At 70.6% G+C, this 115343-nt stretch carries 91 protein-coding genes, 1 other RNA gene and 4 pseudogenes (1 of these 96 running past the window's edge); 55 read left to right on the forward strand and 41 right to left on the reverse strand.

Annotation, left to right across the window (positions count from 1 at the left end):
- Nucleotides 1-95 precede the first annotated feature (95 nt).
- The 5 genes from IQ210_RS00005 to IQ210_RS00025 are packed head-to-tail and all read right to left on the reverse strand — an operon-like array spanning nt 96 to nt 5682.
- Nucleotides 96-1406, reverse strand: a complete 1311-nt coding sequence (locus tag IQ210_RS00005; protein WP_194075350.1) for a DUF58 domain-containing protein — start codon at nt 1404-1406, stop codon at nt 96-98.
- Nucleotides 1406-2395: an AAA family ATPase gene (locus tag IQ210_RS00010; protein ID WP_407699673.1), complete on the reverse strand. Its 990-nt coding sequence runs from the start codon at nt 2393-2395 to the stop codon at nt 1406-1408. The genes IQ210_RS00005 and IQ210_RS00010 overlap by 1 nt, the downstream gene beginning before the upstream one ends.
- Nucleotides 2395-3588 carry a DUF4350 domain-containing protein gene (locus IQ210_RS00015; RefSeq protein ID WP_194075355.1) on the reverse strand — a complete coding sequence of 398 codons (1194 nt, stop codon included), beginning with the start codon at nt 3586-3588 and terminating at the stop codon, nt 2395-2397. Before IQ210_RS00015 ends, IQ210_RS00010 begins: the two co-directional genes overlap by 1 nt.
- Nucleotides 3585-4346, reverse strand: a complete 762-nt coding sequence (locus tag IQ210_RS00020; protein ID WP_194075357.1) for a DUF4129 domain-containing protein — start codon at nt 4344-4346, stop codon at nt 3585-3587. The genes IQ210_RS00015 and IQ210_RS00020 overlap by 4 nt, the downstream gene beginning before the upstream one ends.
- Nucleotides 4347-4350: 4 nt before the next feature.
- Nucleotides 4351-5682, reverse strand: coding sequence for an ABC transporter permease family protein (locus IQ210_RS00025; RefSeq protein ID WP_194075359.1), 1332 nt, complete (start codon nt 5680-5682; stop codon nt 4351-4353).
- 140 nt (nt 5683-5822) lie between these two features.
- Here IQ210_RS00025 and mtnA point away from each other — a divergent pair, with 140 nt between their 5' ends.
- The 8 genes and pseudogenes from mtnA (at nt 5823) to IQ210_RS00055 (ending at nt 16063) form a co-directional block, all read left to right on the forward strand.
- The gene (mtnA, locus tag IQ210_RS00030; RefSeq protein ID WP_194075361.1) at nt 5823-6965 is read left to right on the forward strand and encodes an S-methyl-5-thioribose-1-phosphate isomerase; all 1143 of its coding nucleotides are present in this window, start codon (nt 5823-5825) and stop codon (nt 6963-6965) included.
- A gap of 351 nt (nt 6966-7316) precedes the next feature.
- Nucleotides 7317-8006 (forward strand): two-component system response regulator MtrA, encoded by a 690-nt coding sequence (gene mtrA, locus IQ210_RS00035; protein WP_016438163.1) that lies wholly within the window; start codon nt 7317-7319, stop codon nt 8004-8006.
- Nucleotide 8007: 1 nt separating this feature from the next.
- Nucleotides 8008-10113 (forward strand): MtrAB system histidine kinase MtrB, encoded by a 2106-nt coding sequence (gene mtrB, locus IQ210_RS00040; RefSeq protein ID WP_194075363.1) that lies wholly within the window; start codon nt 8008-8010, stop codon nt 10111-10113.
- Nucleotides 10103-11953 (forward strand): LpqB family beta-propeller domain-containing protein, encoded by a 1851-nt coding sequence (locus IQ210_RS00045; protein WP_194075364.1) that lies wholly within the window; start codon nt 10103-10105, stop codon nt 11951-11953. The genes mtrB and IQ210_RS00045 overlap by 11 nt, the downstream gene beginning before the upstream one ends.
- Before the next feature lie 237 nt (nt 11954-12190).
- Nucleotides 12191-12529, forward strand: a pseudogene (locus IQ210_RS47030) (ComF family protein); the annotation flags it as partial.
- Between the two features lie 186 nt (nt 12530-12715).
- Nucleotides 12716-13180: pseudogene (locus IQ210_RS47035) on the forward strand (ComF family protein); the annotation flags it as partial.
- Between the two features lie 1241 nt (nt 13181-14421).
- Nucleotides 14422-15114 carry a ribosome hibernation-promoting factor, HPF/YfiA family gene (gene hpf, locus IQ210_RS00050; protein WP_390897675.1) on the forward strand — a complete coding sequence of 231 codons (693 nt, stop codon included), beginning with the start codon at nt 14422-14424 and terminating at the stop codon, nt 15112-15114.
- Nucleotides 15115-15316: 202 nt separating this feature from the next.
- Nucleotides 15317-16063: a response regulator gene (locus IQ210_RS00055; RefSeq protein WP_194075367.1), complete on the forward strand. Its 747-nt coding sequence runs from the start codon at nt 15317-15319 to the stop codon at nt 16061-16063.
- Here the strand turns inward: IQ210_RS00055 and IQ210_RS00060 are convergent.
- Nucleotides 16049-17215, reverse strand: coding sequence for a winged helix-turn-helix domain-containing protein (locus tag IQ210_RS00060; RefSeq protein ID WP_194075369.1), 1167 nt, complete (start codon nt 17213-17215; stop codon nt 16049-16051). The two genes, IQ210_RS00055 and IQ210_RS00060, sit on opposite strands and share 15 nt — an antisense overlap.
- A gap of 52 nt (nt 17216-17267) precedes the next feature.
- A complete protein-coding gene (locus tag IQ210_RS00065) occupies nt 17268-17849 on the reverse strand; it encodes a GNAT family N-acetyltransferase (RefSeq protein ID WP_194075371.1) in 582 nt (193 codons plus the stop codon).
- Nucleotides 17850-18119: 270 nt separating this feature from the next.
- On the opposite strand from IQ210_RS00065, the gene secA reads away from it, so the two are divergent.
- Nucleotides 18120-20960, forward strand: a complete 2841-nt coding sequence (secA, locus tag IQ210_RS00070; protein WP_194075373.1) for a preprotein translocase subunit SecA — start codon at nt 18120-18122, stop codon at nt 20958-20960.
- Nucleotides 20961-21043: 83 nt separating this feature from the next.
- Here secA and IQ210_RS00075 read toward each other — a convergent pair whose 3' ends face one another.
- The 5 genes from IQ210_RS00075 to IQ210_RS00095 form a co-directional block, all read right to left on the reverse strand.
- Nucleotides 21044-21826 (reverse strand): ABC transporter permease, encoded by a 783-nt coding sequence (locus tag IQ210_RS00075; protein WP_194075375.1) that lies wholly within the window; start codon nt 21824-21826, stop codon nt 21044-21046.
- Complete coding sequence (locus tag IQ210_RS00080; RefSeq protein ID WP_194075377.1) at nt 21823-22809, reverse strand: ATP-binding cassette domain-containing protein; 987 nt, start codon at nt 22807-22809, stop codon at nt 21823-21825. Before IQ210_RS00080 ends, IQ210_RS00075 begins: the two co-directional genes overlap by 4 nt.
- A gap of 51 nt (nt 22810-22860) precedes the next feature.
- Nucleotides 22861-23703 (reverse strand): DUF4097 family beta strand repeat-containing protein, encoded by an 843-nt coding sequence (locus IQ210_RS00085; RefSeq protein ID WP_194075379.1) that lies wholly within the window; start codon nt 23701-23703, stop codon nt 22861-22863.
- Nucleotides 23704-23781: 78 nt separating this feature from the next.
- Nucleotides 23782-24282, reverse strand: a complete 501-nt coding sequence (locus tag IQ210_RS00090; RefSeq protein WP_194075380.1) for a toxin-antitoxin system HicB family antitoxin — start codon at nt 24280-24282, stop codon at nt 23782-23784.
- 204 nt (nt 24283-24486) lie between these two features.
- Nucleotides 24487-25116, reverse strand: coding sequence for an Rv3235 family protein (locus IQ210_RS00095; protein ID WP_194075382.1), 630 nt, complete (start codon nt 25114-25116; stop codon nt 24487-24489).
- Between the two features lie 364 nt (nt 25117-25480).
- Between IQ210_RS00095 and IQ210_RS00100 the strand changes: the two genes are divergently transcribed.
- Together IQ210_RS00100 and IQ210_RS00105 are read left to right on the forward strand one after the other, a co-directional pair.
- Nucleotides 25481-25996, forward strand: coding sequence for a DUF6912 family protein (locus IQ210_RS00100; protein WP_194075384.1), 516 nt, complete (start codon nt 25481-25483; stop codon nt 25994-25996).
- Nucleotides 25997-26074: 78 nt separating this feature from the next.
- Nucleotides 26075-26740 carry an HAD family hydrolase gene (locus IQ210_RS00105; RefSeq protein ID WP_194075386.1) on the forward strand — a complete coding sequence of 222 codons (666 nt, stop codon included), beginning with the start codon at nt 26075-26077 and terminating at the stop codon, nt 26738-26740.
- 177 nt (nt 26741-26917) lie between these two features.
- On the opposite strand, the gene IQ210_RS00110 is transcribed toward IQ210_RS00105, so the two are convergent.
- Nucleotides 26918-27484, reverse strand: coding sequence for a DJ-1/PfpI family protein (locus tag IQ210_RS00110; protein ID WP_126272412.1), 567 nt, complete (start codon nt 27482-27484; stop codon nt 26918-26920).
- A gap of 484 nt (nt 27485-27968) precedes the next feature.
- Here IQ210_RS00110 and IQ210_RS00115 point away from each other — a divergent pair, with 484 nt between their 5' ends.
- Together IQ210_RS00115 and IQ210_RS00120 are read left to right on the forward strand one after the other, a co-directional pair.
- Nucleotides 27969-32909, forward strand: coding sequence for an NAD-glutamate dehydrogenase (locus tag IQ210_RS00115; protein ID WP_194075387.1), 4941 nt, complete (start codon nt 27969-27971; stop codon nt 32907-32909).
- Nucleotides 32910-33043: 134 nt separating this feature from the next.
- Nucleotides 33044-33433, forward strand: coding sequence for a GtrA family protein (locus tag IQ210_RS00120; protein ID WP_194075388.1), 390 nt, complete (start codon nt 33044-33046; stop codon nt 33431-33433).
- Here IQ210_RS00120 and IQ210_RS00125 read toward each other — a convergent pair.
- Nucleotides 33430-34263, reverse strand: a complete 834-nt coding sequence (locus IQ210_RS00125) for an ABC transporter ATP-binding protein (RefSeq protein ID WP_194075389.1) — start codon at nt 34261-34263, stop codon at nt 33430-33432. The two genes, IQ210_RS00120 and IQ210_RS00125, sit on opposite strands and share 4 nt — an antisense overlap.
- On the reverse strand, nt 34256-35185 hold the full coding sequence (locus IQ210_RS00130) for an ABC transporter permease (protein WP_194075390.1): 930 nt from the start codon (nt 35183-35185) through the stop codon (nt 34256-34258). Before IQ210_RS00130 ends, IQ210_RS00125 begins: the two co-directional genes overlap by 8 nt.
- Nucleotides 35186-35387: 202 nt before the next feature.
- Between IQ210_RS00130 and IQ210_RS00135 the strand changes: the two genes are divergently transcribed.
- Nucleotides 35388-36026, forward strand: coding sequence for a TetR/AcrR family transcriptional regulator (locus tag IQ210_RS00135; RefSeq protein ID WP_194075391.1), 639 nt, complete (start codon nt 35388-35390; stop codon nt 36024-36026).
- Here IQ210_RS00135 and IQ210_RS00140 read toward each other — a convergent pair.
- The 4 genes from IQ210_RS00140 to IQ210_RS00155 form a co-directional block, all read right to left on the reverse strand.
- Nucleotides 36013-37005 carry an ADP-ribosylglycohydrolase family protein gene (locus IQ210_RS00140; RefSeq protein WP_194075392.1) on the reverse strand — a complete coding sequence of 331 codons (993 nt, stop codon included), beginning with the start codon at nt 37003-37005 and terminating at the stop codon, nt 36013-36015. The two genes, IQ210_RS00135 and IQ210_RS00140, sit on opposite strands and share 14 nt — an antisense overlap.
- Before the next feature lie 34 nt (nt 37006-37039).
- On the reverse strand, nt 37040-38020 hold the full coding sequence (gene galE / locus IQ210_RS00145) for a UDP-glucose 4-epimerase GalE (protein WP_194075393.1): 981 nt from the start codon (nt 38018-38020) through the stop codon (nt 37040-37042).
- A gap of 52 nt (nt 38021-38072) precedes the next feature.
- The gene (locus tag IQ210_RS00150; protein WP_194075394.1) at nt 38073-39338 is read right to left on the reverse strand and encodes a glycosyltransferase family 87 protein; all 1266 of its coding nucleotides are present in this window, start codon (nt 39336-39338) and stop codon (nt 38073-38075) included.
- 69 nt (nt 39339-39407) lie between these two features.
- On the reverse strand, nt 39408-39884 hold the full coding sequence (locus IQ210_RS00155) for a MarR family winged helix-turn-helix transcriptional regulator (protein WP_194075396.1): 477 nt from the start codon (nt 39882-39884) through the stop codon (nt 39408-39410).
- Nucleotides 39885-40022: 138 nt separating this feature from the next.
- Between IQ210_RS00155 and IQ210_RS00160 the strand changes: the two genes are divergently transcribed.
- Nucleotides 40023-40436, forward strand: coding sequence for an organic hydroperoxide resistance protein (locus tag IQ210_RS00160; protein ID WP_194075398.1), 414 nt, complete (start codon nt 40023-40025; stop codon nt 40434-40436).
- Between the two features lie 169 nt (nt 40437-40605).
- On the opposite strand, the gene IQ210_RS00165 is transcribed toward IQ210_RS00160, so the two are convergent.
- The 5 genes from IQ210_RS00165 to IQ210_RS00185 form a co-directional block, all read right to left on the reverse strand.
- The gene (locus IQ210_RS00165) at nt 40606-42861 is read right to left on the reverse strand and encodes a bifunctional glycosyltransferase/CDP-glycerol:glycerophosphate glycerophosphotransferase (RefSeq protein ID WP_194075400.1); all 2256 of its coding nucleotides are present in this window, start codon (nt 42859-42861) and stop codon (nt 40606-40608) included.
- A gap of 154 nt (nt 42862-43015) precedes the next feature.
- A complete protein-coding gene (locus IQ210_RS00170; RefSeq protein WP_194075402.1) occupies nt 43016-43897 on the reverse strand; it encodes a carbohydrate ABC transporter permease in 882 nt (293 codons plus the stop codon).
- Nucleotides 43894-45174 (reverse strand): carbohydrate ABC transporter permease, encoded by a 1281-nt coding sequence (locus IQ210_RS00175; protein WP_407699674.1) that lies wholly within the window; start codon nt 45172-45174, stop codon nt 43894-43896. The genes IQ210_RS00170 and IQ210_RS00175 overlap by 4 nt, the downstream gene beginning before the upstream one ends.
- Before the next feature lie 77 nt (nt 45175-45251).
- The gene (locus IQ210_RS00180; RefSeq protein WP_194075406.1) at nt 45252-46622 is read right to left on the reverse strand and encodes an ABC transporter substrate-binding protein; all 1371 of its coding nucleotides are present in this window, start codon (nt 46620-46622) and stop codon (nt 45252-45254) included.
- Nucleotides 46623-46804: 182 nt separating this feature from the next.
- On the reverse strand, nt 46805-50527 hold the full coding sequence (locus IQ210_RS00185) for an FHA domain-containing protein (protein WP_194076992.1): 3723 nt from the start codon (nt 50525-50527) through the stop codon (nt 46805-46807).
- Nucleotides 50528-50882: 355 nt separating this feature from the next.
- Here IQ210_RS00185 and IQ210_RS00190 point away from each other — a divergent pair, with 355 nt between their 5' ends.
- The 5 genes and pseudogenes from IQ210_RS00190 (at nt 50883) to IQ210_RS00205 (ending at nt 56241) form a co-directional block, all read left to right on the forward strand.
- Nucleotides 50883-52538, forward strand: coding sequence for a serine/threonine-protein kinase (locus IQ210_RS00190; RefSeq protein WP_194075408.1), 1656 nt, complete (start codon nt 50883-50885; stop codon nt 52536-52538).
- Nucleotides 52539-52671: 133 nt separating this feature from the next.
- Nucleotides 52672-53916, forward strand: a complete 1245-nt coding sequence (locus tag IQ210_RS00195) for a serine/threonine-protein kinase (protein WP_194075410.1) — start codon at nt 52672-52674, stop codon at nt 53914-53916.
- 12 nt (nt 53917-53928) lie between these two features.
- A pseudogene (locus IQ210_RS48415) lies at nt 53929-54080 on the forward strand (cobyrinate a,c-diamide synthase); the annotation flags it as partial.
- Nucleotides 54081-54201: 121 nt separating this feature from the next.
- Complete coding sequence (gene prfB / locus IQ210_RS00200) at nt 54202-55305, forward strand: peptide chain release factor 2 (protein ID WP_194075412.1); 1104 nt, start codon at nt 54202-54204, stop codon at nt 55303-55305.
- Between the two features lie 300 nt (nt 55306-55605).
- Nucleotides 55606-56241 carry a hypothetical protein gene (locus IQ210_RS00205; RefSeq protein WP_194075414.1) on the forward strand — a complete coding sequence of 212 codons (636 nt, stop codon included), beginning with the start codon at nt 55606-55608 and terminating at the stop codon, nt 56239-56241.
- A gap of 97 nt (nt 56242-56338) precedes the next feature.
- Here the strand turns inward: IQ210_RS00205 and IQ210_RS00210 are convergent, their stop codons facing one another.
- Nucleotides 56339-56530, reverse strand: a complete 192-nt coding sequence (locus tag IQ210_RS00210; RefSeq protein ID WP_059192144.1) for a hypothetical protein — start codon at nt 56528-56530, stop codon at nt 56339-56341.
- A gap of 220 nt (nt 56531-56750) precedes the next feature.
- Here IQ210_RS00210 and ftsE point away from each other — a divergent pair, with 220 nt between their 5' ends.
- From ftsE to dacB, 8 genes are all read left to right on the forward strand, one after another.
- Complete coding sequence (ftsE, locus tag IQ210_RS00215) at nt 56751-57440, forward strand: cell division ATP-binding protein FtsE (RefSeq protein ID WP_194075416.1); 690 nt, start codon at nt 56751-56753, stop codon at nt 57438-57440.
- Between the two features lie 36 nt (nt 57441-57476).
- Nucleotides 57477-58394 (forward strand): permease-like cell division protein FtsX, encoded by a 918-nt coding sequence (ftsX, locus tag IQ210_RS00220; protein ID WP_059192142.1) that lies wholly within the window; start codon nt 57477-57479, stop codon nt 58392-58394.
- 67 nt (nt 58395-58461) lie between these two features.
- Nucleotides 58462-59628, forward strand: a complete 1167-nt coding sequence (locus tag IQ210_RS00225) for a S41 family peptidase (RefSeq protein ID WP_194075418.1) — start codon at nt 58462-58464, stop codon at nt 59626-59628.
- A gap of 84 nt (nt 59629-59712) precedes the next feature.
- Entirely contained in the window at nt 59713-60255 is a 543-nt protein-coding gene (smpB, locus tag IQ210_RS00230; RefSeq protein WP_097264823.1) for an SsrA-binding protein SmpB, read from the forward strand.
- 110 nt (nt 60256-60365) lie between these two features.
- Nucleotides 60366-60771, forward strand: a transfer-messenger RNA (tmRNA) gene (ssrA, locus tag IQ210_RS00235).
- 94 nt (nt 60772-60865) lie between these two features.
- On the forward strand, nt 60866-61906 hold the full coding sequence (locus IQ210_RS00240) for a DUF4232 domain-containing protein (protein WP_194075421.1): 1041 nt from the start codon (nt 60866-60868) through the stop codon (nt 61904-61906).
- 96 nt (nt 61907-62002) lie between these two features.
- On the forward strand, nt 62003-62968 hold the full coding sequence (locus tag IQ210_RS00245; protein WP_194075423.1) for an extracellular catalytic domain type 1 short-chain-length polyhydroxyalkanoate depolymerase: 966 nt from the start codon (nt 62003-62005) through the stop codon (nt 62966-62968).
- A 46-nt stretch (nt 62969-63014) separates the two neighbouring features.
- A complete protein-coding gene (gene dacB, locus IQ210_RS00250; RefSeq protein ID WP_194075425.1) occupies nt 63015-64571 on the forward strand; it encodes a D-alanyl-D-alanine carboxypeptidase/D-alanyl-D-alanine endopeptidase in 1557 nt (518 codons plus the stop codon).
- A gap of 5 nt (nt 64572-64576) precedes the next feature.
- Here the strand turns inward: dacB and IQ210_RS00255 are convergent, their stop codons facing one another.
- Genes IQ210_RS00255 through IQ210_RS00280 form a run of 6 tightly spaced genes read right to left on the reverse strand, consistent with a single transcriptional unit; the run spans nt 64577 to nt 73854 of the window.
- On the reverse strand, nt 64577-67477 hold the full coding sequence (locus tag IQ210_RS00255) for a glycoside hydrolase family 3 protein (protein ID WP_194075427.1): 2901 nt from the start codon (nt 67475-67477) through the stop codon (nt 64577-64579).
- 44 nt (nt 67478-67521) lie between these two features.
- The gene (locus IQ210_RS00260) at nt 67522-68532 is read right to left on the reverse strand and encodes a LacI family DNA-binding transcriptional regulator (protein WP_194075429.1); all 1011 of its coding nucleotides are present in this window, start codon (nt 68530-68532) and stop codon (nt 67522-67524) included.
- On the reverse strand, nt 68532-70781 hold the full coding sequence (yicI, locus tag IQ210_RS00265; protein ID WP_194075431.1) for an alpha-xylosidase: 2250 nt from the start codon (nt 70779-70781) through the stop codon (nt 68532-68534). Before yicI ends, IQ210_RS00260 begins: the two co-directional genes overlap by 1 nt.
- Nucleotides 70782-70793: 12 nt before the next feature.
- Complete coding sequence (locus IQ210_RS00270) at nt 70794-71618, reverse strand: carbohydrate ABC transporter permease (RefSeq protein ID WP_194075433.1); 825 nt, start codon at nt 71616-71618, stop codon at nt 70794-70796.
- Entirely contained in the window at nt 71615-72562 is a 948-nt protein-coding gene (locus IQ210_RS00275; protein ID WP_194075435.1) for a carbohydrate ABC transporter permease, read from the reverse strand. Before IQ210_RS00275 ends, IQ210_RS00270 begins: the two co-directional genes overlap by 4 nt.
- Nucleotides 72559-73854, reverse strand: a complete 1296-nt coding sequence (locus IQ210_RS00280; RefSeq protein ID WP_194075437.1) for an ABC transporter substrate-binding protein — start codon at nt 73852-73854, stop codon at nt 72559-72561. The genes IQ210_RS00275 and IQ210_RS00280 overlap by 4 nt, the downstream gene beginning before the upstream one ends.
- A gap of 178 nt (nt 73855-74032) precedes the next feature.
- Here IQ210_RS00280 and IQ210_RS00285 point away from each other — a divergent pair, with 178 nt between their 5' ends.
- Entirely contained in the window at nt 74033-75409 is a 1377-nt protein-coding gene (locus tag IQ210_RS00285; protein ID WP_194075440.1) for a cytochrome P450, read from the forward strand.
- Nucleotides 75410-75481: 72 nt separating this feature from the next.
- Here IQ210_RS00285 and IQ210_RS00290 read toward each other — a convergent pair.
- Nucleotides 75482-76733 (reverse strand): annotated as a pseudogene (locus IQ210_RS00290) (MFS transporter); the annotation flags it as partial.
- Nucleotides 76734-76835: 102 nt separating this feature from the next.
- On the opposite strand from IQ210_RS00290, the gene IQ210_RS00295 reads away from it, so the two are divergent.
- From IQ210_RS00295 to IQ210_RS00315, 5 genes are all read left to right on the forward strand, one after another.
- Nucleotides 76836-77807 (forward strand): LysR family transcriptional regulator, encoded by a 972-nt coding sequence (locus IQ210_RS00295; RefSeq protein WP_194075442.1) that lies wholly within the window; start codon nt 76836-76838, stop codon nt 77805-77807.
- 151 nt (nt 77808-77958) lie between these two features.
- Nucleotides 77959-78918 carry a hypothetical protein gene (locus tag IQ210_RS00300; RefSeq protein ID WP_194075444.1) on the forward strand — a complete coding sequence of 320 codons (960 nt, stop codon included), beginning with the start codon at nt 77959-77961 and terminating at the stop codon, nt 78916-78918.
- Nucleotides 78918-81107, forward strand: a complete 2190-nt coding sequence (locus IQ210_RS00305) for a bifunctional polysaccharide deacetylase/glycosyltransferase family 2 protein (RefSeq protein WP_194075446.1) — start codon at nt 78918-78920, stop codon at nt 81105-81107. The genes IQ210_RS00300 and IQ210_RS00305 overlap by 1 nt, the downstream gene beginning before the upstream one ends.
- On the forward strand, nt 81107-82363 hold the full coding sequence (locus IQ210_RS00310) for an acyltransferase family protein (RefSeq protein ID WP_194075449.1): 1257 nt from the start codon (nt 81107-81109) through the stop codon (nt 82361-82363). The genes IQ210_RS00305 and IQ210_RS00310 overlap by 1 nt, the downstream gene beginning before the upstream one ends.
- A gap of 268 nt (nt 82364-82631) precedes the next feature.
- On the forward strand, nt 82632-84965 hold the full coding sequence (locus tag IQ210_RS00315; RefSeq protein ID WP_228046765.1) for a proprotein convertase P-domain-containing protein: 2334 nt from the start codon (nt 82632-82634) through the stop codon (nt 84963-84965).
- Nucleotides 84966-85035: 70 nt separating this feature from the next.
- On the opposite strand, the gene IQ210_RS00320 is transcribed toward IQ210_RS00315, so the two are convergent.
- The 5 genes from IQ210_RS00320 to IQ210_RS00340 all read right to left on the reverse strand — a co-directional run bounded on the left by IQ210_RS00320 (nt 85036) and on the right by IQ210_RS00340 (nt 90199).
- A complete protein-coding gene (locus tag IQ210_RS00320) occupies nt 85036-85578 on the reverse strand; it encodes a GNAT family N-acetyltransferase (protein WP_194075453.1) in 543 nt (180 codons plus the stop codon).
- 136 nt (nt 85579-85714) lie between these two features.
- Nucleotides 85715-86461, reverse strand: coding sequence for a hypothetical protein (locus IQ210_RS00325; protein ID WP_194075455.1), 747 nt, complete (start codon nt 86459-86461; stop codon nt 85715-85717).
- Between the two features lie 358 nt (nt 86462-86819).
- Entirely contained in the window at nt 86820-87053 is a 234-nt protein-coding gene (locus IQ210_RS00330; RefSeq protein WP_194075457.1) for a helix-turn-helix domain-containing protein, read from the reverse strand.
- Nucleotides 87053-87667, reverse strand: coding sequence for a hypothetical protein (locus IQ210_RS00335; protein ID WP_194075459.1), 615 nt, complete (start codon nt 87665-87667; stop codon nt 87053-87055). The genes IQ210_RS00330 and IQ210_RS00335 overlap by 1 nt, the downstream gene beginning before the upstream one ends.
- A 135-nt stretch (nt 87668-87802) precedes the next feature.
- On the reverse strand, nt 87803-90199 hold the full coding sequence (locus tag IQ210_RS00340; RefSeq protein ID WP_194075461.1) for a proprotein convertase P-domain-containing protein: 2397 nt from the start codon (nt 90197-90199) through the stop codon (nt 87803-87805).
- Between the two features lie 433 nt (nt 90200-90632).
- Here IQ210_RS00340 and IQ210_RS00345 point away from each other — a divergent pair, with 433 nt between their 5' ends.
- Genes IQ210_RS00345 through IQ210_RS00360 form a run of 4 tightly spaced genes read left to right on the forward strand, consistent with a single transcriptional unit; the run spans nt 90633 to nt 93574 of the window.
- Nucleotides 90633-91268 carry a hypothetical protein gene (locus IQ210_RS00345; protein ID WP_194075463.1) on the forward strand — a complete coding sequence of 212 codons (636 nt, stop codon included), beginning with the start codon at nt 90633-90635 and terminating at the stop codon, nt 91266-91268.
- Nucleotides 91253-91555 carry a hypothetical protein gene (locus IQ210_RS00350; protein WP_109498478.1) on the forward strand — a complete coding sequence of 101 codons (303 nt, stop codon included), beginning with the start codon at nt 91253-91255 and terminating at the stop codon, nt 91553-91555. The genes IQ210_RS00345 and IQ210_RS00350 overlap by 16 nt, the downstream gene beginning before the upstream one ends.
- Nucleotides 91556-91598: 43 nt before the next feature.
- Nucleotides 91599-92990 (forward strand): hypothetical protein, encoded by a 1392-nt coding sequence (locus tag IQ210_RS00355; protein WP_194075465.1) that lies wholly within the window; start codon nt 91599-91601, stop codon nt 92988-92990.
- Nucleotides 92987-93574: a hypothetical protein gene (locus tag IQ210_RS00360; protein WP_194075467.1), complete on the forward strand. Its 588-nt coding sequence runs from the start codon at nt 92987-92989 to the stop codon at nt 93572-93574. Before IQ210_RS00355 ends, IQ210_RS00360 begins: the two co-directional genes overlap by 4 nt.
- Here IQ210_RS00360 and IQ210_RS00365 read toward each other — a convergent pair.
- Nucleotides 93557-94087, reverse strand: coding sequence for a hypothetical protein (locus IQ210_RS00365; protein WP_194075469.1), 531 nt, complete (start codon nt 94085-94087; stop codon nt 93557-93559). The genes IQ210_RS00360 and IQ210_RS00365 overlap by 18 nt on opposite strands.
- Before the next feature lie 49 nt (nt 94088-94136).
- Nucleotides 94137-94811, reverse strand: a complete 675-nt coding sequence (locus IQ210_RS00370; protein ID WP_194075471.1) for a hypothetical protein — start codon at nt 94809-94811, stop codon at nt 94137-94139.
- Between the two features lie 177 nt (nt 94812-94988).
- On the opposite strand from IQ210_RS00370, the gene IQ210_RS00375 reads away from it, so the two are divergent.
- From IQ210_RS00375 to IQ210_RS00385, 3 genes are all read left to right on the forward strand, one after another.
- Nucleotides 94989-95915 (forward strand): hypothetical protein, encoded by a 927-nt coding sequence (locus IQ210_RS00375; RefSeq protein ID WP_194075473.1) that lies wholly within the window; start codon nt 94989-94991, stop codon nt 95913-95915.
- A gap of 193 nt (nt 95916-96108) precedes the next feature.
- A complete protein-coding gene (locus tag IQ210_RS00380) occupies nt 96109-97491 on the forward strand; it encodes a nitrate/nitrite transporter (RefSeq protein ID WP_194075476.1) in 1383 nt (460 codons plus the stop codon).
- 121 nt (nt 97492-97612) lie between these two features.
- The gene (locus tag IQ210_RS00385; protein WP_194075478.1) at nt 97613-98767 is read left to right on the forward strand and encodes a uroporphyrinogen-III synthase; all 1155 of its coding nucleotides are present in this window, start codon (nt 97613-97615) and stop codon (nt 98765-98767) included.
- Here IQ210_RS00385 and IQ210_RS00390 read toward each other — a convergent pair.
- Complete coding sequence (locus IQ210_RS00390; RefSeq protein WP_194075480.1) at nt 98716-99240, reverse strand: anthrone oxygenase family protein; 525 nt, start codon at nt 99238-99240, stop codon at nt 98716-98718. The genes IQ210_RS00385 and IQ210_RS00390 overlap by 52 nt on opposite strands.
- Nucleotides 99241-99469: 229 nt before the next feature.
- On the opposite strand from IQ210_RS00390, the gene IQ210_RS00395 reads away from it, so the two are divergent.
- From IQ210_RS00395 to IQ210_RS00420, 6 genes are all read left to right on the forward strand, one after another.
- Complete coding sequence (locus IQ210_RS00395; RefSeq protein WP_194075484.1) at nt 99470-100051, forward strand: CGNR zinc finger domain-containing protein; 582 nt, start codon at nt 99470-99472, stop codon at nt 100049-100051.
- 339 nt (nt 100052-100390) lie between these two features.
- Nucleotides 100391-100912, forward strand: a complete 522-nt coding sequence (locus IQ210_RS00400) for a sigma-70 family RNA polymerase sigma factor (RefSeq protein WP_010039908.1) — start codon at nt 100391-100393, stop codon at nt 100910-100912.
- Nucleotides 100912-101736, forward strand: coding sequence for an anti-sigma factor family protein (locus tag IQ210_RS00405; RefSeq protein WP_322656286.1), 825 nt, complete (start codon nt 100912-100914; stop codon nt 101734-101736). Before IQ210_RS00400 ends, IQ210_RS00405 begins: the two co-directional genes overlap by 1 nt.
- A gap of 83 nt (nt 101737-101819) precedes the next feature.
- Entirely contained in the window at nt 101820-104183 is a 2364-nt protein-coding gene (locus tag IQ210_RS00410) for a HelD family protein (RefSeq protein WP_194075488.1), read from the forward strand.
- Nucleotides 104184-104502: 319 nt separating this feature from the next.
- Nucleotides 104503-105918 (forward strand): NAD-dependent malic enzyme, encoded by a 1416-nt coding sequence (locus IQ210_RS00415; RefSeq protein ID WP_194075490.1) that lies wholly within the window; start codon nt 104503-104505, stop codon nt 105916-105918.
- A gap of 360 nt (nt 105919-106278) precedes the next feature.
- Nucleotides 106279-106560, forward strand: a complete 282-nt coding sequence (locus tag IQ210_RS00420; RefSeq protein WP_007382399.1) for an HU family DNA-binding protein — start codon at nt 106279-106281, stop codon at nt 106558-106560.
- A 189-nt stretch (nt 106561-106749) separates the two neighbouring features.
- Here the strand turns inward: IQ210_RS00420 and murA are convergent, their stop codons facing one another.
- Nucleotides 106750-108096, reverse strand: coding sequence for a UDP-N-acetylglucosamine 1-carboxyvinyltransferase (murA, locus tag IQ210_RS00425; RefSeq protein ID WP_059192109.1), 1347 nt, complete (start codon nt 108094-108096; stop codon nt 106750-106752).
- 253 nt (nt 108097-108349) lie between these two features.
- Between murA and IQ210_RS00430 the strand changes: the two genes are divergently transcribed.
- From IQ210_RS00430 to IQ210_RS00465, 8 genes are all read left to right on the forward strand, one after another.
- A complete protein-coding gene (locus IQ210_RS00430) occupies nt 108350-108922 on the forward strand; it encodes a YqgE/AlgH family protein (RefSeq protein ID WP_059192108.1) in 573 nt (190 codons plus the stop codon).
- 29 nt (nt 108923-108951) lie between these two features.
- The gene (locus tag IQ210_RS00435) at nt 108952-109239 is read left to right on the forward strand and encodes a DUF3039 domain-containing protein (RefSeq protein WP_079309856.1); all 288 of its coding nucleotides are present in this window, start codon (nt 108952-108954) and stop codon (nt 109237-109239) included.
- Between the two features lie 213 nt (nt 109240-109452).
- Nucleotides 109453-110745 (forward strand): extracellular solute-binding protein, encoded by a 1293-nt coding sequence (locus IQ210_RS00440; RefSeq protein WP_194075492.1) that lies wholly within the window; start codon nt 109453-109455, stop codon nt 110743-110745.
- A complete protein-coding gene (locus IQ210_RS00445; protein ID WP_194075494.1) occupies nt 110742-111632 on the forward strand; it encodes a carbohydrate ABC transporter permease in 891 nt (296 codons plus the stop codon). Before IQ210_RS00440 ends, IQ210_RS00445 begins: the two co-directional genes overlap by 4 nt.
- Complete coding sequence (locus tag IQ210_RS00450; protein ID WP_194075496.1) at nt 111629-112474, forward strand: carbohydrate ABC transporter permease; 846 nt, start codon at nt 111629-111631, stop codon at nt 112472-112474. Before IQ210_RS00445 ends, IQ210_RS00450 begins: the two co-directional genes overlap by 4 nt.
- A gap of 15 nt (nt 112475-112489) precedes the next feature.
- Entirely contained in the window at nt 112490-114100 is a 1611-nt protein-coding gene (locus IQ210_RS00455) for a beta-N-acetylhexosaminidase (RefSeq protein ID WP_194075498.1), read from the forward strand.
- A gap of 235 nt (nt 114101-114335) precedes the next feature.
- Complete coding sequence (locus IQ210_RS00460; protein WP_194075500.1) at nt 114336-115229, forward strand: FAD binding domain-containing protein; 894 nt, start codon at nt 114336-114338, stop codon at nt 115227-115229.
- Nucleotides 115226-115343 carry the 5' portion of a 2Fe-2S iron-sulfur cluster-binding protein gene (locus IQ210_RS00465; protein WP_194075502.1) on the forward strand. Its footprint extends 1520 nt past the window's final position, so 118 of the gene's 1638 nt are visible here — the first part of the coding sequence; its start codon is at nt 115226-115228; its stop codon lies off the right edge, out of view. Before IQ210_RS00460 ends, IQ210_RS00465 begins: the two co-directional genes overlap by 4 nt.

The following is a 115343-nucleotide window of genomic DNA, read 5'->3' on the forward strand; positions in this document are numbered from 1 at the left end:
AAATTTTAGAAAAGGCCCACGCCATCAGGCGTGGGCCTTTTTTTGTTTTTCCGGCGAGCGTCAGGAAGCCCTTTTCAGGCCCCTTGAGTTCTGAATTACAGGCGTCCTGCGGTCTTGAGAGCCAGATAGGCGTCGGCGAGTGCCGGCGGCAGGTCATCGGGTGTTGCGTCGACGACAGTGACACCGTGGCGGCGGAGTTGTTCCGCGGTGCGATCGCGTTCGCTCTGTGCCTGTGCGGCGGCTGCGGCCTCGTAGACGGCGTCGGTGTTTCCGCGGGAGCCCGCCATGCGGGAGACATACGGATCGGCGACCGATGCCAGGAGAACCGTATGACGTTGGGTGAGTTGGGAGAGGACGGGGAGCAGGCCCTCTTCGACCGGGGCTGCGTCGAGGGTGGTCAGGAGCACGATCAGGGAGCGGCGTGGAGCCGTCCTGAGTGCGGTGGCCGTAAGACCGCGTGCGTCTGTTTCGACCAGTTCCGGTTCGAGTGTGGCCATCGCGTTGACCAGGGACGGGAGAACGTCCTTCGCCGTGCGGCCCTGGACCAGGGCGCGGACGCGTCGGTCGTAGGCGAGGAGGTCCACGCGGTCGCCGGCGCGGGAGGCGAGTGCTGCCAGGAGCAGGGCCGCGTCCATGGAGGCGTCGAGGCGGGGGGCGTCGCCCACGCGGCCTGCGGAGGTGCGGCCGGTGTCGAGGACTACGAGGATGTGGCGGTCGCGTTCGGGGCGCCAGGTGCGTACGGCGACCGAGGACTGGCGGGCCGTGGCGCGCCAGTCGATGGAGCGGGTGTCGTCGCCAGGGACGTACTCGCGCAGGCTGTCGAATTCTGTGCCTTCGCCGCGGGTGAGGACGCTGGTGCGGCCGTCGAGTTCGCGGAGGCGGGCGAGTTTGGACGGGAGGTGCTTGCGGCTGGTGAAGGGAGGCAGGACGCGTACTGTCCAGGGGACCTTGTGGGTGCCCTGGCGGGAGAAGAGGCCCAGTGGGCCGTAGGAACGGATCGTCACTCGGTCTGCCTGGCGGTCGCCTCGGCGGGTGGGGCGCAGGCGGGTGGTGACGCGGCGGCGTTCGCCCGGGGGGACGGTGAGGCGGTGGCGGGAGGCTTCGATCTCTGTCCCGGGGAGCCAGCTGCTGGGGGGCCAGGCGTCGCGCAGGTGGGCGCGCAGGGGGCGGTTCGACGGGTTGGTGACCGTGAGGGTCACGTCGGCCGGCTCGCCCAGGCGTACGGAGGTGTCGCCGGAGCGGGTCAGGCCCAGGCGTCGTACGGGGGCCGCGAGGGCGAAGTCGCAGGCGCAGGCCACCGCCAGGGGGGCGTTCACGGCGAGGAGGCCCGTCCAGCCGGGGTCCCAGATGCCGACGGGGAGGGAGCCCAGGGCCGCGAGGAGTGCGGCGCGTCCGGTGAGTGCCATCAGCGGGGGACGGGGACGTGGGCGAGGATCGCGTGGATGACGGAGTCGGCTGTCACGCCTTCCATTTCGGCCTCCGGGCGCAGTTGCACGCGGTGGCGGAGGGTGGGGAGGGCGAGGGCTTTCACGTCGTCCGGGATGACGTAGTCGCGGCCGGTGAGCCAGGCCCACGCGCGTGAGGTCGCGAGGAGGGCGGTGGCGCCGCGTGGGGAGACGCCGAGGGTGAGGGAGGGGGATTCGCGGGTGGCTCGGCAGATGTCGACGACGTAGGCCGTGATCTCGGGGGAGATCGTTGTCTTGGCCACTGCCGCGCGGGCCGCTTCGAGGTCTGCCGGGCCCGCTACCGGGCGTACGCCGGCGGCTTGCAGGTCGCGGGGGTTGAAGCCTTCGGCGTGGCGGGTGAGGACGTCGATCTCGTCCTGGCGGGAGGGGAGAGGGATCGTGAGCTTGAGGAGGAAACGGTCCAGCTGGGCTTCGGGGAGGGGATACGTGCCCTCGTACTCGACCGGGTTCTGTGTCGCCGCCACCAGGAACGGGTCGGGGAGCAGGCGGGGGGTGCCGTCGACCGTGACCTGGCGTTCCTCCATGGCTTCGAGGAGGGACGACTGGGTCTTGGGGGGTGTGCGGTTGATCTCGTCGGCGAGGAGGAGGTTGGTGAAGACCGGGCCGGGCTGGAACGAGAACTCGGCGGTGCGGGTGTCGTAGACGAGGGAGCCCGTCACGTCGCTCGGCATGAGGTCGGGGGTGAACTGGACGCGCTTGGTGTCGAGTTCGAGTGCGGATGCGAGGGCGCGGACGAGCAACGTTTTGGCGACTCCGGGGACTCCTTCTAGTAGTACATGTCCGCGGCAGAGGAGTGCGACGACGAGGCCGGTGACGGCGGGGTCCTGGCCGACCACGGCTTTGGCGATCTCGGCGCGCAGGGCTTCCAGGGAGGCCCGGGCGGCGCTCGGGTCCCCGGGGTACCCGGCGTTGTCAGTGGTCGGGGCCATCATGGACGGCGTACCTCTCTTTCGAGGGCGTCGAGTTGGTCGGCGAGGGAGACGAGGGCGGCGTCGTCGCTGGGCGGCGGGCCGAAGAGGAGGGTGTGCAGGGTCTGTCCGTCGCCGCGGAGGTGGGCGGACAGGGCGGGGAGCAGGGCCTCGGGCGCGTGCGCCTGGGTGACGGGGACGCCTACGAGGGGGGCGAGGCGGGTGCGGGTGGTGGAGCGAAGAGCGGTGGCCGCGCGGTCACGGGCGTTGGCCTTGCGGTAGAGGCGGGCGCGGCCTTCGACGGTTTCGGAGGCGCGGATCGCCACGGGGAGTTTTTCGGGCACCAGGGGGCCGAGTCGGCGTGCCCGCCAGAGGGCGGCCAGGGCTGCGGCGACGAAGAGCTGGAGTGTGCCCCATTTCCAGCCTGCGGGAAGCAGGTCGAAGAAGCTGCGTTCGTCGTCCGCGCCGGTGGCCGACGCGTCGGAGAGCGAGGGGAGGTACCAGACCAGATGGGGGCGGGAGCCGAGGAGTTGGAGGGCGAGGGAGGCGTTGCCCTGCTTGTCGAGGCGGTCGTTGTAGAGGATGTCGGGCGCGCCGAGGACGACGGTGTCGCCGCCCCCGGTCGCCGGGACGCGCAGCAGGGTGGCCAGGCGTTCGCTGGGGTAGCAGGCGTCGGCCTCGAGGTGGGTGGTGGTGTAGCGGATGCCACCGGTGTCGGCGGCGCCGGCGCGCTGGGCGGCGGGCAGGTCGCAGTCCGGCTCGAGGGTCGAGTTGATGCTGGTGGCGGGGTCCGCGGTGACGTCGGGGGCGAGTCGGCCGACGGACCAGCTGCCGGGGGCGACGAGGACGGTTCGGCCGCCGGAGGTGGCGGTCGACGCGTGCAGCAGGGTCTGTTGACGGTGCGTCAACAGGTCGGGGACCGCGACCAGGAGGGTGGTGTCGGGGTCGGCGGCGGCGCGTGCCTCGTCCAGTGTGGTGACCACGCGCGTGGACACCCCTCGGTCGGTGAGGAGTTCGGCGACGGCTCGGCTGCCGAGGTCGTCGACGGAGCGCGGGTCGAGGGTGCCGTGCCGGGCGTCGGAGCGGATCACGGCGATCGCGACGGCCGCGGCCACGAGGAGGACGGCGGCGAGTGCGATGCCTCGCGAGCGGGTCCAGACCTGGCGTGCGGTGGGCGAGACCGAGGTGGGCGGGAGCGTGGCCTCGGTGGTCATTCGGCGGCTCCCTGGCGGGTGTTGTGGGCCGCGTTGGGGATGCTGCTCGTGAGCTGGGGCTTGGTGCGTTCGAGGTCGCGGTCGAGTTCGGTGATGCGTCGGTACGACTGCTCGCTCGCCCTGCGGCCGCCGTATGTGACGTCGTCGAAGTCCCCGGCGGCGGCGCGCAGTCGGTCGGTGTGGGACGGCAGGGCGCGGCCCGCTTCCGCGGCTGCCTCGTCGGCGGTGCGGCCGGGGCGGATGTCGAGAAGGGCGCGTTCCTCCAGGGCGCGGACGATGGCGCGCATGCGTTCCTGGACGGCCTGGTTCCAGTGGCCCTGGGCGGCGTGTGCCTCGGCGGCCGCGCGGTGTTCGGCGGCGCTGCGGGGGCGGTCGTCGAACAGGGCGGCTGAGGAGGTGGGTTCGCGGCGTGGGGTGCCCAGGCGCCACCAGAGGGCGCCCAGGACCGCGAGGACGGCCAGGACGATGACGACCAGGCCGAGCGTTCCTCCGGGGGCTGCGGTCGCGGCCGTGTTGAACAGCTCGCCGACCCATTTCCAGAAGGCGTTGAGGGCGCGCTGGAACCAACTGGGGTCGTTCTCGTGGTACATGCGCTTGGACAGCTCGCGTCGAGCCGCCTCGCGTGCGGGGTCACGCGGGATGGTCACCGGGGGTTCGTCGCCGGAGCGCGCCGACGACAGCATGACGGTGTCGCCGGCGCGTACGACCGCGCGGGACAGCAGCGGTACCGATGTGAGAACTCCCCCCGTCAGGCTCACCGCATCAGCCTCCGGCGGTGGGGCCGGGCGTGCCGGAGCCGTAGTCCTGGACGCCGGCCGCGCGGGCCAGTTCGAGGTCGAGGGCCTCGCGGCGGATGCGCTGGTCGATGTAGAGGAGCACGGTGACGCCGGCCGTGATCGGGAAGGTGATCATGGCGCCGATCACCGAGCCGATCCCGCTGACGACGAGGAACGTCCAGCCGAGGTCGCCGCCGCTGTTGAGGAACCCGGTGAAGCCGTCGCCGCTGAGGGCGGCGGCGAGGAACGTGAAGGGGATGACGACGATCGACGCGACGACGTTGGCGATGATCGTGGCGAGCAGCTGAATGCCGAAGACGCGCCACCAGGAGCCGCGGACCAGCTTCGTGGACCGGCTCAGCGACTTGACGATGCCCTGCTTCTCCAGCATCAGTGCGGGCGAGGCGAGGGAGAAGCGGACCATCAGCCACAGGGCGACGACGCCGGCAGCGAGGCCGCCGAGGACCGCGAGGGCGGCTCCTCCGTCGCCCGATCCGGCGAGGGCCACGAGGATGCCCGGCAGGGTTCCGCCCGCGACGACGCCGAAGGCGATGAGCACCAGCAGGAAGATCAGGCCGAACAGCTTGGCCACCTGCGGGCGGGCGTCGCGCCAGGCCTCGCCGGTGGTCACCGACTTGCCGAGGACCGCGCGGCTGGTGACGGTCGTGAGCAGGGCGGTCGCGGCGATCGTGCCGATCAGCGAGATCAGGAAGACGACGCCGGAGCTGAGCATGGCGTCGCCCATGGCCCGGGTGAGTTCGTCGAGGGTGGCGCTGGGGTCGTCGAGGGCTTCGGTGCTGGTGTCGTTGAAGACGAGGCCTTCGAGGAGGATGACGACGATCTGGGTGACGACCGCGACGGTCAGCGAGATGCCCAGGACCGTGCGCCAGTAGGTGCGCATGGTGGAGACCGCGCCGTCGAGGATCTCGCCGACGCCGAGGGGGCGCAGCGGGATCACGCCGGGCTTGGCCGCGGGCGGCGGACCGCCCCAGCCGCTGCCCCAACCGCCGCCGGGGCCGCCGTATCCCCCGTAACCGCCGTATCCCCCAGGGCCGTTGGGGCCGGACGGGGGGCGGTTGCCCCAGCCCGGGCCGGGCGGTGGGGGCGGCGGGGTCTGGCCGGGGGCCGGGGGTCCGGTCGGGGCGGACCACTGCGCGGGGGGCGGCTGCTCCTTGGACCACTTCGGGCCCTGCGGGTCCTGGCCCGGCTGCTGCGCGGGGTCGGGGCGGTCCGCCGGGTCGGCAGGGCCGGAGGCACCGGGCTCCTGCCCGTCGGACGGGGCAGATCCGGGCGAGGCCCAGCCCGGAGTGTCTTTCATCGTCGCTCCTTCACGGTGCCCGTCCGCGGTCGCGGCGGCAGGTTGGCAGCCATCGTGCCATGGGGTGGTCACCGGGGGACCGGCCGCGGTATCGGCTGCACACCTTCAATTGTCCGCCGGATACGGGGCAGACTGACCGCATGGCTGATCAGTACGCGCAATCCGGCGAGGACAACCGGCCGACCGAGATACCGGCGATCCGCTGGGAGGAGCCACCAGAGGGGCCCGTGCTGGTCCTGTTGGACCAGACGAGGCTGCCGGCAGAGGAGGTCGAACTGGTCTGTACGGATGCGCCGGCGCTGGTGGAGGCGATCCGGTCGCTCGCCGTGCGCGGGGCGCCGCTGCTCGGGATCGCGGGTGCGTACGGGGTCGCGCTCGCCGCCGCGCGCGGCTTCGACGTGGACGACGCCGCGCTCGCGCTCGCGGGTGCCCGGCCGACCGCGGTGAATCTGGCGGTCGGTGTGCGCCGGGCGCAGGCCGCGTACCGGGCCGAGCTCGCCAAGAGCGGGGACGCCGGGGAGGCCGCGGTGGCGGCGCTGGCGGCGGCGCGGGCGCTGCACCGGGAGGACGCCGAGGCCAGTGCGAGGATGGCGGAGCGTGGGCTGGCGCTGCTGGACGAGTTGTTGCCCGGTGGCGGGCACCGGATTCTCACGCACTGCAACACCGGTTCGCTGGTGTCGGGCGGTGAGGGGACGGCGTTCGCGGTGGCGCTGGCGGCGCAGCGGGCCGGGCGGCTCAGGCGGCTGTGGGTGGACGAGACGCGGCCGTTGTTGCAGGGCGCCCGGCTGACGGCGTACGAGGCGGCGCGCACCGGTATGGCGTACACGCTGCTCACCGACAACGCGGCGGGCTCGCTGTTCGCGGCGGGGGAGGTGGACGCGGTGCTGATCGGGGCGGACCGGATCGCGGCCGACGGGTCGGTGGCGAACAAGGTGGGGAGCTATCCGCTGGCGGTGCTGGCGCGGTACCACCATGTGCCGTTCATCGTGGTGGCGCCGCTGACGACGGTGGATCCGGACACGCCGGACGGGGCGTCCATCGAGGTGGAGCAGCGGGCCGGGTTCGAGGTGACCGAGGTCGCGGTGCCGCAGGCCCCGGTGACGGGTGCGGGCGGCGGGGTGCCGGTGGCGCCGCTGGGGACGCAGGCGTACAACCCGGCGTTCGATGTGACGCCGCCCGAGCTGGTGACGGCGATCGTCACGGAGGAGGGCACGGTGTCGCCGGTGACGGCCGAGGCGCTGGCGGAGCTGTGTGGGAGGGCGCGGCAGGTGACGATCGGCTGAGCGGGGCCCGGGGCGGGCCGGGCCGAGTTCTCGCTTCGGTGGGGGGCGGGGTTTTCAGCGTGAGGGGGAGGCGCGTGGCGGAGCGGGGCTGGGACGACGACAGCGAGTACCGGCGGGCGGTACGCCGGGCCTGGGGCATGGTGGCTCGCCTCGTGCTGCTCGCTGCTGGTGGTGGTGCTCGTCGTCCTCGCCGTACTCGGTGCGGGTGTGTTCGTGTTCCTCGTGGAGGCTCTCGGCGGGTAGCCGGGCGATCACCTCGCAGCGTGGGCAGACAGTGACCGCCCGGTACGACTAAGGTCACTGGCCGGTGACGTACCTCACCACTGCCTTCGCCACCGTTATGAGAATGGGATGATGTCGTTTATGAAGGGACGAGTCCTTGTCGTCGACGACGACACCGCACTGGCCGAGATGCTCGGCATTGTGCTGCGTGGTGAAGGTTTTGAGCCGTCTTTCGTAGCCGACGGCGACAAGGCGCTGGCCGCGTTCCGGGAGAGCAAACCCGATCTGGTGCTGCTGGACCTGATGCTGCCCGGGCGGGACGGCATCGAGGTGTGCCGGCTGATCAGGGCCGAGTCGGGTGTGCCGATCGTGATGCTGACGGCCAAGAGCGACACCGTGGACGTGGTGGTCGGGCTGGAGTCCGGCGCCGACGACTACATCGTGAAGCCGTTCAAGCCGAAGGAGCTGGTCGCCCGGATCCGGGCGCGGCTGCGGAGGTCGGAGGAGCCGGCGCCGGAGCAGCTCGCCATCGGTGACCTGGTCATCGACGTGGCGGGGCACTCCGTGAAGCGGGAAGGGCAGTCGATCGCTCTGACGCCGCTGGAGTTCGACCTGCTGGTCGCGCTCGCGCGCAAGCCGTGGCAGGTGTTCACGCGCGAGGTGCTGCTCGAGCAGGTGTGGGGATACCGGCACGCCGCCGACACCCGGCTCGTGAATGTGCATGTGCAGCGGCTTCGCTCCAAGGTCGAGAAGGACCCGGAGCGGCCGGAGATCGTGGTGACCGTCCGTGGTGTGGGATACAAGGCAGGACCCAGCTGACATGTCCGGAGACAGTGCCGCTTCGTCGCCCGGACGGACCGGGGCGAGTACGGGGCGGCCTGTCGGGCGAGGGCCGGGCGGCTCCCGCTGGGGACGGTTCTTCGAGGGCGGGCTGCTCCAGGGCGGCGTCCAGGGCAGCCCGGTCCTGCGGTTGTTCATGCGCTGGGTACGGCGGCCGCTGCTGCCCGTCATGCGGCTGTGGCGGCGCAACATCCAGCTCAAGGTCGTCGCCACGACCCTGCTGATGTCGCTCGGTGTCGTCCTGCTGCTCGGATTCGTCGTCATCGGGCAGGTGCGCAACGGCCTGCTGGACGCCAAGGTGAAGGCCTCGCAGAGCCAGGCCACCGGCGGTTTCGCGTCGGCCAAGCAGAAGGCCGACACGGCGTTCACCGCGAACGGCGACGACGGCGCGGACGATCGCGCCAACCAGAACGTCAGCTCATGGATGGGCGACCTGGTGGAGTCGCTCTCCAGCGGTGGCCAGGGCGCCTTCGACGTCGTCACGCTGCCCGCCGTCGGTGACGACAGCGGCGGTCGCGGCTCGCGTGCCTCCGGCGGGGTCGACCCCACCACCAGTGTCCCCGAGGACCTGCGGGAACGCGTCGACAGCGACAGCAGCATGGCGGCCCAGAAGTACACCCGCATCCAGTACACCAACGGCGACGAGTCGCAGCCGGCGCTGATCATCGGCAAGCAGGTCGACGACCCGAACGACGACCCGTACCAGCTGTACTACCTCTTCCCGCTCACGCAGGAGGAGAAGTCGCTGAGCCTGGTCAAGGGGACGTTGGCGACCGCCGGGCTCTTCGTCGTCGTCCTTCTCGGGGCCATCGCCTGGCTCGTGGTGCGGCAGGTCGTCACGCCGGTGCGGATGGCGGCCGGGATCGCCGAGCGGCTCTCCGCGGGGCGCCTCCAGGAACGTATGAAGGTCACCGGCGAGGACGACATCGCCCGCCTCGGTGAGGCCTTCAACAAGATGGCGCAGAACCTTCAGTTGAAGATCCAGCAGCTGGAGGACCTGTCGCGGATGCAGCGGCGGTTCGTCTCCGACGTGTCGCACGAGCTGCGGACGCCGCTGACCACCGTGCGGATGGCCGCGGACGTCATCCATGACGCGCGCGAGGACTTCGATCCGGTGACCGCGCGGTCGGCGGAGCTGCTCGCCGACCAGCTGGACCGGTTCGAGTCGCTGCTCGCCGACCTGCTGGAGATCAGCCGGTTCGACGCGGGCGCGGCGGCGCTGGAGGCGGAGCCGATCGACCTGCGGGAGGTCGTGCAGCGGGTCGTCAGCGGTGCGGCGCCGCTCGCCGAGCGCAAGGGCACGCGGATACAGGTGCTGGGCGACCAGCAGCCCGTCGTAGCCGAGGCCGACGCCCGGCGCGTGGAGCGGGTGCTGCGCAACCTCGTCGTCAACGCCGTCGAGCACGGCGAGGGCAAGGACGTCGTCGTCAAGCTCGCCTCGGCGGGCGGGGCGGTCGCGGTCGCGGTGCGCGACTACGGCGTCGGGCTCAAGCCCGGCGAAGCCACACGCGTGTTCAGCCGCTTCTGGCGGGCCGACCCGGCACGCGCGCGTACCACCGGCGGTACGGGTCTGGGGCTGTCCATCGCCCTGGAGGACGCGCGGCTGCACGGCGGCTGGCTGCAGGCCTGGGGCGAGCCCGGTGGTGGCTCGCAGTTCCGGCTGACGCTGCCGCGTACCGCGGACGAGCCGCTCAGGGGCTCGCCGATACCGCTGGAACCCAAGGACTCACGTCGTAACCGTGGACTTAATGACGCCGGATTGCCGCGCGGGGCGGGCGACGGGGAGAAGCGCGCCACCGTACCGGTGCAGACGGCGGGCGAACAGGCGCCCGCGCGGGCGCCGCTCGCGCCCCGGCTGAACGCCGCGCCCCCGACCGCCGACCCCACCGCGTTGCCGGGCAACGGCGCGCGCGTGGTGCCGCGGCCCACCGGGGGCGCACGTCCGGCGGACGACGGCGCGGCGGACGCGCCGTCGCAAGGCGACCCTTCGGGGGACGCGCCGACGCCTGAGGCACCAGCTCCCGACGCCCGGAACGCCGGGTCGGAGGACCGCAGCAAGCAAGGGGAGGCCAGCCGTGGGCGCTGACCGTGTGGGGGGCGGCCGGCGAAAGCCGGTGCGCACGGTGGCGTACGCCGTCTGTGGCGCCGTACTGCTGGCGGGGTGCGCGTCGATGCCGGACAGCGGGGATCTGCGCGACGTGGAGTCCACGCCACGGCAGGACACTCAGGTGCGGGTCTTCGCGCAGGAGCCCCGGGAGAACGCCGGGGCCAGGGAGATCGTCGACGGTTTTCTTGAGGCGCTGACCAGCGACGATCCCCATTTCGAGACGGCGAAGAAGTATCTGACCGGCGACGCCGCGAAGCTGTGGAAGCCCGAGGCGTCGCTGACGGTGCTGGAAGAGGGGCCGGGGGCGACTCCGGAGGGGGTGAACGGCCGGGACACGCAGTCCGAGTCCTCGTTCCGGCTGTACGGCGACAAGGTCGCCACCGTGGACGGGGAGCAGACGTACGCGCCCGCCGCGGGCGCCTACGACAAGCCGCTGCACCTCATCCGCGAGAAGAAGAGCCATCAGTGGCGCATCGACGCGCCGCCGTCGGGTGTCGTGATGGGCAAGTCGGACTTCCTGCGCAACTACACGTCGGTCAACAAGTACTACTTCGCCTCGAACACGCCGTCCGCCACGGGCGGGCAGCCGGTGGCCGTCGCCGACCCCGTGTACGTCCGCAAGAAGGTCGACCCGATGACGCAGACGGTACGGCTGCTGCTCGCGGGCCCCTCGCGCTGGCTCGACCCGGTCGTCAGGTCGAGCTTCCCCACGGGGACTGAGTTGAAGCTGCGCAAGGGCGTCACCTCGCTGACGCCCGACGAGCAGAACAGGCTGACGGTGCCGCTGAACGCCAGGGGGAACGGGGTCGGTGCGGGCAGGTGCCAGGAGATGGCCGCGCAACTCCTGTTCACGCTGCGGGATCTGACCCCCACGGGGGTGGACGAGGTCGCCCTTCAGGGCTCCGACGGCACGCAGTTGTGCACGGTCACGGCGAGCGACGCCGAGAACGCCGTGGTGCACGGGGTGGGCAAGAACGAGTACCAGTACTTCCTCGACGCCAAGCACCGGCTCGTGCGGCTGCCGAGCGAGACCAGCAGTCCGGACGTGGCGCCGGTGCCCGGTGCGCTGGGCGAGGGCGCCAAGGAACTGCGGTCGGCCGCGGTGTCGCGGGACGAGCGGAAGGCGGCCGGGGTCACGCTCGACGGCAGTGAGCTGTACGTCGGGTCGCTGGTGTCGGGTGCCTCGCTCGGCGATCCGGTGCTGCACAGCGACGGCAAGACGCAGAAGGACCGTCTCACCACGCCCAGTTGGGACGGCGACGGCAACCTGTGGGTGGCGGACCGTGATCTCGACCGGCCCCGGCTGCTGTTCCTGAAGGACGGCGCGGGCGAGCCGATCGAGGTCTCGACTCCGGGGCTGGACGGGCGAGTCGAGGCGGTGCGGTTGGCCGCGGACGGTGTGCGGATCGCGCTGATCGTGGAGAAGGGCGGGAAGGACGGCAAGAAGTCCCTCTACATCGGGCGCGTCGAACGGGGCGACAAGGCTGACGAGGGTGCCGTCTCCGTTGTCGAACTGCGTTCGGTCACGCCGCAGTTGGAGGAGGTCGCCGCGATGTCCTGGGCGGGTGACAGCCGCCTGGTGCTGGTCGGGCGCGAGCGCCGTGGCGTGCAGCAGATGGCGTACGTCCAGGTCGACGGCTCCACTCCGGTGGGGGCGGCGCCGGCCGCGCTCACGGGGGTGAAGGCCCTCGCCGCGTCCGAGGACGAACAGCTGCCGCTGGTGGCGTACTCCGAGGAGGACGGCATCGTCCGGTTGTCGGCGGGGTCGAAGTGGCAGCAGGTGGTCAAGGACGGGACGGCGCCGGTTTATCCCGGGTAGTGGGGGAGGGGCCGGGGTTGGTGTGTGGCGGGTTGGGGTTCGAGGGTTCGGGGGTTGGGATCGGGTTCGGGTTGGCGCGACCGGGAAGCGCTGAGGCATGCGTGACCTGACCTGACCTGACCTGACCTGACCTGACCTGACCTGACCTGACGTGCCTGTGCGTGCCGTGGCGGGTTGTCCACAGCGAGTTATCCACAGGGGTGGTCGGGTGGCTTGGGCGTTGGCACAGTGGTGGGCATGCGGGGGTGGTGGCGGGACCTCAAGGATCTGGTGCTGCCGGCCGAGTGCGGGGGCTGCGGGAGGCCTCGCGCGGTGCTCTGTCCGGAGTGCCGCGCCGTCCTGAGCGGGAGCGCACCGCGCCGGGTGCGACCGGTGCCGGAGCCGGCGGGGTTGCCGACGGTGCATGCGGCGGCGCCGTATGCCGACGAGGTGCGGGCGGTGCTGCTGGCCCACAAGGAACGCGGCGCGCTGGCGCTTGCGGGGCCGTTGGGGACGGCTCTGGCGGGTTCGGTCCGGGCGGGGCTGCGGGCGGCGCAGACACGGGGGCAGGGGCCTTGGGAGGGGCCTGGAGGGGGATTGGCGGGGCGTGATGGTGGGCGTCCGGCTGAGGACGTGGTGGGGCGTGCCGCAGGGGTTGTGGCTGGGTTTGAGGGAGGCTTCGGCGGGGCTTTGGACGGCCCTGGGGACGGTTGTGGTGGGCGCTGGGTTGGAGGGGTGTCCGGGGGCGTTTCGGGGGCGGCTGTCAGTGGTGCGCCGGGTGGGATTCCAGGAGGCGTCGGCGGGGCTTTGGTGAGGCCTGGTGGGGGCCGGGGTGAGCGGGACGCCCTCGGTGTGGCGGCGCGGGTGGTCGGTGGCGCGGGCGATGGGGCTGCGCAAGGGGTCGTGCTGCTTGTGCCCGTTCCGTCCTCGCGTACGGCGGTGGCGGCGCGGGGGCATGATCCGGCGCGGCGGATCGCGCTGGCCGCGGCCGCGGAGTTGCGGCGGGGCGGGGTGCCGGCGCGGGTCCTCTCGGTGCTGCGGCAGCGGCGCGGTGTGGCCGACCAGGCGGGGCTCAACTCCCGCGAGCGGCTGGACAATCTCGCCGGCGCTCTCTCGGTGGTTCCCGGTGGCGGGCGGCTGTTGCTCGGAGGCCCGGTCGTGCTCGTCGACGACGTCATGACGACGGGGGCGTCTCTTGCGGAGGCCGCGCGGGCGGTGCGGGCGGCGGTGGCGGAGGAGCGTCGCGGGCGCGGGCTGCTGGAGGGGAGCGGGGCGTGCAGGGGCGCTGAGGCGGGCGTGGAGTGCTGGGGCTGGGGCTCGGGCGGTGGGAGTCGGGGGCCGGTGGTGAGCGGCGCGGGGCCGGGCGTGGAAGACAGTGGCGGGCGCGGGCCGGAGATCCGCGGGGGCGCGGCGGGAGGCCCGCGGTGTGGGGGCGCTGAGGAGGGCGTGGAGTGCCGCGGCTCGCGCTTGGGCGGCGGGGGTCGTGGTCCGGTGGCGAGCGGCGCGGGGCCGGGGGTGGAAGGCAGCGGCGGGCGGGGGTCGGAGGGAGGGGCCCGTCGGGGCGCGGCGGGGGACCCACGGTGCCGGGGTGCAGAGGAGAGCGTGGAGTGGCGGGGCTCGGGCGGCGGGAGCCGTGGTCCGTTGGCAAGCGGCGCGAGGTCAGGTGCCGAGGGCAGCGGTGGGCGGGGGCCGGAGGTGCGTGGGGGTGCGGCGGGAGGTCCGCGGTGTTGGGGCGCTGAGGAGGGCGTCTCGTGTCCGGAAGAGGGATGCGCGAGTCGGTGTCCGGGGGGAGGGGGCACTCGTGGGGGCGTGGCTGTGGGCGTCCGGTGTCGGGCTGTGGGCGCGGGTGGCTCGTGTGGGAGCGCGGACCTAGGTGGGGGACCGAGTGGGGTGGTTGAGGGACTTGGGGGGATCGGTGCGTATGGAGGTGGGGGGAGGGTGGGGGGCGTTGTCAGGGGGCTGCGGGGTACGGCGGGCGGTGGATGTGGGAGTTGTGTGGCCGCTGTGTACGGGGCTGTGGGTCGGGAAGGCACAGGGGGAAGCGATGGCGGAGCGGTGGGGGAGAGAGCCTGTGAGTGGGGCGCAGAGGCCGGAACGCGGGGTGGGGGGCGCGGTGACGTCATCTGCGCGGCTGTGGTCGCTGCGTCGCCGGATGCTTTCGAAATAAACCGGAACTGACTATGAACTTGCATCGTTGCAGGTAATGAGAGGACCAATTCACCTGAACGGAGGTACGCCGCGGTAGAGGGTGACGACATCCGTCCGGGCGAGATATGTTCGGTTGTGAGGAAAGGCCCAGGCCACGCCTCTCATATCCGATTGCCGTGCTGCGGGTTTTTCACAATCACCCGCACTGGTGGAGTGGAGATCTTGCCCGCGGGGGAGGAGGTGGAAGTCACCGAGTCCGAGGTTCCGGGACTCACCGGAGCCTGGTGCAAAAGGGAGATGCTCCGCCGTTGGAGCGGAGCGATCCGGGAACGGAGTTCTGCGTGGACATCGTCGTCAAGGGCCGCAAGACCGAGGTGCCCGAGCGGTTCCGCAAGCACGTGGCCGAGAAGCTGAAGCTGGAGAAGATCCAGAAGCTCGACGGCAAGGTGATCAGCCTCGACGTCGAGGTGTCCAAGGAGCCCAACCCCCGACAAGCCGACCGCTGCGACCGAGTGGAGATCACGCTCCGCTCCCGCGGTCCGGTGATCCGGGCGGAGGCGGCGGCAAGCGATCCGTACGCGGCGCTCGACCTGGCGGCGGAAAAGCTCGACGCCCGTCTGCGCAAGCAGCACGACAAGCGTTACTCGCGCCGCGGTGCCCGCCGGATCTCGGCCGCCGAGGTCGCCGACCACGTCCCGGGCGCGGCCACCCTCAACGGCAACGGCCACCCCGTCCATGACGAAGAGCCGGACGGCGTCCCCACCAAGAAGATCGGCTCGCTGGAAGTGAAGGGCGAAGGCCCGCTCATCGTCCGCGAGAAGACCCACGTCGCCTCCCCGATGACCCTCGACCAGGCTCTGTACGAGATGGAGCTGGTCGGGCACGACTTCTATCTGTTCGTCGACTCCGAGACGAAGGAACCGAGTGTCGTCTACCGACGGCACGCCTACGACTACGGCGTCATCCACCTCAGCACGGACCCGATGGTCGCCCAGGCGCAGCCTCCCGCGGCCGGTGGCACGCTGGGTGGCTGACCGCCCGGCCTGACGGCTGAGCCGGTGCCCCTGGAGCGCGTGTGCGCCCCCAGGGGCACCGGTGTGCGACCACTTCGCGCCCCGCTCGGTCACCGCGGTGTCGTCCGGGCATGAAATCATGGCCGCACCGGCCCAACCGCTGGGCCGTTGCCTTGGGTTGGCGATGGCACAGGACCAGCCACAGCCTTCAGGGGGAGGAACGATGGCGGACAGCTTCGGACCGATGCATGACGGGGATGCCGGCGACGGCGTCGCCGACTTGGGCCCGGACACGGGCTCACCACGCAAGGAGCCGATCCGTGTCCTGGTCGTGGACGACCATGCCCTCTTCCGGCGGGGACTGGAGATCGTGCTCGCGGCCGAGGAGGACATCCAGGTCGTGGGCGAGGCGGGCGACGGCGCCGAGGCCGTCGACAAGGCCGCCGATCTGCTGCCCGACATCGTCCTGATGGACGTACGGATGCCCAAGCGGGGCGGTATCGAGGCCTGCACCTCCATCAAGGAGGTCGCTCCCAGCGCGAAGATCATCATGTTGACGATCAGCGACGAGGAGGCCGACCTCTACGAGGCGATCAAGGCGGGCGCGACCGGTTATCTCCTCAAGGAGATCTCCACCGACGAGGTGGCCACCGCCATTCGCGCGGTCGCCGACGGGCAGTCGCAGATCAGCCCGTCCATGGCGTCGAAGCTGCTCACCGAGTTCAAGTCGATGATCCAGCGGACGGATGAGCGACGGCTCGTGCCTGCGCCGCGGCTCACCGACCGTGAGCTGGAAGTGCTCAAACTCGTCGCCACCGGCATGAACAACCGCGATATCGCCAAGGAGTTGTTCATCTCCGAGAACACCGTGAAGAACCACGTGCGCAACATCCTGGAGAAGCTTCAGCTGCACTCCAGGATGGAGGCCGTCGTCTATGCGATGCGGGAGAAGATCCTAGAGATCCGCTAGCGCCTTGGTCAGGGGCGCGCGCAGTTCGGGTGCGTCCACCCGCTCCACGCGTACGTCCGTGCAGTCCACCCAGCTCGCCGCCTCGACCAGAGCCTGGGCGACCGCCTGGACCGCCTTCGGGCCGTCCAGCGTGACCTGCCGGGCCACCAGCGTGCGGCCCTCGCGCGCGGGGTCCACGCGGCCGACGAGACGGCCGCCGGCCAGGACCGGCATCGCGAAGTAGCCGTGGATCCGCTTCGGCTTGGGGACGTAGGCCTCCAAGCGGTGGGTGAAGCCGAAGATCCGCTCCGTACGCGCGCGCTCCCAGATCAGGGAGTCGAACGGCGACAGCAGCGTCGTACGGTGGCGGCCGCGCGGCGGAGTCGCCAGAGCCTCCGGGTCGGCCCACGCGGGCTTGCCCCAGCCCTCGACCGTGACCGGGACCAGGCCCGAGTCGGCGATCACCGCGTCGACCTGCTCGGCCTTGAGGCGGTGGTAGTCGGCGATGTCCGCGCGGGTGCCGACGCCGAGGGACTGACCGGCGAGGCGGACCAGGCGGCGCAGGCACTCGGCGTCGTCCAGCTCGTCGTGCAGCAGCGCCTCCGGGACGGCGCGCTCGGCGAGGTCGTACACCCGCTTCCAGCCGCGCCGCTCCACACAGACGACCTCGCCGTACATGAGCGCGCGCTCGACGGCGACCTTGGTGCCCGACCAGTCCCACCACTCGCTGGTCTTCTTCGCGCCGCCCAACTCCGTGGCCGTGAGGGGGCCTTCGGCGCGGAGCTGCTTGATGACCTGTTCGTAGGTGCCTTCGGGCAGGTCGTGGTTCCAGTGCGGGCGGCTGCGGTAGGCGCGGCGGCGGAACGCGAAGTGCGGCCACTCCTCGATGGGGAGGATGCAGGCCGCGTGGGACCAGTACTCGAAGGCGTGGGTCTCGGTCCAGTAGGCGTTCTCGACGGTCTTGCGGCCGACCGCTCCCAGGCGGGCGTACGGGATGAGCTCGTGGGAGCGGGCGAGCACCGAGATGGTGTCGAGCTGGACCGCGCCGAGATGGCGCAGGACGCCGCGGACGCCGGCCCGGCGGTCGGGGGTGCCGAGGAAGCCCTGGGCGCGCAGGGCGATGCGGCGGGCTTCGTCGGCGGTCAGTTCGGTCGAGGGACGCGGGCTCGTCATGAGGGGGACGATAGGCGGTGGCACTGACAACGGGGCATGAGCTGCGCCATCACTACGACAGCTCCACGCGCGCCGGCAGATACGGCGCCGTCGACGGCAGCCCCAGGTCCGACGGCAGCAGGGAACCCACCCAGCAGTCCCGGCGTACGCCCTGGTGGACGAGGGCTGAGCGCAGGACGCCCTCGACGGTGAAGCCGCAGCGTTCCGCCACCGCGCGCGAGGGCCGGTTGCCGACCTCCGCGCGCCACTCCACGCGGTCGATCGACAGCTGGGTGAAGGCCCAGCGGGACGCGGCGAGGACGGCCTCGGTGACGTAGCCGTTGCCCCGGTGCTCCTTCGTGCCCCAGAAACCGACCTCGGCCGCGCTCGTGGACCGCATCATGAGGCCGAGCATGCCCACCAGCTCCTCCCCTTCGGGGAGGAAGAGGCCCCACGTGAACGTTGAACCGTTCGCCCAGCCGTCCGGGACGTGTTGGCCGGTGAAGCTCTCCGCGTGCTCACGCAGATAGGGCGAGGGGATGGTGGTCCAGCGCTGGATGTCGGGGTCCTGGGCGGCCTCGTACACGGTGTCGGTGTCCGGCGGGCCGACCGTGCGCATCAGGAGGCGGCCGGTGGTGAGCGTGACGGGTTCCATCGGCCGATTCTGCTCGGGGATTCACGACCGGCGCCATCTTTTTGCGGTGTGTGAGCGCGCGGTCACCTTTCGCGCAATTCGTCGGCGGAACGCGGCACCATCCGCGACCCCCGGCCGTTGTCCCCTTTGACGGAGATTTGAAGCAGCGGACGGTCGGCGTCCCCGGCAGGCTCCCGGCGTGGCCATGTCCTCGCATACGATGGCCGTTGCTCAGTCAAGTCAAATGGAAACCGACCGTCCCAGGCCCGACCGGCAAGGAGACCAACCCCCGTGTCCGTCCTCTCGAAGATCATGCGTGCAGGCGAAGGCAAGATCCTGCGCAAGCTGCACCGCATCGCGGACCAGGTCAACTCCATCGAAGAGGACTTCGTCGACCTCTCCGACGCCGAGCTGCGAGCCCTGACCGATGAGTACAAGCAGCGGTACGCCGACGGCGAGAGCCTGGACGACCTGCTCCCCGAGGCCTTCGCCACCGTGCGCGAGGCCGCCAAGCGCGCTCTCGGCCAGCGCCATTACGACGTGCAGATCATGGGCGGCGCCGCCCTCCACCTCGGCTACGTCGCCGAGATGAAGACCGGTGAGGGCAAGACCCTCGTCGGCACCCTGCCCGCTTATCTCAACGCGCTGTCCGGCAAGGGCGTTCACCTGATCACGGTCAACGACTACCTGGCCGAGCGCGACTCCGAGATGATGGGCCGCGTCCACAAGTTCCTGGGCCTGGAAGTCGGCTGCATCCTCGCCAACATGACGCCGGCCCAGCGTCGCGAGCAGTACGCCTGCGACATCACGTACGGCACGAACAACGAGTTCGGCTTCGACTACCTGCGCGACAACATGGCGTGGTCCAAGGACGAGCTCGTCCAGCGCGGCCACAACTTCGCCATCGTCGACGAGGTCGACTCCATCCTGGTCGACGAGGCCCGTACGCCGCTGATCATCTCCGGCCCGGCCGACCAGGCCACCAAGTGGTACGGCGACTTCGCCAAGCTGGTCACCCGCCTGAAGAAGGGCGAGGCCGGCAACCCCCTCAAGGGCATCGAGGAGACCGGCGACTACGAGGTCGACGAGAAGAAGCGCACCGTCGCCATCCACGAGGCCGGTGTCGCCAAGGTCGAGGACTGGCTGGGCATCGACAACCTCTACGAGTCGGTGAACACGCCTCTGGTGGGCTACCTGAACAACGCCATCAAGGCCAAGGAGCTCTTCAAGAAGGACAAGGACTACGTCGTCATGGACGGCGAAGTCATGATCGTCGACGAGCACACCGGCCGTATCCTCGCCGGCCGCCGCTACAACGAGGGCATGCACCAGGCGATCGAGGCGAAGGAAGGGGTGGACATCAAGGACGAGAACCAGACGCTCGCCACGATCACCCTCCAGAACTTCTTCCGCCTCTACAAGCGCCACGACCACGACGGCAAGGAACAGCCCGGCCTGTCCGGCATGACCGGTACGGCGATGACCGAGGCCGCCGAGTTCCACCAGATCTACAAGCTCGGCGTCGTCCCGATCCCGACCAACCGGCCGATGATCCGCAAGGACCAGTCCGACCTGATCTACCGCACCGAGGTCGCGAAGTTCGAGGCGGTCGTCGACGACATCGTCGAGAAGCACGAGAAGGGCCAGCCGATCCTCGTCGGTACGACGTCGGTCGAGAAGTCCGAGTACCTCTCGCAGCAGCTCAGCAAGCGCGGCGTGCAGCACGAGGTGCTGAACGCCAAGCAGCACGACCGAGAGGCGATCATCGTCGCCCAGGCCGGCCGCAAGGGCGCTGTGACCGTGGCCACCAACATGGCCGGCCGTGGTACCGACATCAAGCTCGGCGGCAACCCCGAGGACCTCGCCGAGGCGGAGCTGCGGCAGCGCGGCCTCGACCCCGAGGAGCACATCGAGGAGTGGGCGCAGGCCCTGCCGGCCGCCCTGGAGCGTGCCGAGCTCGCCGTGAAGGCCGAGAAGGAAGAGGTCGAGGAGCTCGGCGGCCTCTATGTGCTGGGCACCGAGCGGCACGAGTCGCGTCGTATCGACAACCAGCTGCGCGGTCGTTCCGGCCGTCAGGGCGACCCGGGCGAGTCCCGCTTCTACCTGTCCCTCGGCGACGACCTGATGCGCCTGTTCAAGGCCCAGATGGTCGAGCGCGTGATGTCCATGGCCAACGTGCCGGACGACGTGCCGATCGAGAACAAGATGGTCACGCGCGCGATCGCGTCCGCCCAGTCGCAGGTCGAGCAGCAGAACTTCGAGACCCGTAAGAACGTCCTGAAGTACGACGAGGTCCTCAACCGCCAGCGCGAGGTCATCTACGGCGAGCGCCGCCGCGTCCTGGAGGGCGAGGACCTGCACGAGCAGATCCAGCACTTCATGGACGACACCATCGACGCGTACATCGCCGCCGAGACCGCCGAGGGCTTCGCCGAGGACTGGGACCTCGACCGGCTGTGGGGCGCCTTCAAGCAGCTCTACCCGGTGAAGATCACCATCGAGGAGCTGGAGGACGCGGCCGGCGACCGCGCGGGGCTGACCGCCGACTTCATCTCCGAGTCCATCAAGGACGACATCCACGAGCAGTACGAGGCGCGTGAGACGCAGCTCGGCTCCGAGATCATGCGTGAGCTGGAGCGCCGGGTCGTGCTGTCGGTCCTGGACCGCAAGTGGCGCGAGCACCTCTACGAGATGGACTACCTCCAGGAGGGCATCGGCCTGCGCGCGATGGCGCAGAAGGACCCGCTGGTCGAGTACCAGCGCGAGGGCTTCGACATGTTCACCGCCATGATGGAGGGCATCAAGGAGGAGTCCGTCGGCTACCTGTTCAACCTGGAGGTCCAGGTCGAGCAGCAGGTCGAGGAGGTCCCGGTCGAGGACGAGAAGCCGTCCCTGGACAAGCAGGACGCGGTGCCGGCGCAGGCGGGCGCGCGCCCGGAGATCCGTGCCAAGGGCCTCGACGCCCCGCAGCGCCGGGATCTGCACTTCTCGGCGCCGACCGTGGACGGCGAGGGCGGTGTCGTCGAGGGCGAGTTCGCCGACGACGACGAGCCGGTGCGCTCCGAGGCGGACGGCCTCACGCGCGCGGAGCGGCGCAAGCAGTCGCGTGGCGGGCGTCGTCGTAAGAAGTGACGGTGTCTGCGACGCCGTAGCGGAGTGAAGGGCCGGGCCACCTCAGGTGGCCCGGCCCTTCGTCGTACAGGAGGCGGCTGCGGCTACTTGCGGTCGTAGGCCGCCTTCGACCAGCGGTAGCCGAGGACGGCGAGGCCGAGGCACCAGGCGAGGGCGAGCCAGCCGTTGTGGCCGATCTCGGTGCCGAGGAGGAGACCGCGGAGGGTTTCGATGGCGGGGGTGAAGGGCTGGTACTCGGCGATGGGCTGGAACCAGCCGGGCATCGCGTCGACCGGGACGAAGGTGCTGGAGATGAGGGGGAGGAAGATCAGGGGCATGGCGTTGTTGGAGGCGGCTTCGGCGTTGGGGCTGACGAGGCCCATGCCGACCGCGATCCAGGTGAGGGCCAGGGCGAAACCCGTGAGGAGCCCGAAGGCGGCCAGCCACTCCAGGACCGAGGCGTCGCTGGAGCGGAAGCCGATGGCCACGCCGACCGCGCCCACCAGAACCACGCTCATCACACACTGCAGGACGCTCCCCACGACGTGCCCGACGAGCACGGACCCGCGGTGGATGGCCATGGTGCGGAAGCGGGCGATGATGCCCTCGGTCATGTCCATCGCGACGGACACCGCGGTCCCGATCGTGGTGCCGCCGACGGTCATCAGCAACAGCCCCGGCACGACGTAGGCGATGTAGGCGGAGCGGTCGGCACTGCCGCCGATGCCGGCGCTCATGACGTCGCCGAAGACATAGACGAACAGCAGCAACAGCATGACCGGCGTGAGCAGCAGGTTCAGCGTCATGGACGGATAGCGGCGGACGTGCAGCAGATTGCGGCGCACCATCGTGGACGAGTCGCGCACGGCGAGGGTGAGGGCACTCATCGGACGGCTCCCTTCGGCTGGTCGGTGTCGCCGGTGAGGGCGAAGAAGACGTCGTCGAGGTCGGGGGTGTGGACGGTCAGTTCGTCGGCCTCGATGTCGGCGGCCTCCAGCCAGTCGAGGACGGAGCGCAGTTCGCGCTGGCTGCCGTCGCTGGGGATACGCAGGGCGAGGGCCTCGTCGTCGCGGGAGGCCTCGGTCAGGGCGGAGGCGGCGGACTGGTAGGCAGTGGGGTCGGTGAAGCGGAGGCGGATGTGTCCGCCGGGGATGAGTCGCTTCAGCTCGTCGGCGGTCCCCTCGGCGGCGATCTTGCCGTCGTTCAACACCGCGATGCGGTCGGCGAGTTCGTCGGCTTCTTCCAGGTACTGGGTGGTGAGGAAGACGGTGACGCCGCCTGCGACCAGCTCGCGGATGATGCCCCACATGTTGTGGCGGGAGCGTGGGTCGAGGCCGGTGGTGGGTTCGTCGAGGAAGATGATCCGCGGGCTGCCGACCAGGGTCATGGCGATGTCGAGGCGGCGCTTCATGCCGCCGGAGTAGGTGGAGGCGGGCTTCTTGGCGGCCTCGGTGAGGTCGAAGCGCTCCAGGAGCTCGGCGGTGACTCGCCGCCCTTCCGCCTTGGGCAGGTGGTGCAGGTCGGCCATGAGGAGCATGTTCTCCTCGCCGGTGATGAGGCCGTCGACGGCGGAGAACTGGCCGGTGACCCCGATCGCCGCCCGCACTCCGTCCGGTGACGTGGCGACGTCATGGCCGGCGACCTGTGCCTGGCCGTCGTCCGCGGTGATGAGGGTGGACAGGATCTGCACGGTGGTGGTCTTGCCGGCGCCGTTCGGACCGAGCAGGGCGAAGACCGAGCCGGCCGGGATGCGCAGGTCGATGCCGTCGAGGACGACCTTGTCGCCGTACGACTTGCGCAGACCGATGGTGGAGACGGCGGCCGGGGACGGATGACCGTCAGTGGATGTGTGCATGACAGATGAAGGCATGGAGCCCTCCGGTCGAAGGCTGAAGTGGGTGGGGAAGGGGGCGGGGCGCGTTCAGAGCTTGGCGCGGAGGACGTCGATGTTGCCCCAGTTCGTCCGTGCGCGGATCTTGACGGTGTCCTCCGTCCGGTCCGGGGCCTCGGTCGCGGCCAGGGTGTTGCGGACCTGTCCGCGGTTGGAGCTGACGTCGAGCCAGGCGGCGGTGCCCTCGCGGACGCCGACCTCGATGGAGCCGTTGGAGGTCTCCAGCTGGACCTCCCCGCGGGCGACCTCGGCGACGCGGAGGTGGCCGTTGGTGGAGGTGCCGACGACCGAGGCCTCGGCGCGTGCGATGTCGATGCCGCCGTTGGTACCACTCATCCGCAGCTCGCCGGTGACGGTGCCGACGGTGGTGGTGCCGTGCGCGTTCTTCAGGACGGCGGGGCCGTCGACGACGCCGACGCGGATGTTGCCGCTGCTGCTGGTGATCTCGGCGCGGCCCTCGACGCGGCCCGCGGTGATCGAGCCGTGCGACACCTCCAGGCGCAGCGGCCCCGTCGTGTCGAGCCGGACGTCCCCGGTCGACGTCTTCACGCGGACCTCGCCGAGGACGCCCTCGCCGAGCACCTGCGTCCAGGAGCCGGTCGCGTCGACGCCGGAGCCGGTGGGCAGTTCCACCGTCACGGAGACGATGCCGCTCGGTCCGATCACGCGGCGTTCCTTCGTCCTGATGGTGAGGACGCCGTTCACGAACGTGACCTCGGTCTGCGCGGCCGCCTTCACGTCCTTGTCCCGCTTCGGGTCGCCCGGCCGCACGTCGACGACGGTGTCGGCCCGGTCGGTGGCGGTGAACTGGACGTACCCGGCGCCGACGTGGGCGACGACCGAGATCGCCTCGGGAGTGTCGAAAGTAGGCATGGCTGTACCGTCCTCGTGACTGGTCGGGGCGTCCCCGCAGGTGGGACGTGGTGTGGGTGAAGTGGAGGGCGGGCTGGGCTAGCGCACCCAGCCCGTGAAGTTCTGTCCGGTGCGGGTCTTCTGTGCCGTACGGGGCTGTGTCCCGCCGTCGACCGCGGCCGACACCGCGCGCACCAGCCACGCGTTGACCGACAGGCCCTCGCGGTTCGCTGCTTCCTCGGCGCGGGCTTTGAGGTGGGCGGGCAGCCGCAGGTTGACGCGGGCGGTGCCGCCCTCGTCGGCGTCGGCCGGGACCGGGGTCGGGAACGGTTCGGCAGTGGGGGTGTCGGTGTAGGTGGGCGGCGGTGTCACCACGAAGTCGGGGTCGAGGCCGCGCAGCCGTACGTCGACCGAGCCGGGGGCGAGTTCACGGGTGATCTCGTCCATCGCGGCGGAGAGCACGTTGAGCATGGTCAGTCGGGTCGCCGACTCCAGGGGAGCGGTGAGCCGCTCGGCCAGCTCGCGGGCTTCGTTGCCGCCGGCCTCGGCGGCCACCGCGAGTTCGCGGCGGAGGGTGTCGACGTACGGGGTGAGGTCCATGACGTCATCATGGCACCACTTTGGCGCCATGTGCAAGGTTGCTTGGCGTCAGGGGTGAGGCGGGATTGCGGTCTGATGCTTTGACCTGCGGAAACCCGATGAGCTCGGCATGGCTCGGTGTGGTGCCACTTTGGTTGGCGTGCTTGCGGTGGCATCGAATGGCGTGAGAGTGGTGCCATGTGGTGCCGTCGTGGCGCCTCGGTGTCAGTTGTCGTCCGCGCGGCGGTCACGGGGGCCGCCCAGTTCCACCGCGGTGCAGCGCCAGCGACGGTCCCGGCCTTGTTCCACGCGGAAGGCCATCGCGCGCAGCTGGTCGCCGGCGCCGATGCGGGCGAAGGCCTCGAAGGCGCCGGGGCGCGGGACGTAGTAGCCGATGTCGCGGACCACGGGGCGGGTGCCGCGGGCGCGGAGGGGGCCGCGTTCGGCGAGTTCGGCGAGTTCGTCGTAGGCGCGGCCGACGGTGTGCCGGAGCATCGAGTGGACGGGGCGCTGACCGCTGAGGACCAGCACGAGGAGTTCGGCGATGTGGTCGGTGGGGTGGAGCTGGGGGACGGCGGGCCTGGGTGGGGCTTGGGCGGGGACCCTGTGGGCGCCTGAGTGGAGGGTGATGGTGCCACCGCCGGCCGTGGTCGTCGGTGGGCGGTTGTCCGTGGGCCTGGTGCGGGTGAGGGCGGTGGTGTTCGGGGAGCCCGGCGGGCGGCCGTCGTCGGGGGTGGCGCGGCGCGTTCCGCCTACCGGCGTGCGAGGCGGGGTGCCGCCGGGGCGGCGGGAGTCGCGGCGGCTCGGCGGGCGGGTGCCGGGACGGAGCTGCGACCTGGTCATGACCTTGTTCATGGAGATCCCCGTTCGTGGAGCCCGGAGCGGTGCGGAGCGTGCGGTGCGCTGTGTACCGGGCGGTAACTTCGGCGTTGGGGATCTTGTACGGGGTTGAGGGCGACGGCAGCAAGGAAGCGCGGGGGGTGCGGCGAAGGGACGGGAGGTTCACTTATCCGGGTGATCCGCGGCGCCGGAAGCCCGTGACCGCGGGGGCGCGACGGGTGAGTTCCCGGACGTGAGTGGACGCCTCCAGGGGGCCGGGCAGGGACTCGAAAGGGGACGCCCGCACGTATCCTGAAGGCTCTTCGGGAGGCCGTCACCGCTCTGCCGGGAGCCTCCGCGGAGCCCTCGTCCACGCTCTCCGACCACGAAAGCGGCAACCATGCGCGTCTACGTCCCCCTGACCCTCTCCGGTCTCGCCGAGGCGTACAAGACGGGCGAGTTGGGGCCCGACCCGCTCCTCGCCTACGCCGTGACGCCCGCGTTGCGCGAGTGGTACCTCTCCGACGACATCGAGGAACTGGAGTACGCGGCGCTGAACCGGGCCGCGCTCGCCTCGCTGCGGCTGCTCGCGGCGGACGCCGGCGCGGTACGGCGCCGGGTCGTGGTCGCGGTCGACGTGCCCGACGGTGCGGCGGTCGCCGACCCCGACCGGGGGCTCGATCCGGCGGCGCTCGGTGAGGTGCGGGTGGCCGGCGGTGTCGCGCTGGCCAAGGCGGCCGCGGTGCATGTCGACGCGGATGACGCGGAGGCGGACGTGGCCGCGGGGGCGGAGGCGTTGGCGGCGGCGGACGCTGGGGACGACGACGCGCAGTTCGTCGTGGACGGGACCGAGGACCACGAGCTGCTCTGGTACGCCACGCAGGAGATTCCGCATCTGGTCGGGCTGGGCGGTTGAGGCTGCCTGTGCGTGCTGGTCGTGCCCTTCTGACCTGCGGGTCTCTTGATTGTCAGTGGGGGCGGGTACGTTTTTGGCATGGGGAAGCACAGGGGCGCGCACATCGTCTGGGATTGGAACGGGACGCTGTTCCATGACAATGACGCGATCATCGGGGCGACGAACGCGGCGTTCGCGGAGCTGGGGCTCGCGCCGATCACGATGGAGCAGTACCGGGCGCTGTACTGCGTGCCGGTGCCGAAGTTCTACGAGCGGTTGATGGGGCGGCTGCCCACCGAGGCCGAGTGGCTGGTCATGGACGAGACCTTCCATCGGTACTACACCGAGCACCGGGTGGGGTGCGGGCTCACGGCCGGGGCGACGGAGTTGCTCGTCGGGTGGCGGTCGGCGGGGCGCAGCCAGTCGATCCTCAGCATGTACGGGCATGACGAGCTGGTGCCGTTGGTGCGGGGGTTCGGGATCGAGGCGCACTTCGTTCGGGTGGACGGGCGGGTCGGGCCGTCCGGGGGGAGCAAGGCGGAGCACATGGAGCGGCATGTTGCGGCGCTTGCCGGGGTGGATCCGGCTCGTACGGTGGTGATCGGGGACGCCGCCGATGACGCTGTGGCGGCGTTGCATGTGGGGGCGCGGGCCGTTCTGTACACCGGGGGGTCGCACGGGCGGGCGAGCCTGGAGGAAGTGGGGGTGCCGGTGGTGGATACGTTGGCTGAGGCGGTCGCGGTTGCGGAGCGAATAGCTGTGTAGCCAGGTGATCGGGCTGACCGGCACGGGGGCTGGGCGGGGGTGGGTTTCGCTCGCCCGCGCCGGCGGGGTGCCGCTGCGCCCACCCGTGGCGCCCCAGCGGCACGACTGCCCGCAGCTGGGGCGGATGCAGAGCGGTTGCAGCGGCACCTCCGGTACCTCGCATCCTGCCTAAGGCACCTACGTCACCGGCGCCTTCGCCCTCAGTACCGTCAGAAACTCCCGCATCCACGCCGAGTGGTCCGGCCAGGCCCTCGATGACACCAGCGTGCCGTCGACGACCGCCTCCGTGTCCTGGAAGGTGGCGCCCGCCGACTGCATGTCGGGTTCCAGGGCCGGGTACGCCGTGACGCGGCGGCCGCGGAGGCCGTCGATCGCGGCCGTGAGCAGGGGGCCGTGGCAGATCTGGGCGACCGGCTTGTCGGCGTCGAAGAACGACTTGAGGATCTTGCGGAGTTCCGGGTCGTTGCGGAGGTACTCCGGGGCGCGGCCGCCGGGGATGACGACCGCGGCGTACTCGCCGGGGTCGACGTCGGCGAAGGCCAGGTCGGCCGGCCAGGTGTAGCCGGGCTTCTCGGTGTAGGTGTCGAAGCCGGGTTCGAAGTCGTGGACGACGAACTGGAGCTTCTTGCGGGTCGGGGCCGCGATGTGGACGTCGTAGCCCTCCTCGCGCAGCCGCTGGTAGGGGTACAGGACCTCCAGCGACTCCGCCGCGTCACCGGTGACGATCAGGATTTTGGCTGTCATGTCGGCAACGTGCATGCGAAACAAGCACTTGGCAAGAGGGCGGGGACTGTTCGGGGACTGTGCAGAACGTCAAAGTTCGACCCCCGGTTTTGTACACATACGGCTCATGACGGGGCCCCTGTAAGGAGCGATAGCCTTGGTGGCGTGATCAGCGCGATAGCTCGCGGGGGCATCGTCGCCCCTGCCCTGCGCCCGGTGAGCACGGACCACATCCGTGTCCGGGCGTCAGTCGCTGGTCCGCGCGGGCGGGACGGAGGTGCGGAACCCTCCAGGGCGCCGCGCACACCTCGTGACAGGGCCTCCCAGAGAGCAGCGTCACACCTTTCGAGGGCGTCGACATTGGCTGATATCACCCCGCCCATCTCGCCTCGCGGCATAGCGTCGGAGCGGACCGGACACCCCGGGCCGTGGCGTAGAGCCGCAGGGGAAGAGACCGTACTTCCTTCAACGTCACGCAACGGCGCGCGACAGGAGCCAGAGGACAATGCAGACCAAGCTGGACGAAGCCAAGGCCGAGCTGCTCGAGAGGGCTGCCCGGGTAGCTGAGAACAGCCCGGTCGGGGGGCACCTACCGACCGGGACGACGGACGAGGGCACCCCCGACCGGGAATCCGTGCTCGCGTTCCTCCAGCGCTACTACCTGCACACCGCCCCGGAGGACCTCACCGACCGCGACCCGGTCGACGTCTTCGGAGCCGCCCTTTCGCATTACCGGCTGGCCGAGAACCGGCCACAGGGCACGGCCAATGTGCGGGTCCTCACGCCCACCGTGGAAGAGAACGGCTGGGCGTGCAGTCATTCGATCGTCGAGGTCGTCACCGACGACATGCCCTTCCTCGTCGACTCGGTCACCAACGAGCTGACCCGGCAGGGACGCGGCATCCATGTCGTCATCCACCCGCAGGTCGTCGTCCGCAGGGATCTCACGGGACAGCTGATCGAGGTGCTCCCGCAGCGCCCCGCCGGCGACCGCAGCGAGCTTCCGCACGACGCGCACACCGAGTCCTGGATCCACGTCGAGATCGACCGCGAGACCGACCGCGCGGACCTCAAGCAGATCACCGCCGATCTGCTGCGGGTGCTGTCGGACGTCCGCGAGACGGTCGAGGACTGGGAGAAGATGCGGGACGCGGCGCTGCGGATGGCCGAGGAGCTGCCCGCCGAGCCCGTCGCCTCCGATCTGCGCGAGCAGGAGATCGAGGAGGCCCGTGAGCTGCTGCGCTGGCTGGCCGCCGACCACTTCACCTTCCTCGGCTACCGCGAGTACCAGCTCCGCGAGGACGACTCCCTCGCCGCCGTGCCGGGCACCGGCCTCGGCATCCTGCGCTCCGACCCGCATCACGCCGAGGACGAGAGCCACCCCGTCAGCCCTTCCTTCGAGCGGCTGCCCGCCGACGCCCGGGCCAAGGCGCGCGAGCACAAGCTGCTGGTGCTGACCAAGGCCAACAGCCGGGCGACCGTGCACCGGCCGTCGTACCTCGACTACATCGGGGTGAAGAAGTTCGACGCCGAGGGCAACGTCGTCGGGGAGCGGCGCTTCCTCGGGCTGTTCTCGTCCGCCGCCTACACCGAGTCCGTGCGCCGGGTTCCCGTCATCCGCCGCAAGGTGGCCGAGGTGCTCCAGCGCGCCGGGTTCTCGCCCAACAGCCACGACGGGCGCGACCTGCTCCAGATCCTGGAGACCTACCCGCGCGACGAGCTCTTCCAGACCCCGGTCGACGAGCTCCAGTCCATCGTCACCAGCGTCCTCTACCTCCAGGAGCGGCGCCGGCTGCGGCTGTACCTGCGCCAGGACGAGTACGGCCGCTACTACTCCGCCCTCGTCTACCTGCCCCGCGACCGGTACACCACCGGCGTCCGGCTGCGGATCATCGACATCCTGAAGGAGGAGCTCGGCGGCACCAGCGTCGACTTCACCGCCTGGAACACCGAGTCGATCCTGTCCCGGCTGCACTTCGTGGTCCGGGTCCCGCAGGGCACCGAGCTGCCCGAGCTCAGCGACAGCGACAAGGAGCGCATCGAGGCCCGCCTCGTCGAGGCCGCCCGTTCCTGGGCCGACGGGTTCGCCGAGGCGCTCACCGACGAGCTGGGTGAGGAGCGCGCCGCCGAACTGCTGCGCCGCTACGGCAACGCCTTCCCCGAGGGCTACAAGGCCGACCACTCCCCGCGCGCGGCCGTCGCCGACCTGTGCCACCTGGAGCAGCTCAGCGAGGAGAACAACTTCGCCCTGAGCCTGTACGAGCCGGTCGCCTCGGCGCCCGAGGAGCGCCGTTTCAAGATCTACCGCAAGGGCGAGGCGGTCTCCCTGTCCGCCGTCCTGCCGGTGCTCAGCCGCCTCGGCGTCGAGGTCACCGACGAGCGGCCGTACGAACTGCGCTGCTCGGACCGTACGACGGCCTGGATCTACGACTTCGGTCTGCGCATGCCCAAGTCGCAGAACGGCGCCGGGGACTACCTCGGCGACGACGGCCGTGAGCGCTTCCAGGAGGCCTTCGCCGCGACCTGGACGGGCAAGGCGGAGAACGACGGCTTCAACGCCCTCGTGCTGAGCGCGGGGCTCGGCTGGCGGCAGGCGATGGTGCTGCGGGCGTACGCCAAGTACCTGCGCCAGGCTGGCTCCACCTTCTCGCAGGACTACATGGAGGACACCCTCCGCAACAACGTCCACACCACCCGGCTGCTCGTCTCCCTGTTCGAGGCGCGGATGTCGCCGGACCGGCAGCGTGCCGGGCGCGAGATCGTGGACGCCCTCCTCGAAGAGGTCGACGCGGCGCTCGACCAGGTCGCGAGCCTCGACGAGGACCGCATCCTGCGCTCCTTCCTCACCGTCATCAAGGCGACGCTGCGCACGAACTTCTTCCAGGAGGCGCTCGGCGGCAAGCCGCACGAGTACGTGTCCATGAAGTTCGACCCGCAGGCCATCCCGGACCTGCCGGCCCCGCGCCCGGCGTTCGAGATCTGGGTCTACTCCCCGCGCGTCGAGGGCGTCCACCTGCGCTTCGGCAAGGTCGCGCGCGGAGGTCTGCGCTGGTCCGACCGGCGTGAGGACTTCCGCACCGAGATCCTCGGCCTGGTGAAGGCGCAGATGGTGAAGAACACCGTCATCGTGCCGGTCGGCGCCAAGGGCGGCTTCGTCGCCAAGCAGCTGCCCGACCCGAGCGTGGACCGGGAGGCGTGGCTGGCCGAGGGCATCGCCAGCTACAAGGTGTTCATCTCGGCGCTGCTCGACATCACCGACAACATGGTCGCCGGTGAAGTCGTCCCGCCCGCCGACGTCGTACGGCACGACGAGGACGACACCTACCTGGTCGTCGCCGCCGACAAGGGCACCGCCACGTTCTCCGACATCGCCAACGGGGTCGCGGAGTCGTACAACTTCTGGCTCGGTGACGCCTTCGCCTCCGGCGGCTCGGCCGGTTACGACCACAAGGGCATGGGCATCACCGCGCGCGGCGCCTGGGAGTCCGTCAAGCGGCACTTCCGGGAGCTGGGCGTCGACACCCAGACCGAGGACTTCACGGTCGTCGGCATCGGTGACATGTCCGGTGACGTGTTCGGCAACGGCATGCTGCTCAGCGAGCACATTCGCCTGGTCGCCGCCTTCGACCACCGGCACATCTTCATCGACCCGAACCCGGACTCGGCGACCTCCTACGCCGAGCGGCGCCGCGTCTTCGAGCTGCCGCGCAGCTCCTGGGCCGACTACAACGCCGAGCTGATCTCGGCCGGCGGCGGTGTGTTCCCGCGCAGCGCCAAGGCCATCCCGGTCAACGCGCACATCCGCGAGGCCCTCGGCATCGAGGGCAAGGTCTCCAAGATGACGCCGGCCGACCTGATGAAGGCGATCCTCAAGGCGCCGGTCGACCTGCTGTGGAACGGCGGCATCGGCACGTACGTGAAGTCGGGCGCGGAGTCGCACGCGGACGTCGGCGACAAGGCCAACGACCCGATCCGCGTCGACGGCGCCGACCTGCGCGTCAAGGTCGTCGGCGAGGGCGGCAACCTGGGCCTGACCCAGCTCGGCCGGATCGAGTTCGCCCTGCACGGCGGCAAGATCAACACCGACGCCATCGACAACAGCGCGGGCGTGGACACCTCCGACCACGAGGTGAACATCAAGATCCTGCTCAACGGCCTGGTCACCGAGGGCGACATGACGGTCAAGCAGCGCAACAAGCTGCTCGCCGAGATGACCGACGAGGTCGGCCGCCTGGTCCTGCGCAACAACTACGCGCAGAACACCGCGATCGCCAACGCGCTGGCCCAGTCCAAGGACATGCTCCACGCCCAGCAGCGCTTCATGCGCCACCTGGTCAGGGAGGGCCACCTCGACCGGGCCCTGGAGTTCCTGCCCACCGACCGCCAGATCCGCGAGCGCCTCACCAACGGCCAGGGTCTGACCGGCCCGGAGACGGCCGTGCTGCTGGCGTACACGAAGATCACGGTCTCCGACGAGCTGCTGCACACCAAGCTGCCCGACGACCCCTACCTGCGCACCCTGCTCGACGCGTACTTCCCGACCGCGCTGCGCGAGAAGTTCGCCGACCAGATGCACGGCCACCCGCTGGCCCGCGAGATCATCACGACGGTCCTGGTCAACGACACGGTCAACACGGGCGGTACGACCTACCTCCACCGGCTGCGCGAGGAGACCGGGGCCTCCCTGGAGGAGATCGTCCGGGCACAGACCGCGGCCCGCGCGATCTTCCGCTCGGCCGCCGTGTGGGACGGCGTGGAGGCCCTCGACAACCGGGTCGAGGCCGCCGTGCAGACCCGTATCCGGCTGCACTCGCGGCGGCTCGTCGAGCGCGGCACGCGCTGGCTGCTCAACAACCGGCCGCAGCCGCTCCAGCTCGCCGAGACCGTCGAGTTCTTCGGCGAGCGGGTCGAGCAGGTGTGGTCGCAGCTGCCGAAGCTGCTGCGGGGCGCGGACCTGGAGTGGTACCAGCAGATCTACGACGAGCTGTCGGGCGCCGGCGTGCCGGACGAACTCGCCACGCGCGTGGCCGGGTTCTCCTCCGCCTTCCCCACGCTCGACATCGTCTCGGTGGCCGACCGCATGGGCAAGGAGCCGCTGGACGTCGCCGAGGTCTACTACGACCTCGCCGACCGGCTGCACATCACGCAGCTCATGGACCGCATCATCGAGCTGCCCCGCGCGGACCGCTGGCAGTCCATGGCCCGCGCCTCCATCCGCGAGGACCTCTACGCGGCCCACGCGGCGCTGACCGCCGACGTCCTCGCGGTCGGCAACGGCACCTCCACCCCCGAGCAGCGCTTCAAGGCGTGGGAGGAGAAGAACGCGGCGATCCTCGGCCGGGCGCGCACCACCCTGGAGGAGATCCAGGGCTCGGAGACGTTCGACCTCGCCAACCTGTCGGTGGCCATGCGGACGATGCGCACGCTGCTGCGGACGCATTCGTAGGCCGTACGAGCTCGTAGTGCGGTACGAGCAACAGGGCGCCCCGGGCCGGGAATCGGCTCGGGGCGCCCTTTTCTTGGCTTGCTTTAGGCAAAGGGGAGGGCCACGAATTACCGTTTCCCGCTAAGAGTTGTGCCGTGAACGTGTGGGTTGTCGGCGGCAGCGGTGCCGTGGTGAATTTCGCCGTCTTCAATGTGCTGCTGCACGGGCTCGGCCGGCGGGCCCTGGTGGCGACGGTGCTCGCGAGCGTCGTCGCCGTGTTCACGAATTACCTGGGCCTGCGCCTCCTCGCCCACCGCGACCGTGCGGCGGGGATCGGGGAGCGGCCCACCCTGTTCTTCGCCTTCCGCGGGATCGGCGTGGTGATGGAGAGCGGCCTGTTCTACGTCGGCTATCACGGCCTCGGCCTTCACGGACCGCTCGGGTCGAACGCCGTGAAGGCCGTGTCCCTCGTGCTGGCGTCGGCCTTCCGGTTCCTGGTCCGCCGCACGTGGGCGGTGCCGCACGAAGTGCTCAGCCGGTCCTAGACGGCGACCTTCGGCTTCGGCTTGGCCTTGGGCTTCGTGGTCGTCTTGTCGCCGGTGAAGGCCTCGTACTCCTTCAGGACGTCCTCGGTGGGCCCGTCCATGCGCAGCTCGCCGCGCTCCAGCCACAGCACCCGGTCGCAGGTGTCGCGGATCGACTTGTTGTTGTGGCTGACCAGGAACACCGTGCCGGCGTGCTTGCGCAGCTCGCGGATGCGCTGCTCGGAGCGCTTCTGGAAGGAGCGGTCGCCGGTGGCGAGGGCCTCGTCGATGAGGAGGACGTCGTGGTCCTTGGCGGCGGCGATGGAGAAGCGGAGCCGGGCGCCCATGCCGGAGGAGTACGTGCGCATGGGCAGGGTGATGAAGTCGCCCTTCTCGTTGATGCCGGAGAAGTCGACGATCTCCTGGTAGCGCTCCTTGATCTGCTCGCGGGACATGCCCATCGCGAGGCCGCCGAGGTAGACGTTGCGCTCGCCGGTGAGGTCGCCCATGAGGGCCGCGTTCACGCCGAGGAGGGAGGGCTGGCCGTCGGTGTAGATGGCGCCGCTCTCCACGGGGAGCAGGCCCGCGACCGCCTTCAGCAGGGTCGACTTGCCGGAGCCGTTGGTGCCGATGAGCCCGATGGCCTCGCCCTTGTAGGCGACGAACGACACCTTCTTCACGGCGTGCACCTTGCGGACGCCGGACGCCTTCTCGGTCTGCTTGCGCCGCATGATCCGGTTGAGGGCGGCGGTCGCGGAGCCCTTGCCGGCGCCGGTGCCGTTGACGCGGTAGACGATGTCGACGTTGTCGGCGATGACGGTGGGGGCGTTCTCGTCGATGTTCTCAGCCACGGCCGTACGTCTCCTCAGCCTTCCAGAAGTAGATGAAGCCGCCGACTCCGGCGAGCAGGGCCCAGCCCGTCGCGATCAGCCACACGTGGGCGGGCAGCTGGCTGGAGTGGAAGCTGTCGATCAGCGCGAAGCGCATCAGGTCGATGTAGATGGCGGCCGGGTTGGCCTGGAGGACGGGGACCACCCACGACGGCCAGTCGTTGTGCTTGCTCGCCAGGTGCTCGATGCTCCACATGACGCCCGAGACGTACATCCAGGTGCGCAGCACGAACGGCATCAGCTGCGCGATGTCCGGGGTCTTGGCGCCGAGCCGGGCCATGACCATCGAGACGCCGGCGTTGAACACGAACTGCAGGACCAGCGCCGGGACCGCCAGCACCCAGGACGCCGCCACCGGCACCCCGAAGCAGAGCAGGATCACGACCAGGGCGCACATGGAGAACAGCAGCTGCTGGAGCTGCTGGAGGCAGAACGAGATCGGCAGCGCGGCCCGCGGGAAGTGCAGGGCCCGCACCAGGCCGAGGTTGCCGGAGATCGCGCGGGTGCCCGCCAGGATCGAGCTCTGCGTGAACGTCCAGATGAACACGCCCGTCACCAGGAACGGGACGTAGTCCGGCACGCCCTTCTTGGTGCCAAGGAGCACACCGAAAATAAGAAAGTAGACCGCCGCGTTGAGCAGCGGGTTCATCACCTGCCAGATCTGGCCGAGCTTCGCCTGGCTGTACTGGGCGGTGAGCTTGGCGGTGGAGAACGCGGTGATGAAGTGGCGCCGGGCCCACAGCTGGCGGATGTACTCGGGCAGGGTCGGGCGGGCACCGCTGACCGAGAGGCCGTGGCGGGCGGCGAGGGCCGCGAGGTCGCCGGCGGGGGGCGCGGGGGGCGCCGCGTCCGTCGGGGGCGGTGTGTGGAGGACCTGGCTCACATCCGCTGCTTTCGCTCAAGGGGGGCGGGGTGCGGTGACGGGGTTCGTCGCCGGGCGTTTCCTTACGTGACTCTTCACGTTCTCTTACGTCGGGACGGGACCGTATCGTCGCAACGTGAGCGTAGGCCCAGTGGGCGTCGGAACGCAACCGTTTCGTCGTCACGTTCTGCGTGGGGACGGGACCGTATCGTCGTAACGCCCTATGCTGGTCCGCATGACGACGAACGCCGAGGAGCCTCAGACGCGTCCGCGCCGCCGGGCCCCCGCCGGGGCGGCCGTCCTGCGGGAGGACGTGACGGAAGCCATCCGGGCGGCCGTCTTCGAGGAGCTCGCGGCGGTCGGCTACGCGCGGATGTCCATCGAGGGGATCGCGCGGCGCGCGGGCGTGGGCAAGACGGCGGTGTACCGCCGCTGGCGTTCCAAGCTGCACCTGGTGCTGGACGTGGTCTCGGCACTCGCCGTCCAGGGGTTGCCGGCGCCGGACACGGGCGCGCTGGAGAGCGACCTGCGGCTGCTGTACGAGGTGACGTCCCGGGCGCTGCGGCACCCCGTGGCCTCGCAGATCCTGCCGGACCTCCAGGCGGAGGCGGCGCGCAATCCCGAGATCGCGGAGGCCGTGCAGAAGGCGCTGCGGGACGGGCAGGAGGGCGTCGCCAGCAAGATCATCGTGGCCGCGGAGCGGCGGGGCGAGGTCCGGGTGGGCCTCGACGACGAGCTGGCCCTCGACCTGATCTCCGGGCCGCTGTACTGGCGCTCGGTCGTGATCCGCAGCCCGAAGCTCCCGAAGGGCTACCTGGACGCGCTGGCCCGGGCCACCGCGGCGGCGATCAAGGCGCTGTAGGCCGCGGTGCCGGTGGTTCCTGGCCGGCCCAGAGCCGCCGGGTGAGCTCCGTCAGGTCCGGTGTGCGCAGGGTCCGTCCGCCGAAGCCGGGCAGCGGGACGTGGAGGGCCTCGGTCCAGCGTTCGGGGACGGCGCTCAGCCCGTGCACGGCTCCCGCCAGTGCGCCCGTCACCGCGGCGACGGTGTCCGTGTCGCCGCCGAGGTCGATCGCGGCGCGTACGGCGTCCTCGTAGGAGGAGGTGGTGCGCAGGGCCCAGACGGCCGAGCCGAGGCAGGGCCAGACGGCGCCGTTGAACTCCGTCGCGTGGTCGGGGTGCCAGTCGGGGGAGAGGACGGTGGCGTAGCGGGCGCGGTGGTCGGGGTGGACGGCGGCGAGGGTGGCCGGGAGGGCGGCGAGCGGGTCGGCGCCGGAGAGGGCGACGCGGATCGACTCGTGCAGGACGGCGGTGCCTTCCCAGGCGGCCCGGTCGCCGTGGGTGAGGGCGGAGAGCCGGCGGGCGGCGGCCATAGTGGCCTCCCGGCCCTGGCGGGCGAAGTAGACGCCAGAAGGGGCCGCGCGCATCAACGCCCCGTTCCCGGCCGCCCGTTGGTTCGTCTGGAAGTGCAGGGCGGCGGCCAGGTCCCAGGGGTCGCCGCTCGTCAGGACGGCCTCCGTCTGCAGGCCGATGTCCTTCGGCTCCGCGGCCGCCCAGCACCGGAACCGGCCGAACACGTCCGGCAGTTCGAGGCCGCCGCACTCCAGCAGCGACTCCGCCGTCAGTACGGCCATCTGCGTGTCGTCCGTGGCCTCGCCGGGGTCCCAGCCACCGCCCCCGCACATCTCGCCCCCGTGCCCCGGTCGCGGGAAACGCGCCGAGAAGGCGCCCTCGGGGCCGAACTCGAAGGGGGCACCCAGCGCGTCACCGACGGCCGAGCCGATGACGGAGCCGAGGGCGCGGTCGAGAGCGCGGTCGGGGACGGGATCGCCGGGGCCGGTCATCCGGGCAGGCTAGCCGGGAGGCGGGCCGCCGCGCTCAGTCGCGTGCCGCCTCCGGATGCAGCCGTACCCAGCCCTCCCAGGCCGACGTGATCATGTCCTGGACGTCGTGCTTGGCCTTCCAGCCGAGTTCGGTGGCGATGCGGTCGGCGGAGGCGACCACGCGGGCCGGGTCGCCGGGGCGGCGGGGGTGAACGGTCGGGGGGCGGTGGTGGCCGGTCACGGCGTTGACGTGGTCGATCATCTCGCGGACGGAGACGCCCTCGCCGCGGCCGATGTTGAGGGTGAGATCGCGGCCGGGGGCGGAGCGCAGGGCACGGGCCGCCGCCACGTGGGCCTCGGCCAGGTCCACCACATGGATGTAGTCGCGGACACAGGTGCCGTCCGGCGTCGGGTAGTCGTCCCCGAAGATGCGCGGGGGCGCGTTCTCCGTGAGCTTCTCGAAGACCATCGGGATCAGGTTGAAGACGCCCGTGTCGGCGAGGGCGGGGGTCGCCGCGCCCGCCACGTTGAAGTAGCGGAGGGAGGCGGTGGCGAGGCCCGTCGCCCGGCCCGTCGCGCGGACCAGCCATTCGCCCGCCAGTTTCGTCTCGCCGTACGGCGACATCGGCACGCACGGGGTCTCCTCGGTCACCAGCTCCACATCCGGCATGCCGTACACCGCCGCCGAGGAGGAGAACACGAACGACGGCACCCCGGCCGCGGTCACCTGCTCCAGCAGGACGCGCAGGCCCTCCACGTTCTCCCGGTAGTAGTGCAGCGGCAGGTCGACCGACTCGCCCACCTGCTTCTTCGCCGCCAGATGCACGACCCCGGTGATCCCGTGGTCGGCCAGCGCGCGCGCCACCCGCTCGGCGTCCAGCGTGGAGCCGACCACCAGCGGCACTCCGTCCGGCACCCGCTCGGCGATCCCCGTCGACAGGTCGTCGTACACCACCGTGCGCTCGCCCGCCTCGGTCATCGCCCGCACGACGTGCGCCCCGATGTATCCGGCGCCGCCGGTGATCAGCCAGGTCATGTACGGCCGTCCCCTCGTCAGGTGAAGCATGGTGGAGCGTGTGGAGGTGCTGTCAGTCAACCAGGCGCGGCACCCCACCGGGGACGCCTGGGGACACGCCCTGTGAACGCGCGGGGGCGGGCAGCGGTGCCCGTCCGGCGGTCGTGTTACGCCACAGGCGGGTGTACGACAGTGCCGCCGCCGTCACCAGCAGGCCATTGCGTACGACCATCAGCGCGCAGCCCGTCCAGGTCGCCGCCTCCACCTCGGCGTACAGCACCGGATACACCACCGCGCTGACCGCCGTCGCCGCCACGATCAGCACGGCGACCGGCCGCTGAACGGTGTGCCGCGAGGTCAGGCAGACGGCGGCCAGGCCCAGCAGCCAGATCATGTACTGCGGGCTGATCACCCGGCTCGTCACCGTGAACAGGAGCACGGCCGTGAGCGCCGCGTCGTAAGGGGTCGCCGGGGCCCGGTGCCGGGCCCGCGCTCGCCACCACAGCAGGAGCCCGAAAGCCACCGCCGTGGCGGCCAGCGAGGCGTGGGCGACCAGGGACACGAACGGGCCCGTGTACTCCAGCGCGCCGTACTGATAGCGGACCGTGCCCGGCCAGCCGGCGTGGGTCGCGAGGCCGAGGGCCGTGCCGCCCAGCGACTCGATCTGTACGCCCCGGCCGCCCTGTTGACGCAGGAACGCGAAGGGGTTGTCGAAGCAGGCCAGCAGGACGGCCAGGGCCGCCGCTCCCGTCAGCGCCGCCCACCGCCACACCGACCGCGTCGCGCGCCCCCGCTCCACGCCCAGCAGCACCAGCACCGGCCACACCTTCACCAGCGCGCCCAGCGCCGCGAACGCGCCGCACGCACGCGTGGAGCGCGGCAACGTCAACAGGGCGATGACGGCCAGGGCGGTGACCTGCACGTCGTAGCGGGCGAGCGGCACGTGGAGGAGGAGCGGGAGTCCGCCGGTCCACAGGGCCGCGCCGCGCAGGCTGCGTCCGGGACGCGTGCCCGCGCGGGACAGCGCGTACGTGATCGCCGCGTCGGAGAGGAGGGTCAGGGCGACGAACGCCTGGAAGTACGTGAGCCCCGGCAGCAGGGCCGGGGACAGCAGCACCGGGGCCGCGCCCGGCGGGTACTGCCACAGCGGGTCGTGCGCGGGGAAGGCGCCGGAGGACAGGACGCCGTACCAGTGGCCGTACAGCCGCCACACCTCACGGGCGACGCCACCGCCGCCCAGCAGCGGCAACGTGTCGTGGGCGAGCAGCCACAGCATCAGGGCGCGGGTGGTGAGCCAGGTGGCGCCGAGCCAGAGCAGGGGGTGGCGATGGCGGTTCATCACGGCGGATCGTAAGCCGCGCGAATGCCGTATCAGCGCCCATACATGCCCGTACGGGACGGGATTCGCTCAGGCCTTCTCTTCCAGTGCCGCGGCGTCCACGGCTGCCGCGTCCAGTGCCGTCGTCAGCTCGTCCAGCCGGGTGCGCAGCGCCCGGATCTCGTCGACGTCGAACCCGGTAGCGGCGGCGACGCGGCGGGGGACCTGGAGGGCGGACTCGCGCAGGGCTGTGCCCTCCTCGGTGAGCCGTACCTCCACCGACCGCTCGTCGCGCGCGCTGCGCTCCCGGCGGACCAGGCCGGCCGCCTCCAGCCGCTTGAGCAGCGGCGAGAGCGTGCCGGAGTCGAGGCGCAGGTGCTCGCCCAGCTTCTTGACCGGCAGGTCGCCCTGCTCCCACAGGACCAGCATCACCAGGTACTGGGGATACGTGAGCCCCAGGTCCTTGAGGATCACGCGGTAGACGCCGTTGAAGGCGCGGGACGCGGCGTGCAGGGAGAAGCAGATCTGCTGGTCGAGGCGGAGCCAGTCGCTCGTGGGCGTGGTCATGCCTCCAGGATAGCTCGTGGAGGCAACTTAGTTGTGCACAACTGAATTGTGTGCTCTACTTGTGGTCATCGGGTTCACGACCCCCGAGTTCGGGATCACGACCCCCGAGTCACGACCTCCGAGAGGACTGGTTTTCCCATGGACGCGCTCTACACCGCTGTCGCCACCGCCACCCACGGCCGCGAGGGTCGCGCCGTCTCCAACGACGGCAAGATCGACCTGCCGCTGAGCTTCCCGGTGGAGATGGGCGGCGACGGTCAGGGCACCAACCCCGAGCAGCTGTTCGCCGCCGGTTACGCCGCCTGCTTCGGCAGCGCCCTCGGTCTCGTCGGCCGCCAGGCCAAGGTCGACGTCAGCGACGCCGCGGTGACCGCCGAGGTCGGCATAGGCAAGCAGGGCGAGGGCTTCGCCCTGAAGGTGACGCTCCGCGTCGAGCTGCCCGACAGCGTCGACGAGGCCACCGGCCGCAAGCTCGTCGAGACCGCCCACCAGGTCTGCCCGTACTCCAACGCCACCCGCGGCAACGTCCCGGTCGAGCTTGTCATCGAGTAGTCGTCACGAACGTCGCGAACGTCGCGCATACGGATGGCCGGTGCTTCCCGCACCGGCCATCGGTGTTTCTCAGCGGCCGGGGCGCCCGGCCGGACGCCAGGTGGACGGCCGGGTCGGGGTGGGCCGGGACGGGCTGGACGGCATACGGACTCCGGTGGCGAGGGGTCGGTCAGATGTTCTCGGTGAGTACGGCAGCCGGCGACGCCGGCCGCGGCACCGTCGTCAGCGGGGACTGCCCCAGCTCCGCCGCCGCGGACGGCACCGGACGCCGTTCGGCGAGCGGCACCACCGGCGGCAGCTCGGTCTCGCCCAGCACGATGCGGCGTACGACCCGCTCGGCGGCGCGTCCGTCGTCGTACGGGCAGAAACGCTCGCGGAACGCCGAGCGCAGCTGGGTGGAGCGGGAGCCGCGCCAGTGGCCGGTGGCGAAGATGTCGATCAGCTCGTCCTCGCTGCGCGCGACCGCGCCCGGCGGGAAGGAACGCAGGTCGAAGTAGGTGCCGCGGGCCGCCTCGTAGGCCTCCCAATCGTCGGCGTGAATGACGATCGGCCGGTCGAGATGGGCGTAGTCGAACATCAGGGACGAGTAGTCGGTGACCAGGGCGTCCGAGGCCAGGCAGAGGGACTCCACGCTCGGATGACCGGTGACGTCGATGACCCGGGCCGTGTCGGCGGCGAGCGGCACCTCGTACCGGGGGTGGGCGCGGGCCAGCACGACGAAGCGGGGGCCCAGGCGGCGCAGGACGCGGTCCAGGTCGAGGGTGGCGCGCTGGGTGCGGCGGTAGTCGCGGTGGGTCGGCGCGTACAGGATCGCGACCGTCCCCTCCGGGATGCCGAGTTGCTCGCGCAGCCGTCGCACGTCCTGTGAAGTGGCCCGCTGGAACACGTCGTTGCGGGGGCTGCCGTACGGGAGTGTGGTGTAGCCGCCGGGGAAGACGCGCTCCCAGGTCAGGGTGGAGTGGCGGTTGGCGGACAGGACGTAGTCCCACTTGTCGACGTCGGCGAGGAGAGCCGTGATGTCCAAGTCCCGTGAAGCGGCGGGGCGTTCGAGGAGGTCCAGGCCCATGTGCTTGAGCGGGGTGCCGTTTCGGGTCTGGAGGAGGATCTGGCCGGGGCGCTTGATGAGGCGGGGGTCGAACTCGGTGTTGCCGACGAGGTACTTGGAGCGGGCCAGCGCCGTCCAGTAGGCGGCGGTGCCGGGGCGCAGCCGGCGGGTGGCGGTCGGGATCGTGTGGTGGTGCTCGGGGTCGGCGATCCAGGCGGTGCGGATGTGCGGGGCGAGGTCGCGGAACGCCGACTCCAGCGCGCCCGGATCGCCGCCGTGGCCGCGGCCCCCGTACGCCGAGAAGACCGCGCGGTCCTCGTGCAGGGGGAGGCGGAGCTGGACGCGGTAGTGGAGCCGGAGGGATGCCGTGCGGAGAGCCCCGGCCAGGCGGGCGGCGCGGACCGTGGTCCGGTGGCTGAGCCTCTTTGCCAACTCCAGTGCACGGTAGACGCGGTGCAGGTTCAGCCGGACCAGGGTGTGGCGCAGGCGTGTACGCAGAGGGACTCGGTGGCCCGGCGCGCGGTAACGGCGGTAGTGGTCGCGGGCTCTGCCCAGGAACTCGGCGCGAGCAGCCCGCGGCAGCCGGTACCGGTCGGTGAACACCGCCGCCAGCTGGTCGACCATGCGGCGGAACAACACCGGCCGCCACCGGCTGAGTTCGGGGCGCTGGTCGAGGAACGCGAAGAGCCGGTCGTACTGGTCGAAGAGGTCGAACGGGCTCCGCCCGGCGGTGCTGCCCCGGCGCCGCTGCCGGTGGTGCACGCACACCCGGTCCACTGTCGCGATCGTCTCCGCCGTCATCAGGACCGGGTACGTCCAGGGAGTGTCCTCGTAGCGGCCCGGCGGGAAGCGGAAGCCCTCGCGCTCCACGAACTCCCGGCGGTACGCCTTGTCCCACACCACCGTGGCCGACCGCAGCAGTCCGGGCCGGTCCTCCAGGTGGAACGGCGCCGGACCCTGCTCGGTGAGCTGGAGCGCCGACGCGTTGCGGGCGGTCCCGCCCCGCCAGTCGGTGAGCGCATGGTCGTACACCAGCACGTCCGACTCGCCCGTCTCCTTCAGCCGGTCGGCGATCGCCCGGAGCGCGTCCGGGGTGAGGGTGTCGTCGCCGTCCAGGAACACCACGTAGTCGCCCGTCGCCGCCGCGAGACCGGCGTTGCGCGCCGGGCCGGGCCCCCGGTTCTCGGCGAGGTGCACCGGCCGCACCCGGGGGTCGCGGGCCGCGAACTCGTCGACGATCTCCCCGCAGGCGTCCGGCGAGCGGTCGTCGACGGCGATCAGTTCCAGATCGGGGTACGACTGGGAGAGCACCGACTCCAGGCACTCGTGCAGATACGCCTGAACCTGGTACGCGGGGACGATGACACTGAACCTGGGCAAGGCACATCCATGGGGGAGGGGTCGGCGCGGGCGTTCGGCCCGGGAACGGCCGGTGGAGTGACTTGGTTACGTCCCTTGCGGCATACGGGGGACGGGAAGGGGCGGACCGCTGCCGGTCCGCCCCTCAAAAACGTCAACCAGACTGCCGTACGCGCTACTTGACCGCGCCCGCCATCACGCCGGACACGAACTGCCGCTGGAACGCGAAGAACACGATCAGCGGGATGACCATCGAGATGAAGGCACCGGTCGCCAGGATCTCGATGTTGCTGCCGAACTGCCGTACCTGCTGCTGGAGAGCGACCGTCAGCGGCTGCGAGTCGGCATTGGTGAACACCAGCGCCACCAGCATGTCGTTCCACACCCACAGGAACTGGAAAATGCCCAGCGAGGCGAGTGCCGGTGCCGCGAGCGGGAGGACGACGGTGGCGAACAGCCGTGCCTCGCCCGCCCCGTCCAGGCGCGCCGCCTCCAGGAGCTCCCTCGGGATCTCCGCGAAGAAGTTGCGCAACAGGAAGATCGCGAACGGCAGTCCGAAGCCGACGTGGAACAGGACCGCGGCGATGATGTCGCCGAAGATCCCGATCTCCCGGAACAGCACGGTCAGCGGGATCAGCGCCACCTGCACCGGCACCACCAGCAGCCCCACCACGACCATGAACCAGGTGTCGCGACCCTTGAAGTCCATCCACGCGAAGGCGTAGCCCGCCATCGCGCCGATGAGCACCACCAGCAGGGTCGCCGGCACCGTGATCCACACGGTGTTGAACAGGGAGTCGGTGATCGTCTCGTTCTTCAGGAGCGTCTCGTAGCTGTGCGCGGTCAGCTGGCCCGGTGCGCTGAACACCTTCCACCAGCCGGAGGCGGCGATGTCGGTCGGGTCGCGGAACGACGAGACCAGCAGCCCGAAGGTCGGCACCAGCCAGACCAGCGCGATGACGATCAGGAAGATCCGCAGGGCGCCGCCGGCCGCCCCGCTCGCCACCCGGGAGGCGAGGGAGCGCTTGGCGCGCACGGTCGTGTCGAGAGTGGTCACCGCTCACGCTCCTTCCGCAGCCGGCGCAGATTGATCCACATCACCGGCAGCACGAGCAGCAGCAGGATGACGCCGATCGCGCTGCCGATGCCGTAGCTCGCGCCGCCGCCGAAGGACGACTGGAACAGTTGCAGCGCCAGCACGTTGGCGTCGTCCATGGTGGGCTGCGGGGCGATGATGAACACCAGGTCGAAGATCTTCATCACGTTGATCATCAGCGTGACGAGGACGACGACCAGGACCGGCGCCAGCATCGGCACCGTGACCTTTCTGAACACCTGCCACTCGTTGGCGCCGTCCACCCGCGCCGCCTCCAGCAGATTGCGGTCCACGCCCGCGAGGCCGGCCGCGATCAGGATCATCGCGAAGCCCGCCCACATCCACACGTACGCCCCGATGATCGCCGGGGTGACCAGCGTCGGGCCGAGCCAGTCGATGCCGTTGTAGGGGGCCGCGAAGTTCGAGCCGGGGAGCCTCAGTTGGGCCCCGTCCGCCTCGCCGGGCAGATGGAAGGTGCCGTCGGCGCCGCTCGTCGTCGAGGCGACGACCTCGCCGCCCTTCACGGCCTCGATCTTCACGCCCTTCAACGCCTTCTCACCGGCGTCGATCTGACCCTTCGTGCCGCCGCCGCCCAGCTTGAAGTCCAGCCACACCGTGCCGTCGATGCCGTCACCGGTGGCCGGCTTCGCGTTCTCCGGGTTGCCGGGGAGCCGGTTCGGGGCGATGCCGACCAGCGGCAGCAGGGCCGGGGTGCCCGCGTGCACGGTGCCCGTCGACGTGAACGAACCCCCGCCCGAGGCCTTCAGATCGCTCACCGCCGCGTTCGGCCGGGCCTTCGGATAGACCGACGAGTCCACGAACGCGTCGTGCACGCTCGTCACCACCGCGTTCGCGACGCCCTGGTCCGGGTCCGCCGCGTACACCAGCCGGAAGATGATGCCCGCCGCCAGCATCGAGATTGCCATCGGCATGAAGACGATCAGCTTGAACGCCGTGCCCCAGCGCACCCGTTCGGTGAGCACCGCGAAGATCAGGCCGAGCGCGGTGACCACGGCCGGGGCGACCGCGACCCAGATCGCCGTGTTGCGTACGGCGGTCAGCGTGGCGTCGTTGCTGAAGATGTCGCCGTAGTTGCCCAGACCGACGAACTTCGAGCCGTCGGCGTCGTAGAGACTGCGCCAGACCGAGTACCCGATCGGGTAGACCACGAGCGCGCCGAGGAGGACCAGCGCGGGCAGCAGGAACAGCACCGCCACCCACAGTCTGGTCCTCGTCACGCTCTTGCGCGGAGACGCGGAGGGCGTCGGCAGTGCGCCGGCGCCCTCCGTCGAGTTCGCCACCGAGGCCATCGGCGTCAGCTCGACCCGTAGGCCTTGGCCGCGTCGGCCTCCAGCTTCCGCTGGGCGCCCGCGACATCGCTCGGGTTGCTCAGGAAGTCCTGGAGGTCCTTCCACTCGCCGGTGCCCTGCGTGCCGCCGAACGCCGCCGGGGCCTGGTCGGACATGTCGAACCGGAAGTTGTCACCGGCGTCGATCAGCGCCTTGGCGATCTGCCGGGTCACGTCGTCCTTGTACTTGCTCTGGTCCATCTCCTTGTTGGGGGAGAGGATGCCGCCCTGCGCCGCCCAGATCTCCGCCCCGTCGGTCGAGGCGAGGAACGTCAGCAGCGCCTGCGCGCCCTTGTTGTCCTTCAGCGCCACGGCCACGTCACCGCCGCTGACCACGGGGGACTCGGCGCCCACCGCCGGGAACGGGAAGACCTTGGCGTCCGTGCCCACCTTCGCCTTGGTGTCCGCGTTGATGTTCGCGGTCACGAAGTCGCCCTCGAAGACCATCGCGGCCGGGGTGTCACCGGTGAAGGCCTGGGTGACCGACTTCGGGAACTCCGTGTCCAGCGCGCCCTTGCGGCCGCCCGCGAGCAGCTCGTCCTTGCCCCACAGCTCGGCGAGCGTGGTGAGGGCCTGCTTGACGGACGGGTCCGTCCACTTGATCTTGTGCTGGGCCAGCTGGTCGTACTTCTCCGGACCGGCCTGGGACAGATAGACGTTCTCGAACCAGTCCGTCAGCGTCCAGCCGTCCGCGCCGCCGATCGACACGGCCGGTGAGCCGGCGTCGGACAGGGTCTGCGCGGTGGCGAGGAACTCCTTCCACGTCTTCGGTGTCTCCGTGATCCCGGCCGCGTCGAAGGCCGCGGTGTTGTACCAGATCAGGGACTTGTTGGCGGCCTTCGCGTACACGCCGTACTGCTGGCCGTCGACCGCCCCGAGGTCCCGCCACCCCTGTGAGAAGTTCTTGTCCAACTGTGCCTTGGCCTCCGCCCCGAGGGGCTTGAGCCACTTCTTCTCCGCGAACTGCTTCAACACGCCGACCTGCGGCAGGAACGCCACGTCCGGCGGCTGACCGCCCTCGATCTTGGCGCCGAGGAAGGTGGAGGTGTTGTTGCCGGTCGGTACGAACTTCACCTTGGCGCCGGTGCGTTTGGTGAACTCCTTCAGGACCTGGGTGAAGTTCTCCTGCTCCGCTCCGGTCCAGACGGCGGCGACCTCCAGGGTCTGGCCGTCGAGTTTGGGGAGCGTGACGGAGGCGCCTTCGCCGGTGCCCTTGCTCTCGTTGTCGCTTGCGTTGTCGTCGTCTCCGCCGCACGCGGTGAGCACGAGGGCTCCCGCGAGGAGGGCGGCGGCCGTCGCCATGGCCCTACGTGTCCGGTATGTGCTCGTGCTGCGCATCACTGCCCCGTTCTTCGTCCTCGTCGAACGTCGAGCGCTGTCCCGTGGGCTCTGGTCTACGCCGGGGGCATGGGGTCGGCAAGACCGCGTGCGGTGTCAAGTGGGAGATCGTTGCGGCGTCGTAACGCGGCGTTCTACGGCGGCGGTGATGTTGTGCTCTACGGCAGGGGCGATGTTGTGCGCTACAGCAGCGACGGCACCTCCGTGGCCGCGACCTCCCGGGCCGCCCGCTCCAGCGCGCTCGCCAGCAGTGCCAAGTCCGTCGGTCCGTTGCCCAGTTCGCGGACCGGGCGGCGGGCCGGCGGGTCGCCCATCCGCTGCCAGTCCAGGGGGACCACGGTCGGCCGCAGCGTCGCCGTGCGCGGGATGCGGCCGGTGACCCGCCCGCCCTGGAACGCGGTCGTACGGCCGTCCGCCCAGGTCAACCGGCCACGTCCCGGCGCCGGTTCGTCCGGCCCCGCCGTCACCGCGTCCAGCACGACCCGCAGCGGCGCCCGCCGCGCCGGCTCCGACTCCGCCGTACGGCCGCCGGAGGCCGCCGCCGCGATCAGGTGGACGCCGAGCCGTTCGCCCTCCCGCGCGACGGCTTCGAGGGCCCGCATCACCGAGCCCGCCGACGGTCTGCCGGGGGAGCCCAGCGGCGGCGAGACCAGCGCGTCCAGGTCGTCGACGACGACCACGAGACGGGGCAACGGGGGCGCCGACTCGGTGCGCTGACGGGCCGCGCCGGGACGCAGGCGCATGGTGGAGCTGGGCGGGCTGTCCAGGTCGCCGTTCCCGGCGGCGCCGCGCTGGGCGACCATACGGCCCGACAGCTCACGGCCGGTGTGCCACTCGGCGAAGTCGGACCGGCCCAGCAGCTCCGCCCGCCGCTTCAGCTCGGCGCTCAGCGACTGCGCGAACTCCCGCATCCGGACGGGGTCGTTGGCGGCGAGGTGGGTGGTCACATGCGGTACGTCGGTACAGACCCGCAAGCCTTCCCCGTGCCCCGCGCCCGTCGCGCTCACGCTGTCCCGGCCGTCCATCAGGACGATGCTCAGCCGGTCGGGACGCTCGGCCGCCGCCAGCGAGGCGACGACCGCCCGCAGCAGTTCCGTACGGCCGCTGCCCGCCGGTCCCTCGATCAGCAGGTGCGGGCCGTCCGCCACGAGGTCCGCGCCGACCGGCCCGCGCGGGCCTGCGCCGAGCACGGCCCAGGCCCGTCCGCCGAGCGCCTCGGTGTCGTCCGCCGCAGCCGCCCAGCGGGCCATCAGCGATGCCGGGGTGGCCCTGGCCAGCCCCAACTCGTCCAGCAGCCGTGCCATCTGGGGCAGCGGTGCGGACACGCGCGCGTGCCGCTCAGGTCCGGTGCCGTCCGTGCGCATCGGCGCGAGCGCCCGCGCGAACCGCTCCGCCCAGGCAGGGGAGACGGCGTCGACGGCGGCGACCGTGCCATGGCCGACAGGGCCGGCCGGGGGCTCACCGGCGGTGGTGGAGGCGAGGTCGCCGCCGGCCCGCGCGACCCGCAGCAGTCGCAGGGCCGTCGCGACATCGCCGCTGAGCAGCGCGACCGCGCCGCACGCGCGGAACGTCGGCGCCGCCGTGCACGCCGCCTCGTACGTCTCCGTCACCGGCGACGCGGGCGAGGCCGGTGACGTCTCGGCCAGGCACAGCACATGGATGCCGGCCCGCGGCCCCTCGAACGCCAGCCGCGCCACGGCCTCGCGCACATCGGCGCCGCCGGGATCGCCGTCCACGACGAGGACGGTGTACGGCCCCGCGAAGACGGCCGCGTCAGGGGTGTCGTCGTCCTGCGCCCAGGAAGGCCGCCGGGGCGCCGCTGCCGTGGGCGGCGCGGGCGCGGCGGGCGCGTCCTCCAGCCGTCTGAGCAGCTCCTCCGTGCGCGCCGTCGCCTGTTCGCGGTCGTAGGCGAGGAGGAGGCGGCAGTCCTGGCCGTGGCCCGGGCGCAGATGCGGGAGCCAGCCGAGCCAGGACCACTCGGCGGTGCGCTCCGCGGCCGGGCGGGAGCGGTCCGCGCTGAGCAGGACTATCTCCAGGACGTCGGGGGAGTGCAGCGCGGCGAGCTGGGCCAGCACCGCGCGGGCCAGCCCGGCGAGCCGCGCGCGGGGCCCGGCCAGCCCCAGCGCCCCGACCTCGCGCAGATCGGCGGTCACCGGGACCGCGGGCAGCAGCCCCGAGCCGTCGGGCGCCGCCCGGTCGGCGGTGCCCAGCCGCACCGTCAGCGCCTCCGGATGCCCCGGCCCGCGCTCCCACAGCCGGGGCCCCGGACCCAGCGCCGTCAGCAGCAGCGCCGCCGGGTCCGGCCAGGTCTCGGGCAGCTGGGGCGCACCGGTCACGGCTTCCGTCACCGGGTCGGCCGTCTCCTCGTCGTACGCCTCGCTCCGGTCCGCCGCCGCGCCCTGCTCACCGCGCCCGCCGGCCAGCCGCCGCGCCCAGGCGCCCAGCCCCCCGCGCTTGCGCACGCCCTGCGGCACCTCGGTGCCTCGGAGGGGGGTGCCTTTGCGGCGTCCGCCGTCGCCCGGGGCGTCCGTGCCGTCAAGGCCGTCCGCGGTGTGCGCGTGCTCGGCGGAGCGGGAGTCGCCGGGGAATGCTGCGCCGGAGGGCGGGGTGCCGGGCCGGCCGCCCTGTGCCGGGCGGGCGGAGGTCCCGCCGGTGGAAGGGGCGTCGCCCGGGAGGCCACTCGGGGTGCCGGGCCGGCCGCCCTGTGCCGAGCCGGCAGAGGTCCCGCCGGTGGCCGGGGCGTTGCCCAGGAGGCCGTCCTCCGCGGAGCCACCGGAAGCCATTCCATAGGCCGAGGGATTCCCGGCCTGAGCAGCCTGTGCCGCACCGGCCGAAGTCCCGCCGGGGACCGGGGCGTTGCCGGAGGCGGCATGGCTTCCTCTGGTGCCCCCGAGGTCCTCGCCGCGTGGGGAGCCGCCGCCCGCATGCGCGTCCGCGCCCAGCCGCCCCCCGTGCGTCTGCCCGCCGTCCCCCGCGCCCGACCAGGAAGCTCCCGTGCCCGCGCCGCCGCGGGTCGCCCCCGCCACGCCGGACACCCGGCGTCGGGAACCGCCGCCCCGCGTCTCGTACGGCCGAGGCCCCTGGCTCTCGATCCGGGGCGCCCCACCCTGGCCCGGCACGACGGGCCCTTCGGCAGCGGTGCGGCCCAGGCCCTGCGCGGTCCACCCGGTGGTGCCGGTGGTGTGCCGGGTCGGGCCGGAGGGGACGCCGGCATCGGCATCCGGGTCCTCGTCCGCCGGTGCCGGTACGCGTACGTGCCCCTCGCCGTCCGGGGCCGTGCGCAGCCGTGGGCCGGGGCCGCCGGGGGGAGCCAGACGGAGCGCTGACTCGCCGATGCGGAGCAGGGCGCCCGGGGGGAAGCGGACCGGGCGGGTGCCCACGCGGGTGCCGTCCAGGACCGTGCCGTTCGTGGAGTCGAGGTCGGCGACCGAGACGCGGCCGTCGCCGGCGACGGTGACCGCGCAGTGCAGCCGGGAGACGTCCGGGTCGTCGAGCGGGACGTCGGCGTCGGCGGAGCGGCCGATCTCGACCCGGCCGCCGTGCAGGAGATGGACCCCGCCGGCGTCCGGCCCCGCGACCACGTCGAGGCGGGCCGGGGCGTCGTCGACCTCGGGGTGCGGCTCGGGGTCGGTGGGGGCGCCGAGGGACAGCACCGCGCCGTCGGTCAGCGGGGGCTCGCCGAGGGTGCAGCGCCGGTCGTCGAGCCGCTCGGCGCCGGCGTACAGCACGGGCTGGCCGGAGCCGGGGGCGCCGTCGCCGGAGACCGCGGAGGCGAGCGCGGAGGTTATCGCCGCCAGGGCCGTCCCCGCGGGAGCGGTGACCAGCACGTCACGGCTCGGGGTGCGGCCCCGGGCCGCCTCGGCGGGCGGGGCCAGCGGGTCTACGACGGTCAGCCGGATCTGCATCGCCGTCAGCGGTCCCTTCTGCCCGGGCGCGGACAGTCCCCCACCCCACACGAGCACATCGGCCAGTACTGCAGGCATCCTCGCACCTGCCACTGACAGTCTGCCCGCCCCCCGGCGGCAAGTGATCTTGATTGGTCAGCTCTGCCCCCAAAAGTGCCTGACCAAGGCCGCGCCCGTGATCACTTGAGATCGGTCACGTACGGCTCTGGCAACCGGTCGACCGGGTCGAGCGTCTTTCCTTCGAACAACTACGGGAACCGGTACGTAAGACGCACAGAAAGACGACAGGCTGCTCCTACGGGAGGCGGCACTACAGTGGGTCGGAACATACGCAAGCAAGCAGGGAGCGCATGACGTGCGGCCGGTAGGCAGCAAGTACCTCCTCGAGGAGCCGCTCGGACGCGGCGCCACGGGCACCGTCTGGCGCGCCCGGCAGCGCGAGGCCGCGGGCGCCGAGGCGGCCGTCCAGGGACAGCCCGGTGAGACCGTCGCGATCAAGGTCCTCAAGGAGGAGCTCGCGAGCGACCCGGACATCGTGATGCGGTTCCTGCGGGAGCGCTCCGTCCTGCTCCGGCTCACCCACCCCAACATCGTCCGGGTCCGCGACCTGGTCGTCGAGGGTGATCTGCTGGCCCTCGTCATGGACCTGGTCGACGGTCCCGACCTGCACCGCTACCTCCGCGAGAACGGCCCCTTCAGCCCCGTCGGCGCCGCACTGCTCACCGCGCAGATCGCCGACGCGCTCGCCGCCAGCCACACCGACGGTGTCGTCCACCGCGACCTGAAGCCCGCCAACGTCCTGCTGAAGCAGAACGGCGGCCAGATGCACCCGATGCTGACCGACTTCGGCATCGCCCGTCTGGCCGATTCACCCGGTCTGACCCGTACCCACGAGTTCGTCGGCACGCCCGCGTACGTCGCCCCCGAGTCCGCCGAGGGCCGCCCGCAGACCTCCGCCGTCGACATCTACGGCGCCGGCATCCTGCTGTACGAGCTGGTCACCGGCCGCCCGCCGTTCTCCGGCGGCTCGGCCCTGGAGGTCCTCCACCAGCACCTCAGCTCGGAGCCGCGCCGCCCGTCCACGGTCCCCGACCCCCTCTGGACGGTCATCGAGCGCTGCCTGCGCAAGAACCCCGACGACCGGCCCAGCGCCGAGAACCTCGCGCGCGGCCTCCGTGTCGTCGCCGAGGGGATCGGGGTGCACGCGAACTCCGCGCAGATCGCCGCCGCCGAGAACGTCGCCGCGCTCCTCGCGCCCGACCCGGCCCCGGCCGCCGTACCGGGCTCCGCCGACCCCACCCAGGTGCTGCCGCACGGCGCGGGGGCGTACGACCCGAACGCCGCGACCAACGTGCTGCCGCACGTGGGCGCCGCCGACCCCACCGCCGTCCTGCCCAACCGCGGCGCGGCCGACCCGACGGCCGTCATGCCGCCGGTGCCGCAGGGCCAGCCCGGTCAGCCGGGCCAAGGCGGCCCCGAGGACCCGCACCCCTGGCAGAACCAGCTGCGCGCCGCCCGGGACCGCAACGAGCAGACGCAGGTCCAGTACCTCGACCCGAACCAGGACCCGCTGCGCCGCCGCCCCCAGCGGCAGGTCGCCCGCCCGCAGCAGCAGCCGCGCCCCCAGCAGCGCCCGCAGCCCCAGCAGGGGTACGGCGGCTATCCGCAGCAGCAACAGCAGCCGCAGCGGTACGCCCCGCAGCCGCAGCCCCAGCAGCCTCCGCAGCGGTACGCGCCACCGCCGCCCCAGCAGCCGCAGCAGCCCCAGCGTGAGCCCCGGCAGGCGCGGCAGCGCGGCGCCAACCCGATGAAGATCCCCGGGCTCGGCTGCCTCAAGGGCTGCCTGTTCACGATCGTCATCCTGTTCGTCGCGGGCTGGCTGATCTGGGAACTGAGCCCGCTCCAGGACTGGATCGGCACCGGCAAGAGCTACTGGGACCAGATCGGGGACTGGATCGGGACGGTGTCCGGGTGGATCGGTGACCTGGGCGGCGGTTCGTCCGGGCAGTAGCGCTTTGCGCCGCCCCCGGCGGTGGCTGGTCTGTTGATTTGTCGACACCTGGCGGGTGATTTCGGTCTCCGCGGTGAAGGTCGGCTCTTCGGACGCGTATTTTTGTCGCCAAGTCGCGTCGGTAGGAGCAGCCTTGGCACGGAAGATCGGCAGCCGGTACACCGCCCACCAGATCCTGGGGCGGGGCAGCGCCGGCACGGTGTGGCTGGGTGAGGGACCCGAGGGGCCCGTCGCCATCAAGCTGCTGCGCGAGGACCTCGCGTCCGACGAGGAGCTCGTCGGACGGTTCGTCCAGGAGCGCACGGCGCTGCTCGGCCTGGAGCACCCCAACGTCGTCTCCGTCCGCGACCTGGTCGTCGACGGCAACGACCTCGCGCTGGTCATGGACCTCGTCCGCGGCACCGATCTGCGCACCCGCCTCGACCGCGACCGGCGGCTCGCCCCCGAGGCCGCGGTGGCGATCGTCGCCGACGTCGCCGACGGGCTCGCGGCCGCGCACGCGGCGGGCGTCGTGCACCGGGACGTCAAACCGGAGAACGTCCTCCTCGACATGCAGGGCCCGCTGGGCCCCGGCGGCTCGCACCGCGCGCTGCTCACCGACTTCGGCGTCGCCAAGCTGATCGACACCCCGCGACGGACCCGGGCCACGAAGATCATCGGCACGCCGGACTATCTCGCGCCGGAGATCGTCGAGGGGCTGCCCCCGCGCGCGGCGGTGGACATCTACGCGCTGGCGACCGTGCTGTACGAGCTGCTGGCGGGCTTCACGCCGTTCGGCGGCGGGCACCCGGGCGCGGTGCTGCGCCGCCATGTGACGGAGACGGTCGCGCCGCTGCCGGGCATCCCCGACGAGCTGTGGCAGCTGATCGTGCAGTGCCTCGCCAAGGCGCCAGCCTCCCGGCTGCGCGCCTCCGAGCTGGGGGCGCGGCTGCGGGAGCTGCTGCCGATGCTGGCTGGGATGCCGCCGCTGGACGTGGACGAGCCGGACGCGGAGGAGGACGAGGCCGAGGAGGCCGCGCTGCCGGCGGAACCGGCGCCGCACTCGGTGTCGCCGGTGCGGCGGGGGGCGGTGCCGCTGGTGCCGGGGGCGAAGCCGGCCGACTCCAACCGGGACACGCACACGTCGATGAGGGTGCCGGCGCCGGACGAGCTGGCGGGGGGTGCGCGGGGGACGGCGCGGGTGCCTCGGGCCGCGGGGGCGCCGCGGCCGGGGTCGGCGCGGAACCGGGCGGCCACGCGGCGGCGGCGGGTGGTGGTGAGTGTGGCGGCGGTGGTGCTGGTGGCTGCGGCGGGGGTCGGTACGTGGGCGGCCGTGTCGGGGGATGACGCGGGGGCCACTCCGCAGGACACGAAGAACTCGGCGCCGGTTTCGCCGTGACGGGTGGGTGGGGGTGCGCGTCTGGGGTTCTCGCCCCCGCCGCCCCTACCCGTCCCATCCCTGGGGGCTGCGCCCCCAGACCCCCGCTGTCGGCCCTGAACGGGCCTCGTCCTCAAACGCCGGACGGGCTGAGAGATGCGGGCCGGCACTTCAAGGGCGCCGCCTCCTCCGGGTGGGTGGGGGGTCGGGACGGCAAGAGCTCGGCCTCGAACGCCGGACGGGCTGGACAGGGCACAGGTCTGCCACCCGGGCGAGGTCGGTTGCCACAGCCGTTAGGCTGGAGGCGTGGCAGTCGTCGATGTATCCGAAGAGCTCAAGTCCCTCTCCTCGACCATGGAGTCGATCGAGGCCGTTCTGGACCTCGACAAGCTGAGGGCAGACATCGCCGTGCTCGAGGAGCAGGCGGCCGCGCCGTCCCTGTGGGACAACCCGGACGAGGCGCAGAAGATCACCAGCAAGCTCTCCCACCTCCAGGCGGAGGTGCGGAAGGCCGAAGCCCTGCGCGGTCGGATCGACGATCTCGCCGTGCTCTTCGAGATGGCCGAGGAGGAGGACGACCCGGACACCCGCGCCGAGGCGGAGTCCGAGCTGGTCTCCGTGAAGAAGGCGCTGGACGAGATGGAAGTCCGCACGCTCCTCAGCGGTGAGTACGACGCCCGTGAGGCGCTCGTCAACATCCGCGCCGAGGCCGGTGGCGTCGACGCCGCCGACTTCGCCGAGCAGCTCCAGCGCATGTACCTGCGCTGGGCCGAGCGGCACGGCTACAAGACCGAGGTCTACGAGACGTCGTACGCCGAAGAGGCCGGCATCAAGTCGACCACCTTCGCCGTGCAGGTGCCGTACGCCTACGGACAGCTCTCCGTCGAGCAGGGCACCCACCGCCTCGTGCGGATCTCGCCCTTCGACAACCAGGGGCGCCGGCAGACGTCGTTCGCGGGTGTGGAGGTGCTGCCCGTCGTCGAGCAGACCGACCACATCGACATCGACGAGTCCGATCTGCGGATCGACGTGTACCGGTCCTCCGGTCCTGGTGGCCAGGGCGTCAACACCACCGACTCGGCGGTGCGCATCACGCACCTGCCGACCGGCATCGTCGTCTCCTGCCAGAACGAGCGCTCGCAGATCCAGAACAAGGCCACGGCCATGAACGTCCTCCAGGCGAAGCTGCTGGAGCGGCAGCGCCAGGAGGAGCGGGCCAAGATGGACGCCCTCAAGGACGGCGGCAGCTCCTGGGGCAACCAGATGCGGTCGTACGTCCTCCACCCGTACCAGATGGTCAAGGACCTGCGGACGGAATTCGAGGTCGGCAATCCGCAGGCGGTGCTCGACGGCGAGATCGACGGTTTCCTCGAAGCCGGAATTCGCTGGCGCAAGCAGCAGGAGAAGTAAATTTGTCGACTTGACCATCCCCGATGGTCAGCGCTTCAACCGCCCCCGATTCGGGGGCGGTTGTGTTTTGTCCGGGTTCTACAGCTCGCTCACAGCGGTTAATTCCGTCATAGGCGCGTGTAGTTGGACATCCCGCGCACAACTCCCTTGACGTTGCTTTGAAAAATGGGAAGGGTAAAGCGCGGCATGCGTATCTCTGGGGCGCATGTGAACCGGGGGAGAGTTGAGTACCGCCACCCCCGTTGATCACGGCCCCGGGCGCCGCCTCACTGACGATGAGCTACTGGGGGTAGCAACCTTATGACCAAGAAGACGCGGATCCGGATCGCGCGCATAGCCGCCGGTGCCGTGATCGCGGCCGGTGCCTCGCTGACCGCCGCCGGTGCCGCTTCCGCGCTGGAGATCGACGTCGACGTCGCCGGTATCGGCGTCAACGTCAACACCAACGCCGCCGACGACGAGCCCACGGACCCGGCCACCGAGCTGCCGACCGACCCGCCCACCGACCTCCCGACGGACCCGCCCACGGAGCCGACGGAGGAGCCGACCGAGCCCACCGAGGAGCCGACGGAGCCCACCGAGGAGCCCACCGAGCCCACCGAGGACCCGACGGACGAGCCCACCGCGGACCCGACGGACGACGGCAACAACGGCGGCGGCAACGGGAACGGAAACGGCAACGGGAACGGCACCGGCGGCGGCAACAACGCCGACCCCGACGGCGGCTCCGACACCTCCGCGCAGGAGGAGGGCACCTCCGCCCTCACCGACACCGGCTCCGACACCACCGCCCAGGGCGGTGGCGACGAGCTCGCCGAGACCGGTGCCGGCCAGACCACCTTCCTGCTGGTGGGCGCCGCCACGATGATCGCCGGCGGTATCGGCTTCCGCGTCCTGCCGCGCCTCATGGGCGGCCGCGGCGGCGCTGTCGCCTGACGGTAGCCGTACGCACGCGCAGCGTGTGCCCGGAGTACGACGAGAGGCCCGGAGCGAGTTCTTCGCTCCGGGCCTCTCGGGCGTTCCGTACCTGGCGCTACGCGGTCTGGTGCGCCAGCAGTGCCACCGCCGCGATCAGTACCGCGAGCAGGGCGATCAGCGTCATGGGGTTGAGCTGCGCGAACGGGTTCTCCTGCGAGAGCCGCTCGCGGTTGGCGCGGCACACGGGGCAGCGGCCCTCATTGACGGGCGCCGCGCAGTTCGCGCACACCAGCCGGTCGTACGTCATGCGCTCGCCCTCCTCATACCGGTTCTCTCCACAGAACGCTCCCGGGGCGGAGAACGTTCCCCCTCCACTGTGCCAGGTTCCCCCGGAATCGGCTCGGGCGTCGTCGGATGGGCGGGCACAAAAGGCACAACAGGCGCGCAACCGCAACCTGTGCCTGCGCTCACACACCCGGTTCGCGTATGGTCACGCTCATCTACCCCCGGCTACCCGTGGTGCATCCGTGATCCGATTCGACAACGTCTCCAAGGTCTACCCCAAGCAGACCCGCCCCGCACTCAGGGATGTCTCCCTGGAAGTGGAGAAGGGTGAGTTCGTCTTCCTCGTCGGGTCCTCCGGCTCCGGAAAGTCCACCTTCCTGCGGCTGATCCTCCGCGAGGAGCGGTGCAGCCACGGCCAGGTGCACGTCCTGGGCAAGGACCTCGCGCGCCTCTCCAACTGGAAGGTGCCGCAGATGCGCCGCCAGCTGGGGACGGTGTTCCAGGACTTCCGGCTGCTGCCGAACAAGACGGTCGCCGAGAACGTGGCCTTCGCGCAGGAGGTCATCGGCAAGTCGAAGGGCGAGATCCGCAAGTCCGTGCCGCAGGTGCTCGACCTCGTCGGGCTCGGCGGCAAGGAGGAGCGCATGCCGGGCGAGCTGTCCGGTGGTGAGCAGCAGCGCGTGGCCATCGCGCGGGCCTTCGTGAACCGGCCCAAGCTGCTGATCGCCGACGAGCCGACCGGCAACCTCGACCCGCAGACCTCCGTCGGCATCATGAAGCTGCTCGACCGGATCAACCGGACCGGCACGACCGTGGTGATGGCGACGCACGACCAGAACATCGTGGACCAGATGCGCAAGCGCGTCATCGAGCTGGAGCAGGGCCGCCTCGTCCGTGACCAGGCGCGCGGCGTCTACGGCTACCAGCACTGACCGCGACCGTCCACGGAAAGGCCTGATCTTCCCGCCATGCGCGCCCAGTTCGTACTCTCCGAGATCGGTGTCGGTCTCCGCCGCAACCTGACGATGACGTTCGCCGTCATCGTCTCCGTCGCCCTGTCGCTGGCCCTGTTCGGCGCCTCGCTCCTGATGAGCGACCAGGTCAGCACCATGAAGGGCTACTGGTACGACAAGGTCAACGTCTCGGTCTTCCTCTGCAACAAGAGCGACGCCGAGTCCGACCCCAACTGCGCCAAGGGCGCGGTGACCGACGACCAGAAGAAGCAGATCCTCGCCGACCTGGACAAGATGTCGGTCGTCGAGAAGGTCACGTACGAGTCCCAGGACCAGGCGTACAAGCACTACAAGGAGCAGTTCGGCGACTCCCCGCTGGCCGCCTCCCTCACGCCGGACCAGATGCAGGAGTCGTACCGGATCAAGCTGAAGGACCCGGAGAAGTACCAGGTCGTCGCGACCGCCTTCGACGGCCGGGACGGCGTGCAGTCGGTGCAGGACCAGAAGGGCATCCTCGACAACCTCTTCGGTCTCCTCAACGGCATGAACTGGGCGGCGCGCGCCGTCATGGCCCTGATGCTGGTTGTCGCGCTGATGCTGATCGTCAACACCGTGCGCGTCTCGGCGTTCAGCCGACGGCGCGAGACCGGCATCATGCGCCTGGTCGGTGCCTCGGGCTTCTACATCCAGGCCCCGTTCATCATGGAGGCCGCGGTGGCCGGCCTGATCGGCGGCGGCGTCGCCTGCGCGTTCCTGGTGGTCTCCCGCTACTTCATCATCGACCACGGCCTGGCCCTCTCCGAGAAGCTCAACCTGATCAACTTCATCGGATGGGACGCCGTACTGACGAAGCTCCCCCTCATCCTCGCGACCAGCCTGCTGATGCCGGCACTGGCGGCGTTCTTCGCGCTGCGCAAGTACCTGAAGGTGTGACACATGCCAAGAGGGCCGTGCGGTCAACCGACCGTGCGGCCCTTCGCGTTGTCCTAGACTCACCCGCATGTCAGGCCGTGAGCTGTTCTGTCAGCCCCGCCGTATCGGGCGCGGGGCGGCTCTGACGTTGGTGTTCGCGAGTGTGCTGGTCGCGGGGGCGGCGACGGGGTCGTTGCCGGGGCCCGACCGGAAATCCTCGCCCGACGCGGCCCGTTCGGCCGCGCCCGCCGGACATCACCAGGACGTGGCGAAGGCCGCCGAGGAGGCCATGGCCGACGGCAAGTCGCCCATGGAGGCCGCCGAGCGGGTCGTCAGCCGCAGCGGCGACCGGTGGGGAGCCGTGTACTCCCGCGGGGAGTACGAGGAGTTCGAGGAGGCCCTCGACGGTGAGTACACCGGCGTCGGGCTGTGGGCGCGGCGGGAGCGGGACGGCCGGATCGAGGTGACCAAGGTGCAGGCCGGGTCACCCGCCGCCGGGGCCGGGATTCGCGCCGGGGACCTGTTGCGCAGTGTCGACGGGGCCGATGTCGACGGACGGCCCGTCACCGAGGTCGTCTCCTTACTGCGCGGTGACGCCCAGGACGCGGCCGCCGGCACCGCGGTGACTCTGGGCCTCGAGCGCGGCACGCGCGCGTGGACCGAGACCCTGCGGCGCGCGCGGCTGTCCACCGACTCGGTCACCGTTCGACGGCTCACCGACCGGATCACCGTCATCAAGATCGACTCCTTCACCAAGGGCTCCGGCGACGTCGTGCGGGCCGCTGTGCGGCAGGCGCCCACCGGTGCCGGGATCGTCCTCGACCTGCGCGGCAACTCCGGCGGGCTTGTCACCGAGGCCGTCACCGCCGCCTCCGCCTTCCTCGACGGCGGTCTCGTCGCCACCTACGACGTCGACGGCGAGCAGCAGGTCCTGCACGCCGACGCCGGCGGCGACACCACCAGACCCCTGGTCGCGCTCGTCGACGGCGGCACGATGAGCGCGGCCGAACTGCTCACGGGCGCGTTGCAGGACCGGGGCCGGGCCGTGGTCGTGGGCTCCCGGACCTTCGGCAAGGGCTCGGTGCAGATGCCGAGCCGGCTGCCCGACGGATCGGTCGCCGAGCTGACCGTCGGCCACTACCGCACCCCCTCCGGCCGGGGCGTCGACGGCCACGGCATCACCCCGGACCTGGAAGCCGACGAGCAGGTCGTCGAGCGGGCGGAGACGGTCCTCAGCGGCCTCGGCCCCGAGTAGCGGCCGACCGGCGTCCCGGGCCGTAAACGACTTCCCCCGCACCCCCTCCGTAGTGCGAAAATGGACGGCACTATGAGCAAGGGAATGTACGTACCGAAGGAGTCCCAGCCCAAGCAGGGCGGGGCGGCCGCCAAGGGCCGGGACGGCGAGAAGGGCGGCAAGAAGAAGATCGTCGCCCAGAACAAGAAGGCCCGGCACGACTACGCGATCATCGACACCTACGAGGCCGGCATCGTGCTGACCGGCACCGAGGTGAAGTCGCTGCGCCAGGGGCGGACGTCGCTGACCGACGGCTTCGTCCAGATCGACGGGGGCGAGGCGTGGCTGCACAACGCCCACATCCCGGAGTACGCCCAGGGCACCTGGACCAACCACTCCGCGCGCCGCAAGCGCAAGCTGCTGCTGCACCGCGAGGAGATCGACAAGCTGGAGTCCAAGTCCCAGGAGACGGGTCACACGATCGTGCCCCTCGCCGTGTACTTCAAGGACGGCCGGGCGAAGGCCGAGATCGCGCTCGCGCGAGGCAAGAAGGAGTACGACAAGCGCCAGACCCTGCGGGAGAAGCAGGACCGGCGGGAGTCGGACCGGGCGATCGCGGCGGCCAAGCGGAAGCAGCGGGGCCAGTAGGCGGCCAGTAGGGCGAGGCCGCCGGGAATACGGTGGCATCGGCGTGCGTTGGTCACGTACGATGGCATCAACACCGGCCACGGTCGGTGTGCGCATTGAAAACACAACATGGGGATGATCGGTTTCGACAGCGGCTGTCGAAGCAGGGGAAGCGTGTCGAGGAAGCGGCCATGATCTCGTAAACCACAGGCCGAAAAAAATAATCGCCACTATCAAGAGCGATTCTCCCAAGGCGACGCAGTTCGCCCTCGCTGCCTGATTTCAGGTAACTAGGCAACTGCCCCTTACTTAAGGGAGTGTCAGCCCGGGGCTGTTCCCGACCCGGTTCCTGGCATCAGCTAGGGGACTAAACCTTGATCCCGGTCACGGGGTGAAGAGGGAAATCAAACAGTGACTGGGCCCGTTCCGGACTTGTCTGGGTGATCCGGAGGGCCGAGAAACTCGTACCAGACTGCACACGGAGAAGTCCTGATTCCGCACCGTTGGACGCGGGTTCGATTCCCGCCATCTCCACTCGCCCAGACCGATGGGCACCCCATGTGGACTCAGCCCCGCTGCTCCTGAGCAGCGGGGCTTTGTCATGCGGTCATGGTCATGGTGGGGTGGGCGGATGCCTGCCGTCATACGTGTCCTTCCCGCACTCGCCGGTGCCGTCCTGTTCCTTGCCGCCTGTGGCACCGAGAAGGCCTCGCCGGGAGGCGAGCGGACCGAGGGGGCTCGGAAGGCCCCGGTCAGCGCCGAGTCGTTGTGTCCGGACGACTTCGCGCAGTTCGGCGCCGCGCCGGCGTCCCCCGCACCGGGCGCGACCCCCTCCGGCACTCCGAGGTCCCTTCCGGTGCCCTCCGCCGGCGGGCCCGGCGAGGACGGCCTGAAGATCACCGGCCTGTATGCCTGGGGCGCGGGGAGCGAGTGTGCGAGCGCCGACTACTCCGCCGCCTTCGAACTCACCAACCAGGGGACCGAGAAGGCGACTTACACGGTCACCTTCGGGTTCCTGTCCGCGTCCGGCGGCTCGGTGGACAACGTCGAGCGGACCGTCGAGGCGGTCGCGCCGGGGGCCACCGTCAAGGACGTCGTGGCCATGTCGGCGATGGCGGCCGCGCATCCGCCCGAAGTGACGGGCGTGGAGGTCATCAAGGTGCGCAGCGTGCCCACCGCCGAGGCCTCGTCCGCCTCGGGCCCCTGCCCGGCGTCCGGGGTACACGTCTACGCCGATCAGGGCGACGCCGCCATGGGTCTGCGCGTGGTCGGCCTGCACCTCGTCAACTGCGGCAGCGACACCTACCAACTCAACGGCTACCCCGGGCTGGAACTCCTCGACGAGGACCACGAGAAGGTCGACGGCGTGCGGATACTGCACGGCACCGACGCGATCAGCCCCGCCGCGGGCGGTGACGGCAGCCCGCGACCGGTCGTGCTGAAGCCGGGTGAGGCCGCGCGGACGACGCTCGCGTGGCGGAACACGACCCAGGCCGGCGACCCGGTCAACGCACCGTACGTCCGCGTTCTCCCGAAGTCCGGCGCCGCCCCCGTGACGGTCGTGCCGGAACTCGACCTCGGGACGACCGGGAAGCTCGGCGTGGGGCCGTGGGAGAGGGACGACACCTACCGGGGGACCGAGACGGGGACCGCGCGGCCGACCGCACCGTAAGCCGTCCGGCGCGCCGCGAACCACCATGGCGCACAGGCCCGTTGTGGTGTGCGGCCCCATATCGAGGGGTCGTTCACGCTTCTACGGTCCCTGCCCATGACACACACCAGAGCCGCAAGCCTGCTCGCCGTCCTCACGGCGCTCCTCGCCGTCCTTCTCACGCCTGTGCCGGCGTCCGCCGCGTCCCTCCAGGAGGTCACCGGGTTCGGGACCAACCCGGGGGCGCTGCGGATGTTCCGGTACGTGCCCGACGGGCTGCCCGCCGGGCGGCCGGTGGTCGTCGCGCTGCACGGGTGCACGCAGAACGCCTCCGGGTACGGCACCGGGAGCGGGTGGACGCAGCTCGCCGACCGGTGGGGGTTCTCCGTCGTGCTGCCGCAGCAGCAGAGCGCGAACAACTCATCGCTGTGCTTCAACTGGTTCCAGAGCGGTGACATCACGCGCGGCCAGGGCGAGGCCGCGTCCGTCGCGCAGATGGTGGACCGGCAGGTCGCGGATGTCTCCGGGGGACGGGTGTACGTCACGGGGCTGTCCGCCGGGGGCGGGATGGCCGCCGTGATGATGGCCGCGTACCCGGAGAAGTTCACGGCGGGCGGGATCGTCGCCGGGCTGCCGTACGGGTGTGCGCAGGCCGCCGGGTCGCCGTACGTGTGCATGTACGTCGGGGCCACGCAGACCGCCGCTCAGTGGGGTGACCGGGTGCGGGCCGCGCGGCCCGGGTACACCGGGCCCTGGCCGACGCTGGTCGCCTTCCAGGGGACGGCCGACTACACGGTGAAGCCCGTCAACATGACCGACCTGGTCAAGCAGTGGACCGATGTGCAGGGAGCCGATCAGACCGCGGACGTCAGTGACACCGTCGCCGGGTATCCGCACCGGACGTACCAGGCCGCGGGCGGTGCCGCCGTCGTCGAGACGTACAGCATCACCGGGATGGGGCACGGGCAGCCCGTCGATCCGGGAAGCGGGAGCGAGCAGTGCGGGACCGCCGGGGCGTACATCCTCGACGTGAACCTCTGTGCCGCGTATCGGATGGGTGCCGCGTGGGGGCTGGGCGGCTGAGAGGCGTTCTGGTGACGGGCGCCGGCATCCGGAATGCTCGACCGGTATGAACTCCCATAGAGGCAAGTGGACTTGGGCCGTGGCCGGGGTGCTCGTCGCCGCCGTTCTCGGCCCCGGTGCGCAGGCCGGGGCGGACTCCGACCGCTCCGGCCTGTCCGAGGCCATCGACACCGTCCTGGGCGATCCCCGGATGGAGGGCGGTGTCGCGAGTGTCGTCGTCGCCGACGCCGCGAGCGGTGAGCTGCTGTACCAGCGCCAGCCCACCACCCGGCTGATGCCCGCCTCCAACACCAAGCTGACCACCTCGGCCGCCGCGATGGAGATCCTCGGCCCCGGCCACCGGTTCACCACCGATGTGCTGGCCGACGGACGGCGGTACGGGTCGGTGCTCCGCGGGGACCTGTATCTGCGCGGCACCGGGGACCCGACCCTGCTCGCCGCCGACTACGACCAGCTCGCGGCCCAGGTCGCCGCCGCCGGGGTGACCCGCGTCGAGGGGCGGCTGATCGCCGACGACACCCGCTTCGACGACCAGCGTCTCGGCCGCTCCTGGGCCGCCGACGACGAGTCCTCGTACTACTCCGCGCAGATCAGCGCCCTGAGCGTGGCGCCGGACACCGACTACGACACCGGGACCGTCATCGTCACGGTCGCGCCGGGTGCGGCGGCCGGGGACGAGCCCGTCGTCACCGTCACGCCCGACACCGGCTACGTCGACATCGACGTGCGGGCCACGACCGTCGCCGCCGGGGGCGCGAACGACCTCACCGTCGAGCGGGTGCACGGCACCAATGACATCGTCGTGAGCGGCACGACACCCGTGGGCGGCTCCGGGGCCAAGGAGTGGGTCACGGTGTGGGAGCCCACCGGGTACGCCGCCGCGGTCTTCCGGGACGCGCTGAAGGCGCACGGCGTGAAGGTCACGGGCCCGACCCGGCTGGGGCGCCGAACTCCGGCCGGCGGGAAGGAGTTGGGCACCCACTCCTCCATGCCGCTGAAGGACCTGCTCATCCCGTTCATGAAGCTGTCCAACAACATGCACGCCGAGATCCTCACCAAGACCATGGGCTACGAGGTGTCGAAGCAGGGCAGTTGGAGCGCGGGGCTCGCCGCGATCGCCGGATACCTCAAGGGCGTCGGTGTCGACGCGGCCAAGGTGCGGCAGGTGGACGGGTCCGGGCTGTCGCGGATGGACAACTTCCCGGCGGGACAGTTCGTCAAGCTGCTGCTCGCCGTGCGCGCCGAGCCCTGGTACCCGGACTGGAAGCGTTCGTTGCCGGTGGCCTGCGATCCGGACCGGTTCGTCGGCGGCACCCTGCGGTCGCGGATGTGCGGTACGGCCGCCGCGCTCAACGCCCGTGCCAAGACCGGGTCGCTGACGGGCGCCTCGGCACTCTCGGGGTACGTCACCGGAGCCGATGGCCGCGAACTGGTCTTCAGCATCGTCCTCAACAACTACCTGGCGTCCTCCGTGAAGCCGTTGGAGGACGCCATCGTGGTGACGCTCGCGAAGTCGACGGAGGAGGCCGCCGCCCCGGTCGAGCCGAAGGCAGCGCGGGGCGACGGCCTCGAGTGCGCGTGGCGCAAGCCCGCGCTCTGCTGAGGCGCTCAGCGCAGACTGAACGTCGCCAGGCGCAGGCCCTCCCCCTTCAGCACCAGGTAGACGTCGGTACGGCCCTTCGCCGCCCGTGACAGGTCGGCGGTCACCGTCTCGTAGGTGTACGGCGAGGCGGTGCCGCCGAAGGTCGCCGTGCCGGCGAGGGGGCCGGTCGGGGAGCCGAGGCGTACCTCGACCGTGCCGGACGAACCGGCCACGCGAGCTGTGAACTTCCGGGCACCCGAGCCGAGTTGGGTGTCGGCGAACTTCAGCCACGCCCCGTCGGAGGCCGCCGACACCGCCGTACCGCGCTCCTTGGACTCGTCGACGAGGTGGGTGCTGTCGTAGTCGTCGAAGTTCTCGGCGCGGGTCGTGCGGGTGAGGTCGCGGGCCGGGATGGTCTCGCCGGCGACCTGCCAGGTGGTGCGAGCGCGGATGTCGGTGGAGGAGGCGCCGGCCAGGACGTCGTAAGTGCCCTTCTCCGTCACCCACTTGGAGCGGGTGACGTCCCAGTGGGCGAGGTCCTTCGGCGACAGCTTCAGACGGACCGTCCTGGTCTGGCCCGGCTTCAGCGAGACCCGCTGGAAGGCCTTCAGCTGCTTCAGCGGCTGCTTGTCGCGGGAGACGCGCTGGTGGGTGTAGAGCTGGACGACCTCGGCGCCCGCGCGGCTGCCGGTGTTGGTGACCTTCACCTCGTAGCCGTCGGCCGTCCTGCGCAGGTCGCCGTAGCGGAAGGACGTGTAGGAGAGGCCGTAGCCGAACGGGTAGAGCGCCTGGCCCTTGAAGTACTGGTAGGTGCGGTCGGACTTGATGATGTCGTAGTCGAGGATCGACGGGAGGTCGGACTCGGAGCGGTACCAGGTCTGGGTGAGGCGGCCGGAGGGGTTGGCGTCGCCGTACAGCAGGTCCGCCAGGGCGTTGCCGGTCTCCTGGCCCGCGTGGGACGTCCACAGGAGCGCCGGGACGTCCTGCTGGAGGGCGCCGAGTGTGGTCGGGTAGCTGTTCTCGACGATCACGACCGTCTTCGGGTTGGCCTCGCGGACCGCCTTGACCAGGGCTTCCTGGGCGGGGGCCAGGCCCATGTCGGTGCGGTCGTGGGCCTCACGGCCGTTGATCGACGGGTTGGAGCCGACCACGACCACCGCCGCGTCCTTGCCCTTGACCGCGGCCACGGCCTCGTCGACGCCGCTGCGGACGACGTCCTTCGTGTAGTGGGCGGCCTGCTCCTTGGACACCAGGCCGAGGGTACCGTCCGGGCCGGTCGGGCCGACGTAGACCGGGTTCGACCACCAGGGCTCCTCGGTCTCGTAGCCCGCGTAGCGCAGCAGGTAGCTGCCGTCGGCCTGCTCCTCCAGCTTGAACTGCTGCTGGACGTACCAGCCGTTCGGCTGTGCCTGGTCGTCGGCGAATCCGGACCAGTTGTAGCCGACGTACTTGCCGCTGACCGCCGAGCGCAGGGTCACCACGCCCCCGCCCCAGTCGAGGACGTCGAACTGGGTCTGCTGGGTGGGGCTTTGGGCGCTCTCCTTGAGCAGGGCGTCGCCGGTGGTGATGTACTTCCCGGTCGCCGCGTTCTTGAGCGCGATGCGGTCGACGCCCTCGCTGCTGGTGACGTCGGTGCCGAGCTTGGCGGCGATGCCCTCGGCCGGGGTGACCGCGTAGGGGAGGGTGCCGGAGTACCAGTCGGTGTAGAGGGTGTCGGCGAGGGGGCCGACCACGGCCACGTCCTTCTCCGACTTCTTCAGCGGCAGCGTGCCCGACTGGTTCTTGAGCAGCACCGCGCCCTCGGTGGCGGCCTTGCGCGCGAGCTGCTGGTGGGCGGGGCTGTTGATGACGGACTTGTCGATCGAGCCGTACTTGCCGCCGCCCGGGTCGAACTCGCCGAGGCGGACGCGGACGGACAGGATGTGGCCGGCCGCCTCGTCGACGTCCGCCTCCTTCAACAGGCCTTTGTCCAGGGCGGACTTGACGGCGCCGGTCGTCACCGAGGCGTCCGCGTTGTTGTCCGTGAAGCTGTCGATGCCGGCCTTGATCGCGGCCGCGTCGCCCTCGACCACGCTCGGGTAGTACTGCTGGTCGCCGTGGAGGTTGCCGGGGGCGAAGGCGTCGGTGACGTTCAGGAGGTCGTAGGAGGACCAGCCGCGGACGGTGTCGTTCAGGTCCGGGTTCACCGTGTTGGGGCGGCCGTTGACGAGGTTGTACGACGACATCACGCCCGTCGCCGCGTCCGCCTCGATCGCCGGTTTGAAGGCCGCCTCGTCGTATTCCTTCGCCACGCGCGGGCGCAGTTCGGAGTTGGTGGTGGTGCGGTGCCACTCGTTGTTGTTGGCGAGGTAGTGCTTGAGGGTGGGGGCCGTCTTCAGGTGGTCGGGGTCGCCGCCGGTCAGGCCCTCGCCGTACGCCGTGGAGATCGCGCCGGTCAGTGCGGGGTCCTCGCTGTAGCCCTCCTCGTTGCGGCCCCAGCGCGGGTCGCGGAGCAGGTTCACCACCGGCGCCCAGAGGTTGAGGCCCCAGCCGTCGGGGCGTTCCTGCTGGAAGCCGCGGGCCTCGTCACCGACCGCCGAGCCGACCTGTTCAAGGAGGGCCGGGTCCCAACTCGACGCAAGGCCGACGGCCTGCGGGAAGACGGTGGTCTCGCCGAGCCAGGCGACGCCGTGCAGGGCCTCGGTGCCGGTGCGGAAGGACTGGATGCCGAGGCGGGGGATCGCGGCCTGGTACTGGTGGAGGAGGGAGATCTTCTCGTCGAGGGTCAGCCGGCCCAGGAGGTCGTCGACGCGCTGGTCCACGGAGAGGGACGGGTTGCGGAAGGGGTACGCGGGGTCCTCGGCGTGGGCGGGGACGGTGGCGCCGAGCCCCGCCACCAGGGCCAGCGCCACCACGAGCGTGGATCTACGTCTTGTGCTGCCTCTCATCGAGCGGCTCCTTCGAGTAGGTCCTTGCATCAACAGGGGTCATCTCAGGGCGTGTTGCGCGGTGCGGTGCTCGCGCGTTCCGTCATCCGGGGCGGCAGCAGCGTGGCCTCGGGCACGGTCTTGGAGTCGAGCTTGCGCATCAGCAGCTCCACGGCCCGCTCGCCCACCTCGGCGGACGGCAGGGCGACCGAGGTGATCGGGACGCGGAGGTTCTCGGCGAGTTCGTCGGGGCAGATCGCGGTGATCGACAGGTCGGCGGGGACGCGCAGACCGAGCTGCTCGAAGGCGTCGACGAGCGGCTCCAGGATCGCCTCGTTGTGCACGACGACGCCCGTCAACGCGGGCTGCTCGCGCAGCAGTTGCTCGGCCACCTCGCGGGCCGCGGCGGGTGTGGCCTCGCAGGGGTGGACGGAGGAGGCGAGGCGGCCCCGGTCGGCGGCGGCGGTGAAGCCCTGGACCACGCGCTGGGCGAACGCGGTCTGGCGGACGTAGACCTCGGGCGGCGAGCCGACGAGGGCGACCACCCGGTGTCCCAGCCGGGCCAGATGCTCCACGCACGCCTCGCCGGCCGCCTTGAAGTCGAGGTCGATGCAGGTCAGGCCCTCGGCGTCGGCGGGGAAGCCGATCATCACCGACGGCCGCTCCAGGGAGCGCAGCAACGGCAGCCGGGGGTCGTCGAGTTGGACGTCCATGACGACGAAGGCGTCCACGAGCGCGGTGTCGGCGACCCTTCTGAGGCCGTCCTCGCCCTCCTCCTGGGTGAGGAGCAGCACGTCGTGGTCGTGGCGCCGGGCGGTCGTCACCACCGACACCGCGAACTGCATGACGACCGGGACGTGGATGCCGGCCCGTAAGGGCACGACGAGGGCCAGCACATTGGATCTACTGCTGGCCAGGGCGCGGGCGCCCGCGTGCGGGCGGTAGCCGAGCTCGCGGATGGACGCCTCGACGCGCTGCCGGGTCTCCTCGGAGATGGGGCGCTTGCCGCTGAGGGCGTAGGAGACGGTGCTGGGGGAGACGCCGGCGTGCCGGGCCACGTCCGTGATCTTCACCATCAGCCCAGCTCCAGCGAGAGGAAGCCGGTGCCCGCCTGCCCCCGCGCGGTCCGCTCCCCGGCGGCCAGCCCCCACGGCGCCGCCGGATCGCTGCACGACGCCCGCAGGGTGTCCCCTTCGCGTACGACGGTGAAGGCGACCTCCCCGACCCGCACCACCGCCCGGTCGCCCCGCCGCAGCCGGTAGGCGTGCAGGGTCACGCCGTCGGCGTGGTCGTAGTCGGGCCGGTCGGCCACCGCGCCCACCGGGATCACCGCACCCGGCCTGACCAGCAGCGGCACGCTCATGAAGTCGTGCTTCTCCTTCACCCAGCGCGGTCCGGTCACCGTCTCGCCGCTCACGTAGTGGGTCCAGGTGCCCTCGGGCACGTAGTAGGCGACCTCCCCGTCGTCGGAGAACACCGGCGCCACCAGCAGGTCGGGGCCGAGCATGTACTGCCGTTCCAGATGCGCGCACCCGGGGTCGTCCGGGAACTCCAGCACCATGGCTCGCATGACGGGCGTGCCCTCGGTGTGGGCGGTGCGGGCGGCCTCGTACAGGTAGGGCATGAGGCTGAGCTTGAGCCGGGTGAAGTGCCGCAGGACGTCTACCGACTCCTCGTCGAAGAGCCACGGGACGCGGTAGGAGGAGCTGCCGTGCAGCCGGCTGTGGGAGGACAGCAGGCCGAAGGCCAGCCAGCGTTTGAACAGGGCGGGGCTCGGGGTGCCCTCGAACCCGCCGATGTCATGGCTCCAGAAGCCGAAGCCGGACAGCCCGAGGGACAGCCCGCCCCGCAGCGACTCGGCCATCGACTCGTACGTCGCCTCGCAGTCGCCGCCCCAGTGCACCGGGAACTTCTGGCTGCCGGCCGTCGCCGAGCGGGCGAAGACGACCGCCTCCTGCTCGCCGCGGTGCTTGCGCAGCACGTCGAAGACCGTGCGGTTGTAGAGGTACGTGTAGTAGTTGTGCATCCGCTCCGGGTCCGAGCCGTCGGCCCAGGCCACGTCCGTCGGCACCCGCTCGCCGAAGTCCGTCTTGAAGCAGTCCACGCCCTGGGCGAGCAGCGCCTCCAGCTTGCCCGCGTACCAGTCGCGGGCGGCCGGGGAGGTGAAGTCGACCAGCGCCATGCCCGGTTGCCACAGGTCCCACTGCCAGACGCTGCCGTCCGGGCGTTTCAGCAGATGCCCGAGCGCCTTGCCCTCCGCGAACAGCGGGGAGCGCTGGGCGATGTACGGGTTGATCCACACACTGACCCGCAGCCCCCGCGCCCGCAGCCGCGACAGCATGCCCGCCGGGTCGGGGAAGACCCGCGGGTCCCACTGGAAGTCGCACCAGTTGAACTCGCGCATCCAGAAACAGTCGAAGTGGAAGACCGACAGGGGCAGTTCGCGCTCCCGCATGCCCTCGATGAATGACGTCACCGTCTCCTCGTCGTACGAGGTCGTGAAGGACGTCGACAGCCACAGCCCGAACGACCAGGCGGGCGGCAGCGCGGGGCGGCCGGTCAGGGCCGTGTACTTGCGGAGGATGTCCTTGGGGTCCGGGCCGTGGATGACGTAGTACGTCAACTGCTGCGTCTCGGCGCTGAACTGGACCCGGGACACCGCCTCCGAGCCGACCTCGAAGGAGACCTTGCCCGGGTGGTCGACGAAGACGCCGTAGCCCGCGTCGGTGAGGTAGAAGGGCACGTTCTTGTAGGCCTGTTCGGTGGCCGTGCCGCCGTCGGCGTTCCAGATGTCGACGACCTGGCCGTTCTTGACCAGCGGGCCGAAGCGTTCGCCGAGGCCGTAGACCGAGGTGCCGACGGTGAGGTTCAGCTGCTCGCGCAGATAGTGGGCGCCGTCCGCGTCGCGCATGATGCCCATGCCCTTGGGGCCGCTGGAGGTGAGCGTGCGGCCCTCGGCGAGGAAGTCGACCTGCCAGGAGCCCGTGCGGGCCACCCGGACCGACAGCGCGCCGGAGGTGAGGGTCGCGTGCTCCTCGTCGTACTCCGTGTGAACGGAGAACTCTTCTTTGCTGACGTCGAACTGGGGCCCGCGCGGCTGTTCGCCCTCGAAGTGGGTGAAGGTGACGCCGATGACGTCCGGCATCGGGGAGTGCGCGCTGATCGTCACGACCGGTCCCTTCAGCAGGTCGCCGCGGTGGCGGATGGGCTGCGTGGGCGCGTGGATCTCCAGCGCGCCCTCGGCGGCGGTGACATCGAGGACCTCGACCGGGTGGGCCGCGGTGACACCCTCGCGCAGCAGCCAGTAGCCGTCGGTGAACTTCATGTGGGGGGTTCCTTACTTCACCGCTCCCACGGCGATGCCGCGGGTGAGCGTGCGCTGGAAGAGGAGGAAGAACACGATCGCGGGCAGCACGCCGAGCAGGGCGGCCGCGTTGGTCATCGTCGCGTCCATCAGACGCTGGCCCTGGAGGACGCCGAGGGCCACCGACACCGTCTGGTTGTCGTTGGAGATCAGCATGACCAGGGGGAGCAGGAACTCGTTCCAGGTCCAGATGAAGAAGAAGACCGCCAGCACCCCGAGGGTCGGGCGGCTTACCGGCACGACGATCCGCCACAGGATCTGCCACTTGTTCGCACCGTCGATCCGGGCCGCCTCGATGATCTCGCGCGGGAACTCACCCAGGACGGACGACAGCAGGTACGTCCCGAACGCCGCCTGGATCACCGTGAACACGATGATCACGCTGAGGCGGGTGTCGTAGAGCCCCGCCTCCTTGCTCAGGTAGTAGATCGGGTAGACCAGCGCCTCCTGAGGCAGCATGTTGGCGAGCACGAAGAAGGCGAGGACCCAGGTGCGGCCCTTGATGCGGCCGATGCCGATCGCGTACGCGTTGAGGACCGACAGGACCACGGCCAGGATCGCGACGAAGCCGCTGATCAGCAGGGAGTTGAACAGCTTCTGGCTGTAGTCGACGCGCTCCCAGAAATCCTTCAGGCCGTCCACGTAGAAGCCCTCGGGGAAGCTGAGCGGGCCGTTCTGGCTGTACTCCGCCGGGGACTTGAAGGCGTTGAGGGCGACGATCAGGAACGGCACGATCATGAACAGTGCGGCGACGCACAGGGCGATGAGGACGGGGTAACGCCGTAGCGCGGTGCTCATGCTTGGTCCTCCGCGCGGGTCTGGAGTTTCAGGCCGATCAGGGAGAGCGCCAGGATGATCACCGTGAGCACGGTGGAGATCGCGGCGCCGTAGCCGACCTGCGTCTTCTCGAAGAACGTGGTGAAGGAGAAGTAGGAGGGGACGTTCGTCGCCCCGCCCGGGCCGCCCTTCGTCAGGACGTACACCGCCCCGAACACCTTCAGCGCGGCGATCGTGCACCAGGTCAGCACGACGTAGATCTCCGGGCGGATCTGCGGCAGCGTGACGTGCCAGAACCGCCGCCACCAGCCGGCTCCGTCCAGCTCGGCCGCCTCGTACAACTGCGGGTCCACGCGCTGGAGTCCGGCCATGAAGACCACCAGCGGGAAGCCGAGCTGCACCCACACCATCACGCCCATCACGCTGTAGAGCGCGATGTCGGGGTCGCCGAGCCAGTCCTGTTGCCAGGAGGAGAGGCCGACGGCCTTGAGGAGTTCGTTCAGCGAGCCGTTGTCGGGGGCGAGGATCCAGCTCCACACGATGCCGGCGACCGCGATCGGCAGCACCTGCGGCAGGTAGAAGCAGGCCCGCAGGACGGCCACGACCTTCGAACCGAAGTGCTTGCCGATGTAGTCGAACAGCGCGGCGGCCAGGACCAGTCCGACCGCCGTCGGTACGGCCGCCATCGCGACGACCATGAACAGGCTGTGCCGGAACGACGCCCAGAACTCGGAGTCGTCCATCAGCTCGCGGTAGTTGGCGAGCCCGGTCCAGCTGGGGGAGCCCACGCCCTGCCAGTCGGTGAAGCCGACGTACGTGTTCATCAGGAACGGGACGATGATCACGGCCAGGAAGGCGAGGACACCGGGGAGCAGGAACAGGGCGTAGGAGTCGCGGGGGCGGCGGGGGTGACCGGCCGGTGCCGCCTTGCCGGTCACCCCGCGCTTCTCGACGGTGACCGTCATTGCTTCGGCGCGCCCTTGTCGTAGGCGTCCTGGAGAGCGTCCAGATAGCCGTCCGGCTTCTCGCTGTCGGTGATCAGCTTCTGGGTCTGGGAGACGAGGACGTCGTAGAAGCCGGGCACCGGCCAGTCGGGGTAGAAGGCAAGGCCGTCGCGCTGGGAGAGGGTGTTGAAGTTGTCGATGAGCGCCTTCGACCGCGGGTCGGTGATCGCGCTCGCGTCGGCGGCGACCGGGACACCGCCCTTGTTGCCGAGCAGGTTCTGGATCTTCTTCGACATGGTGATGTCGATGAAGTCGTAGGCGAGTTCCTTGTTCTTCGCGCCCTTCGGCACCACCCACAGGTTGCCGCCGGAGCCGAGCGTCATGTTCGAGTCGGGCCACAGGAACGTGCCCCAGTCGAACTTCGCCTCGTCGACGAACCGGCCGTACCACCAGCTGCCGGAGAAGAAGATCGGCGCCTTGCCCTGGATGAAGGAGACGCCCGCGTCCTCGGCCTTGGTGCTGGAGGACGTCTTGGCGATGTAGCCCTTCTTCACCCAGTCCGCGTACGTCTCGGCGGCGTACGTCCAGGCCGCGTCGTGGAAGTCGGTCTTGCCCTTGTAGAGCTCGTACGAGTCCACCCAGGCGCGGTCCGCCTTCGACAGCGCGAGCTGGTAGAGGTACTGCTGGGCCGGGTACTCGGCGCCCGCGTTGGCCAGCGGGGTGCCCTTGTTCTGGACGAACTTGTCCATCGCGGCCGTCAGTTCGTCGAACGTCTTCGGCGCGGCGATCCCGTACTTCTTGAACAGGTCCTTGTTGTAGAACACCATCGTGTACTCGGCGTAGTTGGGCACGCCGTACCACTTGCCGGACCCCATGACCCCGTTGGTGTCGTACACGCTGGTGGTGCGCACGCTGCTGCTGAGCTTCTTGTCCCAGCCGCGCTTGGTGGCCTCCGCGGTGAGGTCGGTGAGCAGACCCTGTTTCGACAGCAGACCGGCCGTCGCGTTGCCCTTGTTGTACTCCATGACGTCGGGCGCGTCGGAGGAGTTGAGGACCATCGGGGCGGTCTTCTGGATCTGCTCGAAGCCCTTCTCCTCGAACTCCACCTTCACGCCCGGGTGTTTGGCCTTGAACTCCTTGATCGCCTCGTTCCAGGCCTGCCCCATCGCGCTGTTCGGGGCCTCGTAGTGCCAGAGCTTGAGTGTCTTGCCGTCTCCTGAGGACCCGCTGTCGGAGTCCCCGCAGGAGGTCAGGAGCAGTGCTCCGGCGGCCAGGACCGCCGTCGCCACCACACGCCTTCGTGCCGTCAACATCCCGTGCCTCCAGGGGAGTCGGAGCCGGATGGATCTTCGGAGCTTTCTCATGGCGTCGAACCGTTTCGACGACTTACGTCGAAGCGCTTCGACGGGGGAAGGTATGTGCGGGCTGTGGACGAGTCAATGGATCGCGCGAGAATTGCCGTGACCGCGATCACCGGGGGCGGGAGACGCCATGACGATGACGACCGAGGTGCGCGAAGCGCCGATCGTGACCGCGAACCCCGTGCTGGGTTCGATGAACGACCTGCTCACAGACCCGCTCGGCACGTACGAACGGGCCCGCCGCGACCACGGTGACGTGGTGCGCTTCCGAGCCGGTCCGCCGGGTCTGCGAGCCGATATTTACGCCGTCTTCTCGGCGGAGGGCGCACAGCAGGTGCTGGCCGGGCAGGCCGCGAACTTCCGCAAGGACAACGTTTTCTACGAGGAGTTGCGCAGGTCCATCGGCAACGGGCTGCTCACCAGCCAGGACGAGACGTATCTGCGGCAACGCAGGCTGGTGCAGCCGCTGTTCACCCGGCGGCGGGTGGACGGGTACGCGGGGCAGGTCGCGGCCGAGGGGGCGGCGCTGGCCGGCGAGTGGCGCGAGCGGGACGGGGACGTCGTCGAACTCGTCGGTGAGATGCACCGGTTCGCGTTGCGGATGGTCGGGCGGATTCTGTTCGGCACGGACATGGAGAAGGCGTTCGACGTCGTCGAGCGCACGCTGCCGCCGCTCCAGGCGTACGCGCTCAGGCGGGGGCTGTCCCCGGTCAAGCCGCCGCGCTCCTGGCCCACGCCGGCCAACCGCCGGGCGGGTCGGCTGCAAGGCGAGCTGTTCGCGCTGTGCGACGAGATCATCGCCAGTCGGCGGGGTGGCGGGGGCAGCGCGTCGGACGACCTCGCCAGTCTGCTCGTGCACGCCCGGAACGCCGAGGACGGCAGTCTCGACGCTGACGAACTCCGGGAGCAGGTGCTGATCTTCCTGGTGGCCGGGCATGAGACGACCGCCACGGCGCTGGCGTTCGCCCTGCACCTTCTCGCCCGGCATCCCGAGGAGCAGCGGCGGGTTCAGGAGGAGGTCGACGGAGTGCTGGGCGGCGGCGACCGGGTGCCCACGGCTGCGGACATGGAGGCGTTGCCCCGGCTCACCATGGTGGTCAAGGAGGCGATGCGGTTGTATCCGTCGGCGCCGGTGATCGGGCGGCGGGCGGTCGGCGACGCGGTGATCGACGGCGTGCGGATTCCTGCCGGGGCTGACGTGATTGTCAGTCCTTGGGTGACCCATCGGCATCCCGCGTACTGGGATGAGCCTGGGCGGTTCGACCCCGGGCGCTTCACTGCGGAGGCGGAGGGTGGTCGGCCTCGGTATGCCTGGTTTCCGTTCGGGGGTGGGCCGCGGGCGTGTATCGGGCAGCACCTGTCGATGTTGGAGTCGGTGTTGGGGGTGGCGGTGTTGCTGCGTGACTTTGCGTTCGAGGTGGTGGGGGAGGGGGAAGTGCCGGTGGGGGCTGAGGTGACGTTGCGGGCGAAGGGGGTGGCGAGGGTGAAGATTGCGCCGCGGGGGTGAGTGCTGTTTTTCGGGTGCTGCGCCGTTGTGGCTGGTCGCGCAGTTCCCCGCGCCCCTTCAGCGGCGTTGCTGTGAGCGTGATCACCAAGGCTAGGGCCGCTGCTGTTACCGGCACGCTGTAGCCCGCTGTCGGTGACAGGTGTTCGGCCGTCCAGCCGCCCAGCGCGCTGCCCCCTGCTATGCCGCCCAACAGACCCGTCACCGCGAGCGTCATGCCCTCGTTGAGGCGGCCTTCGGGGGTGCGGTCCTGGATCAGGGTCATCGTGGTGACCATCGTGGGAGCCGTCGCCATGCCGGCGATCAGGAGGGCGCCCGCGACGAGCGGGAGGGAACCAGCGGCACCCGCCGCCAGCAGTGGCAGCGTCAGTAGTGCCGTCATCGCGGCCAGGCACCACGGGTGGCGGGACTCGGCTCGGCCGCGTAGCTTCAGGGCGCCGTACACCAGGCCCGCGCCGCACGAACCCGCCGCCTGAAGGCCGAGGACGACCCCGGCCGCCGACGCGTGGCCCCGCGCGTCCGCGAACGCGATCGTGACGACCTCCATGGAGCCGAACACCGCGCCCATGGCCAGGCACGCGAGCAGCAGTGGGGGCATCCCCGGGGCCCGCAGCGGTGTCTTCGCGTGGGTCTGCTGCTGGACCGGGGGTTCCGTCGAGCGCTGGGCCGTGAACAGGAGCATCCCCGTCACCAGCAGTACGGCCGCGACCAGCGTGCCCGCCTCCGGGAACAGCGTTCCGCACAGCAGGGCCGCGAGCACCGGGCCCAGCATGAAGCACAGTTCGTCGGCGGCCTGCTCGAAGGAGTTCGCGGTGTGCAGCGCCTTGTCGTCGCCCTTGAGGAGGTGCGCCCAGCGGGCGCGGGACATGCCGCCGATGTTGGGGGTCGTGGCGGTGGCGGCGTACGCGGCGAACAGGGTCCAGGCCGGGGCGTCGTAGCGCACGCAGAGGAGGAGGGCGAGGGAGCCGAGGGCCGCGAGGAGCGTGGCCGGTACGGCGACGCGGGCCTGGCCGTGGCGGTCGACGAGGCGGGCGGTGAAGGGGGCCAGTACGGCCGTAGCCGCGAGGCCCGTCGCGCTGACGGCGCCGGCGAGGGCGTACGACCCCCGCGTCCCGGCGATCATGACGACCGCGCTCACGCTGAACATGCCCATGGGGAGCCGGGCCAGCAGGTTGCCGGCGGTGAAGGCGCGGGTGCCGGGGTGGGCGAAGAGGCGGCGGTAGGGGCCGGGGTCGCGGGGTGTGCGGGGCGGGCGCGGGGTGAAGTCGGCGATGACCAGGGTTTCGCCGGTGGTGGTGAAGAGGGGGCGGTGGGTCGGTTGCGGCATGGGTCCACCGTCGCCGGTGGGTGATCTTGCGGTCCAACACCTTCCGCGCGGCGATTGACGCATCCCTGTTGTCAATCGCCGTCGCCGTTGTAGGTTCGCCGGATGCCCGCACCCACCCATCTCGACCCCCGTCTGCTGCGCGCCTTCCTCGCCGTTGCCGAGGAACTGCACTTCACGCGTGCCGCGGCCCGGCTGTACGTCGCCCAGCAGGCGCTCAGTCGTGACGTACGGCGGCTGGAGCGGGAGTTGGGTGCCGAGCTGTTCGTGCGGACCACGCGGCAGGTCACGCTGACCGGTGACGGGGAGCGGCTGGTGCCGCACGCGCGCCGGGTGCTCGCGGCGCAGGACGAGCTGATCGCCGCCTTCGGACAGGCCCGGCCGCTGCTCGTCGACGTCAACTCGCCGGGACTCGGCACCGGTGGGCGGGTGCTCGCGAGAGCCCGTGAACTCGCCCCCGAGCAGGAGCTCATGGCCCGCTACGAGAGCGGGCTGACGGGTGCGGCGGCCGAGATCCTCGCCGGTCGTCTCGACGTTTCCTTCGGGCGCTTCGCCGGTCTGGACCCGGCGCTGCGCTCGGGGCTCGACCATCTGCTCGTGCGCCTCGAACCCATGGCCGTCGTGCTGCCCGAGGACCACCGGCTGGCGGCACTGGACGCGGTGCCGCTGGCCGAGCTGGCCGGCGAGGAGGTGTACGCCGGGGCCGGCAATCCCCGTACGCCGGAGTGGACCGACCTCGCCCGGCACCTGTTCGAGGGACGCGGGATCGAGGTGGCGTCACCCGCGCCGATGGCGGTCGGTCACGAGGAGTTCCAAAGGATCATGGCCAAGACCCGGAACCCGATTCTCGCCGTGGTGGACTTTCCGGCCATGCCGTCGACCGTGTTGCGCCCGTTGATCGATCCCGTGCCCCTGTCACCGGTGTCCCTGGTGTGGCGGAAGGGGCTGGTGCACCCCGGGTTCGACGCTCTTCGACGCGCGGCGGCCGAGTTGTCGGCGGCGGAGGGGTGGCTGAACCGGCCTGCCGAAGGATGGTTTCCGGCCATCGACAGGAAGATCGAAAATGTCCACAAGTGACACACGGCAAACACGCCACCCTCGTGTGCGCTACATTCGTGGCCTGAGCACCATGTGATAAAGGGGGCGCTCGGACCGGGTGGGGGCCTGGTTCGGTCGACGGGTGCCCGGAGTCGTATGCGCACCCGGAACTGTCCCGTGGGGGGATTGCGTGCGCGAAAACAAATGGCGGGAAGACGCCCAACCGGAATGGCCCGATGCGGCATCCGGGACCCGGGAGTTCCCTGCGACGGGGGCCGGTACCCAGGCGTTCCCGGAGACGAGAGGAACCGAAGTCCTCGCGTCCGCCGACGAGACCGACGTACTGCCGAAGGCGTCGCCCCGACCCGAGTCCGAGCCCGCCTCCAGCGGCCCCGCCTTCCGTGACCCCTGGGGCCCGGAAGGCACCGCGGACCCTGCCGCGGGCAACGCCCACGACCCGCACGAGGTGACCGTCCAGCTGGACGCCGTCTCCCTGCGGGCCGACCAGCGGCTCGTCGGCCAGGCCGGCGGAGGTGCCGGGGGTGACGCCGACGGCTCCGACGGGCCCGTGTTCGTCGACGAGTCGGGTCGGCGCAGCCGCAGATTCCGCCGTATCGGCATCTTCGTCGGCATCGCCTGCGCGATCTACGCCGTCGTCATCGTCGCCACCATGCTCTCCGGCAACTCCAACGCGCCCTGGCTGCCCGTGCCGGGCCAGGAGGGCAAGGAGGCCGGGCAGGTGGAGACCACGCCGCTGCCCGCCGACTCCGCCGCGCCCACCGACGCCACCGGCGTCACGCCCGGCGCCTCGCCGACCCTCAGCGACGGCACGACCCCGTCGCCGGGCGTCAGCGCCACCGCTCCCGGCGCCTCCGCGACCGCCACCACGCCGGGCGCGTCCGCCGACCCGAAACCGACGGCGACCAGGACCGCCACGAGTCCGGTCACCAACCCGTCCGTCTCGGCGAAGCCCACCGACGAGCCCACCACCAGCTCGCCCAACCCCTCGGTCACGCCGCCGACCACCCCGCCCGGTCCGTCCGACTCCCCGGCCGGCGGCAGCGCCGGCACCGGCACGGACAACCTCGCCGACGGCGCGGACAGCGCGCCCGGCCTCTCCACCGCACCATCCCTGGAGAACACCCTCTGATGGCATCCCGCTCAAGCCGTCCCGGGCCCGCTACCGGAGCCCGTGACGGCTCCCGTCGCCGTCTGCCCCTGCGCCTGCTGCTGCCGCTGCTCGTCCTCGTCGCGATGATGGCGATGCTGATGCTGCGCGGCTACGTCCACAGCGAGATCCTCGCCGACTACCGGGTGGCGCCCGCCACGGCCAACGACAAGGTGCCGCAGGACATCCTCAAGGGCGGCCCGGTCATCGACACCCGCAGCGGCCGCAGCACCACCATGACCGTGCCGGACGACAGTGTCGTCCTCACCTTCGACGACGGCCCGGACCCCACCTGGACCCCGAGGGTCCTGGACACCCTGAAGAAGAACGACGCGCACGCCGTCTTCTTCATCACCGGCACCATGGCCTCCCGCTACCCCGACCTCGTCCAGCGCATGGTCGACGAGGGCCACGAGATCGGGCTGCACACCTTCAACCACCCCGACCTGTCCTACCAGTCGAAGAAGCGCATCGACTGGGAGCTCTCCCAGAACCAGCTCGCGCTCGCGGGCTCGGTGGGCATCCGCAGCTCGCTGTTCCGGCCGCCGTACTCCTCCAAGGCCGCGAACATGGACAACAACTCCTGGCCGGTCACCGAGTACATCGGCAGCCGCGGCTACATCACCATCGTCAACGACACGGACAGCGAGGACTGGCGCAAGCCGGGTGTCGAGGAGATCATCCGCAACTCCACGCCCAAGAAGGGCCACGGCGGGATCGTCCTGATGCACGACTCCGGCGGCGACCGCCACCAGACCGTACAGGCACTGGACCAGCTCCTTCCCCAGCTCAAGGCGAAGGGCTACAAGTTCCAGAACCTCACCGAGGCGCTGAACGCGCCGAGTGCGCACACCCCGGTCACCGGTCTGGAACTGTGGAAGGGCAAGGCCTGGATCCTCCTGGTCGACGCCTCCGACAACATCACCGCCGTCCTCGTCGTCTGCCTCGCGGTCATCGGCTTCCTCGTCTTCGCCCGCTTCGGCCTGATGCTGCTGCTCTCCGGCATCCACGCCCGCCGCACCCGCCGCCGCGACTTCCGCTGGGGCCCGCTGCCGGTCACCGAACCGGTGTCGGTGCTGGTGCCCGCGTACAACGAGGCCAAGTGCATCGAGAACACCGTGCGTTCCCTGATGCGCAGCGAGCACCCCATCGAGGTCATCGTCATCGACGACGGCTCCAGCGACGGCACCGCCCGGCTGGTCGAAGGGCTCGGCCTGCCCAACGTACGGGTCATCCGGCAGCTCAACGCGGGCAAGCCCGCCGCCCTCAACCGCGGCCTGGCCAACGCCCGGTACGACCTGATCGTGATGATGGACGGCGACACCGTCTTCGAACCGGCCACCGTCCGCGAACTCGTCCAGCCCTTCGCCGACCCGCGCGTCGGCGCGGTCGCCGGCAACGCCAAGGTCGGCAACAAGGACACCCTGATCGGCGCCTGGCAGCACATCGAGTACGTGATGGGCTTCAACCTCGACCGCCGGATGTACGACGTCCTTCAGTGCATGCCGACCATCCCCGGCGCCGTCGGCGCGTTCCGCCGCTCCGCCCTGGAGCGGGTCGGCGGCATGAGCGACGACACCCTCGCCGAGGACACCGACATCACCATGGCGATGCACCGGGACGGCTGGCGGGTCGTCTACGCCGAGAAGGCCCGCGCCTGGACCGAGGCCCCGGAATCCGTCCAGCAGTTGTGGTCCCAGCGCTACCGGTGGTCGTACGGCACCATGCAGGCGATCTGGAAGCACCGCAGGGCGCTGGTGGAACGCGGTCCCTCCGGGCGCTTCGGCCGCGTCGGGCTGCCGCTCGTCTCCCTCTTCATGGTCCTCGCGCCGCTGCTCGCGCCGCTGATCGACGTGTTCCTCGTCTACGGCCTGGTCTTCGGGCCCACCGACAAGACGATCCTCGCCTGGTTCGGCGTCCTCGCCATCCAACTGGTCTGCGCCGCCTACGCGTTCATCCTGGACCGGGAACGCCTGACCCCGCTGATCTCGCTGCCGCTCCAGCAGATCCTCTACCGCCAGCTCATGTACGTCGTGCTGCTCCAGTCCTGGATCACGGCGCTCACCGGCGGCCGGCTGCGCTGGCAGAAGCTGCGCCGCAAGGGCGGCGTCTCCGCCCCGCCGAGCGCGCCCGCCGGACGTCAGCAGGTCATGGGCGGGAGGCCCGTCTGATGAGCACGCCCTACTACCCCCCTTCGTCTCAGAAAGCCGTGGACGTGACCGTTCCCCTCGTGCCGACCGTCCCCGAGCAGCAGCAGCCGCCCCAGGAAGCCCGGCCGAAGGGCCCCGTCCGCGACCGCTACTTCGACCTGCTGCGCGCCCTCGCCCTGTTCCGCGTCGTCCTCTATCACCTGACCGGCTGGGCCTGGCTGCCGCTGGTGTTCCCGTCCATGGGCGTGATGTTCGCCCTCGCCGGCAACCTCATGGCCCGCTCGCTCAAGCGCCCGGCCGCGCAGGTCATCAAGAGCCGCATCCGTCGGCTGCTGCCGCCGCTGTGGGTGCTCGGGGTCGTGGGCGTCACCGGCATGGTCGTGCAGGGCTGGGGTCCGTCGGACGACGGCCACCCGGGCTGGTGGTGGCTCCATCTCACCTACTGGGTCCTGCCGTTGAGCGACCCGCCGTACGCCGAGGGGCTGCCCGGCGTGCACGGCTACCTCGCCGAGAACTGGGCCGTGGACCTCGCCGGACCGCTCTGGTACATCCGCGCCTATCTCTGGTACGTCCTGCTGTCGCCGTTCCTGTTGAAGGCGCTGCGCGCCCTGCCGGTCGCCACGGTCTTCGCGCCGATCGCGCTGTCCGCCGCCTTCGAGTTCGGCTACATCACGCTGCCCGGCGAGCGCATCCCCTCCGCCCTCACCGACTTCAGCACCTTCGGCGCCTGCTGGATCCTCGGCATGGCCCACCAGGAGGGCCTCCTCAAGAAACTGCCGCGCTACGTCGTCCCGTCCGTCGCGCCCGCCATCGCCCTGCTCGGCCTCTGGTACGCGACCAAGCACGACTTCTCCCAGGGCAACGACCTCGACAGCATGCCCTTCGCGCAGGCCCTGTGGTCGCTGGGCACGGTCATGATCCTGCTGCACGTCAGCCCGTCCTGGTCCGAGTGGCCCAAGCGGCTGAAGCGCTTCGACCGGCCGATCACGCTCCTCAACTCCCGTGCCGTGACGATCTATCTGTGGCACAACACCTGCATCGTCGTCGCGATGACGATCTGGGACCGGCTGTGGGGCATCGACCTGATGTGGCAGCACTTCTCCTGGCTCCTGGAGAGCCCGTGGCCGGTGCTGGTCTTCGCCTGGATCCTCATCGGCAGCTGCATCGTCTGGTTCGGCTGGGCGGAGGACCTCGCCGCCAAGCGCAGGCCGCAGCTGTGGCCGGACGGGTCGCAGGGCAGGCGGACGCGTCCCAAGTCCGGTTCGCACCGCGCCTGATGACTCTTTCTCAATTGAGGCTCAAACAGAGCCTCAATTGAAGCTCAAAAACGCGGGATCAGGCTCAATTGAAGCTCAGAAGACTCAAGTAGCCCTCGCTCGTGGCTGGTAGCCCGTGGAAGGATCTTGCCTGCGCGGCAACGCCGAAGGGGAAAGGCGAAACCGTGTCCTGGAGCAACGCCAGGGTAATTCACGGTAATTCACCTTCCTATTTCGAGAGTGCCATGCCATGAAGAGACAGATATGGGCTACGGTCGCCACTTTGCTGATGACCGTGAGCCTGGGAGCAATTCCCGCCTATGCCACGGAAATATCGACCACGGCGGTCACGGAATCCGATCCCATCGACCCGCCGCTCTACGACGAGACCGCCGACGGCGGCACTGTCCGCGTCAATGTCGTCACCGAGGACCGCGGAGATCTCGCCACCGCGGCGAGCGCCGGTGAGACGCTGCTGTCCTTCAAGACGCTGCCCGTGGTCACGCTGGAGGTGGACAAGGGCGGCCTGGACGACCTGGCGGCCCAGCCGGGCGTCGTCAGCGTCACCGAGGACGAACTGGTCGCGCCGTCGCTCGACGAGAGCGTCCCGGTCATCGGCGGCGACAAGGCCATCGCGGCCGGCAAGACCGGCAAGGGCAGCGCGATCGCCGTCCTGGACACCGGGGTCGCCGCCAACCACCCGTTCCTCAAGGGCCGGGTCACCACCGAGGCCTGCTTCTCGCCGGTCGACGCCAACTACGGCGCCACCAGCCTGTGCGGCAACGGCGCGGCCGCCCAGGAGGGCACCGGCGCCGCGAGCGCGAGCACCTGCGCGGCCATCGCCGAGTGCGACCACGGCACCCACGTGGCCGGCATCGCGGCCGGTGACGGCACCGGCCTGAGCGGTGCCCCCGCCACCGGTGTCGCCCCCGGCGCCGACATCGTCGCCATCCAGGTCTTCTCCCGGCTCGACTCCACCAAGTACTGCGGCGCCACCAACCCGTGCATCCGCAGCTTCACCAGCGCCCAGATCGCGGCCCTGGAGAAGGTGCTGGCGCTCAAGCAGGCCGGCACGCCCATCGTCGCCGCCAACCTGAGCCTGGGCTCGGCGAGTTACAGCACCGCCTGCACCAAGGACGCCCGCAAGACCATCATCGACAGCCTCTACGAGGCCGGTGTCGCCACGGTGGTCGCGGCCGGCAACAACGGCAGCGCGACCGCGGTGACCGCCCCCGCCTGCGTGCCCAACGCCGTCTCGGTCGGCGCCACGACCGACGACGACGAGGTCGCCTCCTTCTCCAACCACGGCCCGCTGCTCGACGTCCTCGCCCCCGGCAACGGCATCGTCTCCTCGGTCCTGACCGGGTACGACTCCAAGAGCGGCACCTCCATGGCCACCCCGCACGTCGCCGGCGCCTTCGCCGTCCTGCGCCAGGCCTACCCGGACAAGACCCTCGCCGAGCTGGAGGCGCTGCTGAAGTCGACCGGCGCGCCGGTCACCGACGAGGCGGGCGTGACCGTACCCCGTATCGACGTCGGCAAGGCGGTCGGCGCCGCGACGCCCGCGCCGGACCCGGAGCCCGCCGACACCACCCGCCGTACGAAGATCCTCAACGACGCCTCGTACGCCATCCCGGACCTGGGTACCGTCCAGTCGCCGATCACCGTCTCCGGCGTCACCGGCAACGCGCCCAAGGCCCTCCAGGTCTCCGTGGCCGTCACCCACGACTGGCTCGGCGAGGTGAAGATCGACCTGGTCGCCCCTGACGGTCAGACGTACGCCCTGAAGGCCACCAACGGCACCGAGCCGGGCGGCACGCTGACCAAGACGTACACCGTCGACGCGAGCGTCTCCCCGGCGAGCGGCACCTGGAAGCTCCAGGTCGCCGACAAGTCCTCCGGCGGCACCGGCACCATCGACGACTGGGCGCTGACGTTCCCGACCCCGTTCGCGAAGACGACCTCCGCCGCCGTCCCGGACGCGGCGACCCTCACCTCCGAGATCACGGTGGACGGCGTCACCGGCAGCGCCTCCGGCGCGCTCCAGGCGTCCGTGAACGTCACCCACGAGTGGCTGGGCGAGGTGAAGATCGACCTGGTCGCTCCGGACGGTCAGACGTACGCCCTGAAGGCCACCAACGGCACCGACCCGGGGGGCACGCTCAACAAGACGTACACCGTCGACGCGAGCGCCTCCGCGGCCAACGGCACCTGGAAGCTCCTGGTCGCCGACAAGTCGGCGGGCGGCACCGGCACCCTGAACAACTGGTCCCTGACCTTCCCGTCGATCGAGAGCCAGTCCACGTACGCGATCCCGGACGCCGGCACCCTCCAGGCGCCGATCACCCTGGCCGGCGTCTCCGGCAACGCGCCGAAGACCTTGAAGGTCTCCCTCGACCTCACCCACGACTGGCTCGGCGAGGTGAAGATCGACCTGGTCGCCCCGAACGGCCTGGTCTACGCCGTGAAGGCCACCAACGGCACGGACCCGGGCGGCACGCTCAACAAGGTCTACACGGTCGACGCGAGCGCCTCTCCGATCGCGGGCACCTGGAAGCTCCAGGTCGCCGACAAGTCGGCGGGCGGGACCGGAACGCTGGACGACTGGGCGCTGACCTTCTGAGCCCACCGCAGGAACGAGGACGCCCGGCCGGGATCACCCCGGCCGGGCGTCTCTTTGGCGTTGCCGGGAACTAGCCCTGCACGCCCTGCTTCCACTCGTCGGCGAGCAGGCCGAGGACCACCTCGTCCATGAACTCGCCCAGCACCCAGGCCGAGGAGCGCAGGACGCCCTCGCGGACGAAGCCGTTGCGCTCGGCGGACCGCAGCATCCCGACGTTGTCCGGCAGCGTCTCGACCTGGAGGCGGTGCAGGCCCCGTACGACGAAGCCGTAGTGGCACAGCACGGCGACCACGTCGGTGCCGTAGCCCTTGCCGCGGGCGGACGGCAGCAGGCCGAGGCCGACGTGCGCGCACCGGTGGTGGGTGTCGATGCCCCACAGCGTCGCGGCGCCGACCAGCTCGCCGCTCTCCAGGTCCACCACGGAGAACGGGAGGTTCTCCTGGTCCGTGGGATCCACCACGAACTTCCCGCCCTGGATGCCCGGCGGGATCGGCCGCCAGGGCCGCCCGTCGGCCCGCGACGTGTTGACCACGTCGTCGTAGAGCTCGCTCTGCAGGACCGGGACGTCGTCCTCGTGGCGGGCCCTCAGCCCGACCTTGGTGCCTTTAAGCATGCAGGCTTCTTATCGGGTCGCGGCGGGCGACGGCAAACGGTTTTGAGTACGTGTTCGCATGCCGAAAACCGGCAGAGCCGGCCGCGCCGAGCGAGATGCTCGGCACGACCGGCTCTGCCGGTACGGAGACGGTGGCCTACTTGAGGTAGCCGCCCTTGAAGCCGCTCTGGTCGGCCCAGATGCGCTCACGGGCGTCCCACGAGAAGCCGGCCCACTTGCCCTGCCAGATGGTCTCGGCGGTGGCGTTGTTCGCCGGGTCGGCGGAGATCCACTCCTTGACCGGGCTGTTGGAGAAGTCGGCGAACGGCACGTAGTTACGGTGCGAGGCCCAGCCGTTGTAGACCTTCACGACACGCGACGAGGTCGTGCGGTAGTTGACGCCGATCTTCACGGTCGTCACCTTCACGCCGAAGATGGTGTCGGAGACGGAGTACCAGGCGCTCCGGTCGTAGTAGCGGGCGCTCGGGTCGGCGAGCTCCTCCTCGGTGGTCGGCGGCGTCTCGGTCTCCTCGACGGCGAGGGTGGCCTCCAGGACGACGTCGCCGTTCGCGGCTTCCTTCCTCGTCTCGGTGGTGTAGTTCTCCTCGTCGATGGACTCGATGTCGGAGACGTCCGAGATGAAGTCGCCCAGCTCCTGGCCGCGCTGAGGGTCGTTCAGCAGGTCGACGAACTGTTCCTTGTCACCGTCGGAGAGCGCCGAGTACTGGTCCAGGGTCTCCTGGGCGTCCGTGTCGCCGAGCTCCACCTGCTCCACCAGGTAGGCCTCGTAGGCCTCGGGCGTGGTACCGGTGGTGTCGTCGGCGAACGCGGAGCCCGGCAGGGCCGCCATCGTGATCGCCGCCGCCGTGGCGACGGCCATCCCGACGAGTCTCTTGCGGTTCATCTTGGACGTGGTACGCATATCTACTGCCTCCGTTACGTGGATGAGTACACGAACTGAAATAAGCAGTAGGGAAAGCGCGATGATTCGCCCCCCTACAAGCGTTTCCGCCTTTCCCCTTCGGCGTTCCCGCTTGTCTTTGATCCTTCCACAGGGAATAGGGGGTTGAGGAGCTCAAATAGCCTTTCCTGAGGATCAATTGAGGTTCTGGGGTTTGAACTCGCTTTATTTGAGCTCTGGTTGAGCTATTTCTTGGTGAGAAAGCGGCCGAGCAGGATCACGCCCGTGATGAGGGCGGCCGCGACGACGGCGATCACTATCTTCATGCTGGTGTCCATGGCGCCGAACATGTCGTGTCTCCCTATGACTTGGGTCGGTAGCTGAGCAGGTCACCCGGCTGGCAGTCCAGGACCTCGCAGATCCGGGTGAGGGTGGTGAAGCGGATCGCCTTGGCGCGCCCGTTCTTGAGGACGGACAGGTTGACGTTGGTGACGCCGACGCGGTGGGCGAGTTCGGTGACGGTCATCCCGCGCTCGCTGAGGAGCTTGTCGAGATGGACCTCGATGTCGTGGCCCTCGTGCTCGTCCTCGGCCATCAGACGACCCCTTCGAGGTCCTCGCGCAGGGCGGCGCCGGCGCTGGTGATACGGGCGAAGGTGAGGAGGCCGAGGCCGGTGAGCACGATCAGGTACGGGGGTGTGAACATGGCCAGCCAGGAACCGGCCGTGAGCTCCTCCGACTTGGCCAGGCTCGCGAGGACCGCGGCCTTGGCGTTCGACTCGATGATCTCGGCGATCAGGCCGCCCAGCAGCAGCCACCAGCCGAGGACGCGGAGCCGGGACGCGGTCAGGCCGGTGTGGATGCCGTCCCGCGCCGCGCCCTGGAAGAGCCGGTTCAGGAGGAAGAGGCTGCTGATCAGCAGCAGTACGGTCGGCAGCGTGGTGAGCTGGTCCAGCAGGTGCAGGGAGGTGTCGGTCTCGCCGCCGCAGTAGCGGGGGACCGACTCGACGGCGGCACCCTTCTCGGCGGGGAAGCCCGGCGGGGCGACCGAACTGCCGGCCGAGTCGTCGACGATGCAGACGTTGCCGTCCGCCCAACCCCCGCGGGCCACTTGGAAGACGACTCCCACCGTCAGGAGCCCCACCACTACACGCAGCACGACGGACACCACCGTCGCCATCGGCTCCAGCATCTTCCGGTCCTCGGACATGATCCCCCGCCTCGCTTATCGTTTTTCGATGTATCGAGTTTCGATGTTATCGAGAAACGATAAGCCGCGCAAGCAACCGCGCCCCCGCACCAGGAACAGGTGCGAGGGCGCGGGAGCAAGGGAGTTGACCGGGTGTCAGAACCTCACGACGAAGTTGCGCACCGTCCCGGTGTCACCCGTGGCCACGTCGTCGACGCGGAGCTTCCACCAGCCGTTGACCGGCAGGTCGGTCGCGTCGACCGTGTAGACCTTCTTCAGGGTCCCGCCGGGCTCCTCGCCGTTGTCCTTGAGCAGGTGCAGGGAGCCGTCCGGGGCGATCAGGTCGATCTTGAGGTCGCCCAGGTACTCGTGCTCGACGTCCACGTACACCTCGAGCTTGCCGGAGCCGACGCCCGACAGGCCGTCCGCCTTGGTCCAGATCTCCGTGTAGTTCTTGTCCGGAATGGCCTTCACGGTCTGGTTCTCGTACGCCGGGAAGCCGAGCGACCAGCCGGTGAGGGTGCCGGTGGAACCGGTCGCGGAGTCGGTGACCTTCAGCGTCCAGGTGCCGTTGGCGACCGCGTCGGTGGCATCGACGCCGTACGTGGTCTGGAGGGTGCCGCCCGCCTCGGAGCCGTACGGCTTGAGGGTGTACGCCTTGCCGTCCGGGCTGGTCAGGGCGAGCTTCAGGTCGCCGATCCTGGTGTGGGTGAGGTTCGCGTAGACCTGGAGCGGGCCGGCGGCGTTGCCGTCGATCTCGGAGACGGCGATGGTCGAGCTGAGGGTGCCGGAGTCCGGGATGCTCTGGGCGGTGGTGTTCTCGAACGGCGTCGGGAAGATCAGCGACCAGGTGGTCAGCGTGCCGGCGTCCCCGTCGTCGGTGTCGGTCATCCGCAGCTTCCACTCGCCGTTCGCGACGGAGGCGGAGGCGTCGACCGTGTACGTGGCGATGATGTCGTCGGCGCCGTCGGAGGCGCTCGCGGCCTTCAGCAGATGGGTCGTGCCGTTCGGCGCGACGAGCTCCAGCTTCACGTCACCGCGGAAGGCGTGGGTGATGTTGACGTACGCCTTGAGGTTCTTCGGCGCGTTGCCCGGGTATTCGGCGACGGTGATCGGCGAGGTCACCGCGGTGCCGGTGCCGCCGGTCGGCGCGTCCGGGATGGCGATGTCCTTGTCGTTGTCGACCTGGAAGGCGCGCGGCTTCTTGTCCGCCTCGGGCTTCGGCTCGACCGCGGCGACGGCCTTGGCCACGTCGATACGGGGTACGGTCACGCCCGCCTCGTCGGTGACCGGCTTGCCGGTGGTGGCGAGCAGCGAGATCAGGCTGGCCAGCCCCTCGGTCGGGTAGGCCTGGCGGAGGACGGCGAGGGCGCCGGCGACGTGCGGGGTGGCCATGGAGGTGCCGCTCATGGAGTCGTAGGTGCCGCCGGGGACCGAGGAGACGATGCCGTTGCCGGGGGCGAGGACGTCGAGCAGCGGGCCGTGGTTGGAGAAGGAGGCGACCTCGTCGTCGTCGGTCGTGGCGCCGACCGAGACCGCGTTGGGCACGCAGGCCGGGGCGGTGACGGCGGTCGCGCTGCCGTTGTTGCCGGCCGCGACGACCGTGGCGACACCGGCGGCGTAGAGCTTGTCGATGGCGGCGGCGCGGGCGTCCTTGGTGCAGGCGGTGCTGTAACTCGCCGAGCCCAGGCTGAGGTTGGCGGCGATGATCGGCATCCCGCCCTGCTGGAGCTGCCACACCTTCTCCAGCGCGGCGATCTGCGCGCTGGTGAAGCTGCGGATGCAGGGAGAGGCGGAGCCGCAGTACTTCGTCGAGTCGAACTTGGAGAAGACCTGCATCGCGACGATGCCCGCGTCCGGCGCGACACCGGTGGCCGGGGCGCCGGTCAGCCCGGTGCCGTCACCGGCGGCGATACCCGCGACATGCGTGCCGTGGTCACAGCCGTCGAGGGTGGCGCAGGCGCCGGCCGCGGAGTTGGCGGCACCGGTGCCCTCCTGGGTGGCCGCGCCGTTGCCGCACAGGCTGGTGGCGCCGTAGGTGGCGTCGATCGGCGAGAAGCAGGCCTCGGCGACGATCCGGTCCTTGAGGAACGGGTGGTTGGTGGCGACACCGGTGTCGATGATCGCGATGTCGCTGCCCGCGCCGGTCTTGCCGGCCTTGTGGGCGGTGTCGGCGCCGATGACCGGGATGCTCTCGTCCAGCGAGGGTGCGGAGAGCCCGTCCTCGGTGACGCTCACCACGCCGTCCTGGGCGGCGAGTTCGTCCAGCCCCGACTTGTCGACGCGCAGGGTGACGATGGGCAGGGTGTCGAAGGACTGAAGCGTGTCGCCGACGCTCGCCGCGCTCGACAGGTCGGCGCGGGTCTCGGTCACGACGTTCACGCGGACGGTGTCGCCGTCGGCGGTCTCGTCGTAGAGCGGCGGATCGACCGGGTCGTCGGCCGTGGTGGCCGTCGAGGTGGTCGACGTGGAGTCGGTGGCGTGGGCGGGTATCGCGCTGAGGGTGGCGGCCATCACGGACGTGATGACGGCAGCCCAGATCCGTCTGGTCATGGGGCTCTCGATGTGAGGGAGTGCCGGCGCAGGGAAAAGGCACCGGAGGAAGGAAAGAGAAGAAAAGAGCGAACTGCCTGCGGACGTCACGCACTCGGCGTGTTCCGTCGGGAGGCCGTAGGGGAAAGCGGCGGCAGAGCCGACCGCAGCGGCGGAGAAAGACGGATCCGCTTGATCACCGCAGACCCTAGGGGGCCGTGATCACCGCCGCAAGACCCGAACATCCGGAGCCCGCGACTCCGCACGGTTGCTTCGGCAAAAGACGAGGCCGTCCGCCTCGTAAGCCCAAATGAACATCCCCGCAGGCAGGTTGCTCACGCCAGCAAAACGGAGGAGCTCACTTCCACTTTCTCGTCCCACAGGTCACTCTGGTGCCCGCCCTGAGCCCCCGCTACCGTGGCGCTGCCCGCACCACACCGAGAGACCGAAGAAATTGAGCCAGGAACCCGCCATCGCCCCGCCCGCCGGAGCCGCGCCGGTGTTCGGGCTGATCACGCCCGTGGACTGGTACCGCATGCCGCTCCAGCCGCGGGACCGCCGTGAGGCGTCCATCGCCGCGCTGATCAAGCGGCAGTTCGCCGGCGTCGACGACCAGCCCGTCCTGCGCCGCAAGGCGGAGGAACAGCTGCGCGACACCGCCGAGGCCGGCGTCGAGCAGGGCGGCGTCGTGCTGTACCTCTCCTTCCTGGAGGTCGGCGGCATCCCGCTGTCCGCTTCGCTGCTCGTCTCCCGCCTGCACCAGAGATTCGACACGCTCGACGCCGTGGCCGCGCTCGCCGGCTCCGGCGAGGTCGGGCTGACGAAGCTGCCCGCGGCGGGGCGGGCGGCCCGGCTGGTGCGGCGCGAGCAGTCGCGGCAGTCGCGGAAGCTGGGCTCGGAGTTCCAGGACACGGTCGTCGAGTACTTCGTACCGGTCCCGGACCGCGACGAGGTGCTGATGCTCACCTTCAGCACACCGCTGGAACCGATCGCCGACGCCATGGTGGAACTGTTCGACGCGATCGCCGGAACACTGCGCTGGCAGCGGCAGGACGACACGGGGGATGAAGAGACATGGGCGAGAGACTGAGGGTCTCCACGGACGACCTGGAGACGGCCGGCACCGGACTGCGCACGGTGGCCACCGAACTCGAAGGACTCGACAAGCTGATGGACCAGTACGACCGCCGCACGGTCGGCCACCAGCAACTGCACGAGCGGCTCCAGGACTTCTCCGACGGCTGGGACGACAACCGCAAGAAGATGATCGAGGAGATCCAGGGCCTCGGGAAAGTCGCCCACGAGTCCGGCAAGGCGTACAAGGAACTCGACACCGCGCTCTACAACGCGCTCATCGGCAAGGGGAAGAAGAAGTGATCGGCAAGGGGAGGAAGGCAGTGGTCGGCAAGGAGGACAAGAAATGACCCGCCCCGCCGACCACCGCTGGGAGGTGTTGGGGGAGAGCGGCGACCCGGTCCCCGGCGACGTCACCGACCTCACGGCCCTCTCCCGCCGCTTCGAGGCCACCGCGAAGACCATCACCGAGACCGCGGCCGCGCTGCGCCGCCTCGGCAACCAGGAGAGCTGGGACTCCGAGGCCGGCCGCGCCTTCGCCGACAAGGCCAACGACACCGCGAAGACGGTGAGCAAGGCGCACGACCGCTACGCCGACGCCGCGTCCGCGCTGAAGACGTACTACACCGACCTGGAGACCATCCAGGAGGACGCCGACAAACTGCTGCGCGACGCGGAGACCAAGGCCGGCGACCTGACCAAGGCGAAGTCGAGCGCCGAGAACCCACCGAAGGGCACTGAGGAGGCTGACCAGAAGAAGCTCGACAAGAAGGTCACCGACATCCAGGACGGCCTGGCCGACCTGCGCGGTCAGCTCGCGGACGTCAAGCGGCGCCACAAGGAGGCCGGCGACAAGGCCGCCAAGAAGATCCACGACACCACCGAGGGCGACGGCCTCAACGACTCGTGGCTGGACGACCTGCGCGACGCCCTGAAGATCATCAGCGACATCACGGGGGCGATCGCCGCGGTCTGCGGCATCCTCGCGCTGCTCGTCGGCTGGATCCCGATCATCGGCCAGGCGCTGGCGGGCGTGCTCGGCACCATCGCGCTGGTGATGACCGCGATCTCCCTGGTCTGCCACGTCCTGCTGGCCATCAACGGCGACGGCTCCTGGGGCGACGTCGCCATGGACGCCCTGGGCCTGGCCACCTTCGGCATCGGCCGCGTCTTCTCCGCCGGTTCCAAGCTCGCCGCCACCCTCGGCCGCAGCCGCGTCTGGCAGGCCGCCGACGACTACGTCCGCGCCTGGAACCGGGGCATGAACTCCGCCGCCCGCCGCCGCCTCGTCGAGGCGATGGTCGGCCCGCGCGCCGGAGCGACCGGCGCCGGCGCCCTGCCCGACGTCTCCCTCGCCGCCGCCTTCAAGGGCCTGCCCCGCTCCTTCGCCGACGACCTCGGCACCATCCGCGGCAACTGGCGCGACCTCTTCAAAGTCGGCGACAACCTCACCGCCGCCCGCAACGCCTACAACACCGCCGGCGCCCGCGGCCTCGCCAGCATGTACGTCGGCCCCGGCATGGTCGACGAACTCGGCCGCATGAAGAACATCGACCCGACCGACCTGAACTTCATCGGCACGCCCGACGCCTTCAAGCAGGCCCTCTCCTACAACTCCTGGGCCCTCGGTGCCACCGGCACCGGCGCGGGCTCCGACACCAACAGCTTCATCGGCCTGTTCGGCGGCGACGAGGAGATCGACGTGACGGGCCCGGACGCGTCGCTGGCGGGGCGGTGACCACGATGGACTGGCGCGAGTGCCGAGTGGACCTTCCCGCCCCGCACAACTGGCTGGTGCTCGACCTGCGCACCGAGGACCCCGAGACCTGGGCACGGCAGGTGGCCGAGGAACACCTGGTGGAGGATTCGCCGCGCGAGCTGTACGACGCCTTCGCCACGGACGTCCTCTGGTACTGGGGTGCGGCCCGCCGCCAGAACGCCCTGTGCGCGTCCCTGCTCACCCCGCCCGACGCCCCGGTGCTGGCGAGCTACACGGTCCGCGAGGTACGGGTCCCGCCGGAGGCGGCGACGGTCGAGGCACTGCGCGCCGAGGTGGGCCGGACAGAGGGCCCGTTCTTCGGCACCCAACTGCTGGAGGAGGTGGACCTCCCCCTGGGCCCGGCGCTCCGCGTCCAGCGCATGGAGCCCACGGCCCCCGACTCCGCGTCCGTCGAGATCGTCGAGGGCGTCGCCCACTACGTCCTGCCCGCCCGCTTCACGGGCACGGCACTGGAGTGCCGTCTCCTCTGGAGCTCCCCGGGCCTGGGCGAGGCGCTGGCGGGGATGGCCGACGAACTGGCGGCGTCACTCCGCCTGACGTGACCGCCGCCTGATCGGAGGCTCCCCGAGCCCGAGCTTCTCCCACGGCAGCATCGCGAGCGGCATCCAGCTGAAGCCGACGGCGAAGACCCCGAGAACGTTGACCAGCCCCTTCGGCAGCACCCACCCGAGCTGGGCCACGACCAGGGCGACGACCAGCAGATACACATCGAGGACGAGCACGGCGAGGATCTTCCGCAGCGCGGCCCCGAGACCGACGCGCTCCTCGCCCCCCTTGAACATCCCGAAGACGATCACCGGCACCATCAGCCCGGTGACGCCACCGACGGCGATCCCGCCGATGACGAGAGCGATCCGCCCGTCCTCCGGCACGACATCGGACAGCGGCGCCCGATCCACCGCGTCCCCGAGCAGCGCCACGGCCGCGTACACACCCAGGGCCATGGCCGCCAGCACGACGACGACCCCCACTCCGAAGGCGACATTTCCGGCAACCGAGCGCCGCTCACCACGCTGCGTCGCGCTCGGCCCCTCGGCCCTCGACTCGGCGGACATGGACTCTCCCATTCCTCTGCGGGGTCCGGTAGAGGATAGCCAGGTCGGGTCAGTGGCTCCAGGCAGTGGTGTCGAGCACCTTCGTCGGTGGCTTCACGTCCAAGGGCTTGTCGAAGCCGCTGTAGGTCGTGGTCGTATGGAAGTCCGACCCCTTGTAGACGACCTTCAGGAGGTACGGCTTGCCCTCCGTGGCCACATAGAAGGTGTACTTCCCGGTCTTCACCCTCTTGTCGGTCACGACCACCGAGATCGCCGGGGTGCCGTCGACCTCGGTCGGCTCGCCGCGCTTCGCCGTGCCGAAGGAGCTGAAGTCCCGGGGGCAGCGGGCGAGTCCGTCGCCCGGTTCGGCCTTGCTCGCCGGGGTCTTGATCCAGCGGTCCTGGTCCCCGTCCATGGGCTTGTCCGACCACCACTCGATGTAGGCGCGGTTCGGGCGGACGTAGTCCGTCTCGCCGATCCGGATCTGTTCGAGGGCGGCGCCGTTCCAGTTCCAGGTGGTCTTCGACGTGCACCTGTTGTGGAGGTCGGTCGTGATGCGGCCGGTGAAACCCTTGCCCTCGGGGTTGGTGGTCGTCCCCTCGACGGTCACGGACGTCAGCCCGCTCATCGTCTTGTTCGCCTCGTCGAGGATCTCCTGGCCGGAGCGCTTGTCCTCACCGCCGCCGCTCCCGGAGCACCCGGCCACCAGCAGGCACGCCAGCACCGCCACCGCTCTTCTTCGCACAGTCCCCCCACAGATCACGGATGGCCCAGAGGTTACCGGTGCGGACGGGCGCGCCAAGATCCTGTAAACCGCGGGGGACAGCGGTGTGCCCGTGGCATACGGCGTGCGAGACTGCCCCGGTTGCGGAAGTGAACGGGGTGGCCGGGGCGTCTCCCGGCCGGTGGGGAGCGGACGACGATGAGCAAGCGGCAAGTGCAGAAGATGCTGCGGTTGATGGCGAGCGGCGAGGCCGTCGAACTCACCAGCCCCATGGCCTCGGTGAAGAAGCTAGCCCGACTCGCCTTCATCGCCCAGCAGTTCGGCTACGAGTACGCCGACGTACGACAGAGCGGCGGCCGGAACAACGCCCTCGTCATGCTGCTCGTCCCCGACCCCAGCCCGCAGGCCCGCAGCCGCGCCGCGCAGAACTGGGCGCAGTACCCGAACGCGGGCGACGGTGTCTCCGTGCCGCCGCTGATCCCGGACGCCTTCGAACTCCTCAAGGCCCGGATCAACTTCGACCTCACCGGGCAGGCCAAGAAGCGCATGGGCTACGCCGTCGCCGGCGTCAGCGTCGCGTGTCTGGTCCTCGCGTACCGCTTCGGCGGCCAGTCCGACGACTTCGTCGTCGCGGCCGTCATCTGGGTCGTGCTCCTGGCGGCGCTCGGCGTCGCCTTCGTTGTCAACGGCAAGCGCAACGTCAAGTTCGCCGGCCGGCTCCAGGCCGCCGGGTTCACGCCGGTCACCGACGAGAGCGGCCGGGTGCGGTATCTGCCGCCGGGCGCCCAGGTGCCGGGCCAGGCGAACCCGTTCGCCGCGGGCCCGTACGGCAACCAGCCCCAGCCGGGGTACGGGCAGCAGCCCCAGCCCGGATACGGCCAGCAGCCCCAGCCCGGATACGGGCAGCAGCCCCAGCAGCCGTACCCCCAGCCCCAGCCCCAGCAGCAGCCGTACGCGCCCCAGCCCGGCTACGCACAGCCCCAGCCCCAGCCCTACGGTCACCCGCAGCAGCCCCCGGCCCCAGGCCCGTACACCCCCCAGCAGCCCTACCCGCAGCAGCAGCCGTACCCGCCGCAGCAGCCCTACCCCCAGCAGAACCCCAACTGGCAGGCGCCGCAGGGGTGACCTCGGGGGTGACCCGCGCCACTGGGAGCTGTTCGTAACAAAGGGCCGCAAGTACCTCTCATCCCGCCCGCCCGCCGGGTGAGAGCAAAGTTCCTTTCCGGTCACCCAGTGCCACAGCGAGGAAACGCGCCCTCCCTACCTTCGGGATCAGCCGCTCAGAGAGCCCCGAGCCCCGAAGCACCGTGGAGGCGTCATGACAGCCCCTAGCACAGCCCCCGCACCCCCGAGCAGGGGCGGCCGCTGGATCCAGCAGTGGGATCCGGAGGACGAGACCTTCTGGAACGAGACCGGGGAGAAGGTCGCCCGCCGCAACCTGCTCTTCTCCGTGCTCTCCGAGCACATCGGATTCTCGATCTGGACCATGTGGTCCGTGCTGGTGCTCTTCATGGGCCCGGAGTACGGCCTGACCCCGGCCGACAAGTTCCTGCTGACCTCGATGGTCACGCTCGTCGGCGCCGTCGTCCGCGTGCCGTACACCTTCGCCGTGGCCCTCTTCGGCGGCCGGAACTGGACGATCGTCTCCGCCGGGCTCCTGCTCGTCCCCACCATCGCGGCGTTCACCGTGATGGAGCCCGGGACCTCCTTCTCCACGTTCCTGCTCGTGGGTCTGCTGGCCGGCATCGGCGGCGGCAACTTCGCCTCCTCGATGACCAACATCAACGCCTTCTTCCCGCTGCGTAAGAAGGGGTGGGCGCTCGGCCTCAACGCGGGCGGCGGCAACATCGGCGTCCCGGTCATCCAGCTGATCGCCCTCGCGGTCATCGGCGCCAGCGGCGGCCCGCGCGTGCTGCTCGGGATCTACATCCCGTTCATCGTCGTCGCCGCCGTCCTCGCCGCGCTGTACATGGACAACCTCGCCACGGTGAAGAACGACACCGGTGCCGCCATCGACTCGGCGAAGGACGGCCACACCTGGATCATGTCCTTCCTCTACATCGGCACCTTCGGCTCCTTCATCGGCTTCTCCTTCGCCTTCGGCCAGGTCCTCCAGGTCCAGTTCGGCCGTACGCCGCTCCAGGCCGCGTACGTCACCTTCATCGGCCCGCTGCTCGGCTCGCTGATCCGCCCGCTCGGCGGCTGGCTCGCCGACAAGTACGGCGGCGCGAAGATCACCCTCTACAACTACGTCGCCATGGGCGCCGCCACCGCCGTCCTGATCTTCGCCAGCATGCAGAAGTCGCTGCCGCTGTTCGTCACCGCCTTCGTGGTGCTGTTCGTCCTCAGCGGGCTCGGCAACGGCTCGACGTTCAAGATGATCCCCGGCATCTTCCACGCCAAGGCCCTCGCCAAGGGGCTCCAGGGCGACGAGGCCGCCGCCCACGGCCGCCGGCTCTCCGGCGCCTCCATGGGACTCATCGGCGCGGTCGGCGCGCTCGGCGGTGTCGGCATCAACCTGGCCTTCCGCCAGTCGTTCCTGTCGAACGGCTCCGGCACCGGCGCCTTCGTCACCTTCCTCGTCTACTACGCCCTCTGCTTCGCGGTGACCTGGGCCGTATACCTTCGCCGCACGGCCGCGAAGACGGAGACGACGGCTGCCGCCGAGACGAAGCCCCAGCTCAGCTATGCCGAGGTGTGACGTAACACCGGCGCAATGAAGCCGAACCGAGCCTGTCACGCACCGTTGACAGGCTCGGTCGGCATGCAGGTGCCATCACACCCGGTGTAGGTGCAAACGACTCGAGTGCGGGACGAGAGTTATGTACGACGAACAGCAGCGACCAGAACAACACGGCCCCCTGGCCGGCTTCACCGTAGGGGTGACAGCCGCGCGCCGGGCCGACGAGCTGGGCGCACTGCTGCAGCGACGGGGAGCCGCCGTCCTGCACGCACCGGCCCTGCGGATCGTGCAGCTCGCCGACGACAGCGAGCTGCTCGCCGCGACCAAGCAGGTCATCGACGACGTACCGGATGTCGTGGTCGCCACGACCGCGATCGGATTCCGGGGCTGGATCGAGGCCGCCGACGGCTGGGGTCTGGGCGAGGACCTGCTCCAGCGGCTGCGCGGCGTCGAGGTGCTGGCGCGCGGCCCCAAGGTGAAGGGCGCGATCCGGGCCGCCGGGCTGACCGAGGACTGGTCGCCGTCGTCCGAGTCCATGGCCGAGGTGCTGGACCGGCTGCTGGAGGAGGGCGTCGAAGGGCGCCGTATCGCCATCCAGCTGCACGGTGAGCCGCTGCCCGGTTTCGTGGAGGCGCTCCGGGCCGGGGGAGCGGAGGTGCTCGGGGTGCCGGTCTACCGGTGGATGCCGCCGGAGGACATCGGCCCCGTGGACCGCCTCCTCGACGCGACGGTGTCCAGGGGCCTGGACGCCCTGACCTTCACCAGCGCTCCCGCGGCGGCATCCCTCCTGACCCGGGCCGAGGAACGAGGCCTGCTCCCGGAACTCCTCGCGGCCCTCAACCACGACGTCCTCCCGGCCTGCGTAGGCCCGGTCACCGCCCTTCCCCTCCAGGCCCGCGGGGTCGACACCGTCCAGCCCGAGCGCTTCCGCCTCGGCCCCCTCGTCCAGCTCCTCTGCCAGGAACTCCCGGCCCGGGCCCGCACCCTGCCCATCGCCGGCCACCGCGTCGAGATCCGCGGCCACGCGGTCCTCGTCGACGGCGCCCTGCGCCCCGTACCGCCCGCCGGGATGTCCCTGCTGCGCGCACTGTCCCGCCGGCCGGGCTGGGTGGTCGCCCGCGCGGAGCTGCTGCGGGCCCTGCCGGGCGCGGGCCGCGACGAACACGCGGTGGAGACGGCCATGGCCCGCCTCCGCACAGCCCTCGGCGCCCCGAAGCTGATCCAGACGGTGGTGAAACGGGGTTACCGACTGGCCCTGGACCCCGCCGCCGACGCCAAGTACTCGGACGTGTAGGACCGCCCCCGCACCAGCAGCGCCCTCGCCAGACAGCCCAGCGCCACCGTCGACAGCAGCGCCCGTACGACGTTCCAGGCCACCCACGCGTCCTCGAACTCCTCGCGGGCGGCGGCCGGATCGGCGGCGGTGTCCAGACCGTTGTTCAACGGGATGTTGAAGGCGACCGTCACCAGGAACGCGAGGGCGTACGCGGTGAGGGCCGCCCACACCCACCGGCGGTGCGACTGCCCCCGGCCCTGCCACGCCGCCACCCCGGTCAGCAGCAGCGCGCCGAGGAAGCTCAGCATGAACACCGGGTTCTGGATGACGTCGTTGATGTTCCGCATCACCTCGACGTAGACCCGGTCGTCGCTGCGGGCCAGCCCCGGCATCACCGCGCACGCGAACACGTAGAAGGCCCCCGCGATCAGCCCCATGGCGACCGTGGCCGCCCCCAGTACCCCGCCCGTCGTCCCGCTCCGCTTCGTCATGTCCTCCAGTCAACGGGCCGGGGACCGCCGCCGACATGGCCGAGACGCCCAGCCCCATACGCCTGCGTCCACGCCCCGCCGGTACGAGGACTTCCGGCGGCGCGGGCGGGAAGGCAATGTGAGAGGGGAACCGTTTCCCCCGGACCCGATTCCCCCGGACCCGTTTTCCCCGGACGCGTTTTCTCCCGGAACCGTTTTCTCACGGCACCCCCTAGGCGGTGACAGGCACATGGCACTTGATACGGCCGCGGCCCCGTACGAGCTGCGGTTCGACGCCGGGCGGATCTGTCTCGATCTCCTCGCGACCACCCATCCCGTCGAACGGCTCGACTCGGTCGAGGTGCTGTGCGCCTGGATCGTCGCCTCCGGGCTGGTCCCGGCGGACACCCCGCTGACGCACGCCGACGTCTCCTGGCTGGTGGCCTTCCGTGAACTGAGGGGACGGCTGGGACAGTTGGTGCGCCCGGGGTCCACCGGTACCGACATCGCGCTCGCCCGCGTCAACGAGCTCGCCCGGGCCGCGCCCCCGGCCCCGCGTGCCGTGTCCGCCGAAGACGGCACTCTCGTACGGCAATTGGACGGCCCGCCCGAACTGGCCGCGCTGCTCGGGGCGATCGCCCGGGACGCCGTCGAACTGCTCACCGATCCGCTCGCGCGGGCGGGCCTGAGGCAGTGCGCCGGCGACAACTGCCCGATCGTGTACCTCGACACCTCACGGGGGCGCAGGAGGCGCTGGTGCTCCAGTGAGGTCTGCGGGAACCGCGAAAGGGTGGCCCGGCACCGCCGTCGCGCGGCCCTCGCCCGCGCCTGAGGGGGCCGCGGCGGAAGCTGAGAGTCCGTTATGCGGCTTCTGTGGAACGGGAGTCGAAGTGATTTCGATTACACGCCGTTTACCCGGGCCGCGACACGGGCAGCCGGGCCGATCTTGCCGTTGTGACGGAAATGTAAAGATCGCACGGTGGGAATGTGCGTGCATGTCCCCCTCGTCACGTCACCCGGAAGAAAACTGTCACGTCACTTTGAACACACAACAGCCCGCGTCCGTACCCGGTGTTGAGCGACCGGCTGGGGGAACCCCCGGACATCGGAGGTGGGCGTGCGCAAGGATTCCGTCGTGGCCAATGAACGTGGATCGAGGGCCCGACATCGCATGTCCCAGCCCTCGGAACCTGATGAGGAGCTCATGCGTGCTCTGTACAGAGAGCACGCGGGACCCCTGCTCGCGTATGTGCTGAGGCTGGTCGCCGGAGACCGGCAAAGAGCCGAGGACGTCGTGCAGGAGACGCTGATCCGTGCCTGGAAGAACGCCGGTCAGCTCAATCGAGCGACCGGATCTGTACGCCCCTGGCTGGTGACGGTCGCCCGGCGCATCGTCATCGACGGCCACCGAAGCCGGCAGGCCCGGCCGCAGGAGGTCGATCCGTCGCCGCTGGAGGTCATCCCCGCGGAGGACGAGATCGACAAGGCGCTGTGGTTGATGACGCTGTCGGACGCGCTCGACGACCTGACTCCCGCGCACCGGGAGGTGCTCGTCGAGACGTACTTCAAGGGGCGTACCGTCAATGAGGCGGCCGAGACGCTCGGAATACCCAGCGGCACCGTCCGCTCGCGGGTCTTTTATGCCCTGAGGTCGATGAAGCTGGCACTGGAGGAGCGGGGGGTGACGGCGTGATGAGTGTTTACGGGGGAAACCAGGGATTCGGCACAGGTGGTTCGGGTATGTCTGGTGCCATGCAGGGATCTCCGGTGCCGAGCGAGCACGAGACCGTCGGCGCCTACGCCCTCGGGATCCTCGACGACGCCGAGGCAACCGCTTTCGAGGTGCATCTCGCCGGCTGCGAGTGGTGCGCCCAGCAGCTCGACGAACTCGCCGGGATGGAACCGATGCTGGCCGCGCTCGCGGACCTGCCCGGGACCGGGACGCCCGCGATCGGCGAGTCGCTGTCCGCCAAGCCCAGCCCACGCCTGGTGAACAAGCTGGTCGACGAGGTCGCCGAACGCCGCGCCCAGAAGCGCCGGCGGAGTTTCTACATGGTCGCCGCGGCGGCCGCGCTGATCATCGGCGGCCCGCTGGTCGCGGTGGGCGCCACCGGCGACGACTCGGGTGGGAACGTTTCGGCACACACCACCAGCAGCCCCGCCAAGGAAGCCTTCGACGTCATCAAGGACAAGGTCACCGCGACCGACCCCGGCACCGACGTCACCGCGACCGTCGCGGTGGAGAAGAAGGACTGGGGCACCCACGCGGTCCTCCAGCTGAAGAACGTGACGGGTCCCGAGAAGTGCTCCCTGATCGCCGTCGGCAAGAACGGCGAACGCGAGACGGTCACCTCCTGGTCCGTCCCGAACTGGGGCTACGGCATCCCGAACGCCAAGACCGAAGAGGCCAAGCAGCCCCTCTACGTCCACGGCGGCGCGGCCTTCGAACCGAACCAGATCGACCACTTCGAGGTCATGACCTTCGACGGCAAGAAGCTCGTCGAGGTCGACGCGTAGAACGCGTGACAGCCGACGCGTAGCTTCCACCGGCCCCCTTCACTTAGGGTTGACGGCTGCCCAGCACGTCAGAAGGGGGCCCGGTGGCCGCTCAGGCTCAGCAGGAAACCGCGGTCGGTCCGGATCACGACTCCGTTCGTGACCGGGAGATCAGCGTCGAACAGGACCATCTCGACCGGGTCTACCGGCGTCTCGAGGAGAAGATCCACGAGGCCGAGTTCCTCATGAACGACGCGGCCAAGCGAGGCCAGGTCGGCACTCCCGGCGCGCTCGCCGAGCGGGACGCCCAGGTCTTCCGGGCCGGCGTCCACCTCAACCGCCTCAACAACGAGTTCGAGGACTTCCTCTTCGGCCGTATCGACCTCCTCCTCGGCAAGGACGGCAAGAAGGGCCCCGACGGCGCCTACACCGCCGTCGAGCCCGCCGAAGGCGCCGTGCGGGAGGACGACACCGCCGACATCGCCGAGACCCTGCACATCGGGCGCATCGGGGTCCTCGACTCCGAGTACGCCCCGCTCGTCATCGACTGGCGGGCCCCGGCCGCGGCCCCCTTCTACCGGTCCACCCCGGTGGACCCGGGCCGGGTCGTGCGGCGCCGGGTCATCCGCTCCAAGGGCCGTCGCGTCCTCGGCGTCGAGGACGACCTGATGCGCCCCGAGCTCAAGGCCTTCCTCGACGGCCACGAACTGCCGGTGATCGGCGACGGCGCCCTGATGGCCGCCCTCGGCCAGGCCCGCAGCCACACCATGCGGGACATCGTCGCCTCCATCCAGGCCGAGCAGGACCTGGTCATCCGCGCCCCCGCCGCCTCCGTTACCTACGTCGAGGGCGGCCCCGGCACCGGCAAGACGGCCGTCGCCCTGCACCGCGCCGCCTACCTCCTCTACCAGGACCGGCGCCGCTACTCGGGCGGCATCCTCATCGTCTCGCCCACGCCCCTGCTCGTCGCCTACACCGAGGGCGTCCTGCCCTCCCTGGGCGAGGAGGGCCAGGTCGCCATCCGCGCCATCGGCTCCCTCGTCGACGGCGCCGAGGCCACGCTGTACGACAGCCCGGCCACCGCCCGCGCCAAGGGCTCGTACCGCATGCTCAAGGTCCTGCGGAAGGCGGCGCGAGGGGCGCTGGAGACGCGGCCGGGCGGCGGCGCCGGGCAGCTCGCCCTCGGCGAGGACGAGGACACCGGGACCACCCGCCCCACGGTCACTCCCACCCGTCTCCGCGTCGTCGCCTTCGGCCGCCGTCTGGAGCTGGAGGCGGCCGAGCTGGACCGCATCCGGCACAACGCCCTCGGCGGCACCGCGCCCGTGAACCTGCTGCGCCCCCGCGCCCGCAAGCTCCTCCTCGACGCCCTGTGGGCGCAGTCCGGCGCGGCCGGCCGGCACACCGACCCCGAGCTCGCCGCCGAGCTGCGCTCCTCCTTCGACGAGGACGTCAGCTCAGAGGACGCCTTCATCGACTTCCTGAACGCCTGGTGGCCCGAGCTCACCCCGAAGGACGTCATGGCCGCCATGGCCGACGAGCGCCGCCTCGGCCGCTGGGCCCGCCGCATCCTCAACCCCGGCGAGGTCCGCAGGGTCGCCCGCTCCCTGAAGCGGGACGGGTACTCCGTGCACGACATCGCCATGCTCGACGAGCTCCAGGCCATCCTCGGCACCCCGGCCCGCCCCAGGAAGAAGCGCGAACTGGACCCGCTCGACCAGCTCACCGGCCTGGAGGAGCTGATGCCGGTGCGCGAGGAGTCGCAGCGCGAGCGCGCCGAGCGGCTCGCCCAGGAGCGGGTCGAGTACGCCCACGTCATCGTCGACGAGGCGCAGGACCTCACGCCGATGCAGTGGCGCATGGTCGGCCGCCGCGGCCGGCACGCCACCTGGACGGTCGTCGGCGACCCGGCCCAGTCCTCCTGGTCCGACCCCGAGGAGGCCGCCGAGGCCCGCGACGAGGCCCTCGGCACCCGTCCCCGCCGCCGCTTCGAGCTCACGGTGAACTACCGCAACCCGGCCGAGATCGCCGAGCTCGCCGCGAAGGTGCTGGCCCTCGCGATGCCGGGCTCCACGTCCCCCTCGGCCGTCCGCTCCACGGGGGTCGAGCCCCGCTTCACGGTCGTACGGGACTCGCTCGCGGCCACCGTCCGCGCCGAGGCCGCCCGCCTCCTCGACCTCGTCGACGGCACCGTCGGCGTCGTCGTCGCCATGCAACGCCGCGAGGAGGCCGCCCGCTGGCTCGCCGGACTCGGCGACCGGGTGGTGGCCCTCGGCAGCCTGGAGGCCAAGGGCCTGGAGTACGACGCCACGATCGTCGTCTCCCCGGCCGAGATCGCGGACGAGTCCCCGGCCGGCCTGCGGGTGCTGTACGTCGCCCTCACCCGGGCGACCCAGCAGCTGACGATCGTCTCGGGCGACCGGGACCAGCCGGACGGGACCGGGGTGCCTGACCTGCTGCGGGATTAGGGCAGGCCCTGAGCACTCGAAGAACTCTCGAGACGGGAATGGCCTTACGGGATCCGTTTGTTAGCCTGGGTGTGGCACCGGCCCGATCCAAGCCCCCGGGCCCAACCTTCGTCCCTTAGAGGGACCACTTGCCGCGAGGCGAGCATGGCGGGTCGGTGTCACTGAGCGGAAGAAGAGGTCCACGTCGCGGAAAACGTGACGTGGGCCTCTTTTGCTGTGAACAAAACGTTCGCAATCCAGCGCGGCTAACGCCTACTCATCAGTAGGTGCGACGATCGGACGGCATACAGCGTCACGTTGAAAGCAGAGGAAGTCGGCCATGGCAACGGCGCCCAGCGTCTCCTACTCGATGACGGTCCGGCTGGAGGTGCCCGCGAGCGGAACCGCGGTCTCCCAGCTCACCGGGGCCGTCGAGTCCCACGGAGGCTCGGTGACCGGCCTCGACGTGACCGCCTCCGGCCACGAGAAGCTCCGGATCGACGTCACCATCGCGGCCACCTCCACGGCCCACGCCGACGAGATCGTCGAACAGCTGCGCGGCATCGAGGGCGTCACGCTCGGCAAGGTCTCCGACCGTACGTTCCTGATGCACCTCGGCGGCAAGATCGAGATGGCGTCCAAGCACCCCATCCGCAACCGTGACGACCTCTCGATGATCTACACCCCCGGTGTGGCCCGCGTCTGCATGGCGATCGCCGAGAACCCCGAGGACGCCCGCCGCCTCACCATCAAGCGCAACTCCGTTGCGGTCGTGACGGACGGCTCGGCCGTGCTGGGCCTCGGCAACATCGGCCCCAAGGCCGCACTGCCGGTCATGGAGGGCAAGGCGGCCCTCTTCAAGCGGTTCGCCGGCATCGACGCCTGGCCGATCTGCCTCGACACCCAGGACACCGACGCGATCGTCGAGATCGTCAAGGCGATCGCCCCCGGCTTCGCCGGCATCAACCTCGAGGACATCTCCGCGCCCCGCTGCTTCGAGATCGAGGCCCGCCTGCGCGAGGCCCTCGACATCCCCGTCTTCCACGACGACCAGCACGGCACCGCGATCGTCGTCCTCGCCGCCCTGAAGAACGCACTTCGCGTCACCGGCAAGGCAATTGAGAACATCCGCGTCGTCATGTCCGGCGCCGGCGCGGCCGGTACGGCCATCCTGAAGCTGCTCCTGGCCGCGGGCGTGAAGAACGCCGTCGTCGCCGACATCCACGGCGTCGTGCACGCCGGCCGCGAGGACCTCGTCGACGCCGCCGCGGACTCGCCGCTGCGCTGGATCGCCGACAACACCAACCCCGAGGGCCTGACCGGCACGCTGAAGGAAGCGGTGCGCGGCGCCGACGTCTTCATCGGCGTCTCCGCGCCCAACGTCCTCGACGGCGACGACGTGGCCGCGATGGCCGAGGGCGCGATCGTGTTCGCGCTCGCGAACCCCGACCCCGAGGTCGACCCGGCAATCGCCCGCCAGACGGCGGCGGTTGTGGCCACCGGCCGCTCCGACTTCCCGAACCAGATCAACAACGTGCTGGTCTTCCCGGGTGTGTTCCGCGGTCTGCTGGACGCCCAGTCCCGCACGGTCAACACCGACATGATGCTGGCCGCCGCAACCGCCCTGTCGGACGTGGTCAGCGAGGACGAGCTGAACCCGAACTACATCATCCCGTCCGTCTTCAACGACAAGGTCGCGGGCGCGGTCGCCGGCGCGGTGCGCGAGGCGGCGAAGGCGGCGGGCGCCACCGCCTGACGCCGGACGCCGCGGCCTCGTAGCGCCGGGCGCCGCGGCCCGTTGTCGTAGCCGTGTCGTACTGTGCAAGGGCTGTGGGTGGTTGTGCGGGCTTGTGAGCATCACCACCACGGCCCCTGCATCGGCGCGTCGCGGAACCGCTGGCCGACGGCCGCCCGTTAGGTTGGCGGGCACGCTCAGGCCTTTCGTGTGACTCCCTAGGGTGTTCTCACGACTCCTACGGGTGCCGGATTGGCTTTCCCGCCGCAGGTAGGGGCAGGATGCGTCTCTGGGCGCGGCGCATCGGCAAACGACAGCGCCCAACATGCGGCTCCGCCGCGTGGCACGCCTCAACGGCAAGAAGAACACGGGAGTAAGAACATGAACCGCAGTGAGCTGGTGGCCGCGCTGGCCGACCGCGCCGAGGTGACCCGCAAGGACGCCGACGCCGTTCTGGCCGCTTTCGCCGAGACCGTCGGCGAGATCGTCGCCAAGGGCGACGAGAAGGTCACCATCCCCGGCTTCCTGACCTTCGAGCGCACCCACCGTGCCGCTCGCACCGCGCGCAACCCGCAGACCGGCGACCCGATCCAGATCCCGGCCGGCTACAGCGTGAAGGTTTCGGCGGGCTCCAAGCTCAAGGAAGCGGCCAAGGGTAAGTAAGGGCGCCTGTTCGCCGTCATGGCGTGACGCCGCGGGCGACTGCGGGTTCGCTGTGGCTGGTTGCGCCCACGCGGCGGAGCCGCATAGTCGAACACAGCCCCGCGCCCCTGAGGGGCGCTGCACCAACGCCGATGGGGCGGTCACCCGGACTCGGGTGACCGCCCCATCGGCGTTAGGTACGGCTGGCTGTTACCCGAGCGCCTTGCCCGGCAGTTCCACCTTCGCGCCCAGTTCCACGAGCTTCTCCATGAAGTTCTCGTAGCCGCGGTTGATCAGGTCGATGCCGTGCACCCGCGAGGTGCCCTGGGCCGCGAGGGCCGCGATCAGGTACGAGAAGCCGCCGCGGAGGTCGGGGATGACCAGGTCGGCGCCCTGGAGCTTGGTGGGTCCGGAGACGACCGCCGAGTGGAGGAAGTTGCGCTGGCCGAAGCGGCAGTCGGAGCCGCCCAGGCACTCGCGGTACAGCTGGATGTGAGCACCCATCTGGTTCAGCGCGGAGGTGAACCCGAGCCGGGACTCGTACACCGTCTCGTGGATGATCGACAGACCCGTGGCCTGCGTCAGCGCGACCACCAGCGGCTGCTGCCAGTCCGTCTGGAAGCCGGGGTGCACGTCGGTCTCGAGCGCGATGGACTTCAACTGGCCACCGGGGTGCCAGAAACGGATGCCCTCGTCGTCGATCTCGAAGGCACCGCCCACCTTCCGGTAGGTGTTGAGGAACGTCATCATCGACCGCTGCTGGGCGCCGCGGACGTAGATGTTGCCCTCGGTCGCGAGCGCGGCGGACGCCCAGGAGGCGGCCTCCAGGCGGTCCGGCAGGGCCTTGTGGTTGTAGCCGCCGAGCGAGTCCACACCGGTGATGCGGATCGTGCGGTCGGTGTCCATCGCGATGATGGCGCCCATCTTCTGCAGGACGCAGATGAGATCCTCGATCTCGGGCTCCACCGCGGCGTTGGAGAGTTCGGTGACGCCCTCCGCCAGCACCGCCGTCAGCAGCACCTGCTCGGTCGCGCCGACCGACGGGTACGGCAGCCGGATCTTCGTACCGCGCAGCCGCCGCGGCGCCTCCAGGAACTGCCCGTCCGCCCGCTTCTCGATGGTCGCGCCGAACTGCCGCAGCACCTCGAAGTGGAAGTCGATGGGCCGGCCACCGATGTCACAGCCGCCGAGGCCCGGGATGAAGGCGTGCCCGAGGCGGTGCAGCAGCGGGCCGCAGAGCAGGATCGGGATACGGCTGGAACCCGCGTGGGCATCGATGTCAGCGACGTTGGCGCTCTCGACGTGCGTCGGGTCCATCACCAGTTCGCCGGGCTCCTCGCCCGGACGGACCGTCACACCGTGCAGTTGCAGCAGACCGCGTACGACACGCACGTCACGGATGTCCGGAACGTTGCGCAGTCGACTCGGCCCGCTGCCCAGCAGGGCGGCGACCATGGCCTTCGGTACGAGGTTCTTCGCACCGCGGACACGGATCTCGCCCTCCAGCGGGGTTCCGCCGTGGACGAGCAGTACGTCGTCATTGCCGTTGACGGTCATGTATCTCGCGTTCCGATTGGTGGGGCAGGGGGCCAGAAGGGAAAGGGTAATCGCCGTCCACCCCCCTTCCGTAAGCCCAAGTACCGCCCAGCTACGTCATAGCTGTGTCACAACACCCACCGTTCACCCACGGGTACATGGGGTCACCGGCGCGGAGGTGCGCGGGCGGTGCCCCTTTCAGCTCTGAGCTGCATTCCCTCCCGTCCCCGCATTGCCTCCCCCTTCGAGGGGAAGATGCGGGATCATGTCTGGCATGACCGAGGTGTCCTCGCTCACAGGGCGGTTGCTCGTGGCAACGCCCGCCCTGGCGGACCCGAACTTCGACCGTGCGGTGGTGCTCCTTCTCGACCACGACGAGGAGGGCTCCCTCGGTGTCGTCCTCAACCGTCCCACCCCGGTGGACGTCGGCGACATCCTGGAGGGCTGGGCGGACCTCGCCGGCGAACCTGGGGTCGTCTTCCAGGGCGGCCCGGTCTCCCTCGACTCGGCGCTCGGCGTCGCGGTCATCCCGGGCGGCGCGTCCGGCGAGAGAGCCCCGCTGGGCTGGCGCCGGGTGCACGGCGCGATCGGCCTGGTCGACCTGGAGGCCCCGCCGGAGCTGCTGGCCTCGGCGCTCGGCTCCCTGCGGATCTTCGCGGGATACGCCGGCTGGGGCCCCGGCCAGCTGGAGGACGAGCTGGTGGAGGGCGCCTGGTACGTCGTGGAGTCCGAGCCCGGTGACGTGTCCTCGCCGTCCCCGGAGCGACTCTGGCGCGAGGTCCTGCGCCGCCAGCGCAACGAGCTGGCGATGGTGGCCACGTATCCGGACGACCCTTCGCTCAACTGAAGCGTGTGACCTTAAGTACCCTGGCTTTCATGAGCACTCTTGAGCCCGAGCGCGGGACTGGTACGGGGACACTCGTAGAGCCGACGCCACAGGTGTCCCACGGCGACGGCGACCACGAGCGCTTCGCCCACTACGTCCAGAAGGACAAGATCATGGCGAGCGCCCTCGACGGGACCCCCGTCGTGGCGCTGTGCGGCAAGGTGTGGGTACCGGGCCGCGACCCGAAGAAGTACCCCGTGTGTCCCATGTGCAAGGAGATCTACGAGTCCATGGGCGCCGGCGGGGACGGCGACGGCAAGGGCGGCGGCGACAAGTAGGTCCGTCTGCCCGGCTGAGTCCCACTGAGGCCTCCAGGTGCGTTTCGGCGCGCCTTGGGGGCCTTTGTGCTGTCCGCCGTTGCACGGGGTGCGCCGGCCGGTCACGAAGTGGTTGAGACCTCTTGTGGGCATGTTCATGGAGTCCCTAGCCTCCGTTGTGCAGAGCGAAACCGCCATTGCATATGTTGCAACGCACTTCGGAGGTCCCACTCCATGAAGCTCTCCCCCCGGCTGACCGTGCTCCTGACCGCCCTCGCCCTCACCGCCTGCGCGCCCCAGACCTCCTCCAACTCCTCCTCCGACAAGGACGACACCTCCGGCACCCTGCGTGTCTGGCTCTTCCAGGAGGTCGGCAACAAGCCCAAGGAGAAGGTCGTCGACTCCGTGGTCGCCGCCTTCGAGAAGGCCCACGACGGCACGAAGGTCGAGGTGGAGTACATCCCGATCGACACCCGCGCCCAACGCGTCAAGGCCGCCTTCAACGACCCGGCGTCCGCCCCCGACGTCATGGAGTACGGCAACACCGACACCGCCGGCTATGTGAAGGACGGCGGACTCCTCGACGTCACCCAGGAGTTCGGCGCCTGGCCCGAGGCCAAGGACACCGACCCCACGGCGAGGACGTCCGTCACGGTGGACGGCAAGGTCTACGGCGCGCCGTTCTACGTCGGCGTCCGCGCGCTGTACTACCGCACGGACGTCTTCAAAGAACTGGGGCTGCAACCGCCCCGGACGATGACCGAGTTGGCCACCACCGCCCGCAAGATCCGCGCCGCGAAGCCCGAGCTGTACGGCCTGGTCGTCGGCGGCGCCTACACGTACGGCGCGATGCCGTTCGTCTGGGCCGACGGCGGTGAGATCGCGACGGCCGAGGGCGGCTCGTACACCTCGGCGATCGACAGCGCGGAGGCCCAGAAGGGCATCAAGGCGTACACGTCCCTGTTCTCCGACGACAACTGTCCCGCCGCGAAGTGCGCCGGCTTCGGCGGCAACGACACCGTCTCCGCGTTCGCCGCGGGCAAGGCGGGCATGGCCATCGGGGGCGACTTCAGCCACGCGGCGGTCGAGGCGGGGAAGGTGAAGGGCAAGTACGCGGTCGTGCCGCTGCCCGGCGTCGCGTCCGGCTCGATCGCTCCCGCCTTCGCGGGCGGCAACAACATCGGCGTACTGAAGAGCACCTCGCACCGGACGCTGGCGGTGCAGTTGATGGAGCAGCTGGCGTCGAAGAAGACACAGGGCGCGCTGTTCGACGTGATGGGCTTTCTGCCGACGTACGCGGACGTGCGGCAGCAGGCGGCGGAGGAGGAGCCGTTCGTGAAGCCCTTCGTGCAGACGCTGAGTTCGGGCACGAAGTTCGTACCGGCTTCCCCCGCCTGGTCGCAGATCGACTCTTCGCTGGTGTTGCCCACGATGTTCCAGGAGGTCATCAGCGGCCGGAAGTCGGTCGCGGCGGCTTCGAAGGACGCGGCGAAGAAGATGAACGACGCGTTCGGCTCCGCCGGATGACGCCGATGACCCGCCGCACCACCTGGACACCCTGGCTCTATCTCGCCCCCGCTCTCGTCGTCCTGGGCGGGCTGCTCGTCTACCCCATCTATCAGCTCGGGCTCATCTCCCTCTTCCGGTACACGCAAGCGCAGGTCAGTGGCGGCGAGCCCACTGCCTTCGAAGGGTTCGGGAACTACTCGGTGCTCTTCGGTGATCCGCAGTTCTGGCAGGTGCTGCTGGCCACCGTGGTGTTCGCGGCCGCCTGTGTCGTCTCCACGCTCGCCGTCGGCTGTGCGCTCGCCGTGCTGCTCACGCGCGTGCGGGCGGTGCCGCGGCTGGCGCTGATGCTGGCCGCGCTGGGGGCGTGGGCGACACCGGCAGTCACCGGGTCGACGGTCTGGCTGTTCCTGTTCGACCCGGACTTCGGGCCGGTCAACCGCGTCCTCGGTCTCGGCGACCACTCCTGGACGTACGGGCGTTGGTCCGCCTTCTTCCTCGTGCTGCTCGAAGTGGTGTGGTGCTCCTTCCCGTTCGTGATGGTCACCGTCTACGCCGGTATCCGCGCTGTCCCCGCCGAGGTCCTGGAGGCCGCCTCCCTCGACGGCGCCTCGCAGTGGCGGATCTGGCGGTCCGTGCTGGCGCCGATGCTGCGGCCGATCCTGGTGGTCGTCACCATCCAGTCGGTCATCTGGGACTTCAAGGTCTTCACGCAGATCTACGTCATGACGAACGGCGGCGGCATCGCGGGCCAGAACCTCGTCCTGAACGTGTACGCCTACCAGCAGGCGTTCGCCTCCTCGCAGTACGGCCTCGGCTCGGCGATCGGAATCGTGATGCTGCTGATCCTGCTCGTCGTCACCCTCGGCTATCTGCGGCTGCTGCGCCGGCAGGGGGAGGAGCTGTGAATCTTCTTCGGGGCCTTGTGGCCCGCCCGTGGCGGTTCGCGGCAGAAGCGTCGGCGCTGCTGATCGCGGCCGTCGTCGCCTTCCCCCTCTACTGGATGGTGCTGAGCGCCTTCAAACCGGCCGGGGAGATCGAGTCGAGCGAGCCGCGGCCGTGGACGCTTTCGCCTTCTCTGGATTCCTTCCGGCGGGTGTTCGGCCAACAGGATTTTGGTCGGTATTTCGTCAACAGCCTTGTCGTGGCGGGCAGTGTGGTGATCGCCTCGGCGCTGGTCGCGTTTCTCGCCGCGACCGCCGTGACCCGATTCCGGTTCCGCTTCCGGACCACCCTGCTGATCATGTTTCTGGTGGCCCAGATGGTGCCGGTGGAGGCGCTGACGATCCCGATGTTCTTCCAGATGCGGGACTTCGGTCTGCTGAACTCGCTGGGCTCGCTGATCCTGCCCCACATCGCCTTCTCGCTGCCCTTCGCGATCTGGATGCTGCGGGGGTTCGTGAAAGCCGTGCCGGAGGCGCTGGAGGAGGCCGCGTACATGGACGGGGCGAGCCGGGGGCGATTCCTGTGGCAGATCCTTTTCCCGCTGGTGTTCCCGGGGTTGGTGGCGACGAGCGTGTTCTCCTTCATCTCGGCCTGGAACGACTTCCTCTTCGCCAAGTCGTTCATCATCAGCGACACTTCCCAGTCGACCCTGCCGATGGCCCTGCTGGTCTTCTACAAGCCGGACGAGCCGGACTGGGGCGGGGTCATGGCGGCGTCCACGGTGATGACGATTCCGGTGCTGGTGTTCTTCGTACTCGTACAGCGACGTCTGGTCTCGGGGCTGGGCGGAGCGGTCAAGGACTGAAAGGTCTGATCACTCATGGATCTCATTCCGGCACCTGACCGGGTGGAGCGGGCCGAGGGCTTCCTGGAGCTCGGCGACGGCTTCGGGATCGAGGCCGGGCCGGGCACCGAGGGCACCGCGCGCTGGCTGCGCGCGACGCTCGGCGCGGCGACCGGGCTCTCGCTGCCGCCCAAGCGGGGCGACGAGCACGACGTCCTCCACCTGTCCGTCCGGCCCGGACTGGGCGAGGAGGCCTACCGTCTCGTCGTCGCCCCGCACGGTGTCCACCTCCAGGGCGGCTCGCCCGCCGGTGTCTTCCGGGGCGCCCAGACGCTGCGTCAGCTCCTCGGTCCCGACGCCTTCCGGCGCGCACCCCTTCCCGGCCGTACCTGGCGGCTGCCGCTGACGGAGATCCAGGACGCGCCCCGATTCCGCTGGCGCGGCCTCATGCTCGACGTCGCCCGGCACTTCATGCCCAAGGACGGAGTGCTGCGCTATCTCGACCTGATGGCGGCGCACAAACTCAACGTGTTCCACTTCCACTTGACGGACGACCAGGGCTGGCGCGTCGAGATCGAACGGCACCCTCGGCTCACCGAGGTCGGCTCATGGCGGGCGCGGACGAAATTCGGCCACCGGGCCTCGCCGCTGTGGGAGGAGAAGCCGCACGGTGGCTACTACACCCAGGACGACATCCGCGAGATCGTCGCCTACGCCGCCGAGCGGCATATCACCGTCGTCCCGGAAATCGACGTACCCGGCCACTCGCAGGCCGCCATCGCCGCGTACCCGGAACTCGGCAACACCGATGTGATCGACACGACTTCCCTCTCCGTCTGGGACAACTGGGGGATCTCTCCGAACGTACTCGCCCCCACTGACAACACCCTGCGCTTCTACGAGGGGGTGTTGGAGGAAGTGCTGGAACTGTTCCCGGGCGAGTTCGTCCACATCGGCGGTGACGAATGCCTCAAGGACCAGTGGCGGCGGTCGGCCACGGCGCAGGCCCGCATCAAGGAACTCGGCGTCGGTGGCGAGGACGGACTTCAGGCCTGGTTCGTACGGCACTTCGACAAGTGGCTCTCCGCGCGCGGGCGCAGGCTCATCGGATGGGACGAGATTCTCGAGGGCGGCCTCGCGGAGGGCGCGGCGGTGTCCTCCTGGCGCGGGTACGAGGGCGGGGTGACGGCCGCGCGCGCGGGCCACGACGTCGTCATGTGCCCCGAGCAGCACGTCTACTTGGACCACCGGCAGGCGGAGGGGGACGACGAGCCGGTCCCCATCGGCTACGTCCGCACCCTGGAGGACGTGTACCGCTTCGAGCCCGTTCCCGCGGAGCTGAGCCAGGACGAGGCGGCGCACGTGCTCGGCACGCAGGCCAACCTGTGGACCGAGGTGATGGAGGACCACGCGCGCGTGGACTACCAGGCGTTCCCCCGGCTCGCGGCCTTCGCCGAGGTCGCCTGGAGCGACCTGCCGGCCCCCGCCGAGCGGGACTTCGCCGGCTTCGAGCGGCGGATGGCCGCCCATTACCGGCGACTTGACGCCCTCGGTGTCGGCTACCGGCCGCCCACCGGTCCGCTGCCGTGGCAACGGCGTCCCGGGGTCCTCGGTCGCCCGATCGAGGGGTCGCCCCCGAACAAGTAGCGGAGAAACCCCGGCAGGATCACTGAAGAGAGGCAATTCGCTCACACCGGTGATGCCGTACGAAAACGGACCATCTCCCCGATGAGGTGGGCGAATGCCGTCTACCGGACCCCGTTCTTCGGGCCCTGCGAAGATGTGCCAGAGTTGCCACGTCCGCCCTGTCAGCACGTACCGTACGGCAGCAACAGGCGGGACCAGCTGGGACCAGGTGGGGCAGCGGGAAGGGGCAGCCGGTTTGACCACGCACGCACCGCAGGCGGCGCAGGCCGTCACGCTGCCCACGACGCTCGACGAGGCCGTGGCGGCACTGGCCGCCACGCCCGCCGCCGTGCCCGTCGCGGGCGGCACCGATCTCATGGCCGCCGTGAACTCCGGCCAGCTCAGGCCCGCAGCCCTGGTCGGCCTCGGCCGGATCAGCGAGATCCGTGGCTGGCAGTACCAGGACGGGCACGCCCTGCTCGGCGCCGGGCTCACCCACGCGCGTATGGGCCGCCCCGACTTCGCCGCCCTCATCCCCGCCCTCGCCGCCTCCGCGCGCGCCGCGGGCCCGCCGCAGATCCGCAACGCGGGCACCCTGGGCGGCAACATCGCCACGGCGTCCCCCACCGGCGACGCGCTCCCGGTGCTGGCCGCCCTGGAGGCGACGCTGATCATCGCGGGCCCGGGCGGAGCCCGCCGGGAGCTGCCCGTGTCGCATCTGCTGGCCGGGATGGACATGCTGCGCGGCGGCGAACTCATCGGCTTCGTGCGCGTGCCGCTGCTGCACGCGCCGCAGGTCTTCCTCAAGGCCACCGGCCGCACCGGCCCCGGCCGGGCCATCGCCTCCGTCGCGCTGGTCCTCGACCCCGCCCGGCGCGGCGTCAGGTGCGCCGTCGGAGCCATAGCGCCGATGCCGCTGCGGCCCCTGGACGCCGAGCAGTGGGTCGGCCGGCTGATCGACTGGGACAACAACCGCGCGCTCGTCCCGGAGGCGCTGCACGCCTTCGGTGAGTACGTCGCCGCGGCCTGCATCCCCGACCCGGCCCCGGAGCCCGACGGCTCCGTCCAGCAGCTTCCGCCCGCCGTACTGCACCTGCGGCGCACCGTCGCCGCGCTGGCCCGACGAGCACTGGGGAGGGCACTGTCGTGACCGACGACCAGCACGGAGAAGGCGCCGCCCCGCACAGCGGCGGCCGCTGGGACCCGCTGCCCCAGGGCGACTACGACGACGGCGCCACCGCCTTCGTGAAGCTCCCCGAGGGCG

Origin of the sequence: Streptomyces justiciae (assembly GCF_015163075.1) — a bacterium.
In the GTDB taxonomy this organism is placed as follows: Bacteria; Actinomycetota; Actinomycetes; order Streptomycetales; family Streptomycetaceae; genus Streptomyces; species Streptomyces justiciae.

Coding starts and splice junctions, on each gene's coding strand:
- IQ210_RS00090 (WP_194075380.1), bottom strand. CDS start 24,282: ATGGACCTCACCCCGTACGTCGACACCCTCCGCCGCGAACTCGCGGTG.
- IQ210_RS00115 (WP_194075387.1), top strand. CDS start 27,969: ATGCAGACCAAGCTGGACGAAGCCAAGGCCGAGCTGCTCGAGAGGGCT.
- IQ210_RS00060 (WP_194075369.1), bottom strand. CDS start 17,215: ATGACGAGCCCGCGTCCCTCGACCGAACTGACCGCCGACGAAGCCCGC.
- IQ210_RS00010 (WP_407699673.1), bottom strand. CDS start 2,395: ATGGCCCCGACCACTGACAACGCCGGGTACCCCGGGGACCCGAGCGCC.
- IQ210_RS00270 (WP_194075433.1), bottom strand. CDS start 71,618: ATGAGCACCGCGCTACGGCGTTACCCCGTCCTCATCGCCCTGTGCGTC.
- IQ210_RS00395 (WP_194075484.1), top strand. CDS start 99,470: ATGGCACTTGATACGGCCGCGGCCCCGTACGAGCTGCGGTTCGACGCC.
- IQ210_RS00075 (WP_194075375.1), bottom strand. CDS start 21,826: ATGAGTGCCCTCACCCTCGCCGTGCGCGACTCGTCCACGATGGTGCGC.
- IQ210_RS00420 (WP_007382399.1), top strand. CDS start 106,279: ATGAACCGCAGTGAGCTGGTGGCCGCGCTGGCCGACCGCGCCGAGGTG.
- IQ210_RS00135 (WP_194075391.1), top strand. CDS start 35,388: ATGCTGGTCCGCATGACGACGAACGCCGAGGAGCCTCAGACGCGTCCG.
- IQ210_RS00245 (WP_194075423.1), top strand. CDS start 62,003: ATGACACACACCAGAGCCGCAAGCCTGCTCGCCGTCCTCACGGCGCTC.
- mtnA (WP_194075361.1), top strand. CDS start 5,823: ATGGCTGATCAGTACGCGCAATCCGGCGAGGACAACCGGCCGACCGAG.
- IQ210_RS00280 (WP_194075437.1), bottom strand. CDS start 73,854: ATGTTGACGGCACGAAGGCGTGTGGTGGCGACGGCGGTCCTGGCCGCC.
- galE (WP_194075393.1), bottom strand. CDS start 38,020: ATGACCTGGCTGATCACCGGCGGCGCCGGATACATCGGGGCGCACGTC.
- IQ210_RS00350 (WP_109498478.1), top strand. CDS start 91,253: ATGGGCGAGAGACTGAGGGTCTCCACGGACGACCTGGAGACGGCCGGC.
- IQ210_RS00285 (WP_194075440.1), top strand. CDS start 74,033: ATGACGATGACGACCGAGGTGCGCGAAGCGCCGATCGTGACCGCGAAC.
- IQ210_RS00440 (WP_194075492.1), top strand. CDS start 109,453: ATGAAGCTCTCCCCCCGGCTGACCGTGCTCCTGACCGCCCTCGCCCTC.
- IQ210_RS00255 (WP_194075427.1), bottom strand. CDS start 67,477: ATGAGAGGCAGCACAAGACGTAGATCCACGCTCGTGGTGGCGCTGGCC.
- IQ210_RS00100 (WP_194075384.1), top strand. CDS start 25,481: ATGCGCGTCTACGTCCCCCTGACCCTCTCCGGTCTCGCCGAGGCGTAC.
- dacB (WP_194075425.1), top strand. CDS start 63,015: ATGAACTCCCATAGAGGCAAGTGGACTTGGGCCGTGGCCGGGGTGCTC.
- IQ210_RS00210 (WP_059192144.1), bottom strand. CDS start 56,530: ATGACGTACGACCGGCTGGTGTGCGCGAACTGCGCGGCGCCCGTCAAT.
- IQ210_RS00005 (WP_194075350.1), bottom strand. CDS start 1,406: ATGGCACTCACCGGACGCGCCGCACTCCTCGCGGCCCTGGGCTCCCTC.
- IQ210_RS00140 (WP_194075392.1), bottom strand. CDS start 37,005: ATGACCGGCCCCGGCGATCCCGTCCCCGACCGCGCTCTCGACCGCGCC.
- IQ210_RS00240 (WP_194075421.1), top strand. CDS start 60,866: ATGCCTGCCGTCATACGTGTCCTTCCCGCACTCGCCGGTGCCGTCCTG.
- IQ210_RS00065 (WP_194075371.1), bottom strand. CDS start 17,849: ATGGAACCCGTCACGCTCACCACCGGCCGCCTCCTGATGCGCACGGTC.
- IQ210_RS00085 (WP_194075379.1), bottom strand. CDS start 23,703: ATGCCTACTTTCGACACTCCCGAGGCGATCTCGGTCGTCGCCCACGTC.
- IQ210_RS00155 (WP_194075396.1), bottom strand. CDS start 39,884: ATGACCACGCCCACGAGCGACTGGCTCCGCCTCGACCAGCAGATCTGC.
- IQ210_RS00295 (WP_194075442.1), top strand. CDS start 76,836: ATGCCCGCACCCACCCATCTCGACCCCCGTCTGCTGCGCGCCTTCCTC.
- IQ210_RS00330 (WP_194075457.1), bottom strand. CDS start 87,053: ATGGCCGAGGACGAGCACGAGGGCCACGACATCGAGGTCCATCTCGAC.
- IQ210_RS00080 (WP_194075377.1), bottom strand. CDS start 22,809: ATGCCTTCATCTGTCATGCACACATCCACTGACGGTCATCCGTCCCCG.
- IQ210_RS00320 (WP_194075453.1), bottom strand. CDS start 85,578: ATGCTTAAAGGCACCAAGGTCGGGCTGAGGGCCCGCCACGAGGACGAC.
- IQ210_RS00185 (WP_194076992.1), bottom strand. CDS start 50,527: ATGCAGATCCGGCTGACCGTCGTAGACCCGCTGGCCCCGCCCGCCGAG.
- IQ210_RS00315 (WP_228046765.1), top strand. CDS start 82,632: ATGACCGTGAGCCTGGGAGCAATTCCCGCCTATGCCACGGAAATATCG.
- IQ210_RS00355 (WP_194075465.1), top strand. CDS start 91,599: ATGACCCGCCCCGCCGACCACCGCTGGGAGGTGTTGGGGGAGAGCGGC.
- IQ210_RS00205 (WP_194075414.1), top strand. CDS start 55,606: ATGACCAAGAAGACGCGGATCCGGATCGCGCGCATAGCCGCCGGTGCC.
- IQ210_RS00380 (WP_194075476.1), top strand. CDS start 96,109: ATGACAGCCCCTAGCACAGCCCCCGCACCCCCGAGCAGGGGCGGCCGC.
- yicI (WP_194075431.1), bottom strand. CDS start 70,781: ATGAAGTTCACCGACGGCTACTGGCTGCTGCGCGAGGGTGTCACCGCG.
- IQ210_RS00365 (WP_194075469.1), bottom strand. CDS start 94,087: ATGTCCGCCGAGTCGAGGGCCGAGGGGCCGAGCGCGACGCAGCGTGGT.
- IQ210_RS00385 (WP_194075478.1), top strand. CDS start 97,613: ATGTACGACGAACAGCAGCGACCAGAACAACACGGCCCCCTGGCCGGC.
- IQ210_RS00405 (WP_322656286.1), top strand. CDS start 100,912: ATGAGTGTTTACGGGGGAAACCAGGGATTCGGCACAGGTGGTTCGGGT.
- IQ210_RS00445 (WP_194075494.1), top strand. CDS start 110,742: ATGACGCCGATGACCCGCCGCACCACCTGGACACCCTGGCTCTATCTC.
- IQ210_RS00400 (WP_010039908.1), top strand. CDS start 100,391: ATGTCCCAGCCCTCGGAACCTGATGAGGAGCTCATGCGTGCTCTGTAC.
- IQ210_RS00310 (WP_194075449.1), top strand. CDS start 81,107: ATGAGCACGCCCTACTACCCCCCTTCGTCTCAGAAAGCCGTGGACGTG.
- IQ210_RS00340 (WP_194075461.1), bottom strand. CDS start 90,199: ATGACCAGACGGATCTGGGCTGCCGTCATCACGTCCGTGATGGCCGCC.
- IQ210_RS00110 (WP_126272412.1), bottom strand. CDS start 27,484: ATGACAGCCAAAATCCTGATCGTCACCGGTGACGCGGCGGAGTCGCTG.
- IQ210_RS00375 (WP_194075473.1), top strand. CDS start 94,989: ATGAGCAAGCGGCAAGTGCAGAAGATGCTGCGGTTGATGGCGAGCGGC.
- IQ210_RS00325 (WP_194075455.1), bottom strand. CDS start 86,461: ATGAACCGCAAGAGACTCGTCGGGATGGCCGTCGCCACGGCGGCGGCG.
- IQ210_RS00335 (WP_194075459.1), bottom strand. CDS start 87,667: ATGTCCGAGGACCGGAAGATGCTGGAGCCGATGGCGACGGTGGTGTCC.
- IQ210_RS00225 (WP_194075418.1), top strand. CDS start 58,462: ATGTCAGGCCGTGAGCTGTTCTGTCAGCCCCGCCGTATCGGGCGCGGG.
- IQ210_RS00305 (WP_194075446.1), top strand. CDS start 78,918: ATGGCATCCCGCTCAAGCCGTCCCGGGCCCGCTACCGGAGCCCGTGAC.
- IQ210_RS00180 (WP_194075406.1), bottom strand. CDS start 46,622: ATGCGCAGCACGAGCACATACCGGACACGTAGGGCCATGGCGACGGCC.
- IQ210_RS00415 (WP_194075490.1), top strand. CDS start 104,503: ATGGCAACGGCGCCCAGCGTCTCCTACTCGATGACGGTCCGGCTGGAG.
- IQ210_RS00390 (WP_194075480.1), bottom strand. CDS start 99,240: ATGACGAAGCGGAGCGGGACGACGGGCGGGGTACTGGGGGCGGCCACG.
- IQ210_RS00105 (WP_194075386.1), top strand. CDS start 26,075: ATGGGGAAGCACAGGGGCGCGCACATCGTCTGGGATTGGAACGGGACG.
- IQ210_RS00055 (WP_194075367.1), top strand. CDS start 15,317: ATGGCGGACAGCTTCGGACCGATGCATGACGGGGATGCCGGCGACGGC.
- IQ210_RS00025 (WP_194075359.1), bottom strand. CDS start 5,682: ATGAAAGACACTCCGGGCTGGGCCTCGCCCGGATCTGCCCCGTCCGAC.
- IQ210_RS00435 (WP_079309856.1), top strand. CDS start 108,952: ATGAGCACTCTTGAGCCCGAGCGCGGGACTGGTACGGGGACACTCGTA.
- IQ210_RS00455 (WP_194075498.1), top strand. CDS start 112,490: ATGGATCTCATTCCGGCACCTGACCGGGTGGAGCGGGCCGAGGGCTTC.
- IQ210_RS00160 (WP_194075398.1), top strand. CDS start 40,023: ATGGACGCGCTCTACACCGCTGTCGCCACCGCCACCCACGGCCGCGAG.
- IQ210_RS00095 (WP_194075382.1), bottom strand. CDS start 25,116: ATGAACAAGGTCATGACCAGGTCGCAGCTCCGTCCCGGCACCCGCCCG.
- IQ210_RS00430 (WP_059192108.1), top strand. CDS start 108,350: ATGACCGAGGTGTCCTCGCTCACAGGGCGGTTGCTCGTGGCAACGCCC.
- mtrA (WP_016438163.1), top strand. CDS start 7,317: ATGATGTCGTTTATGAAGGGACGAGTCCTTGTCGTCGACGACGACACC.
- IQ210_RS00015 (WP_194075355.1), bottom strand. CDS start 3,588: ATGACCACCGAGGCCACGCTCCCGCCCACCTCGGTCTCGCCCACCGCA.
- smpB (WP_097264823.1), top strand. CDS start 59,713: ATGTACGTACCGAAGGAGTCCCAGCCCAAGCAGGGCGGGGCGGCCGCC.
- ftsX (WP_059192142.1), top strand. CDS start 57,477: ATGCGCGCCCAGTTCGTACTCTCCGAGATCGGTGTCGGTCTCCGCCGC.
- IQ210_RS00275 (WP_194075435.1), bottom strand. CDS start 72,562: ATGACGGTCACCGTCGAGAAGCGCGGGGTGACCGGCAAGGCGGCACCG.
- IQ210_RS00260 (WP_194075429.1), bottom strand. CDS start 68,532: ATGGTGAAGATCACGGACGTGGCCCGGCACGCCGGCGTCTCCCCCAGC.
- murA (WP_059192109.1), bottom strand. CDS start 108,096: ATGACCGTCAACGGCAATGACGACGTACTGCTCGTCCACGGCGGAACC.
- IQ210_RS00150 (WP_194075394.1), bottom strand. CDS start 39,338: ATGAACCGCCATCGCCACCCCCTGCTCTGGCTCGGCGCCACCTGGCTC.
- mtrB (WP_194075363.1), top strand. CDS start 8,008: ATGTCCGGAGACAGTGCCGCTTCGTCGCCCGGACGGACCGGGGCGAGT.